This window comes from Pseudomonas sp. R1-1 (assembly GCF_051132135.1).
Taxonomy (GTDB): Bacteria; Pseudomonadota; Gammaproteobacteria; order Pseudomonadales; family Pseudomonadaceae; genus Aquipseudomonas.
The window spans coordinates 4,756,516-4,867,496 of sequence record NZ_CP071663.1 but is presented as its reverse complement, the minus strand read 5'-3'; the positions used below and the strand labels follow the sequence as shown (position 1 = coordinate 4,867,496).

Below are 110,981 nucleotides of genomic sequence, written 5' to 3'. Positions count from 1 at the left end.
CGCCGACAATCCGCAACTGGTCGAAGGCCTGGCGGCGGGAGCCATCGCCTTTTCGGCGATGCAAACCGCAGTGAGCGGCGCCACGCAGGTCTTCGACGTGATGAGCATGGTGCTCAAGACCAATCCGATCATGCTGATCGCCATGGGCATTGCCGTGGCGGCCGGTTTGATCGTGGCCAACTGGACGCCGATCAGTGCGTTCTTTACCGGGATGTGGGAGGGCATCAAGCACGTCGGGGCGCGGGCGATGGCGACTTTGCGCTCGGTGCTCGACTGGCGACCGCTGGCCGCATTGGCGGCGCTGTGGGAACCGCTCGGCGGGTTCTTTGCGGGCGTCTGGGACAAGGTCAAAGCCGTCACCGCGCCGCTGACGGATTTCCTGCAATCGGTGTTTTCCTGGTCCCCGGCCGGCATGATCATCGAAAACTGGGGGCCGCTGACCGGCCTGTTCTCAGCGATCTGGGAATTGCTCAAGGCCTTGAGTGTGCCGGTGATGACGTTTCTCAGAAACCTGTTCGACTTCTCGCCGATGCAGATGATTAGCGAGGCGTGGGGTGGTGTTGTCGCGTTCTTCGAGCCGATGTTCACGACGCTGCAGTCGGCCGTACAAAGCACCCGGGATATTTTGCGCACGCTGTTCGATTTTTTCCCGATGGACATGCTCACCAGCGCCTGGGGTGGGATTGTCGGGTTTTTCGAGCCGATCTGGGTGGCGCTGCAAACGTCGGTGCAACGGGTCAGAGGATTCTTCACCAGCCTCTTCGAGTGGTCGCCGCTGGAGCAGATCGCCCAGTACTGGCAGCCAATCGGTGAGGTCTTTTCGGCGATCTGGGGTGTTGTGCTGGCGCTGTCCGCGCCGGTCACGGATTTTCTGCACGGCCTGTTCGAGTGGAAACCTCTGGATCAGATCATCGAGAGTTGGGGGCCGGTCACCGAGTGGTTCGGCGAGTTGTGGCAGAAGCTGCAAACGGTCATCGCTCCGATCAAGGAACTGTTTGACGGCGGCTTTGCCGGTCTGATCGCCAACGTCACCGGCAAGGTTGAAACGCTGACCCAGGCGCAACGCCAGACCAACGCCGAAGGCAAGGGTGAACTCGCACCGGCGTTCTTCGGCGCCAGCCCGACGCCTGCCGGCAATGGCACCTTGCAAAGCGGCTCGTTGCAGCAGGGTTCAGGCGCGCTGATTCAACAAAGCGCAATCAACAACCGCACGCAACTCGAAGGCGGCCTGACCGTGCGCTTCGAAAATGCACCGGCGGGGTTGCGCACCGAACAACCGCAAATCAATCAACCGGGCCTGGCCGTGGCGTCGCGCATCGGCTATCGCTCGCTGTCGATGGGAGGTTCTCAATGAACTGGCGTGACCGTTTGTTGCCGGCATCCTTTCGCGGTGTCGGCTTCTGGATCGACCAGGCGAAAACCCCGGTCGGTCGCAAGGGGCAATTGCACGAATACCCGCAACGTGACCTGCCGTACTTCGAAGACCTCGGCCAACAGGCGAAAATTCACGACATCACCGCCTTCATCGTCGGCGCCGATTGCCTGGAGCAGCGCGACAAGCTGCTCAAGGCTTTAGAGGCGGGCAGTGGCGAGCTGGTACATCCGTGGCTCGGGCGCTTGCAGGTCAAGGTCGGTGAATGCGACATGACCCACACCCGTCAGGACGGCGGGCTGGTGACCTTTGCGCTGAAGTTCTATCCCGACAAACCGCTGCCGTTTCCTACCGCGACCGTCAGTACCCAGAAAGTGCTATTGGCCAAGGCTGACACGCTGCTCGGGTCGGCGGTGGCACGATTTGAACAGGCGATGACGCTGATCAAGGCTGCGCGGATCGGCATCGCCAATCTTCGCAACAGCCTGACCGGGGTTTATGAGGTGATCAAGGAACAGCTCAAACCGCTGATCGAGCAGTACCGGCAGATCACCGAACTGGTCAAGGCCGTGAAGGAGTTGCCCAAGGAAGTGGCGGCAGAGTTCAAAGGCTTGCTTGGCGATATCAAGGAGCTGAAGGCGTTCGCGAAGGAGGGCTACCGTGGCGTGATTGCCGACGTGTCGCAACAACTCGAAGCGATTCGCAAGGCCGATGCGCCGAAGATCACCACCGGCAAGGACACCAACGCAGCGGCGCAAGCCATGGCCGATCTGGTGCAGGACACGTTGTTGGTCAAAGTGGCGCAATGGGTGGCGTCGATGCCGGTTGCGAGCCCTGCGGTAAAACTCCTTTCGACCCCTTCGGTGGCGCATCAGGCGGATCAACCGGTGACCCGTCAGGAAGTGCCGGTGACCGAGGAAATGAAGGCGCTGCAGAAGGCCGTCGGAGCGGCGATTGACCCGATGCTCGACAAGGCCGATCCCAAACACCACCAGGCCATCAATGACGTGAAGGAAGCGCTGCTTGCGCATCTCAAGGCCGTGGCGTCTTCGGGGGTGCGACAGGTCAGCAAATCGTTTCAGGAAAGCTTGCCTGCACTGGTGGTGGCCTACCGGCAATTTGCCGATGCCACGCGGGTGACTGAAGTGACACAGAGCAACGCGATGAACCATCCGGGCTTTGCCCCCAACGACGTCAAAGTCTCCAGGGAGTGAGCCATGAGCGAGATGGACAACCCTGTCACGCTGACCGTCAACAACTTGGAGTACGGTGGTTGGAAAAGCGTGGAAATCAGTGCTGATCTGGAGCGCCAGTTCCGCACCTTCAAACTCGACATCACTTGGCAGTGGCCGGGGCAGACGGTGGATCAGCGGATCAAACCGGGTGACCCGTGCGAAGTGAAAATCGGCCAGGATCTGGTGCTCACCGGCTACGTGTTCAAGGCGCCGATCCGCTACGACGGCCGGCAGATCAGCCTGACCATCGAAGGCAGTTCCAGGACTCAGGATCTGGTCGATTGTGCCGCCCGTAACCTGCCCAGCCAATGGCAGCAGCAGCCATTGCTGAACATCGTTCAGGATCTGGCCAGGGAATATGGGTTGTCGGTGGTTAATGAAATCAGTGAAACCACACGCTTGACCAAACACACCATCGTGCCCGGTGAAACGGCATTTCAGTCGATCGATCGGCTGCTCTCGCTGCTGCGGGTGTTTTCCACCGACAACGAACTGGGCCAACTGGTGCTGGCCAAACCCGGCAGTGGCGGACGGGCCAGTGATGTGCTCGAGCTGGGCAAAAACATTTTGTCTGCCAATGCGCCGATGGATTACAGCCAGGTGTTCTCCGAATACCGTGTGATCGGCCAGCAAAAAGGCTCGGACAAGCAGAGCGGCGCGGCGGTCAGCGAAGTCGAATCGACGGCCGCCGACCTGACCTTCAAGCGCCGGCGCACCACGATAATCAATGAAGGCACGCAACTGACCTTTGAGTTGGCGCAGCAGCGTGCCCAATGGGAAAGCGCCACCCGCATGGGCCGGGCGCAAACCACCACTTATCAGGTGCAGGGCTGGCGGCAGGCCAACGGCGATCTGTGGCGGCACAACACGTTGGTGCGGGTGAAAGATCCGGTACTGGGGTTCGACGGCGACATGCTGATTTCCAAAGTCACCTATTCGCTGTCGACGCAGGGCTCGGTGACCACACTGCAGGTGGCACCGCCGCATACCTTCGATGCTGATCCAACGCCAGCGAAAAAACCCCAGACCTGACACCGATCCTTGTAGGAGTGAGCCTGCTCGCGATAGCGGTACACCTGACAAACAAGTGTCGACTGTCATACCGCGATCGCGAGCAGGCTCACTCCTACAGTGGATCGCGTCATTCCCACATTTTGAGAAAACCCCATGAGCCTACTGACACGCCTGCTGGCGCGCGGCACTGTCGTGCTCGCCAATTCGGCCTCCAAGCTGCAATCGCTGCAAATGCGCCTCACCGCCGGCGAAGTGAACGACGACCTCGAGCACTTCGAGCCCTACGGTTTTACCAGCCATCCACTGGCCGGCGCCGAAGGTGTCGTCACTTTCATTGGCGGTGACCGTTCCCATGCGATCGCCCTGGTCATCGCCGACCGCCGCTATCGCCTGCAATCGCTGGCCGCCGGTGAAGTGGCGATCTACACCGACGAGGGCGACCGGATTCATTTCAAGCGCGGGCGGATCATCGACATTCAAACCGCCACGCTGAACATCCGCGCCAGCAGCGCGGTGAACTTCGATACGCCGGTGATCAACCAGACCGGCAAGATCGTTTCCTCCGGCGACCAGCTCGCCGGCGGCATCAGCCAGATCAACCATGTGCACGTCGGCGTCCAGGCCGGCAACGGTCAGACCGGCGTGCCGGCAGGAGGCAAGTGATGCTGATCAGCCCGAACCTGCACGCCGCGCTGACCCGCGCCGTGCTGATCAGTCTGTTCACCTGGCGCCGCGCCGCCGATGACGACGCCCTCGATGACGACGAGCGCTTCGGCTGGTGGGGCGACAGTTTTCCCACCGTCGCTGACGATCGCATCGGTTCACGGCTGTGGCTGCTGCGCCGGGTCAAGCTGACCCGACAGACCCAGATGGACGCCGAGTTCTACGCCCGCGAGGCGTTGCAATGGCTGATCGACGACGGTCATTGCAGCGCCATCGACATCCTCAGTGAACGCCTCGACGCCCAGCGGCTGAATCTGCGCACGGTCCTGACCCTGGCCGATGGCGAACGTCTGGACATCAACCCCGATAACAGTTGGCAGGTGATCTATGCCGTTTGAAACCCCTTCGCTGCCGGTGCTGATCAAGCGCACCCAAAGCGACCTGGCCGGCGATTCGCTGCGCCAGTCCGATGCGCAAGTGCTGGCCCGCACCCTCAGCGGCGCCGCTTATGGCCTGTACGGTTATCTCGACTGGATCGCCGAACAGATCCTGCCGGACACCGCCGATGAGTCGACCCTGGAACGCATCGCCGCACTGCGTTTGAACCAGCCGCGCAAACCCGCGCAGGTCGCCAGCGGCAGCGTCAGTTTCAGCGCCACGGCCGGCGCGCTGCTGGACGTCGACACGCTGCTGCAAGCGAGCGATGGCCGCACCTACAAAGTCACCAGTGCACGCATTGCAATCAATGGCAGCAACACGACGACGATTGCAGCGCTGGAGGCCGGCAGCCTTGGCAATGCCGACGCCGGGCTGGCGCTGACGCCGGTGCAGCCGATTGCCGGCGTGGTCGGCAACAGCTTCGTCGTCCTGGCGCCGGGCCTCAGCGGCGGCGTCGCGCGGGAAACTCTCGAATCGCTGCGCTCGCGGGTGATCCGCTCGTACCGGATCATTCCCCACGGCGGCTCGGCCGACGATTACGAAACCTGGGCGCTGGAAGTGCCCGGCGTGACCCGGGCCTGGTGCCGCGGCGGCTTTCTCGGCCCCGGCACCGTCGGTGTGTACATCATGCGTGACGACGATCCACAACCGGTGCCCAACGCCGAGCAACTGGCGCAGGTGCAGGCGTACATCGAACCGTTGCGCCCAGTGACCGCCGAAGTGCATGTGCGTGCGCCGATTCAGGTGCCGGTGACCTATCGCCTGAAACTCACCCCGGACACCAGTGCTGTGCGCGCGGCGGTCGAAACCCAGTTGCGCGATCTGCACAACCGCGAGGCCGACCTCGGCGAGGATCTGCTGATCAGCCATATTCGCGAAGCTATCAGCAGCGCTGCCGGTGAAACTGATCACGTGCTCAGCGCCCCGGTTGCCAACGTCACCGCCAAGGACAGCGAACTGCTGACGTTTGGAGGCTGCGTATGGGGGGCATAAGAACCGCCGCGCAATATCAGGCGCAACTGCGCGCCTTGCTGCCCAGCGGCCCGGCGTGGGACCCGGAACGTGTGCCGGAGCTCGAAGAAGTGCTGCAAGGCGTTGCCGTCGAACTGGCGCGCCTCGACGCGCGCGCCGCTGACCTGCTCAACGAGATGGACCCGGCCGGCGTCAGCGAACTGGTGTCGGACTGGGAGCAGGTGATGAACCTGCCCGACCCGTGCCTGGGCGCCACGCCGCTGTTCGACGACCGCCGCCTCGCCGTGCGCCGCCGCTTGCTCGCGGTCGGCAGCCAGGCCGTCGGTTATTACCTCGACATCGCCAAAAGCCAGGGCTACCCCAACGCCACCATCACCGAGCACGAAGCCCCGCGCATGGGCCGCGCCCGTTTCGGCTCGGCGCATTGGGGCACCTGGGAAGCGCAATTCATGTGGACGCTCAACACCGGCGGCCGCCTGCTGCTCGGCCGGCGTTACGGCGCGAGCTACTGGGGCGAGCGCTTCGGCGTCAACCCGGGCTCGGCGCTGGAATGCCTGATCCACCGCAGCGCACCGGCGCATACCAAGGTGCACATCAATTATGACTAGGGAGGGATGAGGGATGGATTATCCGAACAGTGTGCCCAGTGCCGGTCTGGTGAATGGCAAGTTTGTCGATGAAAACCCGTTGACCGGGACGCCGGGGTCGTTGATTCCGGCGGATTGGGGTAACGGGGTCACGCTGGAAATTCTCAACGTGATCAATGCCGCCGGGATTACGCCGGACGAGAAGAAATACGATCAGTTGTTGCAGGCGATTCAGAGCGTTGCGGCCAAGGGCTGGAATCAGGATCTGGCGTTGCCGTTGGTGGCATTACCGCTGCCGACGGTGGCCAGTGCCGATGGCCGACTGGTTGTCAGCCCGGCTGCTGCGTCTACCAGCGGTGGCAGGGTTTCGATTGCCGCAGGAACATTTATCAGCCTGGGTCAGGAAGTCGTCAGCGGCCAGTTGGGGCGTTCGCGTACGTTCGTGACGTCCGCCTGGAGCAGCGCCGATCTGTTGCCCAACAGCCATTATTTTTTACGTGCACAAGCCGTGGGGGGGGCGCTGACTTTTTACGTGCAGCGCGGCAACATCCATGACGGTGTCCCGGAGTCGTTGAAAGGTACGGCAAACGCCGCAGCGGGGGGCGGGTTTCAGTCAACGGCACTGGACATGTGCCTGGCCTGGGTCATCACCGGGGCGCCCGGCTCCGTGCCGACGGTGCGCACGATCTACAACCGTGCACGTCTGACCTGGACGCAAACCGTCAACGGCACTGGCGCAATTTTTCTGCCGCTGGACCCTCATGCGCGTTCGGCACGTCTGGTGGCGGGCAACCCGACACCATCCTCGACGGCAGTGACGACGGTGGCTTTCCCATCAACCGGATGGGCCGGGGGCAATTACAGCTATCTGTCACCAGTCAGCACTGGCGTCTCGAATAACGCCCTTGGCTGGAACCCGGCGACCGTCTCCCCTTGCGTGTTGTTCAGCAATAACACCGTTAATGACGTAACGGTTTCCACGCTGGTCGCCAGTTTTGACCATGCCAATCTGCGCTCGCTCTGGCAGTGCTATCAGGCTGAGCACAACCTTGGACAATCGAACGCCGACAGTGACGAACTGCTGCTGAGCATGGGCATCAAGAGCCACCCAATCACCGATTACAGCGTAGGTATCGCAATCAACTTCGGCGACGCCGTGAACGTGCAACTGTCGTGGGAGCTTTTCCGATGATCGTTATTCAAGAGCTTCACCAGTTCGACGGCGAGATGCGTATTCCGCAACCTTCGACGGCCCATGACTGGGACGGCGAGAAGTGGGTATTGAACGCTGACAAACAGGCCGTGCTGGACGCGCAAGAAGTCGAGCAGCTTTGCGCGAAGGTCGACGCCGCTGCTGACAGCGCCCGCGCCACACTGGCCGGCGACCCGCTCAAGGCGATGGAATACGCCCAGGCCGCCGCCGACGCGCAGGCTTATCAGGACGCCGGTTACCCGAAGAAGGAAGTCCCGTTGTCGGTCGCAGCCTGGGTCGTCAAGGGCCGCACCGCGAAACAGGCAGCCGAGCAGATTCTCGCCAAGGCCGATCAACTCACCGACCACTTGTTGGGCCTGCGCACTTTGCGCCTGAAGGCCAAGGCGCAGATCCGTGCACAGGCGGGCAAGGGCAAGGTCGATCTGGCGCGTAGTGCTGCCGATGATGCATTGGCGGCGATTCGTGACCTCGTCAGCGCTATTTCCAGCTAGGCCCATGACTCGTCGTCACCCGAGCCCACTTCAACGTGGGCTTTTTTTTATTTCGCACACAGACCGCGATGGCGACCGGCCCGACGCGGTTCATGTGTCATTTACCAGAGAAGCAATAACCCATGGACTATCCCAAAAGTGTGCCCAGTGTCGGGTTGGTCAATGGCCAATTCGTTGATGAAGACGTAGTTGCCGCAACACCCGGCTCGCTGATCCCGGCGGCGTGGGGTAATGGTGTGACGCAGGAGATTCTCAACGTCGTCCAGGCGGCGGGAATGACACCCAGCGAGGCATCCAATAATCAATTGTTGGCCGCGTTGCGCAGCGCGTCGCTGTTCACCACCGCTGCGCAGTTTGACAGTGGTCGGTCGGTGGCAACCACCGAATTCGTGCAGCGAGCACTGGGCAGCTACGCCAGCTCGCGGGGCATTGCGGGTGCTGCGCAATTGACGGTGGCCGATGTCGGCTGCTCGATCGGACTGGGCGGCAATGCCGCCTACACCGTGACGCTACCGGATGCTGCTGCGGTGCCGAGTGGCGCCACCATCAGCTTGCATTGCCGCAACAGTGCGGCGGTAACGGTGGCCAGTAAAACAGGCACGCAGATCAGCCCTCAGGGGGCGTATCTGGCGTCGATTGTGATGAACAGTGGTGAGAGCGCGAACTTTGTCAGAGAGTCGGGGGTGTGGGTGATGTATGGCACCGCCGGCATCAAGTATTCAGCTGCCTTCGGTGCCCAGATGAATTCGCCGGGTTATCAAAGACTGCCCAGCGGTTTGATTATGCAGTGGGTGGTTGGGGGCTCCGACGCCAATGGCAACATGACGCTATCGCTGCCTGTCAGGTTTCCTTCGTCCATTTTGGGTGGCATCGCCAATGAGGCCAATCCGGCTGGCTGGAGTGCCAGCAATGCGACCGTTTGGGCATTGGACGTTGGGGCCTCGACAACATCGGTAGTGGTCGCGCGCGTGAGGAATATTGATGCGACCGGAATAAAACCGTCGCCGGGTATTTCAGGTCGCGTGTTGGTCTGGGGATATTGAAATATGACTATTTATTTTTATGCCAAAACCCTCGGTTTCGACCGGGTCGAAGGTTCGCTGACCGAAGTGCCCGAGGGCGCGGTAGAAATCACCCAAGCGCAATACGCTGAGCTGTTTGCCGGACAGGCAGCCGGTAAAAGCATCAGCGCGAGCGCCACTGGCCAGCCTGTGCTGATCGATCCGCTTATCCCTCCGATCGCCCTCGCCAACCGGGAGCGCGCCTGGCGCAACCAAGTGCTTCAGAGCACCCAATGGCTGGTTTTGCGTGATGCTGAAGAACTGGAAACCGGCGAGGGCACGACCCTTCGCGCCGAAGAGTTCAAGCAACTGCTTGCCTATCGCCAGGCGCTGCGGGACTGGCCCGATCAGCCTGAATTTCCGGATGTGCATTCGCGCCCGGTTGAACCTGATTGGCTCGGCGCTCTGACTTTATAAGGAATCAATCGTGGATTATCCAAAAAGCGTTCCCAGCGTAGGGCTGGTGAACGGAAAGTTCGTCAATGAAGATGCCGTTGCAGGCATGCCAGGCTCGCTGATCCCGGCGGCTTGGGGCAACAGCGTTACCGATGAGTTGTTGAATGTCATCAAATCCGCCGGGCTGGAACCGAGCGAAACCGACGCGAGCCAACTGCTGCAAGCTGTGAAAAAGCTCAGTCAGGCTGGTGAGGACAAACACGCCGCAGACATCGGCGTGGCCAACCTCTACATGGCCAATTATGTGCCAGTGGTCAGCGTCTTGAAGGATGGCTTGGCACTGCGCTTCACCGCAGCCAATGCCAACACCGGAGCGAGCACGTTTGCCCCGAATGGGTTGCTGCCCAAACCGTTGGTCAGCCTTGCACTGAGTGCGTTGCGCCCGGCCGAAATTGTTGGCGGCAGTGTGTGTTCGGTGGTGTACAGCGCTGCGCTGGACAGTTGGGTGTTGGTCTATGCAAGCGGCGGCGATGGTCTGACCGGGCGGTTGTTGGGTGTGAAGACGTTTACTGCGTCCGGGACTTACGTGCCGACGATGGGCATGAAAAACGTGCTGGTGAAAGTTGTCGGCGGTGGCGGAGGGAGTGCAGGAATTGTTGCCACCGCCGCTTCCCAATATTCGGCCGCCGGCGGAGGAGCTTCCGGCAGTTATGCAGAGGCTTGGCTTCCAGCCTCGACGGTTGGAGCCAGTCAGGTAGTAACGGTCGGTGGCGGTGGCACCGGCGGCTTGATCGCAAATGACGCCGGAGCCGGCGGAACCAGCTCTCTGGGCGCGCTCGTTTCAGCACCCGGCGGCGCAGGTTCGACATCGCTCGGCTACACCAACTTCCCCGGTACCGGCCTGTATGTCGGGGGGTATCCCGGTCAGTCAGCGAAGGGGGGGAATATCGTCAGCATGACCGGGGCTGCCGGTTCGTCAGGCATATCCATGAACGCGTCGACTTTGGCCGGGCACGGTGCCAACTCTCCCTTGGGCAGTGGTGGAGTTGCCAGCAGCGCGCAGGGTGCCATTGCGGCAGCTGGTTCTGGGTTTGGTTCCGGAGCCGGCGGCATCGCCAATGCCCCCAGTCAGTCTGGCCGGCCGGGCGCTTCAGGAGCCCCGGGCGCGGTAATTATCTACGAGTACGCCTGATGAAAACCTACGCACGCATCGTCAACTCCACTGTGGTCGAGTTGTTCTCCACCGACGGCAATATGGCCGAGATGTTTCACCCGGACCTGCTCTGGGTCGATATCAGCGAAGTCATGCCGGCACCGCAAATCGACTGGACAGCTCACTTCGGCACCCTTGGCTGGGTGTTTGCCTCACCCGAACAACTTGCGCCGGTCAGCACCCTGAAAACTCTGGCAAATAAATGGCTGGCACGCAGCAACCGCCAGCCGTGATTCAATCAGGATCAATCCAGGGAGGATCAAGCATTATGCAAATAACCGAAAACAACCTTATCGACATCATGCCCAACGCCCGCTCCCAAGCGGGCGTTTTTGTTTCTGCACTCAACAACGCCATGGCGCGTCGTCGCATCGACACGCCCAAGCGCATTGCTGCGTTTCTTGCGCAGATCGGCCATGAGTCGGGGCAACTGCTCTATGTGCGCGAACTGGGCAACAACCAATACCTCAGCAAATACGACACCGGCACGTTGGCGCTGCGTCTGGGTAATACCCCCGAAGCCGACGGTGACGGGCAGAAGTATCGCGGTCGCGGCCTGATCCAGATCACCGGCCGTAGCAACTATCGCCAGTGCAGCCTCGGCCTGTTCGGCGATGAACGTCTGTTGTCCTTGCCCGAGCTGCTTGAACAGCCACAGTGGGCGGCCGAGTCTGCAGCATGGTTCTGGGAGCAGAAGGGCCTGAATGAACTGGCTGATCGTGATCAGTTCAACACCATCACCCGACGCATCAACGGCGGGTTGAACGGTTTGCAGGATCGCCTGGGTATCTGGGCGCGGGCGAGGGCGGTGTTATGCCAATCCCCTGGCGAGTGATTGGCATTGTATGGCTGGCCGCCGGTGCTTTTGCGGCTGCCTGGCAATTTCAGGACTGGCGTTACGGCCGGCAACTGGCCGAGCAGTCACGGTTAAACGCTGAGGCCTTCAATCAACAGAACCTCGCCGCTGCCACCGCGCAACAGGCCGAGCAGGATAAACGCCTGGCGCTGGAGCAGCGCCTCGCGACCAGTGAACAAACCCATTTTCGAGCGCTGAGCGATGCCCAACGTGATCAGGATCGCCTGCGCGATCGTCTTGCCACTGCTGATGTGCGCCTGTCAGTCCTTCTCGACGCCGGCGACGTTGCCCCAGGCTGCAACCTGCCAGCCACCACCAGCGCCGGCAGCATGGATCATGCAACCGTACGCGCCCGACTTGACCCGGCGCATGCTCAACGAATTGTCGCCATCACCGACACCGGCGACCGTGGATTGATTGCCTTGCAGGCCTGTCAGGCCTATGTCAGAGCGCTGGCGCCTGCACATTTTGAATGATTCTGTGTATTGAAAGAGCAACCGGCTCGTGTACGGTGGTACGCATTCCACACGATCCGGAGTGCGCCGTGAAAGAGATCACCCAACTGGCCGCCGAACTTGGCCGACGTCTGCAAGTGCTCAACGCTCATGTGACGACTGCCGAGTCCTGTACCGGCGGCGGTATCGCCGAAGCAATCACCCGGGTTCCGGGGAGTTCGGCGTGGTTCGAGGCCGGTTACGTGACTTATTCAAACCGGCAGAAGACCCAGCAACTGGATGTGCCGGCCGAGCTGTTCGAGACGGTGGGGGCGGTCAGTCGCGAGGTGGTCGAGGCGATGGCGCGTGGCGCACAGGACAGAAGCCTGGCGCGTTTTGCCGTGGCGGTCAGCGGTGTGGCCGGACCGGACGGCGGCTCGCCGAACAAGCCGGTCGGCACGGTGTGGCTGGCATGGGCAGTGGGTGATGCGCTTTCCAGCGAGGTTCAGCACTTTCCCGGCAACCGCGACGAGGTCCGCCGACAAACGGTGAAGGCCGCGCTAGAGGGGCTGTTGCGACTAGCGGCACGAGAAATCGAAAATCAGGGGTAGGCGATCTTCGAACGCTGTGGAATAATACTGGCTACTTATACAGGTGTTGGCCGTCAGGCCTTATTGATTACGTGAGGACTTTAATGGACGACAACAAGAAGAAAGCCTTGGCTGCGGCCCTGGGTCAGATCGAACGTCAATTCGGCAAGGGTGCCGTAATGCGTATGGGCGATCAGGACCGTCAGGCGATCCCGGCCATCTCCACTGGCTCTCTGGGTCTGGACATTGCACTCGGCATCGGCGGCCTGCCAAAAGGTCGTATCGTTGAAATCTACGGTCCTGAATCTTCCGGTAAAACCACGCTGACGCTGTCGGTGATCGCCCAGGCGCAAAAAGCCGGCGCGACCTGCGCATTCGTCGACGCCGAACACGCCCTCGATCCAGAGTACGCTGGCAAACTGGGCGTCAACGTTGATGACCTGCTGGTCTCCCAGCCGGACACCGGCGAGCAGGCACTGGAAATCACCGACATGCTGGTGCGCTCCAACGCCGTTGACGTGATCATCGTCGACTCCGTGGCTGCACTGGTGCCGAAGGCTGAAATCGAAGGCGAAATGGGTGACATGCACGTGGGCCTGCAAGCCCGTCTGATGTCCCAGGCGCTGCGTAAAATCACCGGTAACATCAAGAACGCCAACTGCCTGGTGATCTTCATCAACCAGATCCGCATGAAGATCGGCGTGATGTTCGGTAGCCCGGAAACCACCACCGGTGGTAACGCGCTGAAGTTCTACGCCTCGGTTCGTCTCGATATCCGCCGTACTGGCGCGGTGAAGGAAGGCGACGAAGTGGTCGGCAGCGAAACCCGCGTCAAGGTTGTCAAGAACAAGGTCGCTTCGCCGTTCCGTCAGGCTGAATTCCAGATTCTTTACGGCAAGGGCATCTACCTCAACGGCGAGATGATCGACCTGGGCGTACTGCACGGCTTCGTCGAAAAATCCGGCGCCTGGTATGCCTACGAAGGCACCAAGATCGGTCAGGGCAAGGCCAACTCGGCCAAGTTCCTGGCGGACAACCCGGAAATCGCCGCGAAGCTCGAGAAACAACTGCGTGACAAGCTGCTGTCGCCTGCAGTGATTGCCGACTCCAAGGCTTCTGCTGTCAAGGAAACCGAAGACGATCTGGCTGACGCTGATATCTGATAGCAGCGATGACCACCGTCGTACTCGATACACTCGTCGCAGTGCGACGAACCGCCATGGACCTGCTCGCACGTCGCGAGCATGGTCGAGTCGAGCTGTCGCGCAAGTTGCGCCAGCGTGGCGCTGAAGCGGAAATGATCGAAACGGCCCTCGACCGACTAACGGAAGAGGGTCTGCTTTCTGAAGCCCGTTACCTCGAAAGCTTTGTTTCCTATCGTGCCCGTTCCGGCTATGGCCCTCTGCGGATTCGTGAGGAGCTTAGCCAGCGCGGTCTACAGCGTGCCGATATCGAACTCGCCCTGCGCGAAAGCGGTATCAATTGGCAGGAGCAACTTCAGGAAACCTGGCGGCGCAAGTTCTCCGGACATCTACCGATTGATGCGAAAGAACGGGCCAAACAAGGCCGGTTCCTGGCATATCGGGGATTTTCAATGGAGATGATCAACCGCTTGTTCAGCGGTCGAGGGATGGACGATTAGAACGATTCGATAAAAAACGGCCCGCTATGAAAATAGCGGGCCGTTTTTTTTTGCCCTCAAATTGCATTCGAAGATTCCCGGCTTCGCTGCGAGGGCTGTGGTTGGGTATGAGCCCAATTTTCCGGCAAGTTTATATAGTCAATCAATTCCCTCAGACGTCCGTGGGTGCGAGCGTTAAAGGCGAACGCCAGCCGCGCCAGATGGCTGAATTGGGCATCATCGTGCTCTTCGCCGGCATAGGCGTGTTGATGAAACCGGTCGCTCAGGCACAGGTCGGCAAAGGCGTCCTGCATATGTTCCAGTGCCTGGTCGCTGAGTTTGTGATTCATGCGGATCACAAACTGGCGTTTGAGCCAGCGACTGGAGTGGAAGTTGCTGTAGAACTGATTGATCTGCTCCACCGCCTCATCGACGCTGAAAACCAACCGCATCAACTTCATGTCGGTTGGCAGGATGTAATGGTTGACCTCCAGTTGCTGGCGAATGAAATCCATTGCGCCCTGCCAGAACGTGCCGCCCGGAGTGTCGAGCAATACCACTGGCACCAAGGGGCTCTTGCCCGTCTGGATCAGCGTCAGCACTTCCAGCGCTTCATCCAGCGTGCCGAAACCGCCCGGGCATAGAACCAGCGCATCAGCTTCTTTGACGAAGAACAGTTTGCGGGTAAAGAAGAAGTGGAACGGCAGCAGATTGCCGGTGCCGTCCACGGTCGGGTTGGCGTGTTGTTCGAAGGGCAGGGTGATGTTGAAGCCGAGGCTGTGATCGCGACCGGCCCCTTCGTGGGCGGCGGCCATGATGCCGCCACCAGCACCGGTGATCACCATCATGTCGGAACGCGCCAGTGCGGCGCCGAGCTCACGGGCCATCGCGTACAACGGATGTTCAAGCGGCGTGCGTGCCGAGCCGAACACAGTGACCTTGCGTCGCCCCTTGAATTGTTCGAGCACGCGAAAGGCCTGCTCCAGTTCGCGCAGGGCCTGCAGGGTGATCTTGGCGTTCCAGCGGTTGTGGTCGGCCTGGGCCATGCGCAGCACGGTCAGGATCATGTCGCGGTAGATCGGGAGGTTCGGGCTGTTGGGTGAAACGCGGTTGAGTTGTTCTTCGACCTTGCTGATGAGGTCGGGGCCGCTTTCCTGAAAATGACGACTCAAGAGGTCATTCGGTTGGTAAGGCATTCAATGTCTCCTTTATGCACAGAGCGGATGGCCCTGACGAGCGGCGTCAGTGCCGCGCTGCAAAAACACACCTCTGGGCAGTTCCTTGGCTGCCGTCAACAGATGATCGGGAATACTCTGAATCTAGACCTTCGCACGGCATTACGCTGCGACTTCTTTTGTAAGCAACGGAGAATGGCTCAGCGCGAAGCGCTACCGCTCGTCCGAACGCGTACCGGGCCGTCAGCGCTCTGATTAACTGATTTACAGGCGTTAGGCGACAACTTCGCACCAATCAGGTACGCAAGTGGCAGGCTATTGAAGGATTTGCAGGTGGCATGGAGGCGGGACACATGGCCAGAGTAGTTCTGGAAATCGATACGCAACTGTATCGAATGTTGCTGGCAGCGGCCGAGACTAACCAGATCAGTCTCGAAGAGGAGTGTTGTCGACGTCTGGCCGGCGGCGAACGCCGTTCTCAGTATCTGCAGGCCTTGCTGGCCGAATTGCGCGCCGAGGATGAACAGCGGCGCGCCAATGCGTCGTGATTACTTCTTCTTCGCCGGGGCAGCTTTCGGGCAATCGGATTCCTGATAGCTCGCGGAGCCGATTGCCTTGTTGGTTTTCACTTCGGTGAAGTCGTAACGCATGATCGCGCCCTTGGCCATCAGCTTGCGGTACGACGGGTTGTTGCACACCGAAGCGCCCAACTGGAAATACACGGCTTTGGGGTCAGCACGCATTTTGTCGGCGTGGCTCTTCTGCACGCTCAGGTGATTGATCAACTGAGTGCCTTCAACGGTGTAGCCCTGATCAAGGATATCTTCATTGATTGCCCGAGGCGTGCCGACGCTGCTCTGGGCGGCGACGTTGCGCAGCTCTCTGTTCAGATTCTGCTCACTCAGGGACGCTGCCTGAGCGGTGAAGGACGACGCCAGCAGAATGGCAGCGGTGGGAACGATAAGGCGCAGCATGAAACTCTCCTGGTTCAGTGACTGGTGGTTCGACCCGTCACGTGACTGTGCGTTCAGTGGCGGCGAATTATAGGGGAGCCGGTCGGGAGGGTACAGGCTTGTGCCGCTCGCTCTGGTAAACTGCCGGCCTTTATTGCCCTGCCGAGTGTTGTTCGTGTCGAGTTTCCCTGCCTGCCGACGTTGCCTGCGATGAACCATGCCCCCAACGCCGTAGCCCGACTGCGCGATCAGCGTGAAGATGAAGGCATCAAGCCGATTCAGGCCCGGGGCTTTCGCTCCGAGCGTTGCCGCGACTGCCGGGTGATCATCAGCCATTGCCTGTGCGCCTGGCGGCCGACTGTCGAAACCCGTTCGGGCGTGTGCCTGATCATGACCGGTAAGGAAGTGTTCAAACCCAGCAACACCGGTTGGCTGATTGCCGATGTGGTGCGCGACAACCATGCGTTCATCTGGTCGCGCACCGAGCCAGACCCGCAATTGCTGGCATTGCTCAACGATCCGCAATGGCAGCCGTATCTGGTGTTTCCCGGCGAGTATGTCGAGCCGTCGCGAGTGACCAACACGGTTGCCGCCGATACCAGCAAGCGCCCGCTGTTCATCCTGCTGGATGCGACCTGGACCGAAGCGCGGAAGATTTTCCGCAAGAGTCCGTATTTTGATCGGCTGCCGATCTTGAGCCTGTTGCCTGACAAACTGTCGCGCTACCGCTTGCGCCGCTCGACCCGCAGCGAGCATCTGTGCACCGCAGAAGTGGCGGCGTTGTGTCTGGAACTGGCCGGTGATGCGGATGCCGCTTCGGCGCTGGACGCGTATTTCGACGTGTTCAGCCAGCATTACCTCGGCGCCAAGCAGCAACTGGACAAGAACGAGTCGACGCCGGCCCATGTCGAGTTGCAGCGCTATATACCAAAGCCGCAGGCGGAGTTGGCGCAATAGTGGCCCATACTGTACGAGCCAGCGGCCGCGCTGCTTGACCACCCTGTCCTGGCTGGGCATGCTTGGCGCCGTTCTGGGTGCGGCCAAGGTTTGAAACGCCGTGTTTGCTGTTGATTGGCGTTGAACGTGCCCCTGTGGATATCGCTTGCGAGCGGCATCTCGAGTTGCTTTGGTCTGGCCGGATGCACCGGCCGGCCATCAAAAACAGGATCATTTGAAAAATGGCCACATACGACATCCTGATTGCCGATGATCACCCCCTGTTTCGCAGCGCCCTGCATCAAGCAGTGACGCTGGGCCTCGGCCCGGATGTGCGGCTGGTGGAAGTGGCGAGCATCGCCGAACTGGAAACCCGCCTGACCGAAAAGGCTGACTGGGATCTGGTCCTGCTGGACCTGAACATGCCCGGCGCCTACGGTTTTTCCGGATTGGTCCTGTTGCGCGGGCAATATCCACAGATTCCGGTGGTGATGGTTTCGGCCCAGGAAGAAGCTTCGGTGATGGTCAAATCCCGTGAGTTCGGCGCCAGCGGCTTTATCCCCAAGTCCAGCGATCTGAGCGTGATTCAGCAAGCCGTGCGCAAAGTCCTCGACGGCGATGTGTTCTGGCCGCCGCAAGCGTTCGAGGCGGTGAGCGTGTCCGACGAAGCCAAAGCCGCCAGCGATGGCCTCGCCAGCCTGACACCGCAGCAGTTCCGCGTATTGACCATGGTCTGCGAAGGCCTGCTGAACAAGCAGATTGCCTATGAGCTGAGTGTGTCGGAAGCGACCATCAAGGCCCACGTCACGGCGATCTTTCGCAAATTGAATGTGCGCACCCGCACGCAAGCGGCGTTACTGCTGCAACAACTTGAGTCAATTCCGAGCCAGTGATGGCTGGCGGTTTCACGCTTTTTTGACTTTCGTTGATCTAGCTTCCCCACTCCTTTTTGGTTGGTCTCTTCCATATGTCACCTTTCAAGGGCCAGACCGGCCTGAAACGTATCCTCAATGCCTCCGGTTATTCGCTCGATGGCCTGCGCGCGGCGTTTACCGGCGAAGCGGCGTTTCGCCAACTGGTGCTGCTCAATGTCGTGCTGGTCCCGTTGACGTTCTTTCTGAACGTCAGCCGTGTCGAACAAGCGGTATTGATCGCCGTGTGTCTGCTGGCGCTGATCGTCGAGCTGTTGAACTCGGCGGTGGAAGCGGCCATTGACCGCATCTCGCTGGAACTGCACCCGCTGTCGAAGAACGCCAAGGACATGGGCAGCGCCGCGCAGCTCGTGGCATTGAGCATGATCGCGTTGGTGTGGGCGGTGATTCTGCTTTAAGCGATGGTCGGCAAAACGATCTCGTCGCTGCGCTGCACCCCGGCGGTGAACGCGCGGCACAGCTCGAGAAACTCGCGCATGGCCGAGGTCTGGTATTTCTGCTTGTGCCAGATGAAGTAAAACTGCCGGGCCAGATCCAGGTCCGGCGTCTCCACCGGCACCAGACTGCCGCGGCGAAACGCATCGCGCAGCGCCAGGCGTGAGATGCAGCCAATCCCTAGCCCTGACTCCACCGCGCGTTTGATCGCTTCGGTGTGCTCCAGCTCCAGGCGGATATTCAGCGCGCTGCGGTGGTGGCGCATGGCCTGATCGAAAGTCAGGCGCGTGCCGGAACCCTGTTCACGGAGAATCCACGCCTCGTGGGTCAGCTCTTCCATGCTCGCGCTGCCGCGTTGCGCCAGCGGATGCTGCGGTGCGCAGAATACCACCAGCTCATCCTCGACCCAGCTCTGCACTTCGATGTCCGGGTGGCTGCAATCGCCCTCGATCAGACCCAGATCAATTTCATAATGCGCGACTTGTTGCACGATATTGGCAGTGTTTTGCACGTGCAGCTTCACCTGGCTTTCCGGGTGGCGTTGCATGAAGCTGCCGATCAGCAGGGTGGCCAGGTAGTTGCCAATGGTCAGCGTCGCCCCCACTGATAAAGAGCCAAAACCGGATTTACCGTTGAGCAGGTCTTCGATTTCCTTGGCCTGATCGAGCAGGGCCACCGCTTGCGGCAACAGCTGTTTGCCCAGAGCGTTGAGGCTCAGGCGTTTGCCGGCGCGATCGAACAGCTGGCAGCTGGACTGGCGCTCCAGTTCGGTGATCGACGTGCTGGCCGCCGACTGCGAGAGGTTGAGCAGACCCGCAGCACGGGATACGCTTTCCTGCTGGGCGACGGCGACGAAGACTTGCAGTTGACGGAGAGTAAATCGCATATCGATATAACCGATAACCCTTATCTTAATAATCCAGTTAACAGATATTGTCGTCGCTATTAGAATGCGATGCAATTGCGCGCTATGGCCTTGGTGGGCCTGCGCAGACCCAATCTCCAGGAGTCAAACGTACATGAGCAACATGAACCACGAGCGTGTCCTCAGTGTTCATCACTGGAACGACACTCTGTTCAGCTTCAAGTGCACCCGCGATCCGGGTCTGCGCTTCGAGAACGGTCAGTTCGTGATGATCGGCCTGCAGCAGCCCAACGGCCGCCCGCTTATGCGCGCTTACTCGATCGCCAGCCCGAACTGGGAAGAGCATCTGGAATTCTTCAGCATCAAGGTGCAGGACGGTCCGCTGACCTCCCAGTTGCAGCATCTGAAGGAAGGCGACGAGATCATCATCTCGAAAAAGCCTACCGGCACCCTGGTCCTTGATGACCTGAACCCGGGCAAGCACTTGTACCTGCTCAGCACCGGAACCGGCCTGGCGCCGTTCATGAGCGTGATTCAGGACCCGGAAACCTACGAGCGCTTCGAAAAAGTGATCCTGGTTCACGGCGTGCGCTACGTCAACGAAGTCGCCTATCGCGAATTCATCACCGAGCACCTGCCGCAGAACGAGTTCTTCGGCGAAGCGCTGCGTGACAAGCTGATCTACTACCCGACCGTGACCCGCGAGCCGTTCGAGAATCAGGGTCGTCTGACTGACTTGATGCGCAGCGGCAAGCTGTTCAGCGACATCGGCCTGCCACCGATCAACCCGCAGGACGACCGCGCGATGATCTGCGGTAGCCCAAGCATGCTCGACGAGACCAGCGAAGTGCTCGACAGCTTCGGCCTGAAGATCTCGGCGCGGATGCGCGAGCCGGGTGATTACCTGATTGAGCGTGCGTTCGTGGAGAAATAAGCACTAATCCCTGTGGGAGCGAGCCTGCTCGCGAAGCGGTCTGTCAGCAACCTATCCGTTGGCTGACACGACGCCTTCGCGAGCAGGCTCGCTCCCACAATGGTTTGTATGCCATAAAAAAGCCCGCGTTGCCTGAGAAGGCAGCGCGGGCTTTTTCGTTTCTGGGGCTCACGCTGAGGCTGGAATGACTTCCAGCACGCAAATCCGCTCAGGCGTCCGGTAATGCCAGCGTACATCCAGATCCCAGAATTGCGCGCCATACTCACGTTCCGGCGCCGGGGTCTGGTAGGCCGGCCGTGGGTCCTGCACCAGGCATTGCTCGATCAGCTCGACCAACGGCTCGCCGAGGCGCTGTGCATGGGTATGCGCCTGTTGCAGTGCCGAATCCGTCCACTGCACGCCAATCAACGGCGGCGCGGCGCTGGCAATGCTGTTGGCGGCGCCGGGAATGATATCGGCGTAAGGCACATAGGGTTTGATGTCGAGCACTGGTGTGCCGTCGAGCAGATCGATGCCGGAAATGAACAGCCGATTGGCTTCGACCTTGTCCAGTTTCACCACTGATTGGCCAATGCCGTTTGGCCGGTGTGTGGCGCGGGTGGCGAACACGCCCATCGACTTGTTGCCGCCCAGCCTTGGCGGACGGACTTTCAGCCGCGGTTTGTCTTCCAGCGCTTGGTGAAAGAGGAACAGCAGCCAGACGTGGCTGACCTGTTCCAGCCCCTGCACCGCGTCACCCTGATCGAACGGCGCGACCAGCTCCAGCACACCACGTGCGGCGGGCGCCAGTTGTGGCTGACGGGGGATGGCGAATTTCTCCTTGAAACAGGAGCGCACGAAGCCGATGGGGGAGACGCTGTAAGTCATGGTTTGCAATCGAAGCGGGGCAGGGGGGGTATGATAACCCGGCTCGCTTCAAGTCTGGTGGTGGCTGGGCTTGCGCTATCGCGAGCAGGCTCACTCCTACAGGGATTTTCAGTGAACGCAAATTTTGTGTACACCCATGACCTGTAGGAGTGAGCCTGCTCGCGATAGCTTCACCGCCAATGTCAGAGGCTGAACCCCCCGTCGAGAGGAATGATATTCCCGGTCATGTAAGCCCCGGCGGTACTCGCCAGGCTGATCGCCAGCGCCGCCATCTCTTCCTCGCGCCCCCAGCGCTTCATCGGAATCAGGGCGGTGTCCTCGGCCAGCGCCTGCTCATCGTTGCCGATATGCTGGGTCATCTTGCTCGGAAACCGCCCCGGCGCGATCACGTTGACGTTGATGTGCTGGCTGACCAGTTCCCGCGCCAGAATCCGCGATAACTGGTGCAGGGCGGCCTTACTCGGCCCGTAGGCATACGCCTGCTCACCAAACGAAGAAATCCCCGCCACCGAACCAATGTTGATAATCCGCGCCGGATTCGCCGCCGAACCGGCCTTGCGCAACAGCGGCAGAAATTGCTGGATGCAACTGAATACCGACGTCACGTTGAGTTGCATGACTTTTTCCCAGCCCTTGACCGGGTAACTTTCCAGCGGCGCGCCCCAAGTCGTGCCGGCGTTGTTCACCAGAATATCCAGGTGCGTGATCTGCTCGCCCAGGCGCGCAGCCAGTTCCTGCACACCTTCCTCGGTCGCCAGATTCGCCGCCACGCCATGGCATTTGCCCAAGGCACCGAGTTCTTCAGCGGTTTGATGGCAGGCTTCGGCGTCGCGCGAGCAGACGTAGACACGGGCGCCAGCCTCGACAAAGGCCTTGGCGATCATCTTGCCGATACCACGGGTGCCGCCGGTCACCAGAGCGGTGCGGCCTTGCAAGGAAAAGTAGGGGTGCATGGCAAATCCTGAAGATTAGGGTGAGTACACCCTAGTCGCCAGCCGCGCAAAGCGGAGCCACTATTTTCGGAGGGAATGAGGGGCCATGCGGCCAGCTTCGAGTTGCAAGCCACAAGCGGCAAGTTAAAGCGGGGCGGTAACTTGCAGCTTGCAGCTTGTAGCTGCTTTACGCTCTCACGCGAAGCGTGAGCCCTTTGAGGAAATTGCGCAGCAACTGATCGCCGCACGGGCGGTAGTTGGTGTGGCCGACCTTGCGGAACAGCGCGCTCAGCTCAGGCTTGGACACCGGAAATTCGGCGGCCTTGAGGATCGCATGCATGTCGTCTTCTTTCAGCTCGAAGGCCACGCGCAGCTTTTTCAGGATGATGTTGTTGGTCACCGGCACTTCGATTGGCTGCGGCGGACGGCTTTCGTCCTTGCCGCGCTTGAAGATCACCAGACCGTCAAGGAAGTGCGCGATGACTTCGTCCGGGCAGCGTACGAAACCTTCTTCGTCTTCTTCTTTCTTGTCGAGCCAGGTCACCACGTCGGCGAGGGTCACGTCCAGGCCGCCGAGTTTGATGATCTCGACAACCTTCTTGTCGCTGATGTCGAGCATGTAGCGCACGCTGCGCAGTACGTCGTTGTGAACCATGTCGGTATTCCTGATGCGTGGTGGGCAGCGCTCACGGGCGCTGCCGAGATGTGTGGCGGCAGTGGAAGAGTCAGAACTTCTCTTTGCCGGACAGGTAGCGCCATTGGCCGACCGGGACCTTGCCGATCGACACACCGCCGATGCGAATGCGGCGAATGCCGACGAGCTTCAGGCCGACCGCTTCGCAGAACTGCGCGATGATCCCCGGTTGCGGGTTTTTCATGGCGAAGCGCAGGCGGTTTTCGTTCTGCCAGCTGGCCTTGACCGGCGGCAGCTCCTTGCCCTTGTGGGTCAGGCCGTGCTGCAAACGATTGAGGCCGTGGGCGACCATCTCGCCTTCGACCTCGACCACGTATTCCTGCTCGATCTTAGCCGCGTCGGCGGTGAGCTTGCGCAGGATTTTCCAGTCCTGGGTGAACACCAGCAGGCCACTCGCCTTGGGCTGCAGATCGGCACTGGCGATCAGGCGCAGGAAGTGTCCGCGCAACGGACGCTTGCCGTAGCGGTGCTCTTCGCTGAGGGTCTCGGCGCTGAGCGATTGCATGGCGGTTTCGACGTCCATGCCGGCCGGCGCGTTGAGCAGAATGGTCACCGGCTCCGGCGCGGTGGCCTTGGCGTCCTTGTCGAGCTCGACTTTCTGCTCGCCGACCTTGAATTGCGGCTCATCGATGACTTCGCCGTCCACGGTGACCCAGCCGCCCTCGATGAACAGCTCGGCCTCCCGGCGGGAGCAACCGACCAGTTCGATGAGGCGTTTGGAGAGGCGAATCGGGTCAGTCATGACAGGGCCGTAACAAAAAAGGGGTGGGCATTGTACCTGTGTGGCGCCGGTTAAGCCCGGTTCCATTTCGGTATCGTTATTTGTAGGAGTGAGCCTGCTCGCGATTGCTTTCTGACATTCAGTATTGATGTCGGCTGGTCTGGCGCTATCGCGAGCAGGCTCACTCCTACAGGTGTTGTGTTGTGTCAGCCGTTGCTTGAGCGCTGTTGGGACTGCCGCAAGCGCATATGCAGCAGCGGATACGGCTGGCCCATGCCATCGACCTCCGAGCGACCGATCACCTCGAAACCCTGTCTCTCATAGAACCGCAGGGCCTGTGGATTCTGCTCGTTGACGTCGAGTTCATCGGCGTTCAAATGCTGCATGGCGTAATTCAACAGTTTCTTGCCTAGGCCCTGACCGCGATAATCGGGGTCGATGAACAGCATTTCAATCTTGCCCGCCGCAACCCCGGCAAACCCGGTGATGCGCTGCTGGGCGTCTTTGGTGCAGATCAGCATGACCGCATCCAGATAACGGGTGAGCACCAGGTTGCGCAGCAGCTCGATGTAACTGTCCGGCAGAAAATCATGAGTCGCACGGACCGAGGCCTCCCAGACCTGGGTCAGTTCCTGATAATCGCTGAGTTTCGGCGTGTGGATGACCGAATGGTGACGCATGTGCGTGTGCCTCTTGTGCGGTTCAAGGGAGTCCGTCCCCCGCTAAACGATAGTCGCAAAAAAGCCCCGCATCTCATAAAAAGACCGGGGCTTCTGGATTTATTGCGGTGCCTTCCCCCTCACCCCAACCCTCTCCCCCGAGGGGGCGAGGGGGAAGGGAGCTGATCTTCATGCTTTTCAAAATCAGCGTTCAACCCGGTATTTCAGGTCACCGCAATTCGAAAGAACAACCCGATCAGTCCCCTCTCCCTTTGGGAGAGGGGTAGGCGGGCGGCGTTCCGATGAGGGGCTTTTGATGTTCAGATCAGATCTGCTCAGCCCACAAATCATATTCGTCAGCATCCGTCACCTTGCACCAGACCTTGTCGCCCGGCTTCAGGTTGCTGCCATTGTCGATAAACACGTTACCGTCGATTTCCGGCGCATCGAAGAAGCAGCGGCCAACCGCGCCTTGCTCGTCGACTTCGTCCACCAGAACTTCGATTTCACGGCCGATGCGCATCTGCAGGCGGGCCGAGCTGATCGCCTGCTGGTGCGCCATGAAGCGCTCCCAACGGTCTTGCTTGACGTCGTCCGGCACCACTTCCAGGTCCAGATCGTTGGCCGGCGCGCCGTCGACCGGCGAGTACTGGAAACAGCCGACGCGGTCGAGCTGCGCTTCGGTCAGCCAGTTCAGCAGGTACTGGAAGTCTTCTTCGGTTTCGCCCGGGAAGCCGACGATGAAGGTCGAACGGATGATCAGGTCCGGGCAGATCTCGCGCCAGTTCTTGATCCGCGCCAGGGTCTTGTCTTCGAACGCCGGGCGTTTCATCGACTTGAGCACTTTCGGGCTGGCGTGCTGGAACGGGATGTCGAGGTACGGCAGGATCTTGCCGGCAGCCATCAGCGGAATCAGCTCGTCGACGTGCGGGTACGGATAAACGTAATGCAGACGGACCCAGACGCCGAGGGTGCTCAGCGCTTCGCAGAGTTCGGTCATGCGGGTTTTCACCGGCGCGCCGTTCCAGAAGCCGGTGCGGTATTTCACGTCGACGCCGTAGGCGCTGGTGTCCTGCGAGATCACCAGCAGCTCTTTGACGCCGGACTTGACCAGGCGCTGGGCTTCGTCGAGCACGTCGCCAACCGGGCGGCTGACCAGTTTGCCGCGCATCGACGGGATGATGCAGAACGAGCAGCTGTGGTTGCAGCCCTCGGAAATCTTCAGGTACGCGTAGTGACGCGGGGTCAGCTTGATGCCTTGCGGCGGCACCAGATCGATTAGCGGGTTGTGATCCTGACGCGGCGGCACCACTTCGTGCACGGCGTTGACCACTTGCTCGTACTGCTGCGGACCGGTTACGGCCAGCACGCTCGGGTGTACGTCGCGGATATTGCCTTCTTCCACGCCCATGCAGCCGGTGACGATGACCTTGCCGTTTTCCTTGATCGCTTCACCGATCACTTCCAGCGACTCCGCCTTGGCCGAGTCGATGAAACCGCAGGTGTTGACCACCACCACGTCGGCGTCCTGGTAAGTGGACACCACGTCATAGCCTTCCATGCGCAGCTGGGTCAGGATGCGCTCGGAGTCGACCAGTGCTTTCGGGCAACCCAGAGATACAAAGCCAACCTTTGGATTGGCCGGCGCAGGAGTGGTGGACATGTCTAACCTCGGTGTTTTGTGACGTCACTGGCCACGCGCGGCAGCTGACGGATGGGCGCTTTACGTCCTGTCTCGTGAATCCGCTGTTTTTTGACGAGTGACTGTTGTCGTCAGGCAAGGCGCCGCGCCGAGTCATAGCGCGCTATGGCGAGAAGCGGCAACGCAGCATGGCGACAACAGGCACCGTCAAAAAGCAGCAGTGATTCGCGAGACAGGACGTTTCGTGCGCCTCTGATCAAAAAGTGCGCAATTCTAGCGGCGGGCAACGCACTTGACCAGCTTTATGCAGGGAAATACGACGAGTGCTGCGCTATGCTTCGCGCCGTTGAGCTTTACCGATTTCTTGCAGTCAACAAAACGTCTGTAACAACAGGTAAAACAGCGCATGCTGCACCACAAAGCATAGTGCTTCATTCGAAGAAGCCGGTATTGAGATCAGGAGTGTTGGATGGGTCAGGCAAGTAGTCATGCGGCAGGCGCCGAGGGTTCGGCCTCCAGGCCGCTGAGCATGCTGGTCGCGGCGGTCGGGGTAGTTTACGGCGACATCGGCACGAGCCCGTTGTACACCCTCAAGGAAGTATTTTCCGGCGGTTACGGCGTGCCGGTCAATCACGACGGCGTGCTCGGCATTTTGTCGTTGATCTTCTGGTCGCTGATTTGGGTCGTGTCGATCAAGTACATGATGTTCGTGCTGCGCGCCGACAACCAGGGCGAAGGCGGGATCATGGCCCTCACGGCGCTGGCGCGGCGAGCGGCGGGGCATCGGCGCAAGTTGCGCTCGTTGCTGGTGGTCTGCGGCCTGATCGGCGCGGCGCTGTTTTACGGCGACAGCATGATCACCCCGGCGATCTCGGTACTGTCGGCAATTGAGGGTCTGGGTCTGGCTTTCGATGGCATCGACCATTGGGTCGTGCCACTGTCTTTGGTCGTACTGGTTGCTTTGTTCCTGATTCAGCGCCACGGTACGGCGCGGATCGGTATTCTGTTCGGGCCGATCATGGTCACCTGGTTCCTGGTTCTTGGCGCTCTCGGTGTGTACGGCATCAGCCACACCCCGGAAGTGCTGCACGCGTTGAACCCGGCGTGGGCGGTGCGGTTTTTCATGGTGCACACCGGCATGGGCGTGGCGATTCTCGGCGCGGTAGTGCTGGCGCTGACCGGTGCCGAAGCGCTGTACGCCGACATGGGCCACTTCGGCCGCAAGCCGATCGCCCGCGCCTGGTTTCTGTTGGTGCTGCCGGCGCTGGTACTGAATTATTTCGGGCAGGGCGCCTTGCTGTTAGACAACCCTGACGCAGCGCGCAACCCGTTCTATCTGCTGGCGCCGAGCTGGGCGCTGATTCCGCTGGTCGGCCTGTCGACCCTGGCCACGGTGATCGCCTCGCAAGCGGTAATCTCCGGGGCATTCTCCCTGACCCGCCAAGCGATCCAGCTCGGCTACATCCCGCGCATGTACATCCAGCACACCTCCAGCGACGAGCAGGGCCAGATCTACATCGGCGCGGTGAACTGGGCGCTGATGGTCGGTGTGGTCCTGCTGGTGATCGGTTTCGAATCCTCTGGCGCCCTGGCTTCGGCCTACGGCGTGGCGGTGACCGGCACCATGCTGATGACCACCATCCTTGTGTCGGCGGTGATGTTGCTGCTGTGGAAATGGCCACCGATTCTCGCGGTCCCGGTACTGCTGGGCTTCCTGCTGGTCGATGGCCTGTACTTCGCCGCCAACGTGCCGAAGATCATCCAGGGCGGTGCCTTCCCGGTGATCGCCGGTATCGCTTTGTTCGTGCTGATGACCACCTGGAAGCGCGGCAAGCAACTACTGGTCGACCGTCTCGACGAAGGCGCGCTGCCGCTGCCGATCTTCATCAGCAGCATCCGCGTACAACCGCCGCATCGCGTGCAGGGCACAGCGGTGTTCCTCACCGCCCGCTCCGACGCCGTGCCGCATGCGTTGTTGCACAACCTGCTGCATAACCAGGTGCTGCACGAACAGGTGGTGTTGCTGACGGTGGTCTACGAAGACATCCCGCGCGTACCGCCATCGCGGCGTTTCGAAGTGGAAGCGCACGGGGAGGGCTTCTTCCGGGTCATCCTGCACTTCGGCTTCACCGACGAACCGGACGTGCCGCAGGCACTGAAGCTGTGCCATCTGGATGAACTGGATTTCAGCCCGATGCGCACCACCTACTTCCTCAGCCGCGAAACCGTGATCGCCTCGAAACTCGAAGGCATGGCGCGTTGGCGCGAGGCGTTGTTTGCGTTCATGTTGAAGAATGCCAATGGCAATTTGCGGTTCTTCAATCTGCCTTTGAACAGAGTGATTGAGTTGGGGACGCAGGTAGAGATGTAAACCTGGCCCCAACCGAAAAGCCCCCGACAGCCTTGTGCTGGCGGGGGCTTTTTTGTGTCTGTTGTACAACTCTCAAAACCACTGCAAAACCCCTGTGGGAGCTAGCCTGCTAGCGATGGCTGAGTGTCAGTCAGCACATCTTTATCAGATCCACCGCCATCGCTAGCAGGCTAGCTCCCACAGGGTTATGGGGTGCGTTCAGACAGAGTTTGGGGTTGACGATTCGATAATGCCGATCAAGCAGGTGTCCACGTTTCATGGAATGTGGACACTCGGTTTTTCTTGCTTTGTGCAGAGTCAAGAAATTTGCGGTCTCTGCACAAATTCTGAATTCACCGCCATCCCTTGTAGGAGTGAGCCTGCTCGCGATAGCGGTGTGTCAGTTGACAACTAGATGGCTGACACTCCGCTATCGCGAGCAGGCTCACTCCTACAGGGGAATGTGTTCATCGTCCGAGATGTAAAAAGCCCCGCAACTGTGAAGTTGCGGGGCTTTTTGTGGGTGCGGCTCAGATCACTCTTCGGCGACCGAGTCCTTGCTCTGGCGCTTCTGAATCAAATCCACCAAGCGCTTCGCCAGCGCCGGGTAGTTCTCGTCGAAATGATGCCCGCCAGGCAGTTTCACCGGCTCACCCACTGCAGTCTTGTCGGTGCAGCCACTCTCATCGGTTTCTTCTTCACCATAAATGCACACCACCTTGGCCGCAGGCAGCTTGGCCATTTCCGGCCCGGTGGCGGCTTCTTTACCCGCGTTACCCAACCAGCCTTCGACTTCGATTTCGAAGCTGCCGGTGCGGGCGAAGGCGAGCAGGATGATCGCGTCGACGCGTTGCTGTTCGTTCTCTGGCAGGCGGTTGTAGATCGCCGGCAGGACGTCAGCGCCGAACGAATAGCCGGTGAGGATGAAGCGCTTGGTGCCCCATTTCTGCCGGTAGTGCTGCATCAGTTCGGTGAGATCCAGCGCGCTTTGCTCCGGGCTCTTGTGCTGCCAGTAGTAGCGCAGGGTGTCGATGCCGACCACCGGGTAGCCGATCTTGGCCATTTCGCCCGCCACGTCGCGGTCGAGGTCGCGCCAGCCGCCATCACCGGAGAGGAACAGGGTCACGGTGTCGTTGGCCTGGCCGGCCGGGACTTCGACCACCGGGATCGCCAGACCGCCGTTGGCCTTGTCGCCGCCGACGAGGATTTTGCGCAGTTCGTTGTTCAGCACTTGCGGCAAGTTGATGTCGTAGTCGCTGATGCTGGTTTCGGCGTTCGGTTGATCGCGCACGAAACCTGCGCTGGCGTCGTCCGGGTTGTCGTTCCACGCCACCAGCCAGTGGCCGTGGGCGGCGGACTTCGGCAGCAGGTGAGTGCAGCCGGGTTTTTCCAGGGCGAGGTCGACGGAGATGGCTTGCGCCTTGTCGTTTTTCTGTTCGGCCAACCAGCGCCAGGCCAATACGGCACCTGGGCCGATACCGCTGACCAGCGTGGCCGGACCGTTCAGTTCACGCAGGCCCGATTGCAGGGCGCGGCTTTGCAGCAGGCAGTCCTTGGGCAGAATCACCTGAACGATCTGCGCCGAGGCGCTGCGGCTCAGGGTGGTCAGTTGTTTCTCGGAGAGCTTTTGTTCGTCGGTAACGGCCACCAACACCTGAGCCTTCGGCTTGCTGCCCGGGATAACTCGCGTCATGGCCGCGCCATCGGCGGGTTGGAGCTGTTCGACGGTCGGTTCCGGTGCCGGGCGTTTGAGGTACCAGAAACCGCCGCCGGCAATCACGGCCAGCACGATCAGTGCAGCCAGGATGTACTTCAGGGAGCGTTGAATCATCAGCGTTTCACCAATCCAGTCAAGCCGCCCGCGATCAGGGCAGCAGTATCGGCCAGCGCCACCAACGGATCGAGTCCGGCGGGCACGGCCATATAACGGGGTTCCCAGTCAGGCTGGAACTTGTCTTTGAAGCGGCGCAAGCCTTGGAAGTTGTACAGCTGCTCACCACGGCGGAACACCATCGAGCCCAGCCGCTGAGTCAATGGTGCACCGCGGCGGGGTTGCAGCCCCGACAACGGCACCATGCCCAGGCTGAAGCGCGCGTATCCGTGACTCTTATAATGTTGAATCAGGCCGACCATCATGAATTCCATGGTCAGCTTCGGCGCGTCCGGGTGCGCGCGCATCAGGTCGAGGCTTGCCAGATCGTGGCTGTAAGTCTCGAGCAGGTTGGCGAACGCGACCGGGCGGCCTTCGAAGCGAATGACTGCGATGCGGAAATGCTTGAGGTAATCGTCGCTGAAGCGGCCGAGGGAAAAGCCTTTCTCGCGCACGTTCTTGCCGGTCAGCCAGGCATCGGAAATCACCTTCAGCTCGTCCATCGGCGCCTGACCCGGCTCATGGATTTCCAGCGACAGACCATCGCGGGTGCCACGGTTCCAGGTGTAGCGCAGATCCTTCATCTCCTTGCCCTTGGCTTCGAGATCAAAGCGCTGCAGATCGACCCGGGCCTCTTCGCCCAGCTTGATCGCCGTCAGGCCGATGTCCATGTAGTACGGCAGGTTCTCCGCGCGCACCTGGTAGAACACCGGACGGGTGTGATGGATATCGCAGAGATCACGGAACTGCCAGATCATTTCCGCGCGTTGCTGGCTCGGCCCGATCGGGTCGTACAGGGCCACCAGACTGCGGCCACGGCGGGCGTACATCAGGAACGCCTCGTCGTTGGGGTGAAACAGCAGCGCCTTGTCACCGGTCAGCGCGAGGCCGCCGTCGGGCTGCGACGACGCCATGAGGATTTTTACCGCGCGGTCCAATTCATCCGGTGTCGGTAGATGAATCACTGGGCGTGCGGTACGCAACAGCCAGGTCAGGGCAATCACCAGCAACAGCACGGCAGCGCCAAGCAGCGAACGCAGGCCGCGTGGGGCGTCTGCGTCGAGGGTGAATTGCCACCAGAGCTGATGGCTGTACGGCACGTCCTGATAGGCGAACAACAGCAGCCAGGTCGACGCACCGAGGACGCACAGGCTGGCGACCAGATACAGCGGCGAGAACGGCAGCTCGGTCAGGCGACTCGGGCGATAGAACGAGCGACGGAAGACGCCGAGCAGTGCCGCCGTCAGGGTCATCAGCGTGGCTTCTTCCCAGTCGAAGCCCTTGAGCAGCGAGAGCAGGGCACCGACCAGCAACAGGATGGTGGTCAGCATCCACGCCGCCGACAGACGTCGGCGCAGACCTTGCGCGAGCAGCAGGCACAACACGCCAATCAGGCTGGCACCGAAGTGCGAGGCGTCGACCAGACGATGCGGGATCAGAAAGCCGATGTGCTCCAGACGCGTATCGATTTCAGGGGTGGCGCCGGAAAACAGCAACACCACACCCGAAAGAAACACCAGCACCGCCAGAATCGGCGCGGCCAGACCGGACGCCGCACGCATGGTCTGGGTCTGGAACAGGCGCTGACCTTCGTTGATCAGCAGCAGCACACAGGCGACCAGCAGTGGCAGTACCACATAGATCAGGCGATACAGCAGCAGCGCCGCGGCCAGTGGCGCCGCGCCGAGTTTGTCGGCGAACGCGGCGAGCAAAATCGCTTCGAACACGCCAACGCCGCCCGGCACGTGGCTGAGCACACCGGCCGCCAGCGCCAACAGGTACACCAGCAGGAACGGCGCGAAAGGCGGCGCTTCCGGCAGCAACAGATAGAGCACGGTGGCGGCAGCGGCGACGTCGAGCGCAGTGATCACCAGTTGCAGGAAGGTCAGGCGCCGACCGGGCAGGCGCAGGGTGCGGCGCCCGGCCTTGACCAACAGATTGTCGGGGTAGGGTTGTTCCGGCAGACGACGGCGATAGATGCCGATCGCCAATACGGCACTGAGGATCAGCACGGCGGCGGCGACGCAGCCCAGCAACACCTCGGACAATCCAAGTGCTTGCGAAGCGGCGGACAGGTTGCTCAAAGTGGCCAGCGCTGCCAGGGGCGGCAAGGCGCAGCCCAAAGAGAGGCTGGCGAACAACGTCATGTGCGCGACTTCCGACGCACCGACGCCCAGCCGTGCATATAAACGATAGCGGACCGAGCCACCCGACAGCAGCGACAGACCAATCGCGTTACCGATTGCAAACGCGGTGAAGCCGCCGAGGGCGAGCATGCGCGGCGGCAATGTCACGCCGGCGTAGCGGCTGGCCGACCATTCATAGCCGAGCAGAATGATGAAGCCGACCACGGTCGCCCCGATGGCACCGAGCAACGCCGGTTTCGGCACGTCGAGAATCGAGTCGTGCAGCGCGTCGAGATCAAGCTCGGCGAGCAGATGGCGACAGGCAATCAGCGCAATGGCAAACAGCAGCAACGTCACGGCCAGACCGATCGGCTGGCGGTATTTGCTTAACCGATCCAGCCAGCGCAAACGCTCGGGTTTGATCGGTTGTTCTGCTGTGACGGTGTCTTGTGGATCAGACGAGTTGGCGCGCATCAATCACCTCTTGGATTGTGCGCGACAGGATGGAGGTATCCAGCCAAGTTACCAATCCCTGTAGAAAAAAATAATCACAAAATATTACGCCTCTCACCGGGTGTCGGCGAGGGCAGTCTTGGATTGCAGGCGTCTTGTCCGCGACTCAAGCATAGTCGCAACGCGGCGGCTCTGGGATCCTGGACGGTTCACTGCACGATGACAGATCATTGTTGCGAAAGGACTTTTTCCACAGATACAAAAAAGGCCACTCTTTCGAGTAGCCTTTTTTGATGTTTGGTTGCGGGAGCCGGATTTGAACCGACGACCTTCGGGTTATGAGCCCGACGAGCTACCAGACTGCTCCATCCCGCGTCTGTGTGGCGGCATTCTACAGGCGAACGGCGAGGTGTCAACCGCTAATCCTGTAAAGAATCAAATAAGTGCGAAATCGCGGCAAACGGTCGCAGGGGATGCGTAAGTTTCGGAAATGCAACGAATTACCGTTTCGCTGCCGATTGGGCAGGGCGCCCATTTGCAAAACAGACGTGCACAAAAAAGGCCACTCTTTCGAGTAGCCTTTTTTGATGTTTGGTTGCGGGAGCCGGATTTGAACCGACGACCTTCGGGTTATGAGCCCGACGAGCTACCAGACTGCTCCATCCCGCGTCTGTGTGGCGGCATTCTACAGAGCTTTGCCGAGGTGTCAACCGCCGATTGGAATAAATCTGTTCAGGTTCAATCGGTTAGCGTTTTTCCTGGGAGGGGTGTAGGGCCGCAGGGCAGGCGCAGCAAGGGTTCTGGCTCTATTGAAGGCATTTGATTGATTGAGAAAATAAATTCAATCGCGGTTTCCTACAGTCGGTCAGGAACATTCAACACCACTGGTGCTATATACAGGTGTCAGTGAGATACTGCCGCTCTGGCTCGCCACGTTCCCTTTTCTGACATGACTCAGCGAAAAATCATCCACATCGACTGTGACTGCTTCTACGCCGCCATCGAAATGCGCGATGACCCGCGTCTGGCCGGCAAGCCGTTGGCAGTGGGTGGTTCTGCGGATCGGCGCGGGGTGATTGCCACCTGCAATTATGAGGCGCGCGCCTATGGGGTGCGCTCGGCGATGGCCTCGGGGCACGCCTTGAAATTGTGCCCGGATCTGACCATCGTCAAGCCGCGTATGGATGCGTATCGCGAGGCGTCCAGGGAAATCCATACGATCTTTGCCGATTACACCGACCTGATCGAGCCGCTGTCACTGGACGAGGCCTATCTCGATGTCTCGGACAGCGCGCATTTCGGCGGCAGTGCCACGCGAATCGCGCAGGACATTCGCCGGCGCGTCTCCAATCAATTGCACATCACCGTGTCTGCGGGCGTAGCGCCAAACAAGTTTCTGGCGAAGATCGCCAGTGACTGGAAAAAACCCAACGGCCTGTTTGTGATCACGCCGGATCAGGTCGAAGACTTCGTCAGCGGCTTGCCAGTGAGCAAGCTGCACGGCGTCGGCAAGGTCACCGCCGACAAGCTGGGCAAACTCGGCATCGTCGATTGCGCGCATCTGCGTGAATGGGGGCGATTGGCGCTGGTGCGCGAATTCGGCAGTTTTGGCGAGCGCCTGTGGAACCTCGCCCGTGGCATTGACGACCGGCTGGTGCACAACGACAGTCGGCGACAGTCGATCAGCGTGGAAAATACCTACGACGCCGACCTGCCGGATCTGCGCAGCTGTCTCGACAAGTTACCCGAATTGCTCGACACCCTGAAAACCCGGATGGAGCGGATCGACAGCAGCTATCGGCCGGGCAAGCCGTTCGTCAAAGTGAAATTCCATGATTTCACCCAGACCACGCTGGAGCAGGCCGGGGCAGGGCGGGATCTTGGCAGCTATCAGTTGATGCTGACGCAGGCGTTCAATCGCGGCGGCAAACCGGTGCGGTTGCTTGGGGTCGGAGTAAGGCTGGAGGATTTACGTGGCGGGTTTGAGCAGATGGAGTTGTTTGAGCGGTAGATTTGCGGCGTATCTCAGATAGTCATCGCGGGCAAGCCCGCTCCCACAGTGTTCGATGGTGAAACACCTATTGTGTGAACACCCATAACCCTGTGGGAGCGGGCTTGCCCGCGATGCCTTTAGCTTTTAATTCGGTCCCGGATCCGCCACCAGACGCCCGGCATCCCGAGTCAGCGACTTCAGAAACTCAGCCTGCAATTCAGGATCGTTGCGCGTCAATTCGATCAGGCTTTGTTCCAGTTCGCTGGCTTCTTCTTCCAGGCCCAGCTCCGACAGGCGTTTGACCCGGTGCACCCACTGGCTCACCTCGTCGTCTTCCAGATCGTCATAGATCAGCCCGTGCGCTTCCAGCAACTTGTCGCGCAAGTGGCTGCTGAGCATCAGCGTCGAATCGGAGTGCACGTCGTCCTTGGCGTCCTCGACACTGATCTGCAAGCGGCCGATATGATTCAGATCGTTTTCGGCGAACGGGCTGTCGAGCAGATTCAAACGCAGCACGCCGTTGCGATCGGTGGTCATGTCGAAAGTCTGCTTGCCAGCCTTGACCTGTACCGGCCGCTCGCTCCACGGCAGGCTCGAATATTCCGTGCGCTTGTCGCGCTGGACTTCGTCGATACCCGCCAGATTCTGCTGCGCGCGCCCGTTGGATTGCGCGTTCATGAATGGATTGAGCCCGGCGAAACCGTAGCTGAACCAGTCCTTGGTCACACTGTCCGGCAGGTTGCCCAGCGCAAACACGTTGACCACGTTGGCACCGACACCGCCGACCACGGCGACCGCGCCCAGCGGAATCTCATAGACTTCGCGCCAGGGTTGGTAAGGCGTGTAGCGGTCGTAACGACGGGTGACTTCGAACTCCGTGACTTCAAAAGTCTTCTGCTCGTTGATCTTAACGCGTCGTTGCGGCAGCTCAAGCACCTTGGGCTCGCCGACATCGATCTGCAGGCTGTGGTCGAGCAGTTTGCGCTCGACCCGCTCTTCGTGCTCGCTGCGCTGCGACATGTGATTGGCGCAGCCGCTGACCAGCAGGGCGCCGCACAGGGCGGCGCCACCGAGGCCTAAGGTGTTTCGCTTGAACATGACGTCTCTATCTGGTTTCAGCGGCGGATACGCGCCTGCAGGAAGGACAGTACGTCGGCGACCGGCAATGCTTGCGCTTCGCCTTCGGTACGACTCTTGTATTCCAGGTTGCCTTCGGCGAGACCGCGGTCGCTGACCACGATCCGGTGTGGAATGCCGATCAGCTCCATGTCTGCGAACTTGATGCCCGGGCTGGTTTTCTTGTCGCGATCGTCCAGCAGCACTTCGAAGCCGGCGGCCGTCAGTTCGGCGTACAGCTTGTCGGTGGCTTCGCGCACCTGCTCGGTTTCATAACGCAGCGGCACCAGAGCAATCTGGAACGGCGCCAGGGTGTCGCTCCAGATGATGCCGTTTTCGTCGTTGTTCTGCTCGATTGCAGCGGCAACCACGCGGGACACGCCAATGCCGTAGCAACCCATTTCCAGGGTCACCGGCTTGCCGTTCTCGCCCAGCACTTCGCACTTCATCGCCTTGCTGTACTTGTTGCCCAGTTGGAAGATGTGTCCGACTTCGATGCCGCGCTTGATCTCCAGCGTGCCCTTGCCGTCCGGGCTTGGGTCGCCGGCGACGACGTTACGCAGGTCAGCAACGGTCGGAACCGGCAGATCACGCTCCCAGTTCACGCCAAAGTAGTGCTTGTCGTCGATGTTTGCGCCAATCGCGAAGTCGCTCATCAGCTCGACCGAGCGGTCGATGATAATCGGCAGCGGCAGGTTCAGCGGGCCGAGCGAACCGGCGCCGGCGCCAATCGCGTCACGCAGGTCGGCATCGGTGGCCATGACCAGCGGGCTGGCTACGCCTGGTTGCTGGGCGGCTTTGATTTCGTTGAGTTCGTGGTCGCCACGAACGACCAGCGCGATCAGCTTGCCTTCTTCTTCGGCGCGCACGATCAGGGTCTTGATGGTCTTTTCAATCGGCAGATTGAATTTTTCCACCAGGGCCGCGATGGTCTTGGTGTCTGGCGTATCGACCAGACGCAGTTCTTCGGTCGGCGCCGGACGCGAAGTTTCCCGTGGCACGGCTTCGGCTTTCTCGATGTTCGCCGCGTAGTCGGAACCGTTGCTGAAAACGATGTCGTCTTCGCCGGACTCGGCCAATACGTGGAATTCGTGCGAACCGGCGCCACCGATCGAGCCGTTGTCGGCTTCAACCGGACGGAATTTCAGGCCCAGACGGCTGAACACGTTGCAGTAGGCCTGGTGCATGCGGTCGTAGGTGACCTGCAGCGATGCCTGATCGGCGTGGAACGAATACGCGTCCTTCATGATGAATTCGCGGCCGCGCATCAAGCCGAAGCGTGGGCGGATTTCGTCACGGAATTTGGTCTGGATCTGGTACAGGTTGATCGGCAGCTGCTTGTAGCTGCTCAACTCGTTGCGCATCAGATCGGTGATCACTTCTTCGTGGGTCGGGCCCGCGCAGAAGTCGCGACCGTGGCGGTCTTTGATGCGCAGCAGCTCAGGACCGTATTCTTCCCAGCGCCCCGATTCCTGCCACAGCTCGGCCGGTTGGGTGCTCGGCATCAACACTTCCAGAGAGCCGGCCGCGTTCATTTCTTCGCGAACGATGGCTTCAACCTTGCGCATTACCCGCAGGCCCATGGGCAGCCAGGTGTACAGGCCCGAGGCGAGTTTGCGGATCATGCCGGCGCGCAGCATCAGCTGATGGCTGATCACGACCGCATCGGAAGGCGTTTCTTTCTGTGTGGCGAGCAAAAATTGACTGGTGCGCATGGTTGGCCGTTGTCGGTTGCTTTGACTGGAAATGACGGAGCAGTGTACCGGCGAGTTTTGTCGACGTACAGGCATGCGGCCGCTGGTGAGGTTCGACGGCGGGATTCCTCCCGCCGGCGGCGAAACGTCTTACGATTCTTCGACAACCGGGGTCGGTGTAGGCTCGGGCGTTGGCGTCGGGCCTTCGCGGCGGCTCTCCTGGAACCAGTGCAGCGCGATCAGCACCAGCGTCGGCACGCCGAGCAGGGCAGTGATCAGGAAGAAACTGTGATAACCGAACTTTTCCACCAGCACGCCGGAATAGCCGCCCATCAGTCGCGGCAACAACAGCATGATCGAGCTGAGGAGGGCGTACTGGGTGGCCGAGAACTTGAGGTTGGTCAGGCTCGACAGGTAGGCCACGAACGCCGAGGTCGCCAGGCCGGAACTGAAGTTGTCCAGAGAGATGGTCACCACCAGCATCTGCAGGTTCGGACCCATGTCAGCGAGCATCACGAACAGCAGGTTGGTGCCCGCCGAGGCTGCACCGCCGATAAACAGAATCGGCAGAATGCCGAAACGTACGATCAGCAGGCCACCCATGCCGGCACCGACGAGGGTCATGATCAGGCCGAAAATCTTGCTGACACTGGCGATCTGATCCTTGGTGAAGCCCTGGTCGATATAGAACACGTTGGCCATCACGCCCATGACCGTGTCCGACATGCGATAGGTGGCGATCAGGCCGAGCAGCAGCAGCGCCTGCCAGCGGTAACGCAAAATGAAGTCGTTGACCGGGGTCAGCACCGGCGCCAGGCCGCGGCGGCCCATGGCTGAAAGGCACAGGCCGGTGAGCAGGGTATAGAGAATGGCGCGCAGGAATGCGCGATCTTCCAGTAACAGGTCGAGCGGGCTCATGTCGCCGAACAGTACCCTGGCGAAATCGGTGTTGTAGAGCTGAGTGAACATCGCCGGCACGGACACCAGCAGGATGATCAGCACGAATACCGACATCAGTTGATGCATGAACGTGTAACGCCCGGCCTGCAATTGCGTACGCAGCGGTACGGGCGGCTCGCGCATGAACAGTGTGGTCAGCAGTGCCGGAACCATCAACGCGCCGAACAGCACATAAGTACCCGTCCAGGCGGCGTGCTTATAGTTGAAACCGGTGGAGCCGAAGCCTTCGGCGAAGAATAGCGCGCCGGCGGTGGCGAGCAGGGCGGCGACGCGGTAGCCGGACATGTAGCTGGCGGCGAGCGCGGCTTGCCGGCTGTCATCGGCGATTTCCAGGCGATAGGCGTCGACGGCAATATCCTGAGTGGCGGAGGCGAAAGCGACCACTACGGCAATCGCAATCAGCCAGGACAGGTGTTTTTGCGGATCGCAGAAACCCATGCCGATCAGCCCGAGAATCACCAGCGCCTGCGAAAGCACCAGCCATGAACGGCGACGGCCGAGCTTGCCAAGCAAGGGCAGGCGCCATTGGTCGAGCAGGGGAGACCAGACCCATTTGAACGCATAGGCCAGGCCGATCAGACTGGCGTAGCCAATGGTTTCACGGGCGACACCGGCTTCACGCAGCCAGACCGAAAGCGTTGAGAACACCAGCATGTACGGCAGGCCGGCGGCAAAACCGAGCAACAACAGCACGAGCGTCGAAGGACTGGCATAGGCGGCGAGCGCGGCGCGCCAGGTTTTACGGGGCATGGGCTGAAGTCTGCCTCAAGATTGCGAAAACAAAGCGCGCACTCTAACCGCTGTGCTCTACCGGACGCCAGCCATGGCGCCGAATATCCACACGATTGTTCTGGACGGTGATGCCTTCGATGCGCAGTCGCGCCCGTTGTTCATCGCCGGACGGGCTGCCCACAGGAAGGCTGATCCGCCCGCCAGCGCCCAGCACCCGGTGCCATGGCAACCGGGTATCGGCGGGCAACTGACTCAGGGTTCGTCCGACCCAGCGCGCGGCGCGTCCCAACCCAGCCAGTTCGGCCAACTGACCATAGCTGACGACTTTACCCTCCGGCACTTGCGCGAGAGTGGAGTAGAGCGCCGTGCGTCGGATTTGCGCTTCGCTGTCATGAGCGTCGGTGGGTGCTGTCACGGGCGTGGTTCCTGAACCGGGGCTTTTTCAAGGTGTTCAGAGTAATCCGTCGCCGCGTAGTTGAGAAATGAACTCATTGGAAATCGTCCGGTCAGTCCTTGTCAGGGTCTTATTCCTACGGATAATGCCGACCTTTTTCCGACAACTGAGCCCTCGATTCGCCTATGTTTTCCAGATCCCTGCTGTGCCTTGCTGTTTTCAGTGCGTCCACGCCCCTGCTTGCCGACACCGTCTGGTTGAAGAACGGTGACAAGTTGAGCGGCACCATCAGCGTCTTCGATGGCGGCAAGCTGTTGATCCAGACCAAATATGCCGGTGCGGTGACCATCGACTGGAAAGAGGTCAAGACCCTGGAGAGCGAGCAGCACCTGCTGGTCAAGCAGGACGCTTATACCGGCGAAGTCTCCAAGTCGCTGACTGCGGCGGACGACGGCAAGGTCACCCTGGCCAACGGTGACGCGCCGAAAACCGTCGAGCTGGCGAGCATTCAGCAGATCCTCAAGCCAAAACCGATCGTCACTGACCTGGTGTGGAAGGGCAATGTCGACCTGGCGCTGGATTATCAGCGCGCCGAGAAAGATACCGATGATTACGATGTCGCGTTCAAGACCTCGGCGCGTCACGGTCGTTGGCGTCATACCGCCGAAGGTGAGTACAACCGCGAAGTGCAGGACGCCGAAACTACCACCAACAACTGGCGCGCCGAGTACTCCCTTGACCGCTTCATTACCGATCAATGGTTCTGGCAAGGTCGCCTGAACTACAAGCGTGACCACATCGAAGAGCTGGCGCGTCAGCGGGTGGTCGGTACCGGTCCCGGCTACCAGTTCTGGGACGATGAGTTGGGTGCATTCTCGCTGGGCTCGTTGCTCAACCGCACCGATTACGAATACCGCGATGGCAGCAAGGACAACTTCTACTCTGTTGCCATGAAGTGGGACTACAACCGCTACCTGATCGGCAAGAAGGTCGAGTTCTTCACCAACGGTGAAGTCGGCAAGCCACTCTCGGGTGTGGCGGATTACGCACTGGATGCCGAACTGGGCCTGCGCTACAAGGTCACCGAGTGGGCGTCGCTCAACCTCAAGGCCGAGCGCGACATCATCAGCGGTACCAACGATGCCGATCTGAACAAGACCCGCTATACCGCAGGGTTTGGCGTGGCCTGGTAAGTCATCGATAAAAAATCGCAGCCGTTGTCGGGCTGCGATTTTTTTTGCCTGGACAAAACAGACGCCCACAAAAAAGCCCCGCTTTTGAGGGCGGGGCTCTTTTCTAAAGAAGCTACAAGTTAGATAACTTGTACTTCTTCAGCTTGCATGCCTTTCTGACCGCGGGTAGCGATGAAAGAAACCTGTTGGCCTTCTTTCAGGCTTTTGAAGCCGTCGGATTGGATAGCTTTGAAGTGAACGAACAGATCGTCACCGGATTGTGGAGTGATGAAGCCGAAGCCTTTTTCATCGTTGAACCACTTAACGGTACCGGTTTGGCGATTAGACATGGTGTAACTCCTTGAACAAAGATAACTGCGACTCAGGAAGAACCCTGGCCGAGACTGAGTGCAAAGAGCAGGAAAAATTCTTGTAGATGGTTGGATCGAAATTCAACATATCGTGTAGAGATTCTCAGTGACACAAGCAACACAGTGACGCCACCTTAACCCTTTTTCCGGAACGTGCCAATGCTTGTTGCAAAGGTTTCTGTGTTTTCGGGATCGGCGGTGTGACAGTTCGTCGCCGCAGCCCGTATTTCCAGGGTGTTCGCCGAGAATTGCAGTGCGCACTTTGAACGAGGCGGCGCGCCCGGTAAGATGCCGGACAGAATTTTTCCACCTCGCTATTCAGGACAAACCCGCCATGAGCATCAAATCGGACAAGTGGATTCGCCGCATGGCGCAGGAACACGGCATGATCGAACCGTTCGTCGAACGCCAGATGCGCGGCAGCGACGACAGCCGGGTGATTTCCTACGGCGTATCGAGCTACGGCTACGATGTGCGTTGCACCAACCACTTCAAGGTGTTCACCAACATCAACTCGGCCATTGTCGACCCGAAGAACTTCGACGCGGGCAGCTTCGTCGACATCCACAGCGACGTCTGCATCATCCCGCCGAACTCCTTCGCGCTGGCCAGCACCGTCGAATACTTCCGCATTCCACGTAATGTGCTGACCATCTGCCTGGGCAAAAGTACCTACGCTCGCTGCGGCATCATCGTCAACGTCACGCCGCTGGAACCCGAGTGGGAAGGCCACGTGACGCTGGAGTTCTCCAACACCACCAACCTGCCGGCGAAAATCTACGCCAACGAAGGCGTGGCGCAGATGCTCTTCCTCGAATCCGACGAGGAATGCGAAGTGTCCTACAAGGACCGCGGCGGCAAATACCAGGGCCAGCGTGGCGTGACCCTGCCGCGCACCTGATCGGTCATCCGACGGAACGCGGGAATTCTTCGGCGGGCAGACACTCTATGAGGTGTACTGCCCGTTTTTGTTTCCAGCGAAACGGGCCTTCGCCGAGGAGTGCCCTATGAAGATCGATCCGCAAATCACTGCCGAACTGGCAAGGCTTGAGCCCAATCAGGTTGGCGTATTGGCCTGGTCCTTGTTGGCGCATCCGCCTCTGAGCGCGGCTGGCGGAGTTCCCGGTCAGCCTGATCCCGATACTCCCAATGAACAACCGACCGAACCCGGCGAGCCGACCCTGCCGGACGAACCGCCTCCGGCGCCTGTCGCCTGACCCACTGTCACCGGTATGGCCCGTCAGTTACTAACTGACGGGCCATATTTCGTTATCGCCGATCACGAAGACTCTGCAGGTTTCGTCGCGCTCGACCTGAAAGCCGCCGGTAAACGCCCCGAATGCCGGCATCAGGCTGATGCGCTCGCCCAGCCGGAAACAGGCCAGACGCAGGCTCTGTCGCCCCTTGCCGTGCAGCCGATAGACCGGATGCACATGCCCGGCGAGTACGTGCCGTTCGGGATGCGGCTCGGGTTCATGTTGCAAGGCAAAAGGGCCCAGCAGCAGCGGTTCGGGCACCACGCGAATACTCAGCGAGGCTGGGGGATCGCCCGCGCGTTTGTCGTGGTTTCCGCGAATCAGCGTCATCGGCAGCTCTGCGTGCCGCGCCCGCCACTCTGCCAACGCGTTCAGCGTATTGGGCGCATGTGAGCCGGGTCCGTGGAGAAAATCGCCGAGGAAGATCAACTGGCGGCACGGCAGCCTCGCCAGCAACCCGTCGATCACAGCGATATTGCTCGCAGTGGTGCCATGCGGCACCGGTTGGCCGAGGCTGCGATAGGCCGCTGCCTTGCCGAAATGCACGTCGGCGATCAGCAGTGCTTCCTGCGCCGGCCAGTACAGGGCTTTTTCCGGCAGCAACCACAATTCTTCGCCGGCCAGGCGCACCGGATACGCCGCGCTCATGACGACTTGCCGTTGTCAGCGGTTTTTTCCAGATCACCCACCATTCTTCTGATCCTGTCGGCCAGTTTTTCCGAACTCATGCTTTCACGCATGCGCTCGACCAGTAGCGGAAAGCCCAGCGGTGTCGGGCGTTTGATCAAATGCACATCGAGTTTCATCCGGTTGATCCGCTGCAAGGTCTGCTCCAGTCGAGCGATATCCAGTTCTTCGCGCAACACTTCCTCGCCGGCCTGGGCCAGCAGCAGGTTGTCGGCATCGTATTGTTTGAACACTTGAAAAAACAGACCGCTCGATGCCTGCACCTGGCGGGTACTTTTCGGCGCCCCGGGATAACCGGCGAAGACCAGTCCGGCGATCCGCGCGATCTCGCGAAAGCGCCGTAGCGCCAGTTCGCCCGCGTTGAGGCTGGCCAGCACGTCGGCCAATAAGTGATCGGCATTAAACAGCGCACCATTCAAATGTTCAGCCCAATCGACGGGCGTGGCACTGAGCAGTTCCAGTCCGTAATCATTCACTGCGATCGAGAACGTCACAGGCTGGCGCTGGCTGACCCGCCAGGCCAGCAGGCTAGCCAGCCCCAGATGGACTTGGCGCCCGGCGAAGGGGTAGAGAAACAGGTGCCAGCCTTCGCGGGATTTCAGTACTTCGGCCAGCAGATTTTCCGCGGTGGGCAGGCCGGACCAGCGCATCTGCGTGTCCAGCAAGGGCCGCAAGGCGTGCATTTCCGGCCCGGTGAATTCGCCTTGAGCGGCCGCGGTGAAGCGCCTGACCACGGCTTCAGCCAGCTCGTTGGAAAGCGGCATGCGCCCGCCATTCCAGCGTGGCACGGCGGCTTTTTTCGCGGTGCTGCGTTTGACGTAGGCGGTCATGTTTTCCACGCGCACCAATTCCAGCAAGCGCCCGGCGAACAAGAAACCGTCTCCCGGTTTAAGCCGGGCGATAAAGCCTTCTTCGACGCTGCCCAGTTGCTTGCCACCGCCGCCCTTGCTCCAGAATTTCAGATTGATGCTCGCATCGCTGACGATGGTGCCGATGCTCATCCGGTGGCGCCGCGCCAGACGCGCATCCGGCACCCGCCAGACGCCCTGTTCGTCGGGCTCGACCCGGCGATAGTCCGGATAGGCTGTAAGAGACATCCCGCCATGGCGTACGAAAGCCAGCGCCCAGGCCCAGTCGGCCAGGGTTAGGTCGCGGTAAGCCCAGGCGCCGCGGACTTCTTCGTACAACTCTTCAGGAATAAACCCACCGCCAAGGGCCATGCTGACCAGATGCTGCACCAGCACATCCAAAGGCTTGTGCGGCGACAGGCGCGGCTCGATGCGCCGCTGCTCGACCGCATCGCGCGCGGCCACCGCTTCGATCAGTTCCAGACTGTGAGTCGGCACCAGCGTCACCCGCGAGGTGCGCCCCGGTGCGTGACCGGAACGCCCGGCCCGTTGCATCAGACGTGCAACGCCTTTGGCCGAACCGATCTGCAACACGCGCTCGACCGGCAGAAAATCCACGCCCAGATCCAGGCTGGAGGTGCACACCACAGCTTTCAATTGCCCGTCCTTAAGCGCCTGCTCCACCCAGTCACGGGTATCGCGGGACAGCGAGCTGTGATGCAAGGCGATCAACCCGGCCCAATCCGGCCGTGCTTCAAGCAGTGCCTGGTACCAGATTTCCGATTGCGCCCGGGTATTGGTGAATACCAGGCTGCTGGCGCAGGCGTCGAGTTCGGCGACCACTTGCGGCAGCATCTTCAGGCCGATGTGCCCGGCCCACGGAAAACGCTCGATGGCCGGTGGGAGCAAGGTGTCGACGGCCAGCGCTTTTTCGCTTTGTCCTTGCACACTCACGCCCCCACCCTGTGGGATCAGCACCTGTTCAGCGTGGGATTGATTACCAAGAGTGGCGGAAACACCCCAGACGATCAGTTCCGGTTGCCAATGGCGCAGGCGGGCGAGGGCCAGTTGCAATTGCACGCCGCGCTTGTTGCCGAGCAGTTCGTGCCATTCATCGACGACGATCATGCGCAAGGTCGACAGCGCCGTGCGCGCATCTGCACGGGCGAGCAGCAGCGTCAGGCTCTCTGGCGTGGTGATCAGCGCAGTCGGCAGGCGCCGGCCCTGACGGGCGCGCTCGCTGCTGCTGGTGTCGCCGGTGCGCAGGCCGATGCTCCAGGGCAGGTGCAGGTGATCAACCGGTGCCTGCAAGGCGCGGGCGGTGTCAGCGGCCAGCGCGCGCATGGGGGTGATCCACAGCACGGTCAGCGGTTCGGCGGGTGGTTTGCGTTTGCGCGGTGTTTCGACGGCAGGTCGAGCGCGAGCGTAGCGGTTGAGCGCTGCGAACCACACGGCATAGGTTTTACCGGCACCGGTGCTGGCATGCAGCAGCCCGGACTCACCATTTTTTACCGCAGCCCACACCTGTTTCTGAAACGCGAACGGCTTCCAGCCGCGGGCGCTGAACCAGGTTTTTGCAAGATCGGGGGATTTCGCCATGCCGGCTGCGTGCGCTCTGGAGGGGTTTTTTCAGAGACAGCGAAGCGGGGGGACAAGTTTGATTTTTCAGGTTGGCACGCAGTGCTTTTATGTAGGAGTGAGCCTGCTCGCGATAGCGGTATAACAGTCACACATGCATCGACTGGTATGACGCTATCGCGAGCAGGCTCACTCCTACAGGGGAATTGTGTACGGCGTTATTTCAGGTTGCCGCTGAGGAACTGCTTCAGCCGTTCGCTCTTCGGATTGCCCAACACATCCTCCGGCGCGCCTTCTTCCTCCACCAGGCCCTGATGCAGAAACAGCACCTGATTCGACACCTTGCGCGCGAAACTCATTTCGTGGGTGACCATGATCATGGTCCGGCCTTCTTCGGCCAGGCCCTGAATCACCTTGAGCACTTCGCCGACCAGTTCCGGGTCCAGCGCCGAGGTGGGTTCGTCGAACAGCATGACTTCCGGTTCCATCGCCAGCGCCCGGGCAATCGCCACGCGCTGTTGCTGGCCGCCGGAGAGAAACGCCGGGTACTGTTCTGCAACTCGCGCCGGCAGGCCGACCTTGTCCAGATAACGCCGGGCGCGGTCGTCGGCTTCCTGTTTGCTGCAACCCAGCACCCGGCGCGGGGCCATGGTGATGTTTTCCAGCACGGTCATGTGGCTCCACAGATTGAAATGCTGGAACACCATGGCCAGCCGTGTGCGCAGACGTTGCAGTTCATTGGCGTCGGCGACGTGCATGCCGTGGCGATCGGTGACCATGCGGATCGACTGGCCATCGAGGCTCATGGCGCCGTCGTTGGGTTGCTCGAGAAAGTTGATGCAGCGCAAAAACGTACTTTTGCCCGAGCCGCTGGCGCCGATCAGGCTGATGACATCGCCGGTCCTGGCCTTGAGCGAAACGCCTTTGAGCACCTGATGGTCGCCATAGCTTTTATGCAGGCCTTCAACGGTCAGTTTGTACATGGGACGAACATCCTCAAGGCGAAAGTAGGTAGCCGCTGCGGTAGGCTTCGGCGCCCGCAACGTGGGCGATGACCATGCCGGCAGTGGCCATGCGTCGCAGCGAGCGTGCGTACAGCAGGCCGGCGGCGGTGCAATGAATGGGGGTGACGCGATCGTGGATCGGGTCGATGATTTCGGCGATCTGCTGACCGGCCTCCAGGTACTGTCCAGCGGTGGCGGTGTACACCAGCAGGCCACCGACCGGGGTGGTCACCGGCTCAACGCCGGCCAACGGCGTGGCAGGGTAGGGCAAGGGCGGCTGCGGCTTGGTTTCGCCGACGATGGCATCGAACTGGATCAGATAGTCGATCAGCGCCTGGCAGTCGCGGCTGGCCAGCGGATGCGTGACGTCACCCTGACCGCGCAACTCGACGGTGACCGAGAAACTGCCCAGCGGAATCTCGAAGTGTTCGCCGAAGCGCTCCTTCAGTTGCCACCAGAGCAGGGTGAAGCATTCGTCGAAGGACTGACCGCCAGAGTCAGTGGCAAGCAGGCTCGCCTGGGCGCCGATGTAGCGCGCCAGCGGCTCGACCTGCGGCCAGGCTTCCGGCGTGGTGTAAAGGTGCACCACCGATTCAAAGTCGCAGTGCAAGTCGAGCACCATGTCGGCGTCGCAGGCCAGCCGTTGCAGAGTCAGGCGTTGGGATTGCAGTTGCGTGCTGGCGGTCTGGCGGGCGAGGGCGGCGCGCAGGCTGGCGCGGATCAGCTCAAGGTTGTGTTGCGGGTCGTCGCTGAGCTGGCCTTCGATGGCGTTGCCGATTTCCTCGCTGAGGTCGACGAACCAGCGGTTGAAGTTCTGCCCGCTCTCCAGCTCGTAGCGACCCAGCGGCACGTCCATCAGCACTTGCTCGAGGCCGACCGGATTGGCCACCGGCACCAGTACGATCTCGCTGCGCAGGCGGCCGGCGGCTTCCAGCTCGGCCAGCCGTTGCTTGAGGTGCCAGGCGACCAGCATGCCGGGCAGTTCGTCGGCATGCAGCGATGACTGGATATACACCTTGCCCTTGGCCTGCTCCGGGCCGAAGTGGAAGCTGTGGATCTGTCGTGCGGTCCCCGGCAGCGGGGCCAGCAAGTCATGAATCAGGTGGCGCATGGTTTATCTCTTTATTTCCTGAGCTGGGCCTAGTGCGTCGGCCCGAGGAAGGCCAGCCAGCGCCGTTCGGCGAGACGGAACAGGCCGACCAGCGCAAAGGTGATGGTCAGGTAGATCAGCGCGGCAATGCCGAACGACTGGAAAGTCAGGAAGGTCGCCGAGTTGGCGTCCCGCGCGACTTTGAGGATGTCGGGAATGGTCGCGGTGAAGGCCACGGTGGTCGAGTGCAGCATCAGGATCACTTCGTTGCTGTAATACGGCAACGACCGGCGCAGCGCCGAAGGCATGATCACATACGCATACAACTTCCAGCCGGTCAGGCCGTAAGCCTTGGCCGCTTCGACTTCACCATGGTTCATGCTGCGAATCGCCCCGGCGAAAATCTCCGTGGTGTAGGCGCAGGTGTTCAAGGCAAAGGCGAGGATCGTGCAGTTCATCGCATCGCGAAAGAAACTGTCGAGCAGCGGTTGTTCGCGCACCGCCGCCAGACTGTAGATCCCGGTGTAGCAGATCAGCAACTGGATATACAGCGGCGTGCCCCGAAACAGGTAGGTGTAGAACTGCACCGGCCAGCGAATGTAGAAGTGCGGCGAGACGCGGGCGATCGACAGCGGAATCGAGACGATGAAGCCGATGCAGATCGAGGCGGTCAGCAGCCACATTGTCATCGCCAGCCCGGTGATGTTCTGGCCGTCGGTATACAGGAAGGCGCGCCAGTATTCCTGGAGGAGTTCGATCATCGCACGGCCTCCCGGGCACCGGCCGCGTAGCGACGTTCGAGCCAGCGCAGAATGAAGTTAGACGCACTGGTGATCAGCAGGTAGATCAACGCGGCGAGGACCAGAAAATAGAACAGTTGATAGGTGCTTTTACCGGCGTCCTGCGCGGCTTTGACCAGATCCGCGAGACCGATGATCGACACCAGCGCGGTGGCCTTGAGCATGACCATCCAGTTATTGCCGATGCCCGGCAGGGCGAAACGCATCATTTGCGGAAACACCACGAAGCGAAAGCGCTGACCGCGTTTCAGGCCATAGGCGGTGGCCGCTTCGACCTGACCGCGCGGCACGGCGAGGATCGCGCCACGGAAGGTTTCGGTGAAATACGCGCCATAAATGAAGCCCAGGGTCAGTACGCCGGCGCTGAACGGGTCGATCTCGATGTATTCCCATTCCATGTAGTCGGTCAGCGACGTCAGCCAGGTTTGCAGGCTGTAGAAGATCAGCAGCATCAGCACCAGGTCCGGCACGCCGCGGATCAGCGTGGTGTAGAGCTGGGCGGGCAGGCGCAGCAGTTTGACTTTCGACAGTTTGGCACTGGCGCCGAGCAGGCCGAGCAACACGGCCACCAGCAGCGACATCGCCGATAATTTGATGGTCATCCAGGTACCTGCCAGCAGCAACGGGCCGAAGCCCTGCAGACTGAAGGAGGCCAGCCCCAGATTTTGCAGAAGGGTTTCAAACATAAATCAGCAACCTGAACGGATGGAAAAGGCGCCCATCGAGGATGGGCGCCGGGGCATTATTTGCCGCTGTACAGATTCAGGTCGCCAAAGTGTTTCTTTTGAATCTCGGCGTATTTGCCGTCGTCGTGTAACGCTTTGATACCTTTATCCAAAAGCGCTTTCAGCTCAGTGTTACCTTTCTTGATACCGACAGCCGTTTTCGCTGGCAGCAATTCGCTGTCGACTGGCTGGCTGATTTCATATTCGGCGCCTTTGGGCGACTTCAAAAAGCCCAGTTCGGCTTGCAGCATGTCCTGGATACCGGCGTCGAGACGACCGGAAGTCAGGTCGGAGTAAACCTGATCCTGGTTCTGATAGGCCTGGGTTTTTACCCCAGCCTTGTCCAGCACGGCTTTGGCGTAGGCTTCCTGAATGGTGCCTTGCTCGTAACCGACGGTTTTGCCCTTCAGCGACGCAACGTCAGCGGTGATGCCCGAGCCTTTCTTGAACACGTAAGCGGTCGGGCCGGAAAACAGCTCGCTGGAGAAATCGATGACTTTCTCGCGGGCCGGGGTCACGGTCATCGACGAGATCACGCCGTCGAACTTGTTGGCCTTGAGGCCCGGAATCATGCCGTCGAAATCGCTTTCGACCCACTTGCACTTGACCTTCAGCTCGGCGCAGATCGCGTTACCCAGGTCGATATCGAAACCTACCAGGCTGCCATCGGCCGCTTTCGACTCGAACGGTGCGTACGAAGGGTCAACGCCAAAGCGCAGCTCTTTGTATTCCTTGGCCAGCGCGGAGCCGGCGGCCATGCACAACGCCAGTGCAGAAAGGGTCAGCAATGCTTTTTTCATTATTCAATCCCTAAGAACCAATATGAGCGCTTGTGGCGCAGAATTATTGTTACTGCAACGCTTACGACCTATAGAAAGTAGCAATTTCCGAACCAGAGTGCCGAACAGGTGTTTTAAAAGATTGAGATACGAGGGCGAGCACGCGATTGGTGCGTGCGCTGGACTGGGTCTGGATTCTTGCACAGTTTTGGGGCTTTGCACTGCTCGGCGCTCGACTGCTCACCTTGATCGTTCCCACGCTCTGCGTGGTAACGCAGCCCAGGACGCTCTGCGTCCCTTCCAAAGCCGAACGCGGAGCGTCCGTTGAGGCATTCCCACGCAGAGCGTGGGAACGATCACCGCGATCACCGCGATCACGGGGCGGCCAGGATCAGGCCAGCAGATCCTGCAAGGTAGCGAGGCTGTCAGCCTCTTCGACGGTTTTATCCTTGCGCCAGCGCAGCATGCGCGGGAAGCGGACGGCGATTCCGCTCTTGTGCCGCCGTGACAGGGCGATGCCTTCGAAACCCAGTTCGAACACCAGGCTGGGTTTGACGCTGCTGACCGGGCCGAACTTCTCCACCGTGGTCTTGCGCACGATGCTGTCGACCTGGCGCATTTCCTCATCGGTCAGCCCTGAATAGGCCTTGGCAAACGGCACCAGCGAACGTTGGCTCGACTCCGGCGGGCCGTCCCACACGGCGAAGGTGTAATCGCTGTACAGGCTGGCGCGGCGACCGTGACCGCGCTGTGCGTAGATCAGCACCGCATCGACGCTGAACGGGTCGACTTTCCATTTCCACCACACGCCCATGTCCTTGGTCCGCCCGACGCCATACAGCGCCTCGCGCGCCTTGAGCATCATGCCCTCGACCCCGAGGCGCCGCGAGGCTTCTCGCTGCTGGGCAAGATCGGCCCAGTCGCTGCCGGTCAGCACCGGTGAAGGCAACAGCACCGGACTGTTGCAGCGCGCGATCACGGCTTCCAGTTGTTCGCGGCGTTTGGCCTGGGTCTGGTTGCGCCAGTCTTCGCCCTGCCATTCCAGCAGGTCGTAGGCCAGCACTACCACCGGCACGTCTTCGAGGATTTTCTTGTCGAGGGTCTTGCGGCCGATGCGTTGCTGCAGCAGGGCGAAGGGCTGCACCGCCGGCGGCGCCGTGGACTGTGGATTGAACGCGTCTTCGGTGCTCGGATGGGTGCTTTTCCACACCACGATCTCGCCGTCGATGACCGTGCCATCCGGTAGTCCATGCACCAGCACGTCAAGTTCGGGAAACCGTTCGGTGACCAGTTCCTCACCCCGCGACCACACCCATAAACGGCCGTCACGCTTGACCACCTGCGCACGAATGCCATCCCACTTCCATTCCACCTGCCAGTCGCTGACCGGGCCGAGCAATGCGTCGAACTGCTCGACCGGTTGCGACAGGGCATGGGCGAGGAAGAACGGGTAGGGCTGACCGCCGCGTTGGGCATGTTCGTCAGCCGATTCGGCGGCGATCAATTTCAGGTAGCTGGCGGCACTCGGCCGGTTGGACAGGTCGGTGTAGCCGACCAGTCGCTGCGCGACACGTTTACTGTCGAGCCCGGCCATCGATGCCAGCGCGCGGGTGACCAGCAGTTTCGACACGCCGACGCGGAAGCTGCCGGTGATCAGTTTGATGCACAGCATCAGGCTCGCGCGATCGAGTTGCGCCCACAGTGCCGGCAGTTGCCGCGCCAGATAATCCGGGGTTTCGCCGCGCAGCGGCAGCAGTTTGTCTTCGATCCACTCGGCCAGACCGGCTTCGGAGCTGTGCGGGTTTTCCGGCAACACCAGGGATATGGTTTCCGCCAGATCGCCGACCGCCTGATAGCTCTCCTCGAACAGCCACGGTTCCAGACCGGAGACCTCGACCGCCAGCTCACGCAGGATCTTCACCGGCACCAGTTGCCGGGGCCGGCCGCCGGACAGAAAGTACACCGCCCACGCTGCATCCTGGGGCTCGGCCTGGGCGAAGTAGGCCTGCATGGCCGCCAGTTTGGCGTTGCTTGAGGTGGTCGCGTCGAGTTCGGCGTACAGCTCGGCGAACGCTTTCATGTCGGCACCTCGGCGAGGGCGGGCTCGCTGGCGCTGCTTTCTTCTTCGTCATCGCCGTACTCGGTGCTGAAGCCTTGCGCGTCCAGGCCTTTTTCCCGCAGATGACGCACCAATACGCCGATCGAACCGTGAGTGACCATCACCCGTTCCGCGCCGGTCTGTTCAATAGCCCATAGCAGGCCTGGCCAGTCGGCGTGGTCGGAAAGAACGAAGCCTCGATCGACGCCACGCCGCCGCCGGGTACCGCGCAAACGCATCCAGCCACTGGCGAAACCGTCACTGAATTCACCGAAACGGCGCATCCACGTACTGCCACCGGCCGAAGGCGGGGCGATGACCAGTGCCTGGCGCATGATCGGGTCGCTTTTCTTTATGTCTCCGGCGTAGAGGGTTGGTGGCAAATACACGCCGGCTTCGCGATAGACCCGGTTCAGCGGCTCGACTGCGCCGTGGCTGAGGATCGGCCCGAGGCTGGCGTCGATGCCGTGCAGAATTCGCTGGGCCTTGCCGAATGAATAACAGAGCAACACGCTGGCTTTGCCGGAGGCGATGTTGGCGGCCCACCATTGATTGATCTCGGCAAATATCTGCGCTTGTGGCTGCCAGCGGTAGATCGGCAGGCCGAAGGTCGATTCGGTGATGAACGTGTGGCAACGCACCGGTTCGAACGGCGCGCAGGTGCCGTCCGGTTCGACCTTGTAGTCGCCCGACGCGACCCAGACTTCGCCACCGTATTCCAGGCGCACCTGCGCTGAACCGAGTACATGACCGGCCGGGTGAAAACTCAAGGTGACACCGTGGTGCGTCAGGCGCTGGCCGTACGGCAGGGTCTGCAGGTTGATGTCTTGCCCCAGTCGTGCACGCAGAATCCCTTCGCTGGCGCTGCTGGACAGGTAATGCTGATTGCCCGTGCGCGCATGGTCGCCGTGGGCATGGGTGATGACCGAACGTTCGACCGGGCGCCACGGATCGATATAGAAATCTCCGGCGGGGCAATAGAGACCTTCGGGTCGGGCGATAACAAGATCCATGTCGTGACCGGAATGGGGGGCTTGTTACGTATGAGGCGGGCGTGAGGCTGGAAGTTCGATCGGTTTTGGCGCGCCACCCTCACCCCAGCCCTCTCCCGGAGGGAGAGGGGGCCGAGCGAAGTGTCTGACGTGATGGACCGGGTTCTGATCGTTCCCACGCTCTGCGTGGGAATGCCGCCCGGGACGCTCCGCGTCCCCTCCAGAGCCGAACGCGGAGCGTCCGTTGAGGCATTCCCACGCGGAGCGTGGGAACGATCAGTGCCGGTTTCGGCAAAATGAAATCCATGCCGGATTCAGCCTCGCTCGATCAGGTCGGCGAATTAGCCAGGCATCCCCCAATCAGTCCCCTCTCCCTCCGGGAGAGGGCTGGGGTGGGCTTTTGATCTTCGCCTTACTTCCCGGGCGTCAGAGTCAGGCGTGTCTTGCCATACACCCGGTCAAAATTCTGCGGCTGCATCGGCAAGCCGATGTACTGCCCCTTCAGCCACGCATCGATGCCGTTGAGGTAATTCGGGCTGAGCGGATTACCCGACTGCCCGGTACCGTTCTGCCCCATCAGCGGTTCCGCCTGGCCGAAGTCGACGATGAAACGCATCGACGGTGCCCGCGTGGTCGCGAAATCCTGCCCCCAGGCAAACGCAGCGGTGTTCAGCGTCGTATGATCGCCACCTGCCGCCAGCGGCCCGCGCACGGTCTGGCCGTTGGCATTGCTCCACTGATAGCTGTGCAATTTGCCCCACTGCCAGGCGCGGTGATCGCCGCCCAACTGGCTGTCGCCCGCAGTGATCGCAGCGGCGAGGCTGCGGGCGAGAATCTGCGCCTTGTCTTCTTTTTGCGGCGTACGCACGTCATCCCAGAACGGGCTGTCCTCGCGACCGAGCAAATGGTCGGCCTGCGCTGCGTAGGATGTGTCACCGTTGGCGATAAACGCTTTCCACGCCGGGCTCGATTGCGGACCCAGTTCGTCGAGGAAGATCTGCTTCATGCTTTCCTGCAGGAACAATTCATACAGCGCCGCATCCGCCGAGGTCGGGCTGAGCTTGCCGTCGAACGCCATCAGCCGCGTAAAGGCTTCGCGGGCCTTGCTGCGCTCGGCTTCCGGCAGGGCGTCGATCGCCTGCTTCAGCGGTTGTTTCATGCCCGGCGCTTCAAAGACCTTCTTCAGCTTGGTGGCAAAAGTCGTGGTCTGGTCGTACTGCATGGCGATCACGCTGCGGCTGTCGTGTTTGCCGCTGCCGGCCAGTTCCGCCAGGCGCTCGCCGCGCTCCGGCGCCGCCCAGGATTTCGACAACTGCATGCCGTAACCGTCGGGGATCACGCGCTGGTTGGCGGTGCCGAGCCAGCCTTGCGCCGGGTCCTGATCGTAGGGGTGCAGCATCGGGTCGGCGTAACCGTCCCAGTCATACCGACCTTCCCAGCCCGGCGACGGCAGCAGGCCTTCGCCTTCACGGCGGTTGGGGAAGCGTCCGGTGACCTGCCAGCCAATGTTGCTCGCATCAGCGAACACAAGATTGGCGGTGATAGCGCGGATTTCGCGGCTGGCGTCGGAAGCACGTTCGACGGTTTGTGCGCGGGTCAGGTCAAAAAATGCGTCCAGCGATTTGTCGTCGGTAAAGCTTGGGGTCTGCAAGGCCAGGCCGAAACCGCCGCCTTGCGCCGCCGCTTGAGCGCTGTTGAGCAGCGCGCCGTGACGGGTTTCGTACACCGCTTCGCGAATCGGTCGCTGGCCTTTGACGAAATAGGTTTCGTTGCGCACGCCCAGTGGCTGCCATTTGCCGTTGACCTCGTAGGTCAGGCTGCTGCCCTGGCGGCGGATTTTTTCCAGGAACAGGTCCTGATTGTCGCCGAGCACGCTGGTCATGCTCCACGCCACTTTGCCGTTGAAACCGCCCAGCACCATCGGCAAACCGGCGATGGTCACCCCGGCTGCCTGATATTTTGGCGCGCGGATCTGCACGAAACTCCACAGCGACGGCGCCATCAGCGGCCCGTGGGCGTCGCTGGCCAGCAGGCTCTTGCCGCTGCGACTGCGTTGCGGGGCGATCGCCCAATTGTTCGCCGACGTCGCACCGAGCAGGTTCAGCGTCGACAGTTGCTGGCTGGCGTTGCTCAATTCGCTCAGCCCGGGAATCTGCCCGTTGAGCTTGAGACCTTGCAGCTTGTCGGCCTCGGCCAGCGGCAGGTTTTCATCAGGCGCGGAGGGCGTCAGCCAGGCGAGTTTGTCGCTGGTGACGGTTTGTGCGAGCACCAGCGACTGGATTTCTTCCGGCAGGTTGGCCGACTGGCTGAAATTCAGCAGGGCGAAGATCAGCGCCGAATCTTCCGGTTTCCAGTATTCAGGCTTGTAGCCGCTGGCGGCGAGATCGCCCGGCAGCTTGTCGGCGTAGCGGAACAGGTAGGCGTTGACGCCCCGCGCATAGACTTCGAAGAAGCGTTTGAGGCGTGGCGACGAAGCCTTGTACAACTCGCCGGCGCTCTTCTTCAGGTTGACCGCCCGCATGTAGCGGTCGGCATCGAGCAGCGAGGCCCCGGACATTTCCGCCAGACGGCCCTGCGCCAGCAGACGCAAGGTGACCATCTGGTTGATGCGGTCGCTGGCGTGCACGTAGCCAAGGCTGAACAGCGCATCGTGGAAGGTGTTGCTTTCGATCAACGGCATGCCCATGGCGTTGCGGCGTACCGAAACGTTCTGCGCCAGGCCCTTGAGTGGCTGCACGCCGGAGGCCGGTGGCTGGCTGTCTTGCGCGTTCCAGGTCTGGCAACCGGACAGGCCCAGGACACCGGCCACTGCTGCGGCAACGCCGAACCGGGGAAGAAAATGTGTAAGGGCTGGCGAGGCCATGGGCGAAGCTCCTGGAGGGACAAAGGCTGGGGGCGCAACAAAGGCGCTACGTTAGTGAGCAGGCGAGGGCCGCGCAAGCGGGGGGAGCGGTTATTTCTTCAGTGGTAAGGCGGTCAGTCGACGCGTTTGCAGTTGCCTGACGCCAAGCGGTGATGGTGAACTGAGGAAAACCGATCAAACCTCGTGAGAAAAATCGCCATGGAGCTCAAGGGCAACGCTGCATTGATCATCATTGATCAACAAAAAGGCATTCTGCATCCGCGTCTCGGGCGCAGAAATAACCCGCAGGCAGAAGAACGGATGCTTGATCTGTTGGTGCTATGGCGCCGGACCGCGCGCCCGGTGATCCATGTCCAGCATCTGTCGCGCTCGCCGGATTCGGTGTTCTGGCCGGAGCAGGAGGGTGTTGAGTTTCAGCCACGATTCGTGCCGCAGGAGGGCGAGTGGCTGGTTCAGAAGCAGGTGCCGGATGCGTTTTCTGCCACCGGGCTGGAGGCGCGATTGCGCGAGGCGGGTATTGGGCAACTGGTGATTGTCGGCGTGGCTACCCACAACTCGGTGGAATCAACGGCGCGTACCGCCGGTAATCTGGGGTTCGATGCTTGGGTGGTGGAGGACGGGTGTTTTACCTTCGACAAGGCCGATTATTTCGGCACACCGCGGACGGCTGAGGAGGTGCACGGGATGTCGCTGGGGAATTTGCACGGGGAGTATGCGACGGTGGTCAGCAGTGCCCGGGTTCTGGCGGCTGGCTGAATATCTCTATTGGTTTTTTTTGTTGCTGTGTACATATCCGTTGCTTCGGGTGCTGCGGCTGGCGGTTTCGCCTGACGGCGACTCACTTTTTTTACAAACGCCTAAAAAAAGTAAGCAAAAAAACGCTTGCTCCTGCGTTCGGCCCTCGCAAGCTCGGGTTCCTTCGCTCCGGGACTGATCCGGGCGCAGCGGCTACGGTTTGCTTCGCTGCACCTCCTTCCGCTGTGTCTGGCTGCGCCAGACGGTCGCTGCGCTCCCACGCCCGGATCAATCCCTCCACTCAGCCTTCCGACGTCGCCGGTGGATCAAGATCAAAAGCACTCGAGCTAACGCTCATTGTTGAGTGGTTAGAAGCGGGTGGTTGGCTTTGGATTTGTGGTGTATTCGCCCCTCATCGGAACGCCGCCCGCCCAGCCCACTCCCCCAGGAGAGGGAGCCGATTTGTGGGCTGTTCCAGACCTGTGTGCGACTCGGTAATTCACGTCGGCGAAGCACTCGCATCCACCGCGGTCAGTCCCCTCTCCCTCTGGGAGAGGGCTAGGGTGAGGGGCTTTTGATTTTCAGGCTGATTTCAAGCCTCAAGCTTCAACGTCGCCGGTGGATAGAAATCAACAGCAGGCGAGCTGACACTCGGCCTGAGGGGGCGCGGTTTTTTGTGGGAGCTTGCCTGCAAGCGATGGCGGTGGATCAGGCGACATCCATGCTGGGGGTACCGGCCTCATCGCGAGCAGGCTCACTCCTACAGGGGACCGTGTTCAATTGAAGTAACGCGGTCAGAGGTGGGAGCGAGCCTGCTCGCGAAGGCGGTCTAACGGGCGAAGAGATGCTCCGCCCGGCGCATCAGGCGCCGTGGCACTTCTTGAATTTCTTGCCGTTGCCGCATGGGCACGGGTCGTTGCGGCCGACGTCTTTCAGGGCGTTGCGCACCGGTTCCTGGTGGGCGTGGCCGCAGTTCGGGCCGTGCACGTGGCCGTGGTCATGCTCGTGATGATGGTCGTGATCGTGGTTGCAGTCAGGGCCGTGGACATGAGGTTGCTGGGTCATCGGTGTTGCTCCGGAATTAAATCGGCGGGGATTATCACGCCATTGCGCTCCAGGTGCACGTAGTGGGCGATGAATAAACCTGTTTCCATTTCGCCCTGCAGGCGATAGGGAATCTGCTGATCGGATTTTTTCAGCATTTTCACCACGTCCTTGACCTTCGGCCACAGGTTGGTGCGGATCGGCACCTTGAAATATGCACTGTGTTTCGGTCCGACGCTGAACCAATGCTCATGCTCGCCTTCAGCCAGCAGCATGTCAGCCAGATGGATACGGTATTCCAGCCCGCGCACGGTCAGTTCGCTGTCGTTGGGGTTGTCGACGCGAAAATGCAGGATGAATTTCTGTTCGAGCAGTTTCGCCCGCACCACTTCGACTTTCACCAGATGCACGGCGGGGTCGACGCTGTCGTCGCTGAACCACGACGCGCAACCGCCGAGGTTCAACACCAGCATCAGAACCAGCCATCGCAGTGTGTGACGTTGACCGAGCATCGAGCAGAACTCCCTTTGACCCCAGTCTAGTCGCCAGCCGGTCTACGCGCCGAGATACCCCGAGCAGCATTTCTTGAATTTCTGCCCGCTGCCACACAGGCAATTGTCATTGCGCCCCAGCTTCATCGGCACGGTCGGGTCGATGAAATACCAGTGCCCGCCGTTCTGCACGAACGAGGAGCGCTCGCGATGACTGTGCTCGCCCTGGTCGTCATGCCAGCGCGCGGTGAAGGTGACGAAGGCGTGTTCCGGCTGGCCGCCGAAAACTTCCGAGCTTTCCACTTCCAGACCGAGCCAGGTGCTTTGCGCGCTCCAGTCGCGGATCGCCTGCTGATTCAGCCCCGCTTGCTGAGCGGGCAGGGTAGTCGCCACCAGATAGTCGATCAGCCCCAGCACATAAGCGCTGTAGCGCGAACGCATCAGCGCTTCGGCGCACGGTGCCGGGTGGCCTTCGTGATAATGGCCGCAGCAGGCCTCCAGCAGATTGCCGCTGCCGCACGGGCAAATGGCTGTACTCATTGCATTACCACCAGTATTTCCCGAAGTTTTCCGGATTGGCCCAGAATCGCGAATTGAGCCAGTCGGGGACTTGTTTGTAGTCAAGCAGATCGTAGGTGAACAGGGTCAGCACCTGATCGTCGCGCTGGAAACGTTCGCTGGCTTGCAGCGCCAGCGAATAGAAGTCGGTTTCCTGCCAACCGCTGGCGCTCAGGTCTGCCAACACCGCGATGCGGCTGGCGTTGAGGTTACGGATGCCACCCAACAGGTTCAGGCCGTCACGCTTGGGCAAATGTTCCAGGCAATCGACGATCAGCGCCAGATCAAAGCGTTGCGCCGCCAGTTCGGCGGGCAATGCACCGGGTGCGGCGTGGGCGACCACAGTGTCCGGATGCGCTTCCTTGAAAGCGCTCAAGGCCGGAAACTCACTGGCGCCGATCAGCAGCAAGCGCGCCGGCGCGTAGCGATCCAGCAAGGCAGCCAACGCCTGTTGCGGCGTGCGGGAAGAAATGGCGACGTTCATCAATGCTCCTCAATCAGACCGCCAAGACTAGCCTGCCTGCGCACGGTGGCAAAGCGTTGCGTCGGCGCGCTTGCCCGACAATCTGGCCAAGCCCTGTGAACACGGTCGCAAACAGCAATGGCCTATTGCTGGCGGAGATTAAAACTCCGGTCTTTACTCCCTGAATCGGTTTTAAGCCGATCCCTCAGGAGAAAACTAGATGAGCATAGTTCGGACAGCATTACCCTTGGTTCTGCTAACCAGTGTGTTGACTGGTTGTGCAGGTTTGCAGAAAACCGACTGGCCGACCTGTGCGGCGGTCGGTGGCGTGGTCGGCGCCGGTCTCGGTGCCACCGAAAGCGCTGCGTGGGCCGGTTACGGTGCGCTGCTGGTCGGTGGTACGGCAGCGGCCTATTGCTGGGTTCACGGTGATGGCGATGAAGACGGCGACGGTGTGCCGGACAGCCGCGACAAGTGCCCGGGCACGCCTAAAGGCGTTCAGGTCGATGCTGACGGTTGCCCGCCACCTGCCCCTGCGCCAGTGGTTGAAGAAGCGGTAGTGGTCAAGGAAGAAACCATCGTCATCCGTGATGTGCACTTCCAGTTCGACAAGGCCACGCTGACCGGTCCTGACAAACAGGTACTGGACAAGGTTGCCGACCGCCTGAAACAGGAGTCCTCGACCGCGCAACTGACCGTGACCGGTCACACCGACAGTGTCGGCAGCGATGCCTACAACAAGAAACTCTCGGATCGCCGTGCGCATTCGGTGGTGGAATACCTGATCCAGCAGGGCGTGCCACGCGCCAGCTTCGTCTCGGTGTCCGGTCTGGGTGAAAGTCAGCCAGTGGCGGATAACAAGTCGGCCGATGGTCGCGCGCAGAATCGTCGCACCGAAATCAAAATCGTCCGCTAGGCCCTCTCGCATCCGCGGCTTGTGCAGTCGCGGATGCGGGTCTTTACTCCTGTGTAACCGGTATGGGCCGGTGACACAGGAGCTTTCACCATGACTGTTTTCGCAAGGTCCGTCTTGCCGGTACTGCTGCTCGGCAGCCTGCTCACCGGTTGCGCCACGCACAGCGATGGCACTGCACCCCTCAATCAACGTACATGGCCGATCTGCAGCCTGATCGGCGGGCTGGTCGGTGGCGGCCTCGGCGCTATCGAAAGTGCTGGCTGGGCCGGTGGCGGCGCGGCATTGGGCATCCTCACCGGAGGCTTGATCTGTTACGCCCAGGACGGCGATGAAGACAGCGACGGCGTATTCGACCGCCGCGACCGTTGCCCGGATACCCCGGAAAACACCGAGGTCGATCATCGCGGTTGCCCGCTGCCGGTGTACCCGGCTGCGACCAAAGCGCCGGAGCCGGCGCCGCAAACGGAAGTCATCACCCTCAGCGATGCCGGCGACGTGCTGTTCGATTTCGACAAATCCGACCTGACCCCGGCTGCAACGGCGCAGCTCGATACGCTGATGGACAAGTTGCGCAACGCCGACGTGGTCAGCATCAAGGTCATCGGCCACACCGACAGCAAGGGCTCGGACGCCTATAACCAGGCCTTGTCGGAACGCCGTGCCAGCAGTGTCGCGTCCTATCTGCTCAGCCAGGGCCTGGCGCCGAACAAACTGACCAGCGAAGGCCGTGGCGAAAGCGAGCCGGTGGCGGATAACGCCACGGATGACGGGCGCGCGCAGAACCGTCGCGTGGAATTGCACATCAATCGTTAGCGCGCCGCTGCAAGGCGCGGGCTAGAGCTGCCGGGCGATCGTTATCGCGCCGGCAGCCATTTAGCGGCACAGCGAAGTTTTTTCATTTGACCCTCTGGCTTATCCCCCGTAGAAGCCGGTACTGTGCGCGCAAAGAATAATTCGCAACACGGGGGGCGTATGAAAGTGTTCTGGTGGCTGGGGCGGTTGTTGACCCTGCTGTTCTGCTGCGTGGTGCTGGCCAATCAACTGGTGCCGTTCGTTCATCCGTTGCACCTGCTGGTCAATCTGGCCGGCGCTCTGTTGTTGCTGGTCCATATACTCGAAGTCCTGCTGTGCAACCGCAGCCTCAAAGGCCGCCCGCATCCCTGGCGTGATCGTGGCCGCATCCTGTTGTTCGGCATCTTCCACCTGCAAACCATCCCGGCCCCGGCCGCTCCGGAGGCTTCTTCCCATGCGTAAACTCTGCCTGCTCGCTGCATTCATCAGTCCCTTGGCCTGCGCCCAGGTGGTCAGCGTCGAAGCCAACTCGCTGATGCGTCTGCCCAACACCGCCAGCACCTTGAAACTGGAGAAGCTGGAAGTCGCCGATTACGGCACCTTGCTGATTCCCTCGAACGTGACCGAATTGAACGTCGGCGAATTGCGCCTCGGCCATGAAGCGCGCATCGCCATTGTTCCGGCCGAACAGGCACTGGAAATGAAAGTGGCGCGCGCCGACCTCAGCGAGGGTAGCCAGATCACTGCGCGCGGGGCACCGGGCACTTATGAAAAGGCTGCCCGTGCCGGACGCAATCTGAATCTGCAATTCAAGGCGCTGAATGCGCCGCAGTTGCTGGTCGACGCCCGTGGCGGCACCGGTGCACCGGGGTTTGTCGGGCTCGACGGCGGTAATGGCGAAGATCCGGGTTGCACCTATGGCGCGGCCGGGCATGGTTCCGATGGCAGCAACGGTAGCGACGGCCAGCCGGGCGCACCGGGAGCGCTGGTGCGCCTTGAGGTACCGCGTGAATTTCCGGCCGAGCTGATCAAGGTCAACGTGGCGGGCGGTGCCGGTGGGCCGGCAGGCGTTGGCGGCAAGGCGGGCAAGGGCGGCAAGTCCAAGGGCTGCCTGGTGTATCGCGCCGATGGCGGCAAGAACGGCAAGGCCGGCGCGGATGGACAGCCTGGGCCGGTGGGGGCGGCGGGTGCTGTGACTGTGCAGCGCCTGTAAAAGCCTACCCGCTGATTGTTCCCACGCGCAGCAAAGGAAAACAGCCCGTGACGCTCCGCGTCACTGGACGCAGAGCGCCCCTTGCGGCATTCCCACGCAGATCGTGGGAACGATCAAGGCCGGGCCGCCGCAATTGCCACCAGCACCACCCCGACCAGCAGATTAACCCCCACTACCCGGCGAATCCGCCCCAGCACCGCCGCACCCGCCGGCCAGTCCTTTGCCTCCACCGCCTTGCGCAGCTCAGGCAGCATCAGCCCCTGGATGCGGATGAACAGCGCGGTCATCACCACATACAAACCGATCATCACCTGCACGTACTTCGGTGCGGTCTCGAACCCGACCTGCTGCAGATGCAACATGCCCACGCCAGAGATCGGCAAGAGGATCACCGCCACCCAGACCCAACGGAAAAAACCTTGAAACACTTCCACCCACAGGGTCAGTCGGGCAGGCCCCTCAAGGGCCTTCACAGCCGCGGGGCGCAAGACCATCCAGGCGAAAAACATGCCGCCGACCCACACCAGTGCGGCGAGGACATGCAGGGGGTAAACGAGGCTAAAAGGTGTCATTCGGGCACTCCGTTCTGCGCAGGATCGATTAGCGGGGTATGATAGCCGCCGAATCAAACCACTGAAAATTTATCCAGCGTTTTTGCGCCCGACACTCAATGATCAGCACTGAACTCAAAACCACGATCCAGGGCGCCTATTCGCGTTTTCTAGAGGCCAAGAGCCTCAAGCCGCGTTACGGTCAGCGCCTGATGATCGCCGAAATCGCGAAAGTCCTCGGTGATATCGACACTGACGACGAAGGCCGGCGCAGTGGCGACCCCGCGATTGTCGCGGTGGAAGCCGGCACCGGTACCGGCAAGACGGTGGCCTACAGTCTCGCCGCGATCCCGACCGCGAAGCTGGCCGGCAAGCGCTTGGTGATCGCCACCGCGACCGTGGCCCTGCAAGAGCAGATCGTCTACAAGGATTTGCCCGACCTGATGCGCAACAGCGGGCTGAATTTCAGTTTCGCGCTGGCCAAGGGCCGTGGCCGTTACATGTGCCTGTCCAAGCTCGACATGCTGTTGCAGGAAGGCCACGCGCAGACCGCCACCGCGCAGCTCTTCGAAGAAGAAGGCTTCAAGATCGAGGTCGACGAGGCCAGCCAGAAGCTGTTCACCAGCATGATCGAAAAGCTCGCCGGCAATAAGTGGGACGGCGACCGCGACAGCTGGCCGAATGCGCTGGAAGACGCCGATTGGGCGCGTCTGACCACTGATCACAGCCAGTGCACCAACCGGCATTGCCCGAACTTCGGCCAGTGCGCGTTCTACAAGGCGCGCGAAGGCATGGGCAAGGTGGACGTGATCGTCACCAACCACGACATGGTCCTGGCCGATCTGGCGCTGGGCGGCGGCGCGGTGCTGCCGGATCCGCGCGACACCATTTACGTGTTCGACGAAGGCCACCATCTGCCGGACAAGGCGATCGGCCACTTCGCCCATTACACGCGCCTGCGTTCCACCGCCGATTGGCTGGAAACCACCGCCAAGAACCTCACCAAACTGCTGGCTCAGCACCCGTTGCCGGGCGATCTGGGCAAGCTGATCGAGCAGGTGCCGGAGTTGGCGCGCGAGATCAAGGCGCAGCAGCAATTCATGTTCAGCGCCTGCGAGCAGGTGGCCGACTTCAAGCCCGGTGAAGACGTTGAGGGCCGCGAGCGCCCGCGTCATCGCTTTGTCGGCGGGGTGATTCCGGAGCACATGCGCGAAATGGGCATTGAGTTGAAGAAGGGCTTTTCCCGACTCAATGATCTGTTCCAGCGCCTGACCGACCTGCTCAAGGAAGGCATGGACGGCGAGGTCAACATCGGCATCGCCAGCAATCAGGCCGAAGAATGGTATCCGCTGTTCGGCAGCCTGTTGTCCCGTGCTTCGGGCAACTGGGAATTGTGGACCGCGTTCACCGCCGAAGACCCGGAAGACAGCCCGCCAATGGCGCGCTGGCTGACCCTGGCCGAAAGCGGCTCGCTGTTCGACATCGAGGTCAACGCCAGCCCGATCCTCGCGGCAGAAACCCTGCGCCGCAGCCTGTGGAACGTGGCTTACGGCTGTCTGGTAACTTCCGCCACGCTGACGGCGCTGGGCACGTTCGACCGTTTCCGCATGCGCGCCGGTCTGCCGAAAAAAGCTGTTACCGCTGTGGTGCCGAGCCCGTTTCATCACGCCGACGCCGGGGTGTTGCGCGTGCCCGACCTGAAGGCCGACCCGCGCGATGCGGCGGCGCACACGGCGGCGATCATTCGCGAACTGCCGGATCTGGTCGAAGGCTCGCGCGGCACGCTGGTGCTGTTCTCTTCGCGCAAACAGATGCAGGACGTGTTCGACGGCCTCGACCGCGACTGGCGCAAGCAAGTGTTCATTCAAGGCAACCTGTCGAAACAGGAAACCCTGAACAAACACAAGGCGCGGGTCGATGGCGGCGATTCCAGCGTGTTGTTCGGGCTGGCCAGTTTTGCCGAGGGCGTCGACTTGCCGGGGGCTTATTGCGAACACGTAGTGATCGCGAAGATCCCGTTTTCGGTGCCGGATGACCCGGTCGAAGCCGCGTTGTCGGAGTGGATCGAAGCCCGCGGCGGCAATCCATTCATGGAAATCTCGGTGCCCGACGCTTCGCTGAAACTGGTTCAGGCCTGCGGGCGTCTTCTGCGCACCGAAGAAGACCGCGGCACCATCACTTTGCTCGATCGGCGTCTGGTCACCCAGCGCTACGGCAAGGCGATCCTCAACGCACTGCCGCCGTTCCGCCGCGAAATATCCTGAGACAACGGTGGGCTGTTTGGCCCACCGTGTTGTCTATCTCCTTGCCACCGCTTTTCCACTGGCCTTGATGGGTCGTTAGGGAGAACTCCGTTCTTATGATTCGCCGTTCGTTGCCCGCTGTATTCGCCCTGATCTTCGCTGCGCCGTTGTGCGCAGCGCCGGCCGGTCAACAGACCCTGTTCAACTTCGTGCGCCCGGCCGACGTGGTCAAGGTTGTCACCGAAAACGCCGATCTGCCACAAGCCAACGCCGAGCAGACCGCAGAAGGCGAGGTGCTGCGCCGTGTGACCTTCAATCCCGTGGCGCGCCCGACCTTGCGCCTGACGCCGCAGACCGGCGCTTGGGACTGGTCGCAGTCCGGCATGATGACCCTGCGGTTGCAGAGCGCGATGGACTGGGCCGTGACGGTTTACGTGCAGATTCAGAGCAACGATGGCAAAACCCTGGTCAGCCGCGTCGATCTGCCAGCCGGTCCGGCGCAGACCCTGCTGGTGCCCTTGGTCGCCACCACGCCGTTGAGCCAAGGCATGAAGGCCGGTCCGGCGATGCCGATGACTGTTGATGGTCAACGCATCCTGCTGGCCAGCAGCAGTGGTGTGATCGATCGCAGCCAAGTGGTCTCGGTCAGTCTGTCCATGGATCAACCGAAGGTTGCCCAGAGCTTGCTGCTCGAGCGTTTCGGCGTGCAGAGCGACGACGGGATCAACCAGGCTGTGTACGGCAATCTGGTCGACGCGTATGGACAATCGACCCGTAGCAAGTGGCCGGAAAAGGTCGCCGATGACCAGCAACTGAAATCCGCCGCTGCCAAAGAACAGCAGCAACTGAAGAGCTGGCTGGCCGAGCGCCAGAAGTCGTCGCTGGACAAGTTTGGCGGCTGGAACCAGGGCCCGGCGTTCAAGGCCAGCGGTTTCTTCCGCAGCGAAAAGCGTGATGGCCGCTGGTATCTGGTGACCCCTGAAGGGCATCCGTTTTACTCCCTCGGCGTCAACACCGTTAGCCCCGATGTCAACCGCACCTACGTGAGCGGTCGCGAATACATGTTCGAAGCCTTGCCCAAGCCGAACGAACCGTTGGCCGGCCATTTTGGCGAAGGCGACAATCGCGGTGGCAATGGCGTCGATCAGGGCCGAGGCTATGCCAATGGTCGCTGGTATGACTTCTACGCCGCCAACCTCCAACGCCTGTACGGCGCGCCGTGCAAGGCGGACAGCGAAGGCAAATCCGGCGTGGCCGAAGCGGCCAAATCCGAAGCCGCCGAAACGTCCGCCGAGAAAACCGCCGCGCTTGCCGCCGCGCCCGCTGAGCCGAAATCCGGAGTGGCCGAAGCCGCTCAAACCGACGCGGCGCAGATCGCCGGCGCCGAAACCGCCGCGCCGTGCCAGGCGAGCATCGACGAGCAGCAATGGGCCTCTCACACCCTTGATCGCCTGCAAGCCTGGGGCTTCAACACCATCGGCAACTGGAGCGCACCGGTGCTTGCCGATGCCGAGCGCGTGCCGTACACCTTGCCGCTGTCGATCGTCGGCGACTACACCAGCATCAGTACCGGCAGCGACTGGTGGGGCGGCATGCCTGACCCGTTCGATCCGCGTTTTGCCATGGCCACCGAGCGCGCTGTGGCGATTGCCGCGCGCGATCATCGCGACGATCCGTGGCTGATCGGCTATTACGCCGACAACGAACTGGCCTGGGCTGGTCCCGGCGACGATCCCCAATCGCGTTACGCGCTGGCATACGGCACGCTGAAAATGACCACCGACGTACCGGCCAAACGCGCCTTCCTCAAACAACTGCGCGACAAATACCGCAATCAGGCCGGGCTGTCGAAGGCTTGGGGTATCGATCTGCCGGCGTGGGAATTGATGGAAGATCCGGGCTTCGTGCCGCCGCTGCCGAATCCGGAACACCCGGAAATCGAGGCCGACTTCAAATACTTCCAGAAGGTTTTCGCCGACACGTACTTCAAGACCATCTCCGACTCACTGAAATGGCACGCCCCAAACCAGATGCTGCTCGGCGGGCGCTTCGCCGTCAGCACGTCGGAGGCCGTGGCGTCCTGTGCGCAGTATTGCGATGTGTTGAGTTTCAACATGTACACGCTCAAACCGCAGGACGGTCATGACTTCGCCGCCCTCGCTGCGTTGGACAAGCCGGTGCTGATTACCGAGTTCAACTTCGGCTCGACCGATCGCGGCCCGCTCTGGGGCGGTGTCACGCAAGTGGCGAAAGAGGAAGACCGTGGCCCGGCGTACGTCAACTTCCTCAAACAGGCACTGAACGAGCCGTCGATCGTTGGCGTGCATTGGTTCCAGTATCTGGACCAACCGGTAACCGGGCGTTTGCTTGACGGCGAGAACGGGCACTTCGGACTGGTCGGGGTAACCGATCTGCCGTATCAGGGCTTTGTCGAGACCGTGCGCAAGAGCAACGTGCAGGCGCTTGAGCAACTGGGTAAAGAAGCGCAGAAAGCCCCGGCTCACGAGGCTGAGGGCGGGCGCAAAGGGGAGGCGGGTAAGGCGGCCGGGGCCGGACATGCGGGTGGGCATTCCGGTAACGGTCACTAGGTTTCAGACCGCGTTATCGTTTTTCGCGAGCAGGCTCGCTCCCACAAAGGATATGAGGTGTCGCTGAAATCCAATGTGGGAGCCTGCTCGCGAAGGCGCCAGCCGCCTCAACAAATTTCCAGAACAACCGTCTGGCCCGCGCCTGTTCCCAAATCCCTCAAGGGCTGGAACAATGCGGGCCACTTTGTAGAGCGTTTTCGCGGGGGAGTTGCGGGTGCAGATTCAGGGTCATTACGAGCTTCAATTCGAAGCGGTGCGCGAGGCATTTGCCGCACTGTTCGACGATCCTCAGGAACGCGGCGCAGCCTTGTGCATTCAGGTCGGTGGACAAACCGTTATCGACCTCTGGTCTGGCACCGCTGACAAGGACGGCGCCGAGGCCTGGCACAGCGACACCATCGCCAACCTGTTCTCCTGCACCAAGACGTTTACTGCGGTCACCGCGCTGCAACTGGTGGCCGAAGGCAAGTTGCAACTCGATGCACCGGTCGCCCGCTATTGGCCGGAATTCGCCGCCGCCGGTAAAGAATCGGTAACCCTGCGCCAATTGCTCTGCCATCAGGCCGGCCTGCCGGCGTTGCGTGAACTGCTCGCCCCAGAAGCTCTGTACGAATGGCAAACCATGGTCGATGCCCTCGCGGCCGAAGCACCGTGGTGGACGCCGGGCACCGGTCACGGTTACGCCGCGATCACTTATGGCTGGCTGGTCGGCGAATTGCTGCGCCGTGCTGACGGTCGTGGGCCAGGCGAGTCCATCGTCGCCCGCGTCGCCAAACCGTTGGCTCTGGACTTCCATGTCGGTCTGGCCGATGAAGAATTTCATCGGGTGGCGCACATTGCTCGCGGCAAAGGCAACCCCGGCGACGCCGCGGCCCAGCGTCTGCTGCAAGTGACCATGCGCGAGCCGACGGCCATGAGCACCCGTGCCTTCACCAATCCGCCCTCGGTACTGACCAGCACCAACAAGCCGGAATGGCGACGCATGCAGCAACCAGCGGCCAACGGCCACGGCAATGCGCGCAGTCTGGCCGGCTTCTATGCCGGTCTGCTCGACGGCAGCCTGCTTGAAAGCGACATGCTCCAAGAGCTGACCCGCGAGCACAGCCTCGGTGACGACAAGACGTTGCTCACTCGCACGCGTTTCGGTCTCGGCTGCATGCTCGATCAACCCGACGTGCCCAACGCCACCTACGGCCTCGGTCCGCACGCGTTCGGCCATCCGGGCGCGGGCGGCTCCATCGGTTTTGCTGACCCTGAGCATGATGTCGCGTTCGGTTTTGTGACAAATACCCTTGGGCCCTATGTTTTGATGGACCCGCGCGCGCAAAAGCTCGCGCGGGTGCTTGCCACTTGTCTATAAAGCGTTGATAGAGGTTCCAGGGGCGGAACCTCAACAGGATTTTCGATTCAAAACGGCTGTTTATCCGGGCGAAAGTGCTCTGATTTTTCATTACTTCATTTGTGGATTTTCAATGTCATCTAAAAAGACCCTCGCCCTGGCCCTGTGTGTAGCGATCACCGGTTGCGCACAGACCCCGAAAAACGATGCGGACGGCGGCAGCTGGTGGCCGTTCGGTTCTTCTGACACAGTGGCAGCCAAGGAGCCTGCGCCGGCCCCGGCCCCGCTGAAACCTGCGGCGACTGCACCGGTCGCCAAGGCTGAGAGCAGCAATCCGTGGTATTGGCCGTTCGGTTCGAGCGATGAAGCGACCAAAGCGGACCTGAAGGCTGAAGTTGCTCCTGAAGTGAAAAAACCGGTCGCCGTCGCCAAGGCGGACGCCGAGTCCAATGGCAAATGGTGGTGGCCGTTCGGCGGCAAAGACCAGCCGACCGCCAAAGCCGTGCCGATGCCTGATCCCAAAGTGACTCAGGCCTGGCTCGACGACTACGAACCGCGCCTGCGTGAAGCGGTCAAGGACAGCAACCTGCAACTCGAACGCCGCGACAACGTGCTGGTGGTCACCGCGCCGGTCGAAGGCTCGTTCAACCCGGACCGTCCGGCGATGCTATTGCCGGTCACCCTCGGCCCATTCACCCGCGTAGCGAAAATCCTCGAAGCCGATCCGAAAACTGCCGTGCTGGTGCTCGGCCACAGCGACACCAGCGGTGCCGCGCCGGCCAATATCAAGCTCAGTCAGGAACGTGCGCAATCGGTGGCGGCGATCTTCCGCCTCAGCGGTCTGCAGCGTGATCGCCTGATGCTGCGTGGCATGGGCTCGGAAGCGCCACGTGCGGCCAACGACAGCGTTGAAGGCCGCGCCTTGAACCGTCGCGTTGAGTTGCTGGTGACCCCACAAAACACCATGGTTGCGCTGTTGAGCAAATACAACATGCCAGCGCCGAAGCCAGTTACCCTGGTCGCGGCGCAAGACGTCAAGCCAGCGGCCAAACCAGCGACTCCGGCTCCAGCCGCGAAAAAAGCCGCCGTCCCAGCGGCGAAAAAAGCCCCGGCCAAGAAAGCTGCGGCCAAGGCACCTGCGAAAAAGGCTCCGGCCAAACCGGCTGCAAAGAAAACCGCGCCAGCCAAAGCCGCCACGACCGACAAGAAAGTCGCTGCGACAGACGCCACCAAAAAGTGATCCGCTAATCAAAAGGAATGCGCCATGACCCAGGCTCTGGCAGATATGCGTCGTGATTACACCCGCGATGGTTTGACCGAGGCGCAAGCCCCGGCCGAGCCGTTCGCCCTGTTCCACCAGTGGTTCGCCGATGCGGTGAACACCGAACAGGCGCCGGTCGAGGCCAACGCCATGACCCTGGCCACGGTTGACGCCGACGGGCGTCCGCACTGCCGCATTCTGCTGCTCAAGGGCCTGGACGAACACGGCTTCACCTTCTTCACCAATTACGACAGTGCCAAGGGTCAGCAACTGGCGGCCAATCCATTCGCCGCCATGACCTTCTTCTGGCCGACGCTCGAGCGTCAGGTGCGCATCGAAGGGCGAGTGGTCAAGGTCACACCGCAGGAGTCCGACGCGTACTACCAGGTACGTCCGTTGGGCAGTCGTCTCGGCGCCTGGGCCTCTCCGCAAAGCCGTGTGATCAACGGTCGCGGTGAACTGGAAGATTTGCTCAAGGCCACCGAGCAGCGTTTCTCCGACAGCCAACCCGACTGCCCGGCACATTGGGGCGGGTATCGATTGCTGCCCGAGCGCATCGAATTCTGGCAGGGCCGTCCGAGCCGTCTGCATGATCGCCTCAACTACCGCGCGCAGGGCTCCGCCTGGATTCTTGAACGACTGGCACCCTGAGCAGTCTACCGAGCGAGATAGCAGCCAGCGGCGCAGGATCGCTGATTTGCCGCTACTGTAAGTGGACGTTCGCTGCCGTCTGTACCTGGCCTGAATGGAAGCCAATTTATCCGGCAGGTGTCGTGACAGGCGCCAAGCCACGGAGTTTAATGAACACATGTTCTTTTGGAGTTGATGCTATGCGTAAGTCTGTTCTGCTGGTTGCTTCCTTTTCCACCATGGCAATGTTGCTGACCGGCTGCCAGTCGAGCCTGACCGGTGACTCCTACTCCCGTGACGAAGCACGTCGCGTGCAGACGATTCGCATGGGCACCATCGAATCCCTGCGTCCGGTGAAAATCGAAGGCACCAAGACCCCGATCGGCGGCGCGGCGGGCGCAGTGGTCGGCGGTGTCGGCGGCAGCGCCATCGGCGGCGGCAAAGGCAGCATCGTCGCAGCGGTCATCGGTGCAGTGGCAGGCGGCCTGCTCGGCTCAGCCACCGAAGAAGGCCTGACCCGCACCCAAGGTGTGGAAATCACCGTCCGTGAAGACGACGGCAGCATGCGCGCCTACGTGCAGCAGGTTCAGGAAAATGAAGTATTCCGCGTCGGTGAGCGGGTACGGATTTCCACCGTTGGCGGGACCAGCCGCGTATCGCACTAAGCGGGATGCAGGTAAAGAAAACCCCGATCAGGTGACTGGTCGGGGTTTTTTGTTATTTATGAATTGAGCAATCATATTTGGCGCGGGTGCCCATGAAGTATTCGAGGCCCCCTGTGATACCTGAGTCATTAGTCTTCAGAGGAAAGATATAGGTCAAGGTGTCGAGGCATGTTTACGGCGCATGCTTGTTCAATATCAGTGATCTGTTGCTCCGTCAGCTTGTAATCGTAAAGAGAGTCGTCTTTCGTACTCCAACCCATAATGACTTTCAAACTGGACGTAGCAATGGGGAGCGCTCGCTCAAATACAGCAGAGTCGTCACCTTCTACCACGCCCATGATTCGATGCTTCATGGTTCTATCCTTCTTGTAGGATCTGTTGGTTTCGTCTGTTCGTCTGTTTCATGGTTGTACTCTCCCAGATGCAGCCAAACCCGACGGGGAGGGTGTTGGCGCTGATTTTCTTGAGGGGGGACGCCGCCGCGTTCATCCGCCTCGCGAGCGCCAAGCAGCTCGCCGTAATCCTTCAGGCTGTCGGTCGGCACCATGCCGGAAGGGTTGGCGTAATCGATGATTGCGTCCGGCAACTTGCAGGACTTGGCAAACACGCAGCCAGCACGCACGGCTTCAGGTTTTTTTGCGGCCACTTCCCGGCTGCGCTCAAACGCCTCTTGCCGGGCTAGCATCGCGTCGTAGGCGTTTTGTCGCGCTTCGCGCTCGGCCAGTTCAGTGGCCGTCATATACCGGCAGGTAACGTGATGCCCGTCGCCTGCCGGTGGGTTTTGCACCCGGAGAATGTCCTGTCCGCGCCACAGATCGTCCCTTCGCTCATCACGACAGCCCCTCGAAAAGGGGCTGCATGACGTTAACGAAGCAGGAAATTATGGCTGTAGGACGTGTCGCTAAAGACGTGGGGATAGTTCGATAAAAGTGAGGACGACGCATTGAAGTGAGGACGACTTCTTGTCCTCGGCGGGGATCCCCGAAGCGTTTTAACACTGATTCATAATCACCCGGATCTTTTGACGACTCCTCCCCCTGAAACTCCAAGGTTGCTGTGTCGTACCCTTCCATTCTCAGTTCGAGTCTCATCTACCATTGATCACGATAAATAAACGATACCTGATAATCGTAAGAAGAAAATTGTATGGAGTGCTGGAAGTGAGGCTGGAGAAGGTTTACCCAATCGGATTTGACATCGAACCCGCCATTATTGAAGCTTTCCTTCGGTAGGCCTAATGCATCCATTAATGAGCTGTCCTCACCAAAATCTTTCGACAATTCCTCCCCTTCACCCAGTTCGGTTTGTTGGGCATACCATTCAAGTCTGGCCTTCAGTCCCATGTAATCCTCATAAATATTTTCTGATACTGCGGTTCTTTTTGGGTGGATCTATCTGCTCACCAGTTCTGTGGTCGTAAGAGCCTAAATGGCTGCCATCGCTTGCGCGGTAGGCTTCAGGCTCGCCATGTAAATAGTCCCATTCATAGATAACTCGGCCTTTTGCGTTTATCCAGCGATCCCTAAGCCCACCGTTGAACGGTGTTTTCTTTTTTGCTCTTCTTAAATCAGGAAAGGCTGTGATATCTGACGTTTCTGGAGCGGGGTGATAGGTGTGTCCCGCTTCAGCGGTGCCTTTTGCAGCGCTGACAACAATGTAAACCGGTTTTACACCCGAATCTGCGGGAAACACCAGAATGAAATCCTTGTACTCCGGCGGATAAACCGGATTCACCAGAATTCCTTCAGCCGCTTTCGTCGGCGGATACACCCAGATGTGCGGAGCTTGCGGTGCGGCCTCTAGCGCTGGAATGCCCATGATGTCCGACCCGTCCACGGCCGGTGTCCACAGCAGTTCGATGCCTTCACCCAGATCTGCAACGAACCGGTCGCCGCGAGCGATGAACTGCGAGCGGGTGCGGATTTCCACCGTTGGCGGGACCAGCCGCGTTTCGCACTAGTGGGATGCAGGTAAAGAAAACCCCGATCAGGTGACTGGTCGGGGTTTTTCTTTGCTTGTGAATTGTTCATTCAGTATGTGGCGCAGGTACCCATGAAGTATTCGAGGCCCTTTGGAAAACTGACGTTGAGCAAGTTTTCCAATGCGGTTCCCTGCTCCTGAGTCAACAACAGTTCGCCGGGTTCCACCTCATCCAAGGGCTTGGATTCAATGAGCTGGGCCACTTTTTCATTCATCTCGCTGCCGGTGATATCCAGCTCGAATTGCAAGGAGTCATCTTGGACTTCGTCAGGGAAGAATCCGGTGATGGAAAGGAAGTTTATTAGGTGCAAAACTTCCTGTCTGTCGGCGTTAACTGTAGTCAAACGAGATTTGGTAGTCGTTTTTTGGGAGAGCAATCTGATGTTGAAAATATGGCTGGATTACGTCGAGCCACTGTTCCACAACATTGAAACTACCGTTATTTATGGTGCCTTCCACCGGGATGCTCAAAGCATTCAACACCGATTCATCATCTCCGAGATCTTTTGACGACTCCTCACCCTGAAATTCCAAGGTTTTCGTGTCGTACCACTCCAGTCTCAATTGCAGTCCCATAGTTACCTCACAAATATCTTTTTTTGATGCTTCTTTCTTTTATCGGACCTTCGCGTTGTTCGCCTGTGTAGGGATCAAAGGCTCCCAGATGAGCTCCATCGTCTCTGTACATTTCTAGCTCTCCATGTCTCGAATCCCATTCGTAAATTCTCCTTCCCTTAGCATCAGTCCAACGCTTACGAAGTCCACCACCGCCTTGAACCGGATTTTTGTCTTTGACTTTTTTCAAGTCTGGAAAAGCGGTTATTTGCTCTGTTGTCGGTGGTTGATGGTAGCTATGTCCTACAGGCGCCAACCCTTTCCGTGTTGTGTTCAATACAGCATATAAAGGTTTTACTCCCGAACTCGCGGGAAACACCAAAATAAAATCCCGATACTCCGGCGGATAAACCGGATTCACCAGTATCCCGTCCACCGCTTTCGTCGGTGGATACACCCAGATATGCGGTGCCTGCGGTGCGGCCTCCAGTGCTGGAATGCCGAGAATGTCCGAGCCATCCACCGCCGGGGTCCAGAGCAGTTCGACGCCTTCACCCAGATCCGCAGCGAACCGGTCGCCGCGTGCAGTGAACTGCACGACATCGACCATTTCCCAATCGCGGTGCTTGCCGGTGTAAAAACCATAACCCTTGAGGCTGCCGTCGGCTTGTTGTTCGACACGCAGGCGCACGCGCGTTCGGGCTTGTCTGAGTGTGCTTAGTTGCTCATCGGTGTAGAGCGCGCTGTCGCCCAGGCTGGATGGCATCAAAAGCGCAACCAGGCCCACCAAAGGCGCAGCCGCTGCGCTCGATACGAGCGCCGGCAGCGCTTCAAAAGCCGAGCCTGCCAAGGCCAGACTGCCGAACCCGACCGGGATGGCGTTGGCGCTGATTTTCCTGAGTGGAATGCCGCCGCTTGGGTCGGCTTCGCGAGCGCCGAGCAGGATCAGCTCGCCGTAATCCTTCACGCTGTCGGTCGGCACCATGCCGGAAGGATTGCTGTAATCGATGATTGCGTCCGGCAACTTGCAGGACTTGGCAAACACGCAGCCAGCGCGCACGGCTTCAGGTTTTTTTGCGGCGACTTCCCGGCTGCGTTCAAACGCCTCTTGCCGGGCCAGCATCGCGTCGTAGGCGTTTTGTCGCGCTTCGCGCTCGGCCAGTTCAGTGGCCGTCATATACCGCCAGGTAACGTGATGCCCGTCGCCCGCCGGTGGGTTTTGTACCCGGGGAATGTCCTTGTTCTGCGCCACCGATCGTCCCTTCGCTCATCATCGACAGCCCCTCGAAAGGAGCTGCACGACGTTAACGAAGCAGGAAAATTATGGCTGTAGGACGTGTCGCTAAAGACGTGGGGATAGTTCGCCGCGTGTCACAAAGGATGATGGCAAGGGAAGATTTCCCCTCGCCATGGATCTTCTATCTGGTCGGCAATGCAGCCTGCTTGCGACTCGCCGCCGCCGTCACCGCATATCCAATCAACGCCGCCAGAATCGAGCCGGTCAAAATGCCCATCCGGTCCATGCCCGCGTAGTCGCTCACGCCCGGCTCGAAGGCCAATGAGCCGACGAACAGGCTCATGGTGAAACCGATGCCGCAGAGAATCGCCACGCCGAGGATCTGGCCCCAGTTGGCGCCTTGGGGCAGGGCGGCGATGCCGACTTTTACCGCGAGCCAGGTCAGGCCGAACACGCCGACGGTTTTGCCCAGGAGCAGGCCGATGGCGATGCCCATCGGTACGTCGTGGGTGAAGCTTTCGACCGTGACACCGCTCAGTGACAGACCGGCGTTGGCGAAGGCGAACAACGGCAGGATGCCGTAGGCGACCCAGGGATGCAGCGCGTGTTCTAAGGTGAGCAAGGGTGACGGTTCGGCGTTTTTCGTGCGCAACGGAATGCAGAACGCCAGAGTCACGCCAGCCAGCGTCGCGTGGACGCCGCTCTTGAGCACGCAGACCCAGAGGATCAGACCGATGATCATGTACGGCCCGAGCTTGACCACGCCGAGGCGGTTCATTGCCACCAGCGAGGCGATGCACGCCGCCGCGAGGCCCAGCGACAGGGTCGACAGTTCGCCGGAGTAGAAGATCGCGATGATCACGATGGCGCCGAGGTCATCGATGATCGCCAGGGTCATCAGGAACAACTTCAGCGACACCGGCACGCGTTTGCCGAGCAGGGCGAGTACGCCGAGGGCGAAGGCGATGTCGGTGGCGGTCGGGATCGCCCAGCCGCTGAGGGCGGCAGGGTTGTCTCGGTTGAGAAACCAGTAGATCAGCGCCGGTATCAGCATGCCGCCGACTGCTGCGGCACCCGGCAGGACGATCTGCGAGGGCTTGGACAACTGGCCGTCGAGCACTTCACGCTTCACTTCCAGACCGATCAGCAGGAAGAACATCGCCATCAGGCCGTCGTTGATCCACAACAGCAGCGGTTTGGCGATTTTCAACGCGCCGACCTGCGCCACCACCGGCGTGTCGAGCAGGCCGGTGTACAGCCACGACAGCGGCGAGTTGTTGATAATCAGCGCGAGAATGGCTGCGGCGATCAATAACAGACCGCTGGCAGCTTCCAGCTGAAAGAAACGCGTGAAAGTGCTACGCAGAGGCAAGGTCGCTCTCCATCGAATCGTCAAAAAAGGTAAGACACCCTAACCCGTACGGTTAGTTGTTAAAACAAAAGTTATATTCTTTTTTGTTATATGTCGTTACAAGGCTTTTGGTCCCAGCCACGCTGAGCCTAGCAGTTGCCGGACACATTGAGACTCAGCTGTATCTGTGCGCGCCAGCGGATTTTTCCTAAGCTGATGAGCAGTGAGCTATGCACTGCCTGATCCGACCTAATCGCCAGCAGGCTGGCTCCCACATTTGAAATGCATTCACCTTGTGGGAGCTGGCCTGCCAGCGAAAGCGTTGGACCCGTCGATGACGCATGCCGAGCTTGCGACCCGTTTTACCTCCTGCCCGATTCGACGAGAAGCCTGACCATGAGCGACAACCGACAGTGGGCCCGCGAGGCCATCCGCATCATCGAGGCGGATTTCCAGCGCAGCGCCGATACCCACCTGATCCCCTTGCCGCTGCCGGGTTTTGCGGGCATCGAGTTGTACTTCAAGGATGAATCCAGCCACCCGACCGGCAGCCTCAAGCATCGCCTGGCCCGCTCGCTGTTTCTGTATGCGCTGTGCAACGGCTGGTTGAAGCCTGGCGCGCCGGTGATCGAGGCGTCCAGCGGCTCGACGGCGATTTCCGAAGCGTACTTCGCACGGATGCTCGGTTTGCCGTTCATTGCGGTGATGCCGGCGACTACGTCGAAAGAGAAGATTGCGCAGATCGCTTTTTACGGTGGCCAGAGCCATCTGGTGCAAGACCCGACGCAGATTTACGCCGAATCCGAGCGCCTGGCCCGCGAGCATGGCGGGCATTTCATCGATCAGTTCACTTACGCCGAACGTGCCACCGACTGGCGGGCGAACAACAATATCGCCGAATCGATCTTTCAACAGATGCGCTATGAAAAACACCCGGAACCGAGCTGGCTGATTTCCAGCCCCGGCACTGGCGGCACCACCGCAACGCTTGGTCGTTACGTGCGCTATCGCCAGCACGGCACTCGCGTGTTGTGCGCCGATGCCGAGCGCTCGGTGTTCTTTGACTATTACCAGAGCGGCGATGCCAGTCTGCGGCTGGAGTGCGGTTCGCGCATCGAAGGCATCGGCCGACCGCGGGTTGAGGCATCGTTTCTGCCCAAGGTAATCGATGCGATGGTCAAGGTGCCGGACGCCTTGTCGCTGGCGGCCATGCATTACCTGGCGCAGCGCCTGGGTCGGCATGTCGGCGGTTCGAGCGGGACCAACCTGATCGGTGCGCTGATGGCGGCGCAGCAGATGAAATTGGCGGGGGAGTCGGGATCGATCGTGGCGATACTGTGCGATGGCGGCGAGCGCTACGCCGACACCTATTACGATCAGGCTTGGCTGAAGGCGCAGGGGTATGAGTTGGCTGGGTTGATCGAAGCGGTGACGGCCAGCGCCGAGCGCGGAGAGCAACTACCGACCTCAGTCCTGCGCGCCAATATCTGACACACCGCAATCAAATGTAGGAGTGAGCCTGCTCGCGATAGCGGTGATTCAGTCAACTTAAGTGTTGAATGTTATCGCGCTATCGCGAGCAGGCTCACTCCTACACGGTTATGTCAGTCAGAGAGGCCGAGAATATCCCGCGCTACCGCCTCGGCAATCCGAATCCCGTCCACACCCGCAGAAAGAATCCCGCCGGCATAACCCGCGCCTTCGCCCGCCGGGAACAGGCCTTTGACGTTCATGCTCTGCAGCGACTCGTTGCGGGTGATGCGCAGCGGCGACGAGGTGCGCGTTTCGATCCCGGTCAACACCGCGTCGTGCAACGAATAACCACGGATCTGCTTCTCGAACGCCGGCAACGCTTCACGGATGGCTTCAATGGCGAAATCCGGCAGGGCCAGGGCCAGATCGCCCAGCGCCACCCCCGGTTTGTACGATGGCTCGACTTCACCCAGTTCGGTCGAAGGTTTGCCATTGATGAAGTCGCCGACCAGCTGCGCCGGGGCCTTGTAGTCGCTGCCGCCAAGGATGAACGCGTGGGATTCCAGACGCTCCTGCAATTCGATGCCGGCCAGCGGGCCACCCGGATAATCGACCTCCGGGGTGATGCCGACGACGATGCCCGAGTTGGCATTGCGCTCGTTACGCGAGTACTGGCTCATGCCGTTGGTGACCACGCGATTCGGCTCCGAGGTCGCCGCGACCACGGTGCCGCCCGGGCACATGCAGAAGCTGTAGACCGAACGACCATTCTTGGCGTGGTGCACCAGTTTGTAATCGGCGGCGCCGAGTTTCGGGTGCCCGGCGTACTTGCCCAAACGTGCGCGGTCGATCAGCGATTGCGGGTGTTCGATACGGAAACCCACCGAAAACGGCTTGGCTTCCATGAACACGCCACGGCTGTGCAACATGCGGAAAGTGTCACGGGCGCTGTGGCCGAGGGCCAGAACCACGTGCTTCGAATGCAAGGTTTCGCCGCTCGCCAGTTGCACGCCGACCAGTTGGCCCTCTTCTATCAGCACGTCGGAAACGCGCTCCTGAAAGCGCACTTCACCGCCGAGCTCGCGGATCTGCTCACGCATGTTTTCAACCATGCCGGTCAGACGGAACGTACCGATGTGCGGTTTGCTGACGTAGAGGATTTCTTCCGGCGCGCCGGCCTTGACGAACTCGTGCAGGACCTTGCGCCCGAGGAATTTCGGGTCCTTGATCTGGCTGTACAGCTTGCCGTCGGAGAACGTCCCCGCGCCGCCTTCACCGAACTGCACGTTGGACTCGGGGTTGAGCACGCTTTTGCGCCACAGGCCCCAGGTGTCCTTGGTGCGCTGGCGCACTTCGGTGCCGCGTTCGAGGATGATCGGCTTGAAGCCCATCTGTGCCAGCAGCAAGCCGGCGAAGATCCCGCACGGGCCGAAACCGACGACGATCGGGCGCTGGCCCAGGTCGGCAGGTGCCTGGCCGACAAACTGGTAGCTGACATCTGGCGCCACGTTGACGTTGCGGTCATCGGCGAACTTGCCCAGCACCCTGGCTTCGTCGCGCAGGCTGAGGTCGATGGTGTAGATGAAGCACAGCTCGGAAGATTTCTTGCGCGCGTCGTAGCTGCGCTTGAACAAGGTGAAATCGAGCAGCTCATCGCTGGCGATGCCCAAGCGTTGCACAATGGCCGCGCGCAGGTCTTCTTCGGGATGGTCGATGGGCAGCTTGAGTTCGGTGATTCGTAACATGGCGGGGATCCGGATTCGCGGGGCGCACAACTGCGCCAGGGCGTTTGAAGGCGGCGATTATAAGCCGCAACGGCCGGATCGGGTGAGGCTAAAACGCTCAGTCGTTGCGCGATCCGCCGAAATACCCGCAACCACGCTGCACCTGGCCGTCGATGCGCAGCTCGGCGCTCATGTGCTGCACGCTGCCGCTGCTGCTGTCGACGCAGCGTTGCGGCGCGACCCACAATTCGATGCGCTGGTTGTTGGCTTCGCTGCTGAGGTTGAAACGACCGTCGCCCAATTGTTCCTCGACATAAGGTACGGCCAACGGTGGCTGGCCCTCACGCTCGATGACCATGCCCTTGCCGCTGACCTTGATGTTCCACTCCGGGCCGTGGCCGGCAGCACGCAGAATCAGCAGTTTGAAATTCGGATCATCGCAAGCGCTGCCGGAGCGCTCGACACGGTACAGCTGGGTCAGGTCGAGGCGATCGCCGACGACTTTGCCGCGAACATCGGCAAACAGCTTGCCTTGCTCGTCGGCCAGCGTCGCGGCTTCCTGCAACACACTGGTGCCGCCGATGTCATTGATCACCAGTTGACGCTGCTCCTGACACGGCTGAAACACCAGTTTGCCGTCAGCCGCGGTCAGTTGCCCCTGCATCCGCGTCTGGCCGACATGCGAGGCACTTTCACGCTGGCCATCGAACATCTGGCAGGCGGCAAACAACGGCAGCAGGGCAACAACGACTAACGAACGGGCGACACGCATCTTCGGCTCTCCAGACAAGTGTCGCCACGTTACTGAGGGCAGCTGTCGATCACAAGGCTTGTGTGGCCACTATTGAGTCACGTTTAGCGTCGATGCATAGTTTCGCCACGTAAATCAGGAAGAATTTTATGCAATGGACGTCGGCGATATTGCTGTTGACACTGGCAGCATCAGGCGCAAGTCAGGCAGCCGAGATCAATCTGTCCTCAGCTATGGATTTCTCCAGAATGGAGGTGCTGCTCAAGGATGATGAAGGGGCCAATCCGGATCATGTTCAGCTCTCGGTCACTCTTACGCCAGAAGCAACCGAGAGGGTGGCGCAAATCAGCCAGAAGTCGATCGGGAAGCCGTTGACGCTTTCGATCAATAGCCAGCCCGTTTCGACGGCAACGGTTCACTCGGCGCTGGGGCGGCGATTCAGAATTGCGATACCTCGGCCCATTGCCAAAAACCTTTTACCCACTCTGATCGACTGACCGGTCAACCGACGTGAAATGTCTGACCGGTTTGCAGGCCTTCGACACTTTTCGCGTAGGCCAATGCCACGTCCGCCGCAGCAACGGACTTGAAGCCGCGGAAGTAAGGCGCGTATTTACCCAAGGCTTCCGTCAGAACGGTCGGGCTTACCGAGTTGATTCTCAAACCGCGCGGCAATTCGATCGCGGCGGCACGGACGAAGCTGTCCAGCGCGCCGTTGACCAAAGCTGCCGAGGCGCCGCTGCGAATCGGGTCGTGGCTGAGCACGCCGGTGGTGAAGGTGAACGAGGCGCCGTCGTTGGCGAATTCGCGGCCGATCAGCAGCAGATTGACCTGGCCCATCAGCTTGTCCTTCAGGCCGAGGGCAAAACTGTCGTCGCTCATTTCGCTCAGCGGCGCGAAGGTCACGTTGCCGGCGGCGCAGATCAGCGCATCGAATTTGCCAGTCTGTTCGAACAGTTTGCGAATCGATGCGCTGTCGCTGATATCGACCTGCAAGTCGCCGCTGTTACGGCCGATACGGATGACTTCGTGACGTTGCGACAGTTCTTTGTCCACGGCCGAACCGATGGTGCCACCAGCGCCTATCAACAGAATTTTCATCGAGCTGTACCTCAAGTGATTGCATGAGGTTTCAGTCTAGAGTGGTTTTTCTCGCGGATAAGCGCACTAATAGGCAACCTTTGGTTTTCAAGTGGAAACAATCCATGAGCGAAATGGATGATCTGGCGGCGTTCGCCGTGTTGATCGAAGCCGGCAGTTTTACCTTGGCCGCGCAACAGTTGGGCTGTAGCAAGGGCCAGTTGTCCAAGCGTATCAGCCAGCTCGAAGCGCGGTTTTCCGTGGTCCTGCTGCAACGCACTACTCGGCGTTTGAGCCTGACGGCGGCGGGCGCGGCGCTGTTGCCGCAAGCGCAGGCGCTGGTGGTTCAGGTCGAACGGGCACGTCAGGCATTGGCGCGGCTCAAGGACGACATGGCCGGCCCGGTGCGGATGACGGTGCCGGTGTCGCTCGGGGAAACGTTTTTCGATGGTCTGCTACTGGAGTTCTCGCAGCAGTACCCCGAAGTGCAGATCGAGCTGGAGCTGAGTAACAGCTATCGCGATCTGTCACGCGACGGATTCGATCTGGCGATCCGCTCAGAAGTGGCCAATGACCAACGCCTGGTGGCCCGGCCGCTATTGGCGTGGCAGGAGATGACCTGCGCCAGCCCCGCCTACCTCGAACGTTACGGCGAGCCGACGACGCCGCAGCAACTGGCCGAGCACCGCTGCCTGCTCAACAGCCATTACAGCGGGCGCGAAGAATGGCTGTATCACCAGCAGCACGAATTGTTGCGGGTGCGGGTCTCTGGCCCGTTCGCCAGCAACCATTACAGCCTGCTGAAGAAAGCCGCGCTAACCGGTGCCGGTATCGCCCGACTGCCTTCCTATCTGCTGCAGACGGAGTTGGCCGACGGCCGCTTGCGCTGGCTCCTGCGCGATTTTCAGACCCGGCGCATGCCGATGCTGCTGGTGCATCCGTATCAGGGCGGTTTGCCGAAACGCACGCAGGTGTTGGCGGATTACCTGATGGGCTGGTTCAAGCGCAGTGGCGAGGCGCTGGATCGACTCCAGCGCTGATTTCCATGGCCCTGTGGGAGCGAGCCTGCTCGCGAAGGCCGCAGGCCAGCAAGCTCTATGCAAGCTGACACAGCGCCTTCGCGAGCAGGCTCGCTCCCACAGGGATCTTCTTCAGCGAGAAAAACGGCGGGCGATCAGGTGATCGATCGATAGTTTTCCCGGCCCGGTCGTCATCAAATACAGCAACAACGCCGCCCAGGTGCCGTGGGTCGGGTACGCGTCGGGATAGACAAAAATCTGGATGGTCAGGGTCATGCCCAGCAGCGCCAGCGCCGAAAAACGTGTCGCCAGGCCGATCAGGATCAACACCGGGAAAAAGTGTTCGGCGAACGCCGCCAGATGCGCGGCGATTTCGGGCGGCAGCAGCGGCAGGTTGTATTCACTCTGGAACAGCGGAATCGCCGAGTCCGCCAGACGCGGCCAGCCCAGTTGGAACGTACCGTCAATCAAGTCGATCGCCAGGCCTTCGACCTTGGTTTGCCCGGACTTCCAGAACACTGCAGCGATGGAGAAACGCGCAATGAGGGCAATCAGGCTGTGCGGGATTTTCTCCAGCAGGCTGATGGCGCGCAGGATAAGGCTGTTCATGGCAACTCCTTGTAGGTCAGTTGGATGATCGCGTTGTGTGCGATCAACAAAGCGAGGGTTTGGGCGAGATCGAATGGCGGGCTGTTTTCGGCCGCCGCGAGTAACGGCAGGCCATTGTTCAGGTGACCGATAAACACGCTGGCGCCGGCGTCCAGAGCAAACACCTCGACATCGAGGCCGTTGCGCAGCACCAGTGCGTGTTGCCCTTGATTCAGGCCAATGCCCGCCAGGCTTTGCTCTTGCTGATGCGCGGCCCAGATCGCCACCACGGCAAACCGTGAATCGAGCAGGTGTAGCGATGAATGCAACCCGAACGTAAGTTCGCCGAGGGTTTGCGGGTTGGCGAGGGCGGCGCTGACGTGCTCCGGCCGGATCGGCTGCGCGTCGGCGGCGTGGTAGGCGTGCACGCGCAGGTACTCGAGGCGCGCGACGTCGGCGACATACGGCACGCTGGCAATCGGTTGGAACTGTGCGATGAAGTCGGCGAATGTTTCGCCGTAGCGGCTCATCAGCGGACTGTGTGGCGGTTGGCTGCGGACGAAAGTCGCAGCCATGGCGCGGAAGAACTCCTCGCCAACCAGTTGCTGCACCACCGGATAACTGTCGGCCAGGGCATTGATCAGCGACGCCTGCACGTTGTTGCGATACACCGCGAAACGGCTCGCCGGGTCGGCACCGTTGGCGCTGCGCAGACCATCGGGGCAGGGCAGGCGCGTATCGATCAGTGCGGCGGCGAAAGCGCTTTGTGTGCTCATGCGCGGCCTCCGCATTTCAGCAACAAGCGCTCGGCCTGCTGCGCCTCGGCGAGCAATACCTCGAACGCCGGCACCTGGTTGTCACGCTCGATCAGCGTCGCCACCGGGCCGATGCGCTCCAATACCTGGCGATACAACTGCCAGACCGCTTGATCGATCGGCGCGCCATGATCGTCGATCAGCAAACGATCGCCGAGGCTGTCGCAATCTTCGGCGAATCCGGCCAGATGAATCTCGCCGACCGCGTGCAGCGGCAGGGCGTCGAGGTAGTTCAGCGGGTCGCGCTGATGATTGATGCACGACACATAGACGTTGTTCACGTCGAGCAACAGGCCACAGCCGCTGCGGCGAATTACCTCGGCGATGAAGTCTGGCTCATCGATGGTCGAGCGCTCGAACGCCAGATAAGTCGCCGGGTTTTCCAGCAGCATCGGCCGCTTGAGGCTGTTCTGGACCTGATCGATGTGCGCGCAGACGCGGTTCAGCGTTGGCGTGTCGTAGGCCAGCGGGAGCAGGTCATTGAGAAACACCGGGCCGTGGCTCGACCACGCCAGATGTTCGGAAAAAGATTGCGGTTGATAGCGTTCAATCAGCTCGGCCAGGCGCTTGAGGTGTTGTTGATCCAGCGGCGATTCAGCACCGATGGACAAGCCGACACCGTGCAGCGACAGCGGATACTGCGCACGAATCAAACCGAGAAAATGATGAAACGGGCCGCCGGCCACCATGTAGTTTTCGGCGTGGACTTCGAAGAAGCCGAGGTCCGGTAATGAACCGAGCACCTGTTGAAAGTGCCCGGTCTTGAGGCCCAGCCCGGCACGGGGCGGGAGCCCGGTGAGGGCTGCCTGAGTGCGCGCAAGGATATGGTCGTGGTCGCTGAACATGATCGTCACTCAGGCAGGCTGCGGATCAGGACTTGGCTTTGAACGCTTCGAGCTGACCGAAACCGGTCGGCGAGGTTTTGCTTTCGGTGGTAACGCAGGTGCCTTTCGGAACGTGTTTCCATGCGTTGGCCTGGTAGTCCATTTTCGCTGTGCCAGCGCAGGTGGTGCCTGCACCTGCGGCGCAGTCGTTCTTGCCTTTCATGGCCACGCCGAAGCATTTTTCCATGTTGGCATCGGCGGCTTGGGCGGTGGAGACGGTGGCGATGCTCAGCGCGGAACCAAGGGCCAGAACCAGAGCGGTGGCGGACAGGGTGCGGGTGGTAGCAGTCATGATGTTTCTCCAGGTTTTATCAGGGTGTCTGCAAGTGCTTTTGCGCTTGCTTGTCCCTCTAGAGAAAGGTCGGGGGGATGCGTTACAGGTGGGACTGAATTTTTTTAAAAAATCTTCGAACCGCCCCGTTCCCCTGTAGGAGTGAGCCTGCTCGCGATAGCGGACTGTCAGGCAATACTTTTGCAACTGATACACCGCTATCGCGAGCAGGCTCACTCCTACAGGGGATTTGCGGTGGGTTCGAGATTTGCGTCGGGCATAAAAAAACGGCCCGAAGGCCGTTTTTCATTCAGCAACCGCATCAACCGCCGAGATACGCCTCGCGCACTTTCGGGTCGGTCAGCAGTGCTTCACCGGTGCCTTGCATGACCACGCGGCCGTTCTCCAGAACATAGGCGCGGTCGGCGATTTTCAGCGCCTGGTTGGCGTTCTGCTCGACCAGGAACACCGTCACACCGTCCTTGCGCAGCTGTTCGATGATGTCGAAGATCTGCTGAATGATGATCGGTGCCAGGCCCAGCGACGGTTCATCGAGCAGCAGCAGCTTGGGCTTGCTCATCAGCGCACGGCCGATGGCGAGCATTTGCTGTTCGCCGCCGGACATGGTGCCGCCGCGCTGGTTGAAGCGTTCCTTGAGGCGCGGAAACAGGCCGAGGACCTTGTCCATCTGCTCCTGATAATCGCCCTTGTCAGTGAAGAAACCGCCCATGGACAGGTTTTCTTCGACGGTCAGACGGGCGAACACCCGACGACCTTCAGGGACCACTGCGATGCTCTTGCGCATGATCTGCGACGAGTCCTGGCCGACCAGCTCCTCGCCCATGTAGCGGATGCTGCCGCTGTGCGCCTGCGGCGAACCGCAGAGCGTCATCAGCAGCGTGGACTTGCCGGCACCGTTGGCGCCGATCAGCGTGACGATCTCGCCCTGACGGACTTCGACGTTGACGCTGTGCAGGGCCTGGATCTTGCCGTAGAAGGTGGAAACGTTTTCGAACTGCAGCATTTACGCTTCCCCCAGGTAGGCTTTGATCACTTCAGGATTGTCGCGGATCTGTTCCGGCGTGCCGTCGGCCAGCGGCGTACCCTGGTTGATCACGACGATGTGGTCGGAAATGCTCATGACCAGTTTCATGTCGTGCTCGATCAGCAGCACGGTGACGTTGTGCTCCTCGCGCAGCACGCCAATCAGTGACTTGAGGTCTTCGGTCTCTTTCGGGTTCAGACCGGCGGCCGGTTCGTCGAGCATGAGGATCCGCGGGCGGGTCATCATACAGCGAGCGATTTCCAGACGCCGCTGCTGACCGTAGGCGAGGGTGCCGGCGGTGCGGTTGGCAAACTCTTTGAGGTTGACCTTGTCCAGCCAGTACTCGGCAAACTCCATCGCCTCGCGCTCGCTTTTGCGGAACGCCGGGGTCTTGAACAGACCGGACAGGAAGTTGGTGTTCAGGTGCCGGTGCTGGGCGATCAGCAGGTTCTCGACCGCGGTCATGTCCTTGAACAGACGCACGTTCTGGAAAGTACGCACCACACCCTTGAGCGCGATCTTGTGGCCGGGCAGGCCCTGGATCGGCTCGCCGTCGAGCAGGATGCTGCCGCCGGTCGGCTGATAGAAACCGGTCAGGCAGTTGAACACGGTAGTCTTGCCCGCGCCGTTCGGCCCGATCAACGCAACCACTTGTTTCTCTTTGACGGTCAGGGCCACACCGTTGACCGCGAGCAGGCCGCCGAAGCGCATGCTCAGATTGTCGACTTTAAGGATCTCGCGGCTCATTTGCGCAACTCCATGTGTGGGCGTTGCATCGGCAGCAGACCTTGTGGACGCCAGATCATCATCAACACCATCAGGGCACCGAACATCAGCATGCGGTACTCGCTGAACTCACGCATCATTTCCGGTAACAGGATCATCACGATCGCCGCCAGGATCACGCCGAGCTGCGAGCCCATGCCACCCAGCACGACGATGGCGAGAATGATCGCCGACTCGATGAAGGTGAACGACTCCGGCGTGACCAGCCCCTGGCGCGCGGCGAAGAAGCTGCCGGCAAAACCGGCGAACGCGGCACCGAGGGTGAACGCAGAAAGCTTGATCACGGTCGGGTTCAGGCCCAGCGCACGGCAGGCGATTTCGTCTTCACGCAGCGCTTCCCACGCACGGCCGATCGGCATGCGCAGCAAACGGTTGATCACGAACAGCGCCGCCAGTGCCAGCAACAGGGCAACGAGGTAAAGGAAGATCACCTTGTTGATCGAGTTGTATTGCAGGCCGAAATATTCGTGGAACGTCTGCAGGCCTTCCGCCGCTTTACGCTCGAAGGTCAGGCCGAAGAACGTCGGTTTTTCGATGTTGCTGATGCCGTTCGGGCCGCCGGTGATATCGGTCAGGTTACGCAGGAACAGACGGATGATCTCACCGAAACCCAAGGTCACGATTGCCAGATAGTCACCGCGCAGACGCAACACCGGGAAGCCCAACAGGAAGCCGAACGTCGCCGCCATCAGGCCGGCAATCGGCAGGCAGATCCAGAAACTCAGGCCGTAGTAGTGCGACAGCAGCGCGTAGCTGTAGGCGCCGACGGCATAGAAACCGACGTAACCGAGGTCGAGCAGACCGGCCAGACCGACGACGATGTTCAGGCCGAGGCCGAGCATCACGTAGATCAGGATCAGCGTGGCGATGTCCACCGCGCCACGTGAACCGAAGAACGGCCACACCAGGGCGATGATGATCAGCGCAATGATGAAGTAACGCTGAGTGGTCGGCAGGGTCAGGAAGTTGCTGGCCTTGGCCGGGATCAGCGGCATGCCCGGCGAGGAGCGCCAGGCTTTGCTGATCTGCTGATTGAACAGCACGCGCAGGAACATCAGCACCGAGCAGATTGCGATGGTCGCAAGCACCGCAGGGCTGGTGTTGTGCACTTCCAGATTGATGCCAACGATGGTCAGTTTCAGACCGAGTACCGGGTAGGCCACGGCCCACACCAGCAAAGCGCTGAACAGCGCCTGTTTAAGATTCCTAGTCATACTTTCTCAACCTCCGGACGGCCCAGAATGCCGGTCGGACGGAACAACAGCACCAGAACCAGCAAACCGAACGCCACGACGTCCTTGTACTGGTCGCCGAAGATATCGGCACCGAACGCTTCCGCTACACCGAGCACCAACCCGCCGAGCATCGCGCCGGGAATGCTGCCGATGCCGCCCAGTACCGCAGCGGTGAAAGCCTTGAGGCCGACGAGGAAACCGGCGTTCGGGTTGATCACGCCGTATTGCATGCTCAGCAGCACAGCCGCAACGGCTGCCAGCGCAGCACCGATGACGAAGGTCAGGGCGATGATGTTGTTGGTGTTGATGCCGAGCAGGTTGGCCATCTTGATGTCTTCGGCGCAGGCGCGGCAGGCGCGGCCCAGACGAGAACGGGAGATGAACAGGGTCAGGCCGAGCATGGCGATCAGAGTGACGACGAACACCACGATCTGCATGTAGGAAATCAGCACTTCTTGTGCGCCACCCGGACCGAAGGCGAGGTTGCCCGGGATCAGGTTGGGGATTGCTTTGTCCTTGGAGTCTTGCGCCAGCAGAACGGTGTTCTGCAGGAAGATCGACATACCGATGGCGGAAATCAGCGGGATCAGACGGTTGCTGCCGCGCAGGGGGCGGTAGGCAATGCGTTCGATGCTGTAACCGTAGGAACTGGTGACGACGATGCTGGCAATGAACGCCGCAGTCATCAGCAGCGGGACACTGTCGAGTCCCATCATGGTCAGCCCGGCGATGGCGATGAACGCCACGTAGGAACCGATCATGTACACCTCGCCGTGGGCGAAGTTGATCATTCCAATGATGCCGTAGACCATCGTGTAGCCGATGGCGATCAAGGCATACATGCTGCCAACGTTGAGGCCGTTAACCAGCTGTTGGAAGAAGTGATAGAGGTCAGGCATTACAGCGCTCCTAAAAACCTGATACGCATTTCACTGGTGGAGTCATTTTCCCGCCCGGCCCCGTGGATCTCTATCCACTTCGAATCCGGGTTTTGCCAGCGAACCGCTGATGACGGTTTTGAGATTTTCAGGTGGGGAGACTGGCGGATCACGCCAGCGCGGCCCATACATTCGTAAAACAAAGCCCACGGCACGCCGTGGGCTTTATTGGCAGTCAGTCAGGCAGCGCCTTACTGAGGCGAAACTTCAGTTTTAGGTTTGCCGTTGTGCCACTCGTAAACCACGAATTTGAAGTCTTTCAGGTCGCCCTTGTCGTCGAAACTCAGGTCACCGGTCGGGGTCTTGAACGAACCGGCGTGGATGGCTTCGGCAACTTTGGTGGCGTCTTCGGACTTGGCAGCCTTGATGCCTTCGGCGATCACGGTCACAGCCGAGTAGGACGGGAACACGAACGGGCCGCTCGGGTCTTCCTTCTTCGCTTTGAACGCGTCAGCCAGGGCAACGTTGGCCGGATCCTGGTCGAAGGATTTCGGCAGGGTCACCAGCAGGCCTTCGGAGGCGTCCTTGGCGATCTGGGTGATCGAGTCGTTACCCACGCCTTCCGGGCCCATGAACCTGGCTTTCAGGCCTTTTTCCTGGGCTTGACGCAGGATCAGACCCAGCTCTGGGTGGTAGCCGCCGTAGTAGACGAAGTCGACGTTTGCTTGCTTGAGCTTGGCGATGATCGCCGAGAAATCCTTGTCGCCGGCGTTGACGCCTTCGAATACGGCAACCTTGGTGCCTTTCTTCTCCAGGGTCGATTTCACCGCGGTGGCGATGCCTTCACCGTACTGCTGTTTGTCGTGCAGCACGCCAACCACTTTCGGTTTCACGTAATCGGCGATGTAGTTGCCGGCGGCAGGGCCCTGGGCGCTGTCCAGACCGATGGTACGGAAGATCATTTTGTAGCCACGGGCGGTGATGTCCGGGCTGGTGGCAGCCGGGGTGATCATGATCACGCCTTCGTCTTCGTAGATGTCCGAAGCGGGCTGAGTGGAGCTGGAGCACAGGTGACCGACCACGAACTTGACGCCGTCGTTGACGACCTTGTTCGCTACCGCTACCGCTTGTTTCGGATCGCAGGCATCGTCGTATTCAACGGCTTCGAGTTTCTTGCCGTCGACGCCGCCCTTGGCGTTGATCTGCTCGATGGCCATTTTCGCGCCACTGAACTGCATGTCGCCGTATTGGGCTACTGGACCGGTCTTAGGACCGGCGATACCGATTTTGATGGTGTCAGCTGCGAACGAATGGCTGGCAACCCCGGCCAGAACCATAGCGGCAAACAGTTTGGAAATCTGCTTAGTAGCCTTAGTCATAGTGCTCCACTCTTACTGTTGTATTTTTTTAGAGTCCTGGCGCCGTAGCAGCAGAACCGGGTCAGATATCTTTGCGACATCCTCCGGAAACGCCCCCGGCAACTGTACCGGTACAGTGTAGAGCGCCGCTTGTTCAACTGGGAAGCGGGCGCCAAGGGGCAAAACCTGGGGATGTCGCATTTTTGAATGAAAAAGACAGAATTGCTGCGGGGCTTTCGCGGGCATATAGCCCGATCATCAGCATTCCCTGGCATTCCTGCTCTTTTCGTTCGGTGCAGCCATTTGCAACCGGGTTTTTCTGGCGGACCACCAACGTTATGATTCGCGTCGATTTCTTTTCCGGACAGAGCCCATGAATCAAGAACCTAGCACCCTCTATGCCAAGCTGCTTGGGGAAACCGCATCTATTACCTGGAAAGAGTTGGAGCCGTTCTTCGCCAAGGGTGCCCTATTGTGGGTCGACCCAGCGCTGGATTTGATCGCCGCAGCCGAAGCCGTGGCAACCGATGATGGCGACAAAGTCGCTGCCTGGCTGGCCGAAGACAAGGTCGCCAAACTGTCTGAAACGCGGGCGCTGGATATTTTCGAACGCGATCCGCCGCTGTGGGCAGTGGTGGTTTCGCCGTGGATTATGATCCAGGAAAGGGCGGCCTCTGCGAGCGTCGCACCTTAATGGTGCGAGCAGATATCTACGAAAAGTGTGTAGCGGAGTAGCGTGATGGCACGTTGCCGTGGAGAAACGCCACAGGCGCGTCTCAGTTCACGGTGACGTAAACGTAACGGGAACAGTTTATTGAGCGGCCTGAGGGTCGCTTAATTGTTTCTGGATGTTGTAAAGGCTGAAATCTTTAGTGAATTTGAAGGCCCCATCGCTGGCAAGCCAGCTCCCACAGTGTCCGAGTGAACACAAATATTGTGAGCACCACAAAATCTGTGGGAGCTGGATTGCCAGCGATGGGGGCGACTCGGTCTCTGATCAGACCGAATAAGTCTTCCCGGTATGGTTATTCAGCGAAATGACCTTGGTCTTGCCAATCCGGTGACGGTAGATCTCGCGCAGGTACTTGATCGACTTCTTCACACAATCGCGCGACAGGCGAATGTCGTTGATCGAGACAAACTTGTCCCTGTCGTTGATCAGCTCGCGGTACTTCTTCTCGTACATCGGTTTGATCGCGTACCAGTTGGTGTCGAGAATCTTCGCCGGGTTTTCGAACTCGTTGAGCAGGTCATCGATGCGGTCTTCGTCAAACTCTTCCTGAATGATGAAGTCGAGAATCGAGTTGTCCAGCGTCTCGTCGAAACGGTACGGGGTCTTGGCGAAGCAACGCTTGATGAATGCCACGATCAACGTCAGGAAGTCATCCGACAGGCACGGGCTCTTGGCAATCAGGGTGGTCAGCGACAGGTTCGCCGAAGCGCCGATCACCAGCGCGTAACGCTTGAGCGTGGTGTTGGGGAACAGGCTGTTGAGGTGGGTCTTCAGCCGGTTCAGGTCCATGTACGACAGCTTGTAGTCCTTGGGCAGCGAAACGATCGAGACCACCGACGAGCAGTTCTTGAAGAAGTGCAGGTCATGCAGGGCGGCGGCGTCGTAGCCGGAATTCTTGTACTGCTCCAGCGACGCGCGATAGCGCTTGGACTCGATCGGCAGCAGGCTGATGCCTTCGATGGCCTGGGTGACCTTGTTGAAGTGCGGCAGGTCGATCGAGCGGAAGAACAGATCGTCGATGTTCAGGCGCTGCGGCTCTTTTTCAAAGACCTTGAACTTGTCGCTGCTCGGCGGCGGCGTTTCCGGCACCACCGATTCGGCGTAGGCGATCGCCACCGGGCCAGCCAGGCTCATGAACAAATCGTTAGCGTCCAGGCGAATGGTCTCGCCGATGTCGATGCCGGCGCGACGGAAGTAGTTCTGGTCATAGTCGGTGGTGACTGCCTGCGCCGTCAGAATGTTGAAGATCTGCTGAGAGATGTACTGGTTGGCGTGTTTTTCCATCGCATTGACATCAATGTTCTGGATGTTGCCGTCATCGCTTTCTTCGGCGTAACGCATGATGTCGTTGGAAATCAGCATCATCGCGTTCCATGGGCGAATCCGCCCCATGACGCTGGCTTCGCTGCTGTCTTCGTTGGCGAAGTTGTAGGAGAAGTCCCATTCCTCGGAAAGGTATTTGCACAGCAGGCGCCCGGCGTTGATGTGCAGCGCCTCGGACATTTCACTGCGGTGATCAGAAATGTTCGGCAGCACGCAGATGCCGCTGGTAAAGATCGGCTCGAACACGAACGAATGACCGCTCTTGCCGTCATGCTCATCCATCGGCTTGGTGTCGAACGTCTTGTTCATGTACGAGTGCTGCTGGGCCAGGCCGAACTCCGAAGCCATGCCCGAACCAGTACCGCCGCCGGCACTGAAAATCGAAAAATACAGGCGTGACTGGTTGGCCTTGATGCCGCAGCTGTCAATCAGGTACGAGTGGATCATTTTCCAGTCGGGGCTGGAGAAGCGCTGGGTGTCCTTGTTGAGGATGATCTTCGCCAGGTACTGGCCGAGGATCGGCGCGTTACCGGCACCACCGGCGTGGACTTCGGACAAGTCCATGATCTTCATCTTGCTGTAGTCGCGCAGGAAGCCGCTTTTTTCGCCCTTGCGGGAAAAGCGGATGCGCCCGGCAATGTCCTTGTCGAGGTCGCCGAGCATCACCAGTGGCTCGACCAGAAACACCGGTTTGGCCGATTTGTTCGGGCCCAGACGCAGGTTCTGTTTGATCCACTGTGCCGGGCTGTAGCCCTTGTCGGCGAGACGGCGGTCGGCCGGGCGGTCTTCGTTGTTGAATTCGTTGAGGTAGAACTTGCGCGCGTTGTACACCAGCTCCGCGACGTCGAGGGCGATGTTGGAGCCGCAGCGACCGAGGCCGATCAGGCACACCGAAGGAAATTCCTGATCGTTGTGCTGTTCGTTATCGCCTTCCAGGTGCGGCGGGCGCGGGAACACCAGATCACGCAGGCCGTCGAGGTTGTCGAGGATGCGGTCGGTATTGGTTTCGGTGAAATACAGATATTGCTGGGTCGACAGCGGACGCGCGGATTGCGCAGGCTTGGTCGGGCTGTTGGCGGCGGGGCTGGAGGTCAGGTCGGAAATCGCAGTGGCAGGATTGTTTTTGGATGTCATGGTGCGCCATGTACCTGGACTGGGTTGGCCCGATGACCGATGTCAGCGAACCTCACGGAATAGGATCTCGCGTCTTTTTTGCGCGAATTGAGCCCGAGCGTCAGTACGGTGGCCTGACTGTCGCTGGGGGGAATCCTTTCCTGATCGTTGTTGAATCGGCCATTATTCGGCGATCTTTAATGGAAAAGAGGCAAAATGATGTCAACGCGACCTTCGTTGGGGTTTGCTGGAATCGGCCTGATGGGCCTGCCGATGTGCCGGCGTCTGTTGGCGGCGGGTTACCCGCTGACCGTGTGGAATCGCAACCCGGCCAAGTGCGCGGCACTGGTCGAGGCCGGTGCCCGGCAAGTGGCGAGCCCCGCCGAACTGTGCGAACACGCTGACATCGTGATGTTGTGTCTGGCTGACACGGCGGTGGTGCGCGAGGTGGTGTTTGGTGCTGGCGGCATTGCCGAGCGCGCAAAAAGCGAACAACTGCTGGTGGATTTTTCCAGTCTCGAACCAACGGCGACCCGCGAGATGGCCGCGCAACTGGCGCAGCGAGCCGGCATGGGCTGGCTGGACGCCCCGGTGTCCGGCGGCGTGGTCGGGGCCGAGGCGGGCAGCCTGGCGATCATGGTTGGCGGCGCGGCGGCGGATCTCGAGCGGGTGCGTCCGGTGCTGCTGAGTCTTGGCCAGCGTGTCACGCACATGGGCGGCGTCGGTGCCGGCCAGGTGACCAAGGCCTGCAATCAGATGATTGTCGCCTGCAACGCGCTGGTGATCGCCGAAGTGGTGGCGCTGGCCGAACAGGCCGGGGTCGATGCCAGCCTGCTTGCCGAAGCGCTGGCCGGCGGTTTTGCCGATTCGAAACCGCTGCAGATTCTTGCGCCGCAAATGGCCGAGAGTCGTTTCGAGCCGATCAAATGGCACGTGCGCACGTTGCTCAAGGATCTCGACACGGCGGTGAAATTTTCCCGAGAACAGGGTTCGGCCACGCCGCTCAGCGGATTGGCCGCACAACTGATGCGCCTGCATGGGGCGCAGGGCTATCTGGCGCAGGACCCAGCGACACTGGTGCAAATGTACCGCGCGCCAGCAGTAACGGATTGAACGCCGGCGATGCCTTGCGCTGGTTGATTTCCTCCAGCACCGGGCGCAGCTCGTTGAGCGGCACTGGGCGGCTAAGCAAGTAACCCTGAATGAAATCGCAGCCCGAGCGCTCGAGAAACTCGTACTGCTCCAGGCTTTCCACGCCTTCGGTGACCACCTGCAGGTGCAGGGTGTGCGCCATGACGATGATCGCCTGAACGATTTCCATGTCCGCCGTGGCCTTGGGAATATCCAAGATGAACGAGCGGTCGATTTTCAACGTGTTGAGCGGCAGGCGCTTGAGGTAGGCCAGCGACGAATAACCGGTGCCGAAGTCGTCAATCGACAGCGACACGCCAAGCGCGCGGATCTGCCGCAACAACACCAGGGTGTTGGCGATGTTGCCCATCAACGCGTTTTCGGTGACCTCCAGCTCCAATCGTTCCGGTGCCACCCCGGCGCTGCGCAAGGCGTGTTCGATTTCGTCAGCCAGCTCTTCGCGGGCCAGATTCAATGGCGAGCAGTTCCAGGCAATTTTCAGCTCCTCGCAGCCATGGCTGGAGAGTTCGCCGAGATCGCGACAGGCGCGCCGCAGCACCCAGTTGTCCAGCTCGGCGATCAGGCCGTTGCTCTCGGCGATGGCGATGAAACGATCCGGGGTCAGCAAACCGTGCAGCGGGTGCTGCCAGCGAATCAGCGCTTCAAGCTTGGTGACCCGCCCGGTTTTCAGCTCGAAGATCGGCTGGTAATACAGGGTCAGGCCGTTTTCTTCGCGCAGGGCCTGGCGCAACTCTTCTTCGAGTTGCAATTCCAGGGTGGCACGGTTTTTCAGGCTGGAATTGAAAAAGTGCAGGCCGTTGCGCCCCGCGCCTTTGGACTGGTACAGCGCCAGGTCGGCGTGCTTGAGCAGTTCTTCGCAAGTCGTGCCGTCTTCAGGAAACAGGCTGATGCCGATGCTGGTGGTCATCACCATGCGCCGGCCGGCCAGTTCGATCGGCTCTTTCATCTTGAGCATGATGCGCTGCGCCATGCCGCGCGCCTCTTCGCGGTCGTGCAGGCTGATCAGAATGCAGAACTCGTCACCGCCGAACCGCGCGACCACATCTTCGTGGCTGCGCACCGAGCTTTTGATGTGCTGGGCGATGACTTTGAGCAGCGCGTCGCCGGCGTCATGCCCGAGGCTGTCGTTGATCCGTTTGAAGTGATCGATGTCCAGGAACATCACCGCGAGCATGCCGCCTTCGCTGGTTTTCTGGCTGAGTTTTTCCGCGAACATCTGGTTGAAGCCACGGCGGTTGATCAAATTGGTCAGCGCGTCGTAATTGGCCGCTTGCTGTAACGACATGCGCGCCTGATCGAGCTGGCTGAGCAGGGCGTTGACCCGGCGCAGGTCTTGCTCCTTGTTTTGCAGCTTCTTGTCGGCGAGGGCGGCGCTGATTGCACTGCCCAATATCAACAGGATGATCAACGCCACGGTCAGACCCAGTTGCAGATGCCCGGTTACGCCGCCGCTCGCGGCCAGGCCGCCCTCGGGAATGACCAGATCCAGCGCGGCCATGCCGGTAAAATGCATGCTGATGATGCCTGCGCCGAGAATCAGCGCCGCGCTGTATTTGAGCAATTGGTGGGCGACGCCGCTGCCTTCGCTCAGATAGCGGGCGACCCACAGCGCGGCGAAACTGGCACCGATGGCGATCAGCACCGACAGCGCAAACAGCCCCGGATGGTAATAGGCGCTGGCGCTCGATTTCATCGCCGCCATGCCCACGTAATGCATGCCGGCGATACCCAGGCCAATGACCGACGCCGTTTTCAGGCAGCGCTGCGCACTGGGCTGCACCTCGCTCAGGGTCTGCATGGCCAGCCACGAGGCGAGCAGGGCGATCAGTAACGAGAAGAGAGTGATGCCGAGGTCATACTCGATATCGATGGGCGGCTGAAAAGCCAACATGCTGATGAAGTGCATGGCCCAGATGCCGCCGGCCAGACAGGTCGCGCCGATCCAGCGCCAGAGCCGCCGCGAGGCCAGATCTTCGGCATGCACCACACGCTCGGCCATATCGAGCGTCGCGAAACTCGCCGCGCAGGCGACCAGATAGGCCGCCAGCACCAGCAACGGATTGTGCGTGCAATCGAGAATGACCTGCCCGCGCGCCGGCAGCTCGGTAACAAAATGCAAACCAAGCCACTCCATAGCGTGCCCCGTCTCTGAAGTCGTCCTGACTGCGTGATCAACGCAGGCGAATGACTGGAGTATAGAGGCCGATTTCTGTGCGCAAGCGGTAGTGGCACATTGGCGCTAATGATTTTGGCATCAGCGTCATAGCGATTCGCGCTAAGACTTAGGCAATGCGCTCAAGTGGCAGATCGTTCCAGTGCGGATCAAGCGGCGGCAGACCATGCGCGGCGCGGGCCTTGTCGCAGTCGGGGTTGTGTTCACCGTTCTCCCACGACGCTTCGAATTCGCGGCAGGGGCTCGAGCGATTTTCATAGATCGTGCACGCCACGTTGCTGCCGACTTCTCCCGCCAGCGAGATGCAGCGCGTGGGTTTGCGATCAGTGCCGATCATTGCCACACGGCTCGGGGTGATTTGCTCGACCAGTTCATCAGGTACCGTACCGCCGGAGGATGCGCATTCACCCCAGAAAAAAGACACGCGAAAATGGGAACAGCAGGCACCGCAATTCAGACACGGACTGACTTCAGACATGGGCGAGGGTATCAAAGGGATTGATCGGCAGATCCGGACGGATCCGGCGGCCATTCTAGGCTTTGCCATGGACTTGGGAAGGGGGTCGCGAAAGTATTTTTTTGTGCCCGGATTTTGCCGTGAAAGCCCCGTATGGCAGGGGATTTCAGCGTTATCAAGGGCTTACGTTTCGTTACAGTGCGATGGGCCGATATCAGGCTGACGAATGATCACAGACAGCCCTCGCGCGGCTGACTAGATTGCAGGTTCCGGGCTCGAACGCGCTGGCAGTGAAGCCCCATGACAATAAAGAGACGGACCCATGCAGAACTCGACCCAAGCGGCGAATGCCTGGCGCATTCTGTTTTTACTGTTCCTCGCCAACCTGTTCAATTTCTTCGACCGTACCATTCCGGCGATCATCATCGAACCTATCCGCATGGAATGGCACCTCAGCGACTTTCAGTTGGGCATCATCGGCACTGCCTTCACCATCGTTTACGCCATTGCCGGCCTGCCACTCGGGCGCATGGCCGACACCGGTTCACGCAGCAAACTGATGGGCTGGGGTTTGGCAACATGGAGTGCGCTGACCGCGGTCAACGGTCTGGTCGGCAGTTTCTGGAGCTTCCTGATCGTGCGCATGGGCATCGGCATCGGCGAAGCCAGTTATGCGCCAGCGGCCAACTCGCTGATCGGCGATCTGTTTCCGGCGCACCGTCGGGCGCGGGCCATGGGCATTTTCATGCTCGGCTTGCCGCTGGGGCTGCTGCTGGCGTTCTTCACCATCGGCGCGATGGTCAAGGCGTTCGACAGCTGGCGCGCGCCGTTCTTTATCGCCGCAGTGCCGGGGCTGATCCTTGCGGTGTTCATGTTCTTCATCAAGGAACCCAAGCGCGGCGCGGCGGAAACCGTGCAGGTCTCGCAGGAGAAAGTCGACAAGCCGATCCGCCGCGTGCTGGCCGTGCCGACCTTCCTCTGGCTGGTGATGGCCGGGCTGTGCTTCAACTTCGCGACCTATGCCTGCAACTCGTTTCTGGTGCCGATGCTGCAGCGCTATTTCCTCATGCCGTTGCAGGAAGCGGCGGTGGCTACGGGGATCATTGTCGGCGTGACCGGGCTGGTCGGGCTGACCTTGGGCGGCTGGATCGCTGACAAGATCCACCAGCGCGTGGCCAGCGGGCGACTGCTGTTTGCGGCGTTCAGTCTGATCATCTCGACCCTGTGCACGGCGTGGGCGCTGCATGCCGGGCGAATCGAGATCGGCGTGTTCGTCGCGGTATTCAGCGTCGGCTGGCTGTTCGCCTATAACTTCTACACCTGCGTTTACACGGCGATCCAGGACGTAGTCGAACCGCGTTTGCGCGCGACGGCGATGGCGTTGTTCTTTGCCGGGCTGTATCTGCTCGGCGGTGGGTTGGGGCCGGTGGTGGTCGGTGGTTTGTCCGACTATTTCGCGCACACGGCGATGCTGGCGGCGGGCGCGGAGCAGATGACCGAGGCGTTCAAGGCTGTCGGCCTGCACGATGCGATGTACCTGATTCCGGTGGCGCTGTTTCTGACCATGGTATTTCTGTTTCTGGCCTCGCGGTGTTTTGTGCGCGATGCGCAGCGGATGAAGGAGGGCTTGGTGGCGGTGGTTGAGCCAGGGGTTTCGGCGGCGACTGCTTAACCGCTATCGCCAGCAGGGCTGGCTCCCACAGGGATTGATGATCGTTCCCACGCTCCGCGTGGGAATGCCTCAAGGGACGCTCTGCGTTCCAGCTTCGGTAGGGACGCGGAGCGTCCCGGGCTGCATTCCCACGCAGAGCGTGGGAACGATCTTCGCGCGCAAAAAAAGGCCCGCATCGCTGCGGGCCTTGTTGTTTTCAGCGCTGGAGCAGGGCGGTTTAACCCGCCACCAACACCCGAATCGCTTCCAGACGCAACGCCGCTTTATCCAGCATCGCCAGACCCTGCTCACGCTGAGTGCGCAACGCTTCCAGTTCGCTGTCACGCACGGTCGGGTTGACCGCTTGCAACGCGGTCAGGCGCGCCAGTTCTTCGTCGGTGTCGGCGGCCAGACGACGACGCGCCTCGGCGACACGCTCGGCGTGACGCGGGGCGATCTTGTCTTCGCCGGCGTTGATCCGCGGCGTCAGCTGATCGCGCTGGGCCTGGATGAACTTGTTGGCGCTGGCACGCGGCACGCTTTCCAGCTGATCGTTCAAGGTTTCGAAGGACACCCGTGGCGACAGATCATTGCCGTTGGCATCGAGCAGGCAGCGCAGCGCCGCCGGCGGCAGGTAGCGGCCCAGTTGCAGCGAACGCGGTGCGACCACTTCGCTGACATACAGCAGTTCCAGCAACACGGTGCCCGGTTTCAACGCCTTGTTCTTGATCAGCGCGACGGCGGTGTTGCCCATCGAGCCGGACAGCACCAGGTCCATGCCGCCCTGCACCATCGGGTGTTCCCAGGTGATGAACTGCATGTCTTCGCGCGACAGCGCCTGGTTGCGGTCGTAGGTGATGGTCACGCCTTCGTCGTCGCCCAGCGGGAAGCTGGCGTCGAGCATCTTCTCGCTCGGCTTGAGGATCAGCGCATTTTCCGAATGGTCTTCGCTGTCGATGCCGAAGGCGTCGAACAGGGTTTCCATGTAGATCGGCAGGGCGAACTGGTCGTCCTGCTCAAGGATCGCCTCGACCAGCGCTTCACCTTCGCCAGCGCCGCCGGAGTTGAGCTCCAGCAGACGGTCGCGACCGGTGTGCAGCTCGGCTTCCAGACGCTCACGCTCGGCGCGCGCCTCGTCGATCAGTGCTTGCCACTCACCGTCGTCGGCCTCTTCGAGCAGCGGCAGCAGGCGCGGGCCGAACTGATGCTGCAAGGCGTTGCCGGTCGGGCAGGTATTGAGGAATGCGTTCAGCGCTTCGTGGTACCACTGGAACAGGCGCTCTTGCGGACTGGTTTCCAGGTACGGCACGTGCAGTTCGATGATGTGCTTCTGGCCGATCCGGTCGAGACGACCGATGCGCTGCTCGAGCAGGTCCGGGTGCGACGGCAGATCAAACAGCACCAAGTGGTGAGCAAACTGGAAGTTGCGACCCTCACTGCCGATTTCCGAGCAGATCAGCACTTGCGCGCCGAACTCTTCATCGGCGAAGTAGGCCGCGGCGCGGTCACGCTCAAGGATGTTCATGCCTTCGTGGAACACCGTGGCCGGGATGCCGGAACGCACGCGCAGGGCGTCTTCCAGATCCATTGCGGTTTCGGCGTGGGCGCAGATCACCAGCACTTTGGTGCGCTTGAGCATTTTCAGCTGATCGATCAGCCACTCGACGCGCGGGTCGAATTTCCACCAGCGTTCTTCTTCGCTGGCCTCCGGCTGGGACTGGAAGCTGACTTCCGGGTACAACTCGGCATGCTCGCCCAACGGCAGTTCGAGGTATTCGTCCGGGCATGGCAGTGGATAGGGGTGCAGCTTGCGCTCCGGGAAACCCTGCACGGCGGCACGGGTGTTACGGAACAGCACGCGGCCAGTGCCGTGGCGGTCGAGCAGCTCACGCACCAGACGCGCGCTGGCTTCGGTGTCGCCATCGTTGACCGCGGTCAGCAAGGCTTCGCCTTCGTTGCCGAGGAAACCGTGAATGGTTTGGTGCGCTGCGGGCGAGAGGCGGCCCTTGTCGAGCAGTTCCTGAACCGCTTCGGCGACCGGGCGATAGTTGTCGCTTTCGGCGCGGAACGCCGCCAGGTCGTGGAAACGGTTCGGGTCGAGCAGGCGCAGACGGGCGAAGTGGCTGTCCTGACCGAGTTGTTCCGGGGTGGCGGTGAGCAGCAGCACGCCGGGAATGACCTCAGCCAGTTGCTCAACCAGCGAGTATTCCGGGCTGGCTTTTTCTTCGTGCCAGACCAGGTGGTGGGCTTCGTCGACCACCAGCAGATCCCACCCGGCGGCGAACAGTGCGTCCTGCGCCTTTTCATCGTCGACCAGCCATTCCAGCGCGACCAGCGCCAATTGCGTGTCTTCGAACGGGTTGGTGGCATCGCTTTCAATGAAGCGTTCTTCGTCGAACAGCGCGACCTGCAGGTTGAATCGGCGGCGCATTTCCACCAGCCACTGGTGCTGGAGGTTTTCCGGAACGAGGATCAGCACGCGGTTGGCGCGGCCGGACAGCAGTTGGCGATGAATCACCAGACCGGCTTCGATGGTTTTGCCCAGACCCACTTCGTCCGCCAGCAATACCCGCGGCGCGATGCGGTCGGCGACTTCACGGGCGATGTGCAACTGGTGTGCGATCGGTTGCGCACGCACGCCACCCAGGCCCCAGAGCGAGGACTGCAACTGGCGGCTGGTGTGTTCCAGGGTGTTGTAGCGCAGGGAGAACCACGGCAGCGGATCGATCTGCCCGGCGAACAGGCGGTCGCTGGCCAGACGGAACTGAATGAAGTTCGACAGCTGGGTTTCCGGCAGGGTGACGGCTTCGTTCTGCGCGTTGAGACCGTGATAGACCATCAGCCCGTCGACGTCGTCGACTTGCTGCACGGTCATCTTCCAGCCTTCGAAGTGGGTGATGCTGTCACCCGGCGAGAACCGCACGCGGGTCAGGGGCGCATTCCGTAGCGCGTACTGGCGGGTTTCGCCAGTGGCCGGGTAAAGCACGGTCAACAAGCGGCCGTCCTGTGCCAGAACGGTGCCTAAACCAAGCTCTGCTTCGCTGTCACTGATCCAGCGTTGCCCCGGTTGATACTGCTGCGCCATGCTGCCTGACTCCCACCTTGAAAAAGCGGGCTATCTTAACGGAATGACGGCTTCAGGGCCAAAGGAATAGGAGCAGCGGCAAGCTTTTAGCTTCGAGCTGCAAGCTGAAGCCGAGTCGTCATATGTCGGTTTTTTCCAGCGGCGGGGCACCTGTGGGTGCCAACCGGGTCACAAGTTTGCGACGGGCGGCTCAAGGCGCCTGTACCGCAGCCGATAGCCTGCACACAGGAGACCTATATATGTTGCCACCGATGCTCCCCTTGAGCGCCGTGCCGATCACTTCCCAGCAGGATCCGATCCGCCAGCGGCCGGACATCCCTCCGGTGGTGCCAGTGCAGGAAAGCTCCAACGAAAGCACGATCGATCTGCAAAAGCGCAATCCCGAAGAGGATGGCTTGCTGCTGCGCGAGGAACAGCGCCGCCAGCAGGAGCGCGAACGTCGGCGTCGCGAGGCCGATGAAGACCCGGAAGAACATCTGGCCGTACCCGGTACCGAACTGAACGCCGACAACACCGTGCCGGTGGTGCCGCTGATCGACGATCAGCCGCGTCAGGGGTTGTGGGTCGATATCGAGATTTGATTGCGGTGCCGGTGTGGCTGGTCAGCGCCGGCGTCAGGCGGCATGATTGGCGCAGTCCTGCCGGTGATGTGGCAGTTATGATCCTTTTCTGCGATGTACTGATGCCATGAGCCAAGACGACAAACTGATCGACCTCAGCAGCGAGCGCGCCAAGCGCGTGCATGACCTCAACGAGAAGCGCCTGAACGAGGTCCGCCAGGCGTTCGAGCAGGCGATGCCGTTGGGAAAAGCCAAGAAAAAGTCGAAGAACAAGCCGAAAAAGCGTTGATCTCCCCTGCGTCCTTTGACGCAGGTCATTTAATTTTCCCCCTTTTCTCTCTTTGTTGCGGACATTGATCCTGGTCAATGTGCGTGTCCGTGTGTCTGCTAATTTGTACTCATCGCAGCAAAGCAGGGGCCAGGAGGCCAGTCATGTTTTTCGATAACGTGGTGTTTGCCGGGGTCTTGACGGTTGGGCTGATGGTGCTGTTTTTTGCAGGGTTTGGATTTTTTATCTGGAAGGATGCGCATAAGCGGCGCAAGTGAGTTCTTCCGGGTTGATGGGCACGCAAGGCATTTTGGGGCGACTTCGGTTGCCCCTTTTTTTTTGGCCGTGGCGGCCTTTGGGCCGACCAGGCTCTTGGGGGTTTGGGTGAATATCCGTTGCTTCGGGTGTGGCTTATGGCGGTTTCGCCCTTACGGCGAGTCCCTTTTTCAGACGCCAAAAAGGAACCAAAAGGCTTTGCTCCTACGTCCGGCCCCTCGCAAGCTCGGGGTCCCTTCGCTCCGGGATCGATCCGGGCGCAGCGGTTACGGTTTGCTTCGCTGCACCTACTTCCGCTGTGTCTGGCTGCGCCAGACGGTCGCTGCGCTCCCACGCCCGGATCGATCCCTCCGCTCAGCCTTCCGATGTCGCTGGTTAGGCAAGATCAAGAGCACTCGAGCTGGCGCTCATTGTTGAGTGATTAGAAGCGGCGCATGGCTTGGGATTTGCGGTGGGGCTGCCCCTCACCCCAGCCCTCTCCCCGAGGAGAGGGAGCCGATTTGTGGGTCTTTCAAAATCTGCATTCAACTCGATATCCCAGGTGAGCGTATCTCTCGCATCCCCCACGATCAGTTCCCTCTCCCTCCGGGAGAGGGCTAGGGTAAGGGGCTTTTGATTTTGATCTGGCTTTTGATCTTTTGCCCCTTCGGCAGGCTGAGTGAAGGGATCGATCCGGGTGTGGGAGCGTAGCGACCGTCTGGCGCAGCCAGACACAGCGGAAGGAGGTGCAGCGAAGCAAACCGTAGCCGCTGCGCCCGGAGCGATTCCGTAACGAAGGAACCCCGAGCCCCAGCGAGGGGCCGAACGCCGGGGCAAAGCCTTTTGGTTCCTTTTTGGCGTCTGAAAAAGGGACTCGCTGTAAGAGCGAAACCATAAGAAGCCGTTACCGCAGCAACGGATATGCTCAAAAATCTCATCTCCCTAAACCAAAAAAAGGCGCGATTCCAAAGAATCGCGCCTCTTTTTATTTACAGCAATCGATCAACTACCCAACGCCTTGGAAGCCAGCCAGAACAACCCGGCTGACAGCGCCACCGTCGCTGGCAAGGTCAACACCCAAGCCAGCAAGATGGTTTTCACCGTGCCGCCCTGCAAGCCGCTCTTGTTGGCAACCATGGTCCCGGCCACACCCGAAGACAATACGTGGGTGGTCGATACCGGCAGGCTGAAGATGTTGGCCATGCCGATCAAACTGGCCGTGGTGATCTGCGCCGACATGCCTTGCGAATAGGTCATGCCTTGTTTGCCGATCTTCTCGCCAATGGTCAGCACCACACGCTTCCAGCCCACCATGGTGCCCAGGCCCAACGCCAGGGCGACCGCCAGAATCACCCAGAACGGGGCGTATTCGGTGGTGGTTGTCAGGTCTTTGCGCAGCTTGTCGAGGTCAGCCTTTTCACGGGCTTCGAGGCCTGGCAGCTTGCCGACTTTCTTCGCCGTGTCGTCGAGGCACAACAGGTAACGACGGACTTCGATGCGGCTTTCCGACGGCAGCGAATGGTAGTCCGCTACACCTTTGAGCGTGTGCAGCAGGGCGGAAATGGTCGGTTCGGTCTGCTGCGGGTTGCAGCGGAATTTCTCCGGCAGGTCGCCTTCCACGCTTTTGCCCAAGGCCAGGAATTCACCCAGCGAATCGGCGTTGCGCTGGTAGAACTGGCTCAGGTGCAGGGTCGCGTCGCGGGTGCGTTCGATCTGGTAGGTGGTGCTGTTCAGGTCGAGCACAAACTGCGCAGGTACGATACCGATCAGGACCAGCATGATCAGGCCGATGCCTTTCTGGCCATCGTTGGAGCCGTGCACGAAGCTTACGGCCATGGCCGAGATCACCAGGACCAGACGGTTCCAGAATGGCGGGTGTTTCTTGTCGTCGATCTTGCGGCGCTGTTCCGGAGTCTTGTGCATCTTCGACAGCGGGCGCCACCACTTCAGGCCGATCAGCACCAGCGCGGCGATCAGGAAGCCGGCCATCGGCGAGAACACCAGCGAGGCGCCGATGTCGATCGCTTTCTGCCAGTTCACGCCATCTCTCAACGGGATGTCGTTGATCAGCGCGTTGGCCAGGCCGACACCGAGGATCGAGCCGATCAGGGTGTGCGAGCTGGAAGCCGGGATACCGAAGTACCAGGTGCCCAGGTTCCAGGCGATGGCCGCGGCGAGCAACGAGAAAACCATTGCCAGGCCATGGCCGGTGTTCACATTGATCAGCAGTTCCACCGGCAGCAAGTGGACGATGGCATACGCCACGCCCACACCGCCCAGCAGCACGCCGAGGAAATTGAACACGCCGGAAAAGAACACTGCCAGATGCGGCGGCATGGCTTTGGTGTAGATAACAGTGGCTACCGCGTTAGCGGTGTCATGAAATCCATTGATGAACTCGAAGGCGAGGACAAACGTCAGGGCGAGCAAGAGGCTCACAAGCACCCAAGCATCCAGTCCGCTGAATAAATCGATCATGAAGGTTTTCTGACCCGGTCGTAAGGGGGCGCGATTATGCCAGAAAAGACAGGAAATCGATGCCCTGTCTGCTCACTGGTCACACTCTTCTTCGAGTTAATTTGTTGCAGCGCGTTAAAACCAAGCGGTGCGCAGGGTTTTTCAAGTCATTGATTCTTTTAATAAAACCCGTGATTTACCGGTATTTTCAAAGACTGGGTGAACGCTCAAACGCTTGTCTGAAATATCTGTGAAACCTGTAGGACGTCTGTCATCAGCCTGTCAGACGCGAGGATTGCCGCTGCCCGCGGGTAGCGGGCGCGCAAGGCATTGTCGTTTCACCGCGCTTGTAAACGGTGCGGACACAAACCTTCTAAAACCGCCGCCTGGGTTCAAGGCTCCTCGGCTTTGAGTTCCTTTTCGATCTTCTCGATTTCCTGCTTGAACACCTGATCCTGAACGGTCGGGCGCTTGCGCCAGGCTTTGCGTTCCGGTTCGGGCTGGGCGGCGTAGGTGGTGACTTCCCCGCCGTAAACTTCCTTGTAACGTTGTTCCTGGCGCTCAAGTTCCGCGCGCAGTTCGTCTTTCGTCACAGTGATACCTGTATGAGTTGAGTTGAATATCCGGTGAAACGCACTGCAACGAATCGCTCGAGCGCCCCCGTCATTTCAATGCCTGAACAGGCATTAGTTGAATCGGTGAGCGAGCGGGACTTTCGTCTGTCAGGCGGCTACGGCACCCGATAAAACTGACGCAGCATCAGTTTCCTGTTTTGGCGAACGCAGGCGTTGCATAAGTAATGGCGTCTGGCGTTGGCCGGGCTGTCGGTGATGGACATCACCTCAGCGGGTGGCGATCGCGGTCAATGAAAACGCGGCGCCACAGAGGTGCATTATAGCCGTCGATTCAGGAATGACTATCTTTGCCAAGTTAAAAACGGTTCTGAATGTGTGATTGTTTTGTTGCGCGCAAGTTTTATTAGTTGCACTGCGCGCTGGGGACTATTTGCCGGGCGATCAGTTTTTGGCGCCATTAAATGAACAACTAACGCATCCATCTAAAACGGGTGTGGTCGAAACGGACACTTGGACCGGGTGCGAGATGACGGATTGCGATTATCGGTCGCCGGTTCGATAATCGCCCAATGTTGCGTTCCCAGCGCTTGTGCATTCGCCTGTGAGCCGTTTGTATAGCCACTGATCCGAGCCGGACCAAGGACCATAAATGAACGATCAAATGCGCAATTCCTTCACTTCCGTGGCGCCGCCGATCGTCGCTTCGCCGGCCAAGCGCATCCAGGCCCTGACCGGCGATCCGGATTTCATGACCTCACTGGCCCGCGGTCTGGCGGTGGTACAGGCCTTTCAGGAGCGCAAGCGCCATCTGACCATCGCCCAGATCAGCCACCGCACCGAGATCCCTCGCGCGGCGGTGCGCCGTTGCCTGCACACACTGATCAAGCTCGGCTACGCCACCACCGACGGTCGCACCTATTCATTGCTGCCGAAAGTGTTGACCCTCGGCCACGCCTATTTGTCATCGACGCCGCTAGCCGTGTCCGCGCAACCGTACCTCGACCGCATGAGCGAGCAGCTGCACGAAGCCTGCAACATGGCCACGCTCGAGGGCGACGACATTCTGTACATCGCCCGTTCGGCTACGACCCAGCGGCTGATTTCGGTTGACCTGTCGGTGGGCGGGCGGCTGCCGGCGTATTGCACGTCGATGGGGCGCATTTTGCTGGCAGCACTCGACGATACGTCGCTGGGCGAATACCTCGACCACGCGGAACTGGTGGCCAAGACCAGCCGCACGATCCATACCCCTGACGCCTTGCTCGCCTGCCTGCAAGAGGTGCGGCAGCAGGGCTGGTGCATCGTCGATCAGGAACTGGAACAGGGCCTGCGCTCGATTGCCGTGCCGGTGTATGACGCGTCCGGTCAGGTGGTTGCGGCGCTCAATGTCAGCACCCACGCCGGACGAGTCAGCCGCAGCGAACTGGAGCAGCGCTTTTTGCCGGGCCTGCTCAGCGCCAGTCGCGACCTCAGTGCGCAGTTGTTTGCCTGATGAAGCTGTTCGATAAACGCACAGTGTTGCGTTTATCGAATTGACGCTAAAACCCTCGGATCATTAATGTCGCGGCAGCGTCATACGGCGCTGACCAGCAGAGTCAGCCCGGACTGCCGACTCCGATAATAATGACAAGAGGCACCTCCCCATGCGCATGTTCCCCGACTGTCCGCCTTGCCGACTTTGTTGCCGGATGCACCGCGACGCCTGATTCAAACCCTCTATTCTCATGACCGTGCTGCCCGTTGGCCGGCCATCGTTCGACTGCGTTTTTTGCGTGGAATAAAAATAATGAACCAGCCTCAGTCCGCTGTGGGTAACTGCCTCGATGTGCAGACCTTCATCAATGCCCAACCGATCTCGCGCTACCAGTGGCGAGTGGTGATCCTGTGTTTCCTGATTGTCTTTCTCGACGGCCTCGACACCGCCGCCATGGGTTTTATCGCCCCGGCACTGTCGCAGGACTGGGGCATTGACCGCGCCAGCCTCGGCCCGGTGATGAGCGCCGCGCTGATCGGCATGGTCTTCGGTGCCCTCGGTTCCGGTCCGCTGGCTGACCGCTTCGGCCGCAAAGTGGTGCTGGTCGGCGCTGTGCTGCTGTTCGGCGCTTTCAGTCTGGCTTCGGCTTACAGCACCAACGTCGAACAACTGCTGGTGCTGCGTTTCTTGACCGGTCTCGGTCTGGGTGCGGGTATGCCGAACGCCACCACCTTGCTCTCGGAATACACCCCGGAGCGCAAGAAATCACTGCTGGTGACCAGCATGTTCTGCGGCTTCAACCTGGGCATGGCTGGCGGCGGGTTCATTTCCGCCAAGCTGATTCCGGCTTTTGGCTGGCACAGCCTACTGCTGATCGGTGGGGTGCTGCCGCTGATCCTTGCTGTGGTCCTGTTGTTCTGGCTGCCGGAATCGGCGCGTTACCTGGTAGTGCGCAACCGTGGCACCGACAAGGTGCGCAAGACGTTGGCGCCGATCGACCCGGTGACCGTGGCCCAAGCCTCGAGCTTCAGCGTGCCGGAACAGAAAACCGTGAAGGCGCGCAACGTCTTCGCGGTGATTTTCTCCGGCACCTACAGCACCGGCACCTTGCTGCTGTGGCTGACCTATTTCATGGGCCTGGTGATCGTTTACCTGCTGACCAGCTGGCTGCCGACGCTGATGCGTGACAGTGGCGCGAGCATGGAGCAGGCCGCCTTCATCGGGGCGTTGTTCCAGTTCGGCGGGGTGTTGAGCGCGGTGGCGGTGGGCTGGGCGATGGACCGCTTCAACCCGCACAAGGTCATCGGCACGTTCTATCTGCTGGCCGGGGTGTTTGCCTACGCGGTAGGGCAAAGCCTGGGCAACATCACGTTGTTGGCAACTCTGGTGTTGGTGGCGGGCATGTGCGTGAACGGCGCGCAATCGGCGATGCCGTCGCTGGCGGCGCGGTTCTACCCGACTCAGGGGCGGGCCACCGGGGTGTCGTGGATGCTCGGGATTGGCCGCTTCGGCGCGATTCTTGGCGCGTGGATGGGCGCGACGCTGCTGGGCCTGGGCTGGAATTTCGAGCAGGTGCTGACCGCACTGGTGATTCCAGCCGGGTTGGCGACCGCGGCGGTGGTGATCAAGGGCATGGTCAGCCATGCGGATGCCACCTAACTCTCTGCACTTGATCGTTCCCACGCTCCGCGTGGGAATGTAGCCCGGGACGCTCTGCGTCCCTTTCAATCTCTGGAACGCGGAGCGTCCCTTGAGGCATTCCCACGCGGAGCGTGGGAACGATCATTAGGGAAACAACAATCCGTTCGATAAACGAACACTCAGTCGATTATCGGATTGTTTGGCCATTTCCCCAAGCTTAATCTTCAGTGACTCCGGCGCTGAACCTCGCGCCTTTTTATCACTGGCGATTCACTCTAAAAACGGGAGCCCGCTCCATGGCTGAGATCCTTTCGCTGCACGACGCGGTGAAGCAATTCGTCAACGATGGCGACACCGTCGCGCTCGAAGGCTTCACCCACCTGATCCCTACGGCGGCGGGTCATGAAATCATTCGTCAGGGCAAGAAAGATCTGACGCTGGTGCGGATGACCCCCGACCTGATCTACGACCAACTGATCGGCGCCGGTTGCGCACGCAAGTTGATTTTCTCCTGGGGCGGTAACCCGGGCGTCGGTTCGCTGCACCGTCTGCGCGATGCGGTCGAGAAACAGTGGCCGCATGCGCTGGAAATCGAAGAGCACAGCCATGCCGACCTGGCCAATGCCTACGTCGCCGGTGCTTCCGGGCTACCGTTCGCGGTGCTGCGCGCCTACGCCGGCTCCGATCTGCCGAAGGTCAACCCGCTGATCAAAACCGTCACCTGCCCGTTCACCGGCGAAGTGCTGGCGGCCGTGCCGTCGGTGCGCCCGGACGTCACCGTGATCCACGCGCAGAAAGCCGACCGCAAGGGCAACGTGCTGCTGTGGGGCATTCTTGGTGTGCAGAAGGAGGCAGCTTTGGCGGCCAAGCGCTGCATCGTCACCGTCGAAGAAATTGTCGACGACCTCAAGGCACCGATGAACGCCTGCGTCCTGCCGACCTGGGCGCTGAGCGCGGTCTGCCATGTGCCCGGCGGCGCGCATCCGTCCTACGCTCACGGTTACACCGAGCGTGACAATCGTTTCTATCAGGCGTGGGACCCGATCGCTCGGGACCGTGAGACGTTTACCGCGTGGATCAACGAATACATCCATGGCTGCGCTGATTTCAGCGAATTCCAGGCCAGGTTGGCCGCTGCTTCGGAGGCCAAGTAATGACTTACACCACCAATGAAATGATGACCGTTGCCGCGGCGCGGCGCCTGAAGAACGGCTCGGTGTGCTTCGTCGGCATCGGTCTGCCATCGAAAGCCGCCAACCTTGCGCGTCTGACTTCGTCGCCGGATGTGGTGCTGATCTACGAGTCGGGCCCGATCGGTGCCAAGCCGAGCGTGTTGCCGCTGTCGATCGGTGACGGCGAGCTGGCCGAGACTGCAGACACCGTGGTCCCGACCGGTGAGATTTTCCGCTACTGGCTGCAGGGCGGGCGCATCGACGTCGGCTTTCTCGGCGCCGCGCAGGTCGACCGTTTCGGCAACATCAACACCACCGTGGTCGGCGATTACTTCTCGCCGAAAGTGCGCCTGCCGGGTGCCGGTGGCGCGCCGGAGATTGCCGGTTCGGCGAAAAGCGTGCTGATCATCCTCAAGCAGTCGGCGCGTTCGTTTGTCGACAAACTCGATTTCATCACCTCGGTCGGTCATGGCGAGGGCGGCGATTCGCGCAAGCGTCTGGGCCTGCCGGGTGCCGGACCG

Annotated in this window: 107 protein-coding genes, 2 tRNA genes and 2 pseudogenes (2 of these 111 only partly in view); 52 read left to right on the top strand and 59 right to left on the bottom strand. The window is 60.6% G+C overall.

Annotation, left to right across the window (positions count from 1 at the left end):
• From J3P75_RS21880 to recX, 18 genes are all read left to right on the top strand, one after another.
• Nucleotides 1-1,354, top strand: partial view of a phage tail protein gene (locus J3P75_RS21880; protein WP_434708157.1) — the 3' portion only. The gene continues 413 nt to the left of window position 1, outside the view; only the last 1,354 of its 1,767 coding nucleotides appear in the window; its start codon lies off the left edge, out of view; its stop codon occupies nt 1,352-1,354.
• Nucleotides 1,351-2,586 carry a DNA circularization protein gene (locus tag J3P75_RS21875; RefSeq protein ID WP_434708156.1) on the top strand — a complete coding sequence of 412 codons (1,236 nt, stop codon included), beginning with the start codon at nt 1,351-1,353 and terminating at the stop codon, nt 2,584-2,586. Before J3P75_RS21880 ends, J3P75_RS21875 begins: the two co-directional genes overlap by 4 nt.
• Nucleotides 2,587-2,589: 3 nt before the next feature.
• Nucleotides 2,590-3,639, top strand: coding sequence for a phage baseplate assembly protein (locus J3P75_RS21870; RefSeq protein ID WP_434708155.1), 1,050 nt, complete (start codon nt 2,590-2,592; stop codon nt 3,637-3,639).
• A gap of 135 nt (nt 3,640-3,774) precedes the next feature.
• Nucleotides 3,775-4,284, top strand: a complete 510-nt coding sequence (locus J3P75_RS21865; protein WP_208938503.1) for a phage baseplate assembly protein V — start codon at nt 3,775-3,777, stop codon at nt 4,282-4,284.
• The gene (locus J3P75_RS21860) at nt 4,284-4,682 is read left to right on the top strand and encodes a phage GP46 family protein (protein WP_258450288.1); all 399 of its coding nucleotides are present in this window, start codon (nt 4,284-4,286) and stop codon (nt 4,680-4,682) included. The genes J3P75_RS21865 and J3P75_RS21860 overlap by 1 nt, the downstream gene beginning before the upstream one ends.
• Nucleotides 4,672-5,715 (top strand): baseplate J/gp47 family protein, encoded by a 1,044-nt coding sequence (locus J3P75_RS21855; RefSeq protein ID WP_434708154.1) that lies wholly within the window; start codon nt 4,672-4,674, stop codon nt 5,713-5,715. Before J3P75_RS21860 ends, J3P75_RS21855 begins: the two co-directional genes overlap by 11 nt.
• Nucleotides 5,703-6,302: a YmfQ family protein gene (locus J3P75_RS21850; RefSeq protein WP_434708153.1), complete on the top strand. Its 600-nt coding sequence runs from the start codon at nt 5,703-5,705 to the stop codon at nt 6,300-6,302. Before J3P75_RS21855 ends, J3P75_RS21850 begins: the two co-directional genes overlap by 13 nt.
• 13 nt (nt 6,303-6,315) lie before the next feature.
• Nucleotides 6,316-7,473 (top strand): phage tail protein, encoded by a 1,158-nt coding sequence (locus J3P75_RS21845; RefSeq protein WP_434708152.1) that lies wholly within the window; start codon nt 6,316-6,318, stop codon nt 7,471-7,473.
• Nucleotides 7,470-7,985 (top strand): phage tail protein, encoded by a 516-nt coding sequence (locus J3P75_RS21840; protein WP_434708151.1) that lies wholly within the window; start codon nt 7,470-7,472, stop codon nt 7,983-7,985. Before J3P75_RS21845 ends, J3P75_RS21840 begins: the two co-directional genes overlap by 4 nt.
• A 122-nt stretch (nt 7,986-8,107) precedes the next feature.
• Nucleotides 8,108-9,028 (top strand): gp53-like domain-containing protein, encoded by a 921-nt coding sequence (locus J3P75_RS21835; protein ID WP_434708150.1) that lies wholly within the window; start codon nt 8,108-8,110, stop codon nt 9,026-9,028.
• 3 nt (nt 9,029-9,031) lie between these two features.
• Nucleotides 9,032-9,463 (top strand): phage tail assembly chaperone, encoded by a 432-nt coding sequence (locus J3P75_RS21830; RefSeq protein WP_434708149.1) that lies wholly within the window; start codon nt 9,032-9,034, stop codon nt 9,461-9,463.
• Nucleotides 9,464-9,473: 10 nt separating this feature from the next.
• The gene (locus J3P75_RS21825) at nt 9,474-10,634 is read left to right on the top strand and encodes a hypothetical protein (protein ID WP_434708148.1); all 1,161 of its coding nucleotides are present in this window, start codon (nt 9,474-9,476) and stop codon (nt 10,632-10,634) included.
• Complete coding sequence (locus tag J3P75_RS21820; RefSeq protein WP_434708147.1) at nt 10,634-10,888, top strand: hypothetical protein; 255 nt, start codon at nt 10,634-10,636, stop codon at nt 10,886-10,888. The genes J3P75_RS21825 and J3P75_RS21820 overlap by 1 nt, the downstream gene beginning before the upstream one ends.
• A gap of 35 nt (nt 10,889-10,923) precedes the next feature.
• Nucleotides 10,924-11,490, top strand: coding sequence for a glycoside hydrolase family 19 protein (locus J3P75_RS21815; protein ID WP_434708146.1), 567 nt, complete (start codon nt 10,924-10,926; stop codon nt 11,488-11,490).
• Nucleotides 11,469-11,987 (top strand): lysis system i-spanin subunit Rz, encoded by a 519-nt coding sequence (locus J3P75_RS21810; RefSeq protein ID WP_434708145.1) that lies wholly within the window; start codon nt 11,469-11,471, stop codon nt 11,985-11,987. Before J3P75_RS21815 ends, J3P75_RS21810 begins: the two co-directional genes overlap by 22 nt.
• Before the next feature lie 68 nt (nt 11,988-12,055).
• Nucleotides 12,056-12,556 (top strand): CinA family protein, encoded by a 501-nt coding sequence (locus J3P75_RS21805; RefSeq protein WP_434708144.1) that lies wholly within the window; start codon nt 12,056-12,058, stop codon nt 12,554-12,556.
• 83 nt (nt 12,557-12,639) lie between these two features.
• A complete protein-coding gene (recA, locus tag J3P75_RS21800) occupies nt 12,640-13,698 on the top strand; it encodes a recombinase RecA (protein ID WP_090282065.1) in 1,059 nt (352 codons plus the stop codon).
• A gap of 8 nt (nt 13,699-13,706) precedes the next feature.
• Nucleotides 13,707-14,177, top strand: a complete 471-nt coding sequence (gene recX / locus J3P75_RS21795; RefSeq protein WP_434708143.1) for a recombination regulator RecX — start codon at nt 13,707-13,709, stop codon at nt 14,175-14,177.
• A 56-nt stretch (nt 14,178-14,233) separates the two neighbouring features.
• On the opposite strand, the gene J3P75_RS21790 is transcribed toward recX, so the two are convergent.
• Complete coding sequence (locus J3P75_RS21790; RefSeq protein WP_434708141.1) at nt 14,234-15,352, bottom strand: TIGR00730 family Rossman fold protein; 1,119 nt, start codon at nt 15,350-15,352, stop codon at nt 14,234-14,236.
• Between the two features lie 332 nt (nt 15,353-15,684).
• On the opposite strand from J3P75_RS21790, the gene J3P75_RS21785 reads away from it, so the two are divergent.
• Nucleotides 15,685-15,879, top strand: a complete 195-nt coding sequence (locus J3P75_RS21785; RefSeq protein ID WP_434591679.1) for a hypothetical protein — start codon at nt 15,685-15,687, stop codon at nt 15,877-15,879.
• Here the strand turns inward: J3P75_RS21785 and J3P75_RS21780 are convergent, their stop codons facing one another.
• Nucleotides 15,880-16,305: a PA3611 family quorum-sensing-regulated virulence factor gene (locus tag J3P75_RS21780; RefSeq protein ID WP_007908738.1), complete on the bottom strand. Its 426-nt coding sequence runs from the start codon at nt 16,303-16,305 to the stop codon at nt 15,880-15,882.
• A 189-nt stretch (nt 16,306-16,494) separates the two neighbouring features.
• Here J3P75_RS21780 and J3P75_RS21775 point away from each other — a divergent pair, with 189 nt between their 5' ends.
• The 3 genes from J3P75_RS21775 to J3P75_RS21765 all read left to right on the top strand — a co-directional run bounded on the left by J3P75_RS21775 (nt 16,495) and on the right by J3P75_RS21765 (nt 18,550).
• Complete coding sequence (locus tag J3P75_RS21775; protein ID WP_434708140.1) at nt 16,495-17,241, top strand: tRNA-uridine aminocarboxypropyltransferase; 747 nt, start codon at nt 16,495-16,497, stop codon at nt 17,239-17,241.
• A gap of 221 nt (nt 17,242-17,462) precedes the next feature.
• Entirely contained in the window at nt 17,463-18,113 is a 651-nt protein-coding gene (gene erdR, locus J3P75_RS21770; protein WP_090282070.1) for a response regulator transcription factor ErdR, read from the top strand.
• Between the two features lie 74 nt (nt 18,114-18,187).
• Entirely contained in the window at nt 18,188-18,550 is a 363-nt protein-coding gene (locus J3P75_RS21765; RefSeq protein WP_434708139.1) for a diacylglycerol kinase, read from the top strand.
• Here J3P75_RS21765 and J3P75_RS21760 read toward each other — a convergent pair.
• A complete protein-coding gene (locus tag J3P75_RS21760) occupies nt 18,547-19,473 on the bottom strand; it encodes a LysR family transcriptional regulator (RefSeq protein WP_093104099.1) in 927 nt (308 codons plus the stop codon). The two genes, J3P75_RS21765 and J3P75_RS21760, sit on opposite strands and share 4 nt — an antisense overlap.
• A gap of 133 nt (nt 19,474-19,606) precedes the next feature.
• Between J3P75_RS21760 and fpr the strand changes: the two genes are divergently transcribed.
• The gene (gene fpr, locus J3P75_RS21755) at nt 19,607-20,386 is read left to right on the top strand and encodes a ferredoxin-NADP reductase (protein ID WP_007908723.1); all 780 of its coding nucleotides are present in this window, start codon (nt 19,607-19,609) and stop codon (nt 20,384-20,386) included.
• A 168-nt stretch (nt 20,387-20,554) separates the two neighbouring features.
• Here fpr and tsaA read toward each other — a convergent pair whose 3' ends face one another.
• The 6 genes from tsaA to rimO all read right to left on the bottom strand — a co-directional run bounded on the left by tsaA (nt 20,555) and on the right by rimO (nt 25,922).
• Complete coding sequence (gene tsaA, locus J3P75_RS21750) at nt 20,555-21,253, bottom strand: tRNA (N6-threonylcarbamoyladenosine(37)-N6)-methyltransferase TrmO (RefSeq protein WP_434708138.1); 699 nt, start codon at nt 21,251-21,253, stop codon at nt 20,555-20,557.
• Nucleotides 21,254-21,435: 182 nt separating this feature from the next.
• Entirely contained in the window at nt 21,436-22,206 is a 771-nt protein-coding gene (locus J3P75_RS21745) for an SDR family oxidoreductase (protein ID WP_434708137.1), read from the bottom strand.
• A 166-nt stretch (nt 22,207-22,372) separates the two neighbouring features.
• Nucleotides 22,373-22,840, bottom strand: a complete 468-nt coding sequence (locus J3P75_RS21740; RefSeq protein ID WP_090282075.1) for a DUF1456 family protein — start codon at nt 22,838-22,840, stop codon at nt 22,373-22,375.
• Between the two features lie 70 nt (nt 22,841-22,910).
• Complete coding sequence (locus J3P75_RS21735) at nt 22,911-23,621, bottom strand: rRNA pseudouridine synthase (RefSeq protein ID WP_434708136.1); 711 nt, start codon at nt 23,619-23,621, stop codon at nt 22,911-22,913.
• Nucleotides 23,622-23,806: 185 nt separating this feature from the next.
• Nucleotides 23,807-24,280 carry a GNAT family N-acetyltransferase gene (locus tag J3P75_RS21730; RefSeq protein WP_434708135.1) on the bottom strand — a complete coding sequence of 158 codons (474 nt, stop codon included), beginning with the start codon at nt 24,278-24,280 and terminating at the stop codon, nt 23,807-23,809.
• Nucleotides 24,281-24,584: 304 nt separating this feature from the next.
• On the bottom strand, nt 24,585-25,922 hold the full coding sequence (gene rimO, locus J3P75_RS21725) for a 30S ribosomal protein S12 methylthiotransferase RimO (RefSeq protein WP_024011887.1): 1,338 nt from the start codon (nt 25,920-25,922) through the stop codon (nt 24,585-24,587).
• A gap of 508 nt (nt 25,923-26,430) precedes the next feature.
• Between rimO and J3P75_RS21720 the strand changes: the two genes are divergently transcribed.
• Nucleotides 26,431-28,272 carry a potassium transporter Kup gene (locus J3P75_RS21720; protein ID WP_418951619.1) on the top strand — a complete coding sequence of 614 codons (1,842 nt, stop codon included), beginning with the start codon at nt 26,431-26,433 and terminating at the stop codon, nt 28,270-28,272.
• Between the two features lie 514 nt (nt 28,273-28,786).
• Here J3P75_RS21720 and J3P75_RS21715 read toward each other — a convergent pair.
• The 4 genes from J3P75_RS21715 to J3P75_RS21700 all read right to left on the bottom strand — a co-directional run bounded on the left by J3P75_RS21715 (nt 28,787) and on the right by J3P75_RS21700 (nt 33,369).
• A complete protein-coding gene (locus J3P75_RS21715) occupies nt 28,787-30,082 on the bottom strand; it encodes an AcvB/VirJ family lysyl-phosphatidylglycerol hydrolase (RefSeq protein ID WP_434708134.1) in 1,296 nt (431 codons plus the stop codon).
• Nucleotides 30,082-32,721 (bottom strand): bifunctional lysylphosphatidylglycerol flippase/synthetase MprF, encoded by a 2,640-nt coding sequence (mprF, locus tag J3P75_RS21710; RefSeq protein ID WP_434708133.1) that lies wholly within the window; start codon nt 32,719-32,721, stop codon nt 30,082-30,084. Before mprF ends, J3P75_RS21715 begins: the two co-directional genes overlap by 1 nt.
• A 277-nt stretch (nt 32,722-32,998) precedes the next feature.
• Nucleotides 32,999-33,075: transfer RNA gene (locus J3P75_RS21705), tRNA-Met, on the bottom strand.
• 217 nt (nt 33,076-33,292) lie between these two features.
• A tRNA-Met gene (locus J3P75_RS21700) sits at nt 33,293-33,369 on the bottom strand.
• A gap of 280 nt (nt 33,370-33,649) precedes the next feature.
• Here J3P75_RS21700 and dinB point away from each other — a divergent pair.
• Nucleotides 33,650-34,711, top strand: coding sequence for a DNA polymerase IV (gene dinB, locus J3P75_RS21695; protein WP_093104071.1), 1,062 nt, complete (start codon nt 33,650-33,652; stop codon nt 34,709-34,711).
• Between the two features lie 126 nt (nt 34,712-34,837).
• Here dinB and J3P75_RS21690 read toward each other — a convergent pair whose 3' ends face one another.
• The 4 genes from J3P75_RS21690 to J3P75_RS21675 form a co-directional block, all read right to left on the bottom strand.
• Nucleotides 34,838-35,791, bottom strand: a complete 954-nt coding sequence (locus J3P75_RS21690; protein ID WP_203420996.1) for a hypothetical protein — start codon at nt 35,789-35,791, stop codon at nt 34,838-34,840.
• 17 nt (nt 35,792-35,808) lie between these two features.
• Nucleotides 35,809-37,524, bottom strand: coding sequence for a proline--tRNA ligase (locus J3P75_RS21685; protein ID WP_336355019.1), 1,716 nt, complete (start codon nt 37,522-37,524; stop codon nt 35,809-35,811).
• Nucleotides 37,525-37,653: 129 nt separating this feature from the next.
• Nucleotides 37,654-39,213: an AmpG family muropeptide MFS transporter gene (locus J3P75_RS21680; RefSeq protein WP_434708132.1), complete on the bottom strand. Its 1,560-nt coding sequence runs from the start codon at nt 39,211-39,213 to the stop codon at nt 37,654-37,656.
• A gap of 43 nt (nt 39,214-39,256) precedes the next feature.
• The gene (locus J3P75_RS21675; RefSeq protein ID WP_434708131.1) at nt 39,257-39,610 is read right to left on the bottom strand and encodes an MGMT family protein; all 354 of its coding nucleotides are present in this window, start codon (nt 39,608-39,610) and stop codon (nt 39,257-39,259) included.
• Between the two features lie 164 nt (nt 39,611-39,774).
• On the opposite strand from J3P75_RS21675, the gene J3P75_RS21670 reads away from it, so the two are divergent.
• Complete coding sequence (locus J3P75_RS21670; protein WP_090282087.1) at nt 39,775-40,782, top strand: DUF481 domain-containing protein; 1,008 nt, start codon at nt 39,775-39,777, stop codon at nt 40,780-40,782.
• A gap of 119 nt (nt 40,783-40,901) precedes the next feature.
• Here J3P75_RS21670 and J3P75_RS21665 read toward each other — a convergent pair whose 3' ends face one another.
• Nucleotides 40,902-41,111: a cold-shock protein gene (locus J3P75_RS21665; protein ID WP_002554837.1), complete on the bottom strand. Its 210-nt coding sequence runs from the start codon at nt 41,109-41,111 to the stop codon at nt 40,902-40,904.
• 355 nt (nt 41,112-41,466) lie between these two features.
• On the opposite strand from J3P75_RS21665, the gene dcd reads away from it, so the two are divergent.
• On the top strand, nt 41,467-42,033 hold the full coding sequence (gene dcd / locus J3P75_RS21660) for a dCTP deaminase (RefSeq protein WP_007940589.1): 567 nt from the start codon (nt 41,467-41,469) through the stop codon (nt 42,031-42,033).
• A 106-nt stretch (nt 42,034-42,139) separates the two neighbouring features.
• Entirely contained in the window at nt 42,140-42,349 is a 210-nt protein-coding gene (locus tag J3P75_RS21655; RefSeq protein WP_090282088.1) for a hypothetical protein, read from the top strand.
• A gap of 30 nt (nt 42,350-42,379) precedes the next feature.
• On the opposite strand, the gene pdeM is transcribed toward J3P75_RS21655, so the two are convergent.
• From pdeM to J3P75_RS21605, 10 genes are all read right to left on the bottom strand, one after another.
• A complete protein-coding gene (gene pdeM / locus J3P75_RS21650) occupies nt 42,380-43,036 on the bottom strand; it encodes a ligase-associated DNA damage response endonuclease PdeM (protein WP_434708129.1) in 657 nt (218 codons plus the stop codon).
• Complete coding sequence (locus tag J3P75_RS21645) at nt 43,033-45,522, bottom strand: ligase-associated DNA damage response DEXH box helicase (RefSeq protein WP_434708128.1); 2,490 nt, start codon at nt 45,520-45,522, stop codon at nt 43,033-43,035. The genes pdeM and J3P75_RS21645 overlap by 4 nt, the downstream gene beginning before the upstream one ends.
• A 197-nt stretch (nt 45,523-45,719) precedes the next feature.
• Nucleotides 45,720-46,484, bottom strand: coding sequence for an ABC transporter ATP-binding protein (locus J3P75_RS21640; protein WP_394599276.1), 765 nt, complete (start codon nt 46,482-46,484; stop codon nt 45,720-45,722).
• Nucleotides 46,485-46,497: 13 nt separating this feature from the next.
• Nucleotides 46,498-47,616 carry a succinylglutamate desuccinylase/aspartoacylase family protein gene (locus tag J3P75_RS21635; RefSeq protein WP_434708127.1) on the bottom strand — a complete coding sequence of 373 codons (1,119 nt, stop codon included), beginning with the start codon at nt 47,614-47,616 and terminating at the stop codon, nt 46,498-46,500.
• Nucleotides 47,617-47,645: 29 nt separating this feature from the next.
• Nucleotides 47,646-48,356, bottom strand: a complete 711-nt coding sequence (locus tag J3P75_RS21630) for an ABC transporter permease (protein ID WP_090282093.1) — start codon at nt 48,354-48,356, stop codon at nt 47,646-47,648.
• Nucleotides 48,353-49,081, bottom strand: a complete 729-nt coding sequence (locus J3P75_RS21625) for an ABC transporter permease (RefSeq protein ID WP_090282094.1) — start codon at nt 49,079-49,081, stop codon at nt 48,353-48,355. The genes J3P75_RS21630 and J3P75_RS21625 overlap by 4 nt, the downstream gene beginning before the upstream one ends.
• 56 nt (nt 49,082-49,137) lie before the next feature.
• A complete protein-coding gene (locus J3P75_RS21620) occupies nt 49,138-49,920 on the bottom strand; it encodes a transporter substrate-binding domain-containing protein (protein WP_217864204.1) in 783 nt (260 codons plus the stop codon).
• 370 nt (nt 49,921-50,290) lie between these two features.
• Nucleotides 50,291-51,979: an ATP-dependent DNA ligase gene (locus J3P75_RS21615; RefSeq protein ID WP_434708126.1), complete on the bottom strand. Its 1,689-nt coding sequence runs from the start codon at nt 51,977-51,979 to the stop codon at nt 50,291-50,293.
• Complete coding sequence (locus J3P75_RS21610; RefSeq protein ID WP_434708125.1) at nt 51,976-53,010, bottom strand: ligase-associated DNA damage response exonuclease; 1,035 nt, start codon at nt 53,008-53,010, stop codon at nt 51,976-51,978. The genes J3P75_RS21615 and J3P75_RS21610 overlap by 4 nt, the downstream gene beginning before the upstream one ends.
• A 391-nt stretch (nt 53,011-53,401) precedes the next feature.
• Nucleotides 53,402-55,852 carry a penicillin acylase family protein gene (locus J3P75_RS21605; protein WP_434708124.1) on the bottom strand — a complete coding sequence of 817 codons (2,451 nt, stop codon included), beginning with the start codon at nt 55,850-55,852 and terminating at the stop codon, nt 53,402-53,404.
• Between the two features lie 198 nt (nt 55,853-56,050).
• Between J3P75_RS21605 and J3P75_RS21600 the strand changes: the two genes are divergently transcribed.
• A complete protein-coding gene (locus J3P75_RS21600; RefSeq protein WP_434708123.1) occupies nt 56,051-56,608 on the top strand; it encodes a cysteine hydrolase family protein in 558 nt (185 codons plus the stop codon).
• 840 nt (nt 56,609-57,448) lie between these two features.
• Here J3P75_RS21600 and J3P75_RS21595 read toward each other — a convergent pair.
• Genes J3P75_RS21595 through J3P75_RS21580 form a run of 4 tightly spaced genes read right to left on the bottom strand, consistent with a single transcriptional unit; the run spans nt 57,449 to nt 59,164 of the window.
• On the bottom strand, nt 57,449-57,652 hold the full coding sequence (locus tag J3P75_RS21595) for an SEC-C metal-binding domain-containing protein (RefSeq protein ID WP_034154967.1): 204 nt from the start codon (nt 57,650-57,652) through the stop codon (nt 57,449-57,451).
• Nucleotides 57,649-58,143: an LEA type 2 family protein gene (locus J3P75_RS21590; RefSeq protein WP_332762415.1), complete on the bottom strand. Its 495-nt coding sequence runs from the start codon at nt 58,141-58,143 to the stop codon at nt 57,649-57,651. The genes J3P75_RS21595 and J3P75_RS21590 overlap by 4 nt, the downstream gene beginning before the upstream one ends.
• Before the next feature lie 42 nt (nt 58,144-58,185).
• Nucleotides 58,186-58,662 (bottom strand): YchJ family protein, encoded by a 477-nt coding sequence (locus J3P75_RS21585; RefSeq protein ID WP_434708122.1) that lies wholly within the window; start codon nt 58,660-58,662, stop codon nt 58,186-58,188.
• Between the two features lie 4 nt (nt 58,663-58,666).
• A complete protein-coding gene (locus J3P75_RS21580; protein WP_434708121.1) occupies nt 58,667-59,164 on the bottom strand; it encodes a DUF6231 family protein in 498 nt (165 codons plus the stop codon).
• A 199-nt stretch (nt 59,165-59,363) separates the two neighbouring features.
• Here J3P75_RS21580 and J3P75_RS21575 point away from each other — a divergent pair, with 199 nt between their 5' ends.
• From J3P75_RS21575 to J3P75_RS21560, 4 genes are all read left to right on the top strand, one after another.
• Nucleotides 59,364-60,059, top strand: a complete 696-nt coding sequence (locus tag J3P75_RS21575; RefSeq protein WP_090282103.1) for an OmpA family protein — start codon at nt 59,364-59,366, stop codon at nt 60,057-60,059.
• Between the two features lie 90 nt (nt 60,060-60,149).
• Nucleotides 60,150-60,872, top strand: coding sequence for an OmpA family protein (locus J3P75_RS21570; RefSeq protein ID WP_434708120.1), 723 nt, complete (start codon nt 60,150-60,152; stop codon nt 60,870-60,872).
• Between the two features lie 159 nt (nt 60,873-61,031).
• Nucleotides 61,032-61,313: a DUF1145 domain-containing protein gene (locus J3P75_RS21565; RefSeq protein ID WP_434708119.1), complete on the top strand. Its 282-nt coding sequence runs from the start codon at nt 61,032-61,034 to the stop codon at nt 61,311-61,313.
• Nucleotides 61,306-62,064, top strand: coding sequence for a collagen-like protein (locus tag J3P75_RS21560; RefSeq protein WP_434708118.1), 759 nt, complete (start codon nt 61,306-61,308; stop codon nt 62,062-62,064). The genes J3P75_RS21565 and J3P75_RS21560 overlap by 8 nt, the downstream gene beginning before the upstream one ends.
• Before the next feature lie 113 nt (nt 62,065-62,177).
• Here J3P75_RS21560 and J3P75_RS21555 read toward each other — a convergent pair whose 3' ends face one another.
• Nucleotides 62,178-62,636 (bottom strand): DUF2269 family protein, encoded by a 459-nt coding sequence (locus J3P75_RS21555; RefSeq protein WP_434708117.1) that lies wholly within the window; start codon nt 62,634-62,636, stop codon nt 62,178-62,180.
• A 98-nt stretch (nt 62,637-62,734) separates the two neighbouring features.
• Here J3P75_RS21555 and dinG point away from each other — a divergent pair, with 98 nt between their 5' ends.
• The 6 genes from dinG (at nt 62,735) to J3P75_RS21525 (ending at nt 71,341) form a co-directional block, all read left to right on the top strand.
• Nucleotides 62,735-64,879, top strand: coding sequence for an ATP-dependent DNA helicase DinG (gene dinG / locus J3P75_RS21550; RefSeq protein WP_090282108.1), 2,145 nt, complete (start codon nt 62,735-62,737; stop codon nt 64,877-64,879).
• Between the two features lie 95 nt (nt 64,880-64,974).
• A complete protein-coding gene (locus J3P75_RS21545; RefSeq protein WP_434708116.1) occupies nt 64,975-67,446 on the top strand; it encodes a beta-galactosidase in 2,472 nt (823 codons plus the stop codon).
• Between the two features lie 214 nt (nt 67,447-67,660).
• Entirely contained in the window at nt 67,661-68,806 is a 1,146-nt protein-coding gene (locus J3P75_RS21540) for a serine hydrolase domain-containing protein (protein WP_434708115.1), read from the top strand.
• A 112-nt stretch (nt 68,807-68,918) separates the two neighbouring features.
• On the top strand, nt 68,919-70,025 hold the full coding sequence (locus J3P75_RS21535) for an OmpA family protein (protein WP_434708114.1): 1,107 nt from the start codon (nt 68,919-68,921) through the stop codon (nt 70,023-70,025).
• A gap of 24 nt (nt 70,026-70,049) precedes the next feature.
• Nucleotides 70,050-70,697 (top strand): pyridoxamine 5'-phosphate oxidase, encoded by a 648-nt coding sequence (gene pdxH / locus J3P75_RS21530; RefSeq protein WP_203421016.1) that lies wholly within the window; start codon nt 70,050-70,052, stop codon nt 70,695-70,697.
• A 179-nt stretch (nt 70,698-70,876) separates the two neighbouring features.
• On the top strand, nt 70,877-71,341 hold the full coding sequence (locus J3P75_RS21525) for a glycine zipper 2TM domain-containing protein (protein WP_016771369.1): 465 nt from the start codon (nt 70,877-70,879) through the stop codon (nt 71,339-71,341).
• Between the two features lie 128 nt (nt 71,342-71,469).
• On the opposite strand, the gene J3P75_RS21520 is transcribed toward J3P75_RS21525, so the two are convergent.
• From J3P75_RS21520 to nhaA, 8 genes and pseudogenes are all read right to left on the bottom strand, one after another.
• Nucleotides 71,470-71,694 (bottom strand): DUF7683 domain-containing protein, encoded by a 225-nt coding sequence (locus J3P75_RS21520; protein WP_434708113.1) that lies wholly within the window; start codon nt 71,692-71,694, stop codon nt 71,470-71,472.
• A 73-nt stretch (nt 71,695-71,767) separates the two neighbouring features.
• Nucleotides 71,768-72,155 (bottom strand): annotated as a pseudogene (locus tag J3P75_RS21515) (toxin); the annotation flags it as partial.
• 277 nt (nt 72,156-72,432) lie between these two features.
• On the bottom strand, nt 72,433-72,684 hold the full coding sequence (locus J3P75_RS21510) for a colicin E3-like toxin immunity protein (protein WP_434708111.1): 252 nt from the start codon (nt 72,682-72,684) through the stop codon (nt 72,433-72,435).
• A 7-nt stretch (nt 72,685-72,691) separates the two neighbouring features.
• Nucleotides 72,692-73,249: pseudogene (locus tag J3P75_RS21505) on the bottom strand (colicin E3/pyocin S6 family cytotoxin); the annotation flags it as partial.
• Nucleotides 73,250-73,371: 122 nt separating this feature from the next.
• The gene (locus J3P75_RS21500; protein WP_434708110.1) at nt 73,372-73,569 is read right to left on the bottom strand and encodes a pyocin S6 family toxin immunity protein; all 198 of its coding nucleotides are present in this window, start codon (nt 73,567-73,569) and stop codon (nt 73,372-73,374) included.
• Nucleotides 73,570-73,651: 82 nt separating this feature from the next.
• Nucleotides 73,652-73,897, bottom strand: a complete 246-nt coding sequence (locus tag J3P75_RS21495) for a colicin E3-like toxin immunity protein (protein ID WP_203421017.1) — start codon at nt 73,895-73,897, stop codon at nt 73,652-73,654.
• 7 nt (nt 73,898-73,904) lie between these two features.
• Complete coding sequence (locus J3P75_RS21490; protein ID WP_434708109.1) at nt 73,905-75,128, bottom strand: colicin E3/pyocin S6 family cytotoxin; 1,224 nt, start codon at nt 75,126-75,128, stop codon at nt 73,905-73,907.
• Nucleotides 75,129-75,294: 166 nt separating this feature from the next.
• Nucleotides 75,295-76,485 carry a Na+/H+ antiporter NhaA gene (gene nhaA / locus J3P75_RS21485; protein ID WP_332762391.1) on the bottom strand — a complete coding sequence of 397 codons (1,191 nt, stop codon included), beginning with the start codon at nt 76,483-76,485 and terminating at the stop codon, nt 75,295-75,297.
• Nucleotides 76,486-76,860: 375 nt separating this feature from the next.
• On the opposite strand from nhaA, the gene J3P75_RS21480 reads away from it, so the two are divergent.
• Nucleotides 76,861-77,955: a PLP-dependent cysteine synthase family protein gene (locus J3P75_RS21480; RefSeq protein WP_434708108.1), complete on the top strand. Its 1,095-nt coding sequence runs from the start codon at nt 76,861-76,863 to the stop codon at nt 77,953-77,955.
• Nucleotides 77,956-78,068: 113 nt separating this feature from the next.
• Here the strand turns inward: J3P75_RS21480 and J3P75_RS21475 are convergent, their stop codons facing one another.
• The gene (locus J3P75_RS21475; protein ID WP_434708107.1) at nt 78,069-79,682 is read right to left on the bottom strand and encodes an NAD(P)/FAD-dependent oxidoreductase; all 1,614 of its coding nucleotides are present in this window, start codon (nt 79,680-79,682) and stop codon (nt 78,069-78,071) included.
• Nucleotides 79,683-79,779: 97 nt separating this feature from the next.
• On the bottom strand, nt 79,780-80,433 hold the full coding sequence (locus J3P75_RS21470; RefSeq protein WP_434708106.1) for a COG3650 family protein: 654 nt from the start codon (nt 80,431-80,433) through the stop codon (nt 79,780-79,782).
• 128 nt (nt 80,434-80,561) lie between these two features.
• On the opposite strand from J3P75_RS21470, the gene J3P75_RS21465 reads away from it, so the two are divergent.
• Nucleotides 80,562-80,909 (top strand): hypothetical protein, encoded by a 348-nt coding sequence (locus J3P75_RS21465; protein ID WP_434708105.1) that lies wholly within the window; start codon nt 80,562-80,564, stop codon nt 80,907-80,909.
• Between the two features lie 4 nt (nt 80,910-80,913).
• Here J3P75_RS21465 and J3P75_RS21460 read toward each other — a convergent pair whose 3' ends face one another.
• Complete coding sequence (locus J3P75_RS21460; protein WP_434708104.1) at nt 80,914-81,513, bottom strand: short chain dehydrogenase; 600 nt, start codon at nt 81,511-81,513, stop codon at nt 80,914-80,916.
• Nucleotides 81,514-81,617: 104 nt separating this feature from the next.
• On the opposite strand from J3P75_RS21460, the gene J3P75_RS21455 reads away from it, so the two are divergent.
• Entirely contained in the window at nt 81,618-82,532 is a 915-nt protein-coding gene (locus J3P75_RS21455; RefSeq protein ID WP_434708103.1) for a LysR family transcriptional regulator, read from the top strand.
• A 111-nt stretch (nt 82,533-82,643) separates the two neighbouring features.
• Here J3P75_RS21455 and J3P75_RS21450 read toward each other — a convergent pair whose 3' ends face one another.
• From J3P75_RS21450 to J3P75_RS21410, 9 genes are all read right to left on the bottom strand, one after another.
• On the bottom strand, nt 82,644-83,120 hold the full coding sequence (locus J3P75_RS21450; protein WP_434708102.1) for a DoxX family protein: 477 nt from the start codon (nt 83,118-83,120) through the stop codon (nt 82,644-82,646).
• Nucleotides 83,117-83,875: an HvfC/BufC N-terminal domain-containing protein gene (locus tag J3P75_RS21445; protein ID WP_434708100.1), complete on the bottom strand. Its 759-nt coding sequence runs from the start codon at nt 83,873-83,875 to the stop codon at nt 83,117-83,119. The genes J3P75_RS21450 and J3P75_RS21445 overlap by 4 nt, the downstream gene beginning before the upstream one ends.
• Nucleotides 83,872-84,759: an MNIO family bufferin maturase gene (gene bufB / locus J3P75_RS21440; RefSeq protein WP_434708099.1), complete on the bottom strand. Its 888-nt coding sequence runs from the start codon at nt 84,757-84,759 to the stop codon at nt 83,872-83,874. The genes J3P75_RS21445 and bufB overlap by 4 nt, the downstream gene beginning before the upstream one ends.
• A 25-nt stretch (nt 84,760-84,784) precedes the next feature.
• On the bottom strand, nt 84,785-85,090 hold the full coding sequence (locus tag J3P75_RS21435) for a BufA1 family periplasmic bufferin-type metallophore (RefSeq protein WP_434708098.1): 306 nt from the start codon (nt 85,088-85,090) through the stop codon (nt 84,785-84,787).
• A 301-nt stretch (nt 85,091-85,391) separates the two neighbouring features.
• A complete protein-coding gene (locus J3P75_RS21430; protein WP_003222380.1) occupies nt 85,392-86,093 on the bottom strand; it encodes an ABC transporter ATP-binding protein in 702 nt (233 codons plus the stop codon).
• Nucleotides 86,094-86,861 carry a high-affinity branched-chain amino acid ABC transporter ATP-binding protein LivG gene (gene livG / locus J3P75_RS21425; RefSeq protein ID WP_434708097.1) on the bottom strand — a complete coding sequence of 256 codons (768 nt, stop codon included), beginning with the start codon at nt 86,859-86,861 and terminating at the stop codon, nt 86,094-86,096. It abuts the gene before it with no gap.
• Nucleotides 86,858-88,114: a high-affinity branched-chain amino acid ABC transporter permease LivM gene (locus J3P75_RS21420; protein ID WP_090282128.1), complete on the bottom strand. Its 1,257-nt coding sequence runs from the start codon at nt 88,112-88,114 to the stop codon at nt 86,858-86,860. Before J3P75_RS21420 ends, livG begins: the two co-directional genes overlap by 4 nt.
• On the bottom strand, nt 88,111-89,034 hold the full coding sequence (gene livH / locus J3P75_RS21415) for a high-affinity branched-chain amino acid ABC transporter permease LivH (RefSeq protein ID WP_090282129.1): 924 nt from the start codon (nt 89,032-89,034) through the stop codon (nt 88,111-88,113). The genes J3P75_RS21420 and livH overlap by 4 nt, the downstream gene beginning before the upstream one ends.
• Nucleotides 89,035-89,264: 230 nt before the next feature.
• Nucleotides 89,265-90,392 (bottom strand): branched-chain amino acid ABC transporter substrate-binding protein, encoded by a 1,128-nt coding sequence (locus J3P75_RS21410; RefSeq protein WP_434708096.1) that lies wholly within the window; start codon nt 90,390-90,392, stop codon nt 89,265-89,267.
• A 352-nt stretch (nt 90,393-90,744) separates the two neighbouring features.
• Here J3P75_RS21410 and J3P75_RS21405 point away from each other — a divergent pair, with 352 nt between their 5' ends.
• Nucleotides 90,745-91,065, top strand: coding sequence for a DUF2288 domain-containing protein (locus J3P75_RS21405; RefSeq protein ID WP_434708095.1), 321 nt, complete (start codon nt 90,745-90,747; stop codon nt 91,063-91,065).
• Nucleotides 91,066-91,368: 303 nt separating this feature from the next.
• On the opposite strand, the gene J3P75_RS21400 is transcribed toward J3P75_RS21405, so the two are convergent.
• Complete coding sequence (locus tag J3P75_RS21400; RefSeq protein ID WP_434708094.1) at nt 91,369-93,561, bottom strand: hypothetical protein; 2,193 nt, start codon at nt 93,559-93,561, stop codon at nt 91,369-91,371.
• Nucleotides 93,562-93,756: 195 nt separating this feature from the next.
• Here J3P75_RS21400 and J3P75_RS21395 point away from each other — a divergent pair, with 195 nt between their 5' ends.
• The gene (locus J3P75_RS21395; protein WP_434708093.1) at nt 93,757-94,653 is read left to right on the top strand and encodes an NAD(P)-dependent oxidoreductase; all 897 of its coding nucleotides are present in this window, start codon (nt 93,757-93,759) and stop codon (nt 94,651-94,653) included.
• Here the strand turns inward: J3P75_RS21395 and J3P75_RS21390 are convergent.
• Nucleotides 94,544-96,826, bottom strand: coding sequence for a putative bifunctional diguanylate cyclase/phosphodiesterase (locus J3P75_RS21390; protein ID WP_434708092.1), 2,283 nt, complete (start codon nt 96,824-96,826; stop codon nt 94,544-94,546). The genes J3P75_RS21395 and J3P75_RS21390 overlap by 110 nt on opposite strands.
• A 148-nt stretch (nt 96,827-96,974) precedes the next feature.
• Nucleotides 96,975-97,343, bottom strand: a complete 369-nt coding sequence (locus J3P75_RS21385) for a YkgJ family cysteine cluster protein (protein WP_434708091.1) — start codon at nt 97,341-97,343, stop codon at nt 96,975-96,977.
• 301 nt (nt 97,344-97,644) lie between these two features.
• Here J3P75_RS21385 and J3P75_RS21380 point away from each other — a divergent pair, with 301 nt between their 5' ends.
• On the top strand, nt 97,645-98,994 hold the full coding sequence (locus J3P75_RS21380) for a spinster family MFS transporter (protein WP_434708090.1): 1,350 nt from the start codon (nt 97,645-97,647) through the stop codon (nt 98,992-98,994).
• Between the two features lie 217 nt (nt 98,995-99,211).
• Here J3P75_RS21380 and rapA read toward each other — a convergent pair whose 3' ends face one another.
• A complete protein-coding gene (rapA, locus tag J3P75_RS21375) occupies nt 99,212-102,058 on the bottom strand; it encodes an RNA polymerase-associated protein RapA (RefSeq protein ID WP_093103963.1) in 2,847 nt (948 codons plus the stop codon).
• A gap of 239 nt (nt 102,059-102,297) precedes the next feature.
• On the opposite strand from rapA, the gene J3P75_RS21370 reads away from it, so the two are divergent.
• The 3 genes from J3P75_RS21370 to ccoM all read left to right on the top strand — a co-directional run bounded on the left by J3P75_RS21370 (nt 102,298) and on the right by ccoM (nt 103,164).
• Nucleotides 102,298-102,639 (top strand): aspartate-semialdehyde dehydrogenase, encoded by a 342-nt coding sequence (locus J3P75_RS21370; protein WP_434708089.1) that lies wholly within the window; start codon nt 102,298-102,300, stop codon nt 102,637-102,639.
• Between the two features lie 106 nt (nt 102,640-102,745).
• Nucleotides 102,746-102,907, top strand: a complete 162-nt coding sequence (locus J3P75_RS21365) for a hypothetical protein (protein ID WP_203421035.1) — start codon at nt 102,746-102,748, stop codon at nt 102,905-102,907.
• 143 nt (nt 102,908-103,050) lie between these two features.
• Complete coding sequence (gene ccoM / locus J3P75_RS21360) at nt 103,051-103,164, top strand: cytochrome c oxidase subunit CcoM (RefSeq protein ID WP_016771346.1); 114 nt, start codon at nt 103,051-103,053, stop codon at nt 103,162-103,164.
• 979 nt (nt 103,165-104,143) lie between these two features.
• On the opposite strand, the gene J3P75_RS21355 is transcribed toward ccoM, so the two are convergent.
• Both J3P75_RS21355 and J3P75_RS21350 read right to left on the bottom strand, forming a co-directional pair.
• Nucleotides 104,144-105,619: an inorganic phosphate transporter gene (locus J3P75_RS21355; protein ID WP_090282139.1), complete on the bottom strand. Its 1,476-nt coding sequence runs from the start codon at nt 105,617-105,619 to the stop codon at nt 104,144-104,146.
• Between the two features lie 371 nt (nt 105,620-105,990).
• Nucleotides 105,991-106,191: a hypothetical protein gene (locus J3P75_RS21350; protein WP_008080067.1), complete on the bottom strand. Its 201-nt coding sequence runs from the start codon at nt 106,189-106,191 to the stop codon at nt 105,991-105,993.
• Between the two features lie 631 nt (nt 106,192-106,822).
• Here J3P75_RS21350 and pcaR point away from each other — a divergent pair.
• From pcaR to J3P75_RS21330, 4 genes are all read left to right on the top strand, one after another.
• Entirely contained in the window at nt 106,823-107,665 is an 843-nt protein-coding gene (gene pcaR, locus J3P75_RS21345; RefSeq protein WP_090282140.1) for a pca regulon transcriptional regulator PcaR, read from the top strand.
• 294 nt (nt 107,666-107,959) lie between these two features.
• Nucleotides 107,960-109,306, top strand: coding sequence for an MFS transporter (locus J3P75_RS21340; protein WP_394506216.1), 1,347 nt, complete (start codon nt 107,960-107,962; stop codon nt 109,304-109,306).
• Nucleotides 109,307-109,584: 278 nt separating this feature from the next.
• The gene (locus tag J3P75_RS21335; RefSeq protein WP_434708087.1) at nt 109,585-110,442 is read left to right on the top strand and encodes a CoA transferase subunit A; all 858 of its coding nucleotides are present in this window, start codon (nt 109,585-109,587) and stop codon (nt 110,440-110,442) included.
• Nucleotides 110,442-110,981 carry the 5' portion of a CoA-transferase subunit beta gene (locus J3P75_RS21330; protein WP_434708086.1) on the top strand. 240 nt of this gene lie beyond the right edge of the window, so the window shows 540 of its 780 coding nt (coding positions 1-540); its start codon is at nt 110,442-110,444; its stop codon lies beyond the right edge, outside the window. Before J3P75_RS21335 ends, J3P75_RS21330 begins: the two co-directional genes overlap by 1 nt.

What these genes read in the sequence shown, in the direction of transcription:
- J3P75_RS21875 (WP_434708156.1), top strand. Translation starts at nt 1,351, where the DNA reads ATGAACTGGCGTGACCGTTTGTTGCCGGCATCCTTTCGCGGTGTCGGC.
- J3P75_RS21870 (WP_434708155.1), top strand. Translation starts at nt 2,590, where the DNA reads ATGAGCGAGATGGACAACCCTGTCACGCTGACCGTCAACAACTTGGAG.
- J3P75_RS21865 (WP_208938503.1), top strand. Translation starts at nt 3,775, where the DNA reads ATGAGCCTACTGACACGCCTGCTGGCGCGCGGCACTGTCGTGCTCGCC.
- J3P75_RS21860 (WP_258450288.1), top strand. Translation starts at nt 4,284, where the DNA reads ATGCTGATCAGCCCGAACCTGCACGCCGCGCTGACCCGCGCCGTGCTG.
- J3P75_RS21855 (WP_434708154.1), top strand. Translation starts at nt 4,672, where the DNA reads ATGCCGTTTGAAACCCCTTCGCTGCCGGTGCTGATCAAGCGCACCCAA.
- J3P75_RS21850 (WP_434708153.1), top strand. Translation starts at nt 5,703, where the DNA reads ATGGGGGGCATAAGAACCGCCGCGCAATATCAGGCGCAACTGCGCGCC.
- J3P75_RS21845 (WP_434708152.1), top strand. Translation starts at nt 6,316, where the DNA reads ATGGATTATCCGAACAGTGTGCCCAGTGCCGGTCTGGTGAATGGCAAG.
- J3P75_RS21840 (WP_434708151.1), top strand. Translation starts at nt 7,470, where the DNA reads ATGATCGTTATTCAAGAGCTTCACCAGTTCGACGGCGAGATGCGTATT.
- J3P75_RS21835 (WP_434708150.1), top strand. Translation starts at nt 8,108, where the DNA reads ATGGACTATCCCAAAAGTGTGCCCAGTGTCGGGTTGGTCAATGGCCAA.
- J3P75_RS21830 (WP_434708149.1), top strand. Translation starts at nt 9,032, where the DNA reads ATGACTATTTATTTTTATGCCAAAACCCTCGGTTTCGACCGGGTCGAA.
- J3P75_RS21820 (WP_434708147.1), top strand. Translation starts at nt 10,634, where the DNA reads ATGAAAACCTACGCACGCATCGTCAACTCCACTGTGGTCGAGTTGTTC.
- J3P75_RS21815 (WP_434708146.1), top strand. Translation starts at nt 10,924, where the DNA reads ATGCAAATAACCGAAAACAACCTTATCGACATCATGCCCAACGCCCGC.
- J3P75_RS21810 (WP_434708145.1), top strand. Translation starts at nt 11,469, where the DNA reads ATGCCAATCCCCTGGCGAGTGATTGGCATTGTATGGCTGGCCGCCGGT.
- recA (WP_090282065.1), top strand. Translation starts at nt 12,640, where the DNA reads ATGGACGACAACAAGAAGAAAGCCTTGGCTGCGGCCCTGGGTCAGATC.
- recX (WP_434708143.1), top strand. Translation starts at nt 13,707, where the DNA reads ATGACCACCGTCGTACTCGATACACTCGTCGCAGTGCGACGAACCGCC.
- J3P75_RS21790 (WP_434708141.1), bottom strand. Translation starts at nt 15,352, where the DNA reads ATGCCTTACCAACCGAATGACCTCTTGAGTCGTCATTTTCAGGAAAGC.
- J3P75_RS21785 (WP_434591679.1), top strand. Translation starts at nt 15,685, where the DNA reads ATGGCCAGAGTAGTTCTGGAAATCGATACGCAACTGTATCGAATGTTG.
- J3P75_RS21780 (WP_007908738.1), bottom strand. Translation starts at nt 16,305, where the DNA reads ATGCTGCGCCTTATCGTTCCCACCGCTGCCATTCTGCTGGCGTCGTCC.
- J3P75_RS21775 (WP_434708140.1), top strand. Translation starts at nt 16,495, where the DNA reads ATGAACCATGCCCCCAACGCCGTAGCCCGACTGCGCGATCAGCGTGAA.
- erdR (WP_090282070.1), top strand. Translation starts at nt 17,463, where the DNA reads ATGGCCACATACGACATCCTGATTGCCGATGATCACCCCCTGTTTCGC.
- J3P75_RS21765 (WP_434708139.1), top strand. Translation starts at nt 18,188, where the DNA reads ATGTCACCTTTCAAGGGCCAGACCGGCCTGAAACGTATCCTCAATGCC.
- J3P75_RS21760 (WP_093104099.1), bottom strand. Translation starts at nt 19,473, where the DNA reads ATGCGATTTACTCTCCGTCAACTGCAAGTCTTCGTCGCCGTCGCCCAG.
- fpr (WP_007908723.1), top strand. Translation starts at nt 19,607, where the DNA reads ATGAGCAACATGAACCACGAGCGTGTCCTCAGTGTTCATCACTGGAAC.
- tsaA (WP_434708138.1), bottom strand. Translation starts at nt 21,253, where the DNA reads ATGACTTACAGCGTCTCCCCCATCGGCTTCGTGCGCTCCTGTTTCAAG.
- J3P75_RS21745 (WP_434708137.1), bottom strand. Translation starts at nt 22,206, where the DNA reads ATGCACCCCTACTTTTCCTTGCAAGGCCGCACCGCTCTGGTGACCGGC.
- J3P75_RS21740 (WP_090282075.1), bottom strand. Translation starts at nt 22,840, where the DNA reads ATGGTTCACAACGACGTACTGCGCAGCGTGCGCTACATGCTCGACATC.
- J3P75_RS21735 (WP_434708136.1), bottom strand. Translation starts at nt 23,621, where the DNA reads ATGACTGACCCGATTCGCCTCTCCAAACGCCTCATCGAACTGGTCGGT.
- J3P75_RS21730 (WP_434708135.1), bottom strand. Translation starts at nt 24,280, where the DNA reads ATGCGTCACCATTCGGTCATCCACACGCCGAAACTCAGCGATTATCAG.
- rimO (WP_024011887.1), bottom strand. Translation starts at nt 25,922, where the DNA reads ATGTCCACCACTCCTGCGCCGGCCAATCCAAAGGTTGGCTTTGTATCT.
- J3P75_RS21720 (WP_418951619.1), top strand. Translation starts at nt 26,431, where the DNA reads ATGCTGGTCGCGGCGGTCGGGGTAGTTTACGGCGACATCGGCACGAGC.
- J3P75_RS21715 (WP_434708134.1), bottom strand. Translation starts at nt 30,082, where the DNA reads ATGATTCAACGCTCCCTGAAGTACATCCTGGCTGCACTGATCGTGCTG.
- mprF (WP_434708133.1), bottom strand. Translation starts at nt 32,721, where the DNA reads ATGCGCGCCAACTCGTCTGATCCACAAGACACCGTCACAGCAGAACAA.
- dinB (WP_093104071.1), top strand. Translation starts at nt 33,650, where the DNA reads ATGACTCAGCGAAAAATCATCCACATCGACTGTGACTGCTTCTACGCC.
- J3P75_RS21690 (WP_203420996.1), bottom strand. Translation starts at nt 35,791, where the DNA reads ATGTTCAAGCGAAACACCTTAGGCCTCGGTGGCGCCGCCCTGTGCGGC.
- J3P75_RS21685 (WP_336355019.1), bottom strand. Translation starts at nt 37,524, where the DNA reads ATGCGCACCAGTCAATTTTTGCTCGCCACACAGAAAGAAACGCCTTCC.
- J3P75_RS21680 (WP_434708132.1), bottom strand. Translation starts at nt 39,213, where the DNA reads ATGCCCCGTAAAACCTGGCGCGCCGCGCTCGCCGCCTATGCCAGTCCT.
- J3P75_RS21670 (WP_090282087.1), top strand. Translation starts at nt 39,775, where the DNA reads ATGTTTTCCAGATCCCTGCTGTGCCTTGCTGTTTTCAGTGCGTCCACG.
- J3P75_RS21665 (WP_002554837.1), bottom strand. Translation starts at nt 41,111, where the DNA reads ATGTCTAATCGCCAAACCGGTACCGTTAAGTGGTTCAACGATGAAAAA.
- dcd (WP_007940589.1), top strand. Translation starts at nt 41,467, where the DNA reads ATGAGCATCAAATCGGACAAGTGGATTCGCCGCATGGCGCAGGAACAC.
- J3P75_RS21655 (WP_090282088.1), top strand. Translation starts at nt 42,140, where the DNA reads ATGAAGATCGATCCGCAAATCACTGCCGAACTGGCAAGGCTTGAGCCC.
- pdeM (WP_434708129.1), bottom strand. Translation starts at nt 43,036, where the DNA reads ATGAGCGCGGCGTATCCGGTGCGCCTGGCCGGCGAAGAATTGTGGTTG.
- J3P75_RS21645 (WP_434708128.1), bottom strand. Translation starts at nt 45,522, where the DNA reads ATGGCGAAATCCCCCGATCTTGCAAAAACCTGGTTCAGCGCCCGCGGC.
- J3P75_RS21640 (WP_394599276.1), bottom strand. Translation starts at nt 46,484, where the DNA reads ATGTACAAACTGACCGTTGAAGGCCTGCATAAAAGCTATGGCGACCAT.
- J3P75_RS21635 (WP_434708127.1), bottom strand. Translation starts at nt 47,616, where the DNA reads ATGCGCCACCTGATTCATGACTTGCTGGCCCCGCTGCCGGGGACCGCA.
- J3P75_RS21630 (WP_090282093.1), bottom strand. Translation starts at nt 48,356, where the DNA reads ATGATCGAACTCCTCCAGGAATACTGGCGCGCCTTCCTGTATACCGAC.
- J3P75_RS21625 (WP_090282094.1), bottom strand. Translation starts at nt 49,081, where the DNA reads ATGTTTGAAACCCTTCTGCAAAATCTGGGGCTGGCCTCCTTCAGTCTG.
- J3P75_RS21620 (WP_217864204.1), bottom strand. Translation starts at nt 49,920, where the DNA reads ATGAAAAAAGCATTGCTGACCCTTTCTGCACTGGCGTTGTGCATGGCC.
- J3P75_RS21615 (WP_434708126.1), bottom strand. Translation starts at nt 51,979, where the DNA reads ATGAAAGCGTTCGCCGAGCTGTACGCCGAACTCGACGCGACCACCTCA.
- J3P75_RS21610 (WP_434708125.1), bottom strand. Translation starts at nt 53,010, where the DNA reads ATGGATCTTGTTATCGCCCGACCCGAAGGTCTCTATTGCCCCGCCGGA.
- J3P75_RS21605 (WP_434708124.1), bottom strand. Translation starts at nt 55,852, where the DNA reads ATGGCCTCGCCAGCCCTTACACATTTTCTTCCCCGGTTCGGCGTTGCC.
- J3P75_RS21600 (WP_434708123.1), top strand. Translation starts at nt 56,051, where the DNA reads ATGGAGCTCAAGGGCAACGCTGCATTGATCATCATTGATCAACAAAAA.
- J3P75_RS21595 (WP_034154967.1), bottom strand. Translation starts at nt 57,652, where the DNA reads ATGACCCAGCAACCTCATGTCCACGGCCCTGACTGCAACCACGATCAC.
- J3P75_RS21590 (WP_332762415.1), bottom strand. Translation starts at nt 58,143, where the DNA reads ATGCTCGGTCAACGTCACACACTGCGATGGCTGGTTCTGATGCTGGTG.
- J3P75_RS21585 (WP_434708122.1), bottom strand. Translation starts at nt 58,662, where the DNA reads ATGAGTACAGCCATTTGCCCGTGCGGCAGCGGCAATCTGCTGGAGGCC.
- J3P75_RS21580 (WP_434708121.1), bottom strand. Translation starts at nt 59,164, where the DNA reads ATGAACGTCGCCATTTCTTCCCGCACGCCGCAACAGGCGTTGGCTGCC.
- J3P75_RS21575 (WP_090282103.1), top strand. Translation starts at nt 59,364, where the DNA reads ATGAGCATAGTTCGGACAGCATTACCCTTGGTTCTGCTAACCAGTGTG.
- J3P75_RS21570 (WP_434708120.1), top strand. Translation starts at nt 60,150, where the DNA reads ATGACTGTTTTCGCAAGGTCCGTCTTGCCGGTACTGCTGCTCGGCAGC.
- J3P75_RS21565 (WP_434708119.1), top strand. Translation starts at nt 61,032, where the DNA reads ATGAAAGTGTTCTGGTGGCTGGGGCGGTTGTTGACCCTGCTGTTCTGC.
- J3P75_RS21560 (WP_434708118.1), top strand. Translation starts at nt 61,306, where the DNA reads ATGCGTAAACTCTGCCTGCTCGCTGCATTCATCAGTCCCTTGGCCTGC.
- J3P75_RS21555 (WP_434708117.1), bottom strand. Translation starts at nt 62,636, where the DNA reads ATGACACCTTTTAGCCTCGTTTACCCCCTGCATGTCCTCGCCGCACTG.
- dinG (WP_090282108.1), top strand. Translation starts at nt 62,735, where the DNA reads ATGATCAGCACTGAACTCAAAACCACGATCCAGGGCGCCTATTCGCGT.
- J3P75_RS21545 (WP_434708116.1), top strand. Translation starts at nt 64,975, where the DNA reads ATGATTCGCCGTTCGTTGCCCGCTGTATTCGCCCTGATCTTCGCTGCG.
- J3P75_RS21535 (WP_434708114.1), top strand. Translation starts at nt 68,919, where the DNA reads ATGTCATCTAAAAAGACCCTCGCCCTGGCCCTGTGTGTAGCGATCACC.
- pdxH (WP_203421016.1), top strand. Translation starts at nt 70,050, where the DNA reads ATGACCCAGGCTCTGGCAGATATGCGTCGTGATTACACCCGCGATGGT.
- J3P75_RS21525 (WP_016771369.1), top strand. Translation starts at nt 70,877, where the DNA reads ATGCGTAAGTCTGTTCTGCTGGTTGCTTCCTTTTCCACCATGGCAATG.
- J3P75_RS21520 (WP_434708113.1), bottom strand. Translation starts at nt 71,694, where the DNA reads ATGAAGCATCGAATCATGGGCGTGGTAGAAGGTGACGACTCTGCTGTA.
- J3P75_RS21510 (WP_434708111.1), bottom strand. Translation starts at nt 72,684, where the DNA reads ATGGGACTGAAGGCCAGACTTGAATGGTATGCCCAACAAACCGAACTG.
- J3P75_RS21495 (WP_203421017.1), bottom strand. Translation starts at nt 73,897, where the DNA reads ATGGGACTGCAATTGAGACTGGAGTGGTACGACACGAAAACCTTGGAA.
- J3P75_RS21480 (WP_434708108.1), top strand. Translation starts at nt 76,861, where the DNA reads ATGAGCGACAACCGACAGTGGGCCCGCGAGGCCATCCGCATCATCGAG.
- J3P75_RS21475 (WP_434708107.1), bottom strand. Translation starts at nt 79,682, where the DNA reads ATGTTACGAATCACCGAACTCAAGCTGCCCATCGACCATCCCGAAGAA.
- J3P75_RS21470 (WP_434708106.1), bottom strand. Translation starts at nt 80,433, where the DNA reads ATGCGTGTCGCCCGTTCGTTAGTCGTTGTTGCCCTGCTGCCGTTGTTT.
- J3P75_RS21465 (WP_434708105.1), top strand. Translation starts at nt 80,562, where the DNA reads ATGCAATGGACGTCGGCGATATTGCTGTTGACACTGGCAGCATCAGGC.
- J3P75_RS21460 (WP_434708104.1), bottom strand. Translation starts at nt 81,513, where the DNA reads ATGAAAATTCTGTTGATAGGCGCTGGTGGCACCATCGGTTCGGCCGTG.
- J3P75_RS21455 (WP_434708103.1), top strand. Translation starts at nt 81,618, where the DNA reads ATGAGCGAAATGGATGATCTGGCGGCGTTCGCCGTGTTGATCGAAGCC.
- J3P75_RS21450 (WP_434708102.1), bottom strand. Translation starts at nt 83,120, where the DNA reads ATGAACAGCCTTATCCTGCGCGCCATCAGCCTGCTGGAGAAAATCCCG.
- J3P75_RS21445 (WP_434708100.1), bottom strand. Translation starts at nt 83,875, where the DNA reads ATGAGCACACAAAGCGCTTTCGCCGCCGCACTGATCGATACGCGCCTG.
- bufB (WP_434708099.1), bottom strand. Translation starts at nt 84,759, where the DNA reads ATGTTCAGCGACCACGACCATATCCTTGCGCGCACTCAGGCAGCCCTC.
- J3P75_RS21435 (WP_434708098.1), bottom strand. Translation starts at nt 85,090, where the DNA reads ATGACTGCTACCACCCGCACCCTGTCCGCCACCGCTCTGGTTCTGGCC.
- J3P75_RS21430 (WP_003222380.1), bottom strand. Translation starts at nt 86,093, where the DNA reads ATGCTGCAGTTCGAAAACGTTTCCACCTTCTACGGCAAGATCCAGGCC.
- livG (WP_434708097.1), bottom strand. Translation starts at nt 86,861, where the DNA reads ATGAGCCGCGAGATCCTTAAAGTCGACAATCTGAGCATGCGCTTCGGC.
- J3P75_RS21420 (WP_090282128.1), bottom strand. Translation starts at nt 88,114, where the DNA reads ATGACTAGGAATCTTAAACAGGCGCTGTTCAGCGCTTTGCTGGTGTGG.
- livH (WP_090282129.1), bottom strand. Translation starts at nt 89,034, where the DNA reads ATGCCTGACCTCTATCACTTCTTCCAACAGCTGGTTAACGGCCTCAAC.
- J3P75_RS21410 (WP_434708096.1), bottom strand. Translation starts at nt 90,392, where the DNA reads ATGACTAAGGCTACTAAGCAGATTTCCAAACTGTTTGCCGCTATGGTT.
- J3P75_RS21405 (WP_434708095.1), top strand. Translation starts at nt 90,745, where the DNA reads ATGAATCAAGAACCTAGCACCCTCTATGCCAAGCTGCTTGGGGAAACC.
- J3P75_RS21400 (WP_434708094.1), bottom strand. Translation starts at nt 93,561, where the DNA reads ATGACATCCAAAAACAATCCTGCCACTGCGATTTCCGACCTGACCTCC.
- J3P75_RS21395 (WP_434708093.1), top strand. Translation starts at nt 93,757, where the DNA reads ATGATGTCAACGCGACCTTCGTTGGGGTTTGCTGGAATCGGCCTGATG.
- J3P75_RS21390 (WP_434708092.1), bottom strand. Translation starts at nt 96,826, where the DNA reads ATGGAGTGGCTTGGTTTGCATTTTGTTACCGAGCTGCCGGCGCGCGGG.
- J3P75_RS21385 (WP_434708091.1), bottom strand. Translation starts at nt 97,343, where the DNA reads ATGTCTGAAGTCAGTCCGTGTCTGAATTGCGGTGCCTGCTGTTCCCAT.
- J3P75_RS21380 (WP_434708090.1), top strand. Translation starts at nt 97,645, where the DNA reads ATGCAGAACTCGACCCAAGCGGCGAATGCCTGGCGCATTCTGTTTTTA.
- rapA (WP_093103963.1), bottom strand. Translation starts at nt 102,058, where the DNA reads ATGGCGCAGCAGTATCAACCGGGGCAACGCTGGATCAGTGACAGCGAA.
- J3P75_RS21370 (WP_434708089.1), top strand. Translation starts at nt 102,298, where the DNA reads ATGTTGCCACCGATGCTCCCCTTGAGCGCCGTGCCGATCACTTCCCAG.
- J3P75_RS21365 (WP_203421035.1), top strand. Translation starts at nt 102,746, where the DNA reads ATGAGCCAAGACGACAAACTGATCGACCTCAGCAGCGAGCGCGCCAAG.
- ccoM (WP_016771346.1), top strand. Translation starts at nt 103,051, where the DNA reads ATGTTTTTCGATAACGTGGTGTTTGCCGGGGTCTTGACGGTTGGGCTG.
- J3P75_RS21355 (WP_090282139.1), bottom strand. Translation starts at nt 105,619, where the DNA reads ATGATCGATTTATTCAGCGGACTGGATGCTTGGGTGCTTGTGAGCCTC.
- pcaR (WP_090282140.1), top strand. Translation starts at nt 106,823, where the DNA reads ATGAACGATCAAATGCGCAATTCCTTCACTTCCGTGGCGCCGCCGATC.
- J3P75_RS21340 (WP_394506216.1), top strand. Translation starts at nt 107,960, where the DNA reads ATGAACCAGCCTCAGTCCGCTGTGGGTAACTGCCTCGATGTGCAGACC.
- J3P75_RS21335 (WP_434708087.1), top strand. Translation starts at nt 109,585, where the DNA reads ATGGCTGAGATCCTTTCGCTGCACGACGCGGTGAAGCAATTCGTCAAC.